This is a genomic window from Paraburkholderia sp. BCC1886 (assembly GCF_900996245.1).
Lineage (GTDB): Bacteria > Pseudomonadota > Gammaproteobacteria > Burkholderiales > Burkholderiaceae > Paraburkholderia.
In genome coordinates, this window is the sequence record NZ_CAAJGK010000044.1 from 1 (window position 1) to 113,517 (window position 113,517).

At 63.8% G+C, this 113,517-nt stretch carries 112 protein-coding genes, 1 tRNA gene and 1 riboswitch (1 of these 114 only partly in view); of the genes, 46 read left to right on the forward strand and 67 right to left on the reverse strand.

Features of this window, described 5'->3' with window-relative positions:
* Positions 1-153 precede the first annotated feature (153 nt).
* Positions 154-930, reverse strand: a complete 777-nt coding sequence (locus tag FQ746_RS13910; protein WP_144109972.1) for an enoyl-CoA hydratase — start codon at positions 928-930, stop codon at positions 154-156.
* A gap of 134 nt (positions 931-1,064) precedes the next feature.
* Here FQ746_RS13910 and paaN point away from each other — a divergent pair, with 134 nt between their 5' ends.
* The 5 genes from paaN to paaK all read left to right on the forward strand — a co-directional run bounded on the left by paaN (position 1,065) and on the right by paaK (position 6,854).
* Complete coding sequence (gene paaN, locus FQ746_RS13915) at positions 1,065-2,765, forward strand: phenylacetic acid degradation protein PaaN (protein ID WP_144109973.1); 1,701 nt, start codon at positions 1,065-1,067, stop codon at positions 2,763-2,765.
* Positions 2,766-2,900: 135 nt separating this feature from the next.
* Positions 2,901-4,103, forward strand: a complete 1,203-nt coding sequence (gene pcaF / locus FQ746_RS13920) for a 3-oxoadipyl-CoA thiolase (RefSeq protein ID WP_144109974.1) — start codon at positions 2,901-2,903, stop codon at positions 4,101-4,103.
* 50 nt (positions 4,104-4,153) lie between these two features.
* Positions 4,154-4,945, forward strand: coding sequence for a 2-(1,2-epoxy-1,2-dihydrophenyl)acetyl-CoA isomerase PaaG (gene paaG, locus FQ746_RS13925; RefSeq protein ID WP_144109975.1), 792 nt, complete (start codon positions 4,154-4,156; stop codon positions 4,943-4,945).
* Between the two features lies 1 nt (position 4,946).
* Positions 4,947-5,408: a hydroxyphenylacetyl-CoA thioesterase PaaI gene (gene paaI / locus FQ746_RS13930; RefSeq protein WP_144109976.1), complete on the forward strand. Its 462-nt coding sequence runs from the start codon at positions 4,947-4,949 to the stop codon at positions 5,406-5,408.
* 138 nt (positions 5,409-5,546) lie between these two features.
* Positions 5,547-6,854 carry a phenylacetate--CoA ligase PaaK gene (paaK, locus tag FQ746_RS13935; RefSeq protein ID WP_144109977.1) on the forward strand — a complete coding sequence of 436 codons (1,308 nt, stop codon included), beginning with the start codon at positions 5,547-5,549 and terminating at the stop codon, positions 6,852-6,854.
* Positions 6,855-6,952: 98 nt separating this feature from the next.
* Here the strand turns inward: paaK and FQ746_RS13940 are convergent, their stop codons facing one another.
* Complete coding sequence (locus tag FQ746_RS13940) at positions 6,953-8,074, reverse strand: murein transglycosylase A (protein WP_144109978.1); 1,122 nt, start codon at positions 8,072-8,074, stop codon at positions 6,953-6,955.
* A 28-nt stretch (positions 8,075-8,102) separates the two neighbouring features.
* Here FQ746_RS13940 and FQ746_RS13945 point away from each other — a divergent pair, with 28 nt between their 5' ends.
* Positions 8,103-8,306: a hypothetical protein gene (locus tag FQ746_RS13945; RefSeq protein WP_144110099.1), complete on the forward strand. Its 204-nt coding sequence runs from the start codon at positions 8,103-8,105 to the stop codon at positions 8,304-8,306.
* Between the two features lie 113 nt (positions 8,307-8,419).
* Here the strand turns inward: FQ746_RS13945 and apaG are convergent, their stop codons facing one another.
* Complete coding sequence (gene apaG, locus FQ746_RS13950) at positions 8,420-8,794, reverse strand: Co2+/Mg2+ efflux protein ApaG (protein ID WP_144109979.1); 375 nt, start codon at positions 8,792-8,794, stop codon at positions 8,420-8,422.
* Between the two features lie 283 nt (positions 8,795-9,077).
* Here apaG and rpe point away from each other — a divergent pair, with 283 nt between their 5' ends.
* The 8 genes from rpe to FQ746_RS13990 all read left to right on the forward strand — a co-directional run bounded on the left by rpe (position 9,078) and on the right by FQ746_RS13990 (position 16,339).
* On the forward strand, positions 9,078-9,761 hold the full coding sequence (gene rpe / locus FQ746_RS13955; protein ID WP_144110098.1) for a ribulose-phosphate 3-epimerase: 684 nt from the start codon (positions 9,078-9,080) through the stop codon (positions 9,759-9,761).
* Positions 9,762-9,771: 10 nt separating this feature from the next.
* Positions 9,772-10,518 (forward strand): phosphoglycolate phosphatase, encoded by a 747-nt coding sequence (locus FQ746_RS13960; protein WP_144109980.1) that lies wholly within the window; start codon positions 9,772-9,774, stop codon positions 10,516-10,518.
* A gap of 364 nt (positions 10,519-10,882) precedes the next feature.
* A complete protein-coding gene (gene trpE, locus FQ746_RS13965) occupies positions 10,883-12,376 on the forward strand; it encodes an anthranilate synthase component I (RefSeq protein ID WP_144109981.1) in 1,494 nt (497 codons plus the stop codon).
* A 13-nt stretch (positions 12,377-12,389) separates the two neighbouring features.
* Positions 12,390-12,992 carry an aminodeoxychorismate/anthranilate synthase component II gene (locus tag FQ746_RS13970; protein WP_144109982.1) on the forward strand — a complete coding sequence of 201 codons (603 nt, stop codon included), beginning with the start codon at positions 12,390-12,392 and terminating at the stop codon, positions 12,990-12,992.
* Between the two features lie 17 nt (positions 12,993-13,009).
* Positions 13,010-14,041, forward strand: a complete 1,032-nt coding sequence (gene trpD, locus FQ746_RS13975) for an anthranilate phosphoribosyltransferase (protein WP_144110100.1) — start codon at positions 13,010-13,012, stop codon at positions 14,039-14,041.
* A gap of 18 nt (positions 14,042-14,059) precedes the next feature.
* Positions 14,060-14,845 (forward strand): indole-3-glycerol phosphate synthase TrpC, encoded by a 786-nt coding sequence (trpC, locus tag FQ746_RS13980; RefSeq protein WP_144109983.1) that lies wholly within the window; start codon positions 14,060-14,062, stop codon positions 14,843-14,845.
* A 30-nt stretch (positions 14,846-14,875) separates the two neighbouring features.
* Positions 14,876-15,502 carry a CYTH domain-containing protein gene (locus tag FQ746_RS13985; protein ID WP_144109984.1) on the forward strand — a complete coding sequence of 209 codons (627 nt, stop codon included), beginning with the start codon at positions 14,876-14,878 and terminating at the stop codon, positions 15,500-15,502.
* A 27-nt stretch (positions 15,503-15,529) separates the two neighbouring features.
* Positions 15,530-16,339 carry a uracil-DNA glycosylase gene (locus tag FQ746_RS13990; protein ID WP_144109985.1) on the forward strand — a complete coding sequence of 270 codons (810 nt, stop codon included), beginning with the start codon at positions 15,530-15,532 and terminating at the stop codon, positions 16,337-16,339.
* A gap of 128 nt (positions 16,340-16,467) precedes the next feature.
* Here the strand turns inward: FQ746_RS13990 and FQ746_RS13995 are convergent, their stop codons facing one another.
* The 4 genes from FQ746_RS13995 to FQ746_RS14010 all read right to left on the reverse strand — a co-directional run bounded on the left by FQ746_RS13995 (position 16,468) and on the right by FQ746_RS14010 (position 21,159).
* Positions 16,468-17,064, reverse strand: a complete 597-nt coding sequence (locus FQ746_RS13995; protein WP_144109986.1) for an FMN-dependent NADH-azoreductase — start codon at positions 17,062-17,064, stop codon at positions 16,468-16,470.
* 141 nt (positions 17,065-17,205) lie between these two features.
* Entirely contained in the window at positions 17,206-18,996 is a 1,791-nt protein-coding gene (locus FQ746_RS14000) for a M61 family metallopeptidase (RefSeq protein ID WP_144109987.1), read from the reverse strand.
* Positions 18,997-19,098: 102 nt separating this feature from the next.
* Positions 19,099-19,824 (reverse strand): DsbC family protein, encoded by a 726-nt coding sequence (locus FQ746_RS14005; RefSeq protein WP_144109988.1) that lies wholly within the window; start codon positions 19,822-19,824, stop codon positions 19,099-19,101.
* Between the two features lie 162 nt (positions 19,825-19,986).
* Positions 19,987-21,159, reverse strand: a complete 1,173-nt coding sequence (locus FQ746_RS14010) for a UbiH/UbiF family hydroxylase (RefSeq protein WP_144109989.1) — start codon at positions 21,157-21,159, stop codon at positions 19,987-19,989.
* Positions 21,160-21,501: 342 nt separating this feature from the next.
* On the opposite strand from FQ746_RS14010, the gene ychF reads away from it, so the two are divergent.
* Positions 21,502-22,596: a redox-regulated ATPase YchF gene (gene ychF / locus FQ746_RS14015; RefSeq protein ID WP_144109990.1), complete on the forward strand. Its 1,095-nt coding sequence runs from the start codon at positions 21,502-21,504 to the stop codon at positions 22,594-22,596.
* An 81-nt stretch (positions 22,597-22,677) separates the two neighbouring features.
* Here the strand turns inward: ychF and FQ746_RS14020 are convergent, their stop codons facing one another.
* Positions 22,678-23,661 carry a glycerophosphodiester phosphodiesterase family protein gene (locus tag FQ746_RS14020; RefSeq protein WP_409932399.1) on the reverse strand — a complete coding sequence of 328 codons (984 nt, stop codon included), beginning with the start codon at positions 23,659-23,661 and terminating at the stop codon, positions 22,678-22,680.
* 337 nt (positions 23,662-23,998) lie between these two features.
* On the opposite strand from FQ746_RS14020, the gene ugpB reads away from it, so the two are divergent.
* From ugpB to FQ746_RS14050, 6 genes are all read left to right on the forward strand, one after another.
* Entirely contained in the window at positions 23,999-25,324 is a 1,326-nt protein-coding gene (gene ugpB, locus FQ746_RS14025) for a sn-glycerol-3-phosphate ABC transporter substrate-binding protein UgpB (RefSeq protein WP_144109991.1), read from the forward strand.
* Between the two features lie 44 nt (positions 25,325-25,368).
* On the forward strand, positions 25,369-26,253 hold the full coding sequence (ugpA, locus tag FQ746_RS14030; protein ID WP_144109992.1) for a sn-glycerol-3-phosphate ABC transporter permease UgpA: 885 nt from the start codon (positions 25,369-25,371) through the stop codon (positions 26,251-26,253).
* Entirely contained in the window at positions 26,250-27,095 is an 846-nt protein-coding gene (gene ugpE, locus FQ746_RS14035; RefSeq protein ID WP_144109993.1) for a sn-glycerol-3-phosphate ABC transporter permease UgpE, read from the forward strand. The genes ugpA and ugpE overlap by 4 nt, the downstream gene beginning before the upstream one ends.
* A 46-nt stretch (positions 27,096-27,141) precedes the next feature.
* A complete protein-coding gene (locus FQ746_RS14040; RefSeq protein WP_144109994.1) occupies positions 27,142-28,242 on the forward strand; it encodes a sn-glycerol-3-phosphate import ATP-binding protein UgpC in 1,101 nt (366 codons plus the stop codon).
* 248 nt (positions 28,243-28,490) lie between these two features.
* The gene (ettA, locus tag FQ746_RS14045) at positions 28,491-30,158 is read left to right on the forward strand and encodes an energy-dependent translational throttle protein EttA (RefSeq protein WP_144109995.1); all 1,668 of its coding nucleotides are present in this window, start codon (positions 28,491-28,493) and stop codon (positions 30,156-30,158) included.
* A 118-nt stretch (positions 30,159-30,276) separates the two neighbouring features.
* A complete protein-coding gene (locus FQ746_RS14050) occupies positions 30,277-31,401 on the forward strand; it encodes a DUF748 domain-containing protein (protein WP_144109996.1) in 1,125 nt (374 codons plus the stop codon).
* 32 nt (positions 31,402-31,433) lie between these two features.
* Here the strand turns inward: FQ746_RS14050 and FQ746_RS14055 are convergent, their stop codons facing one another.
* Genes FQ746_RS14055 through FQ746_RS14065 form a run of 3 tightly spaced genes read right to left on the reverse strand, consistent with a single transcriptional unit; the run spans position 31,434 to position 34,217 of the window.
* Complete coding sequence (locus tag FQ746_RS14055; protein WP_144109997.1) at positions 31,434-32,057, reverse strand: HAD family hydrolase; 624 nt, start codon at positions 32,055-32,057, stop codon at positions 31,434-31,436.
* 45 nt (positions 32,058-32,102) lie between these two features.
* Positions 32,103-33,917, reverse strand: a complete 1,815-nt coding sequence (locus FQ746_RS14060) for an aminopeptidase P family protein (RefSeq protein ID WP_144109998.1) — start codon at positions 33,915-33,917, stop codon at positions 32,103-32,105.
* Between the two features lie 18 nt (positions 33,918-33,935).
* Positions 33,936-34,217, reverse strand: a complete 282-nt coding sequence (locus FQ746_RS14065; RefSeq protein ID WP_144109999.1) for a hypothetical protein — start codon at positions 34,215-34,217, stop codon at positions 33,936-33,938.
* Between the two features lie 203 nt (positions 34,218-34,420).
* Here FQ746_RS14065 and FQ746_RS14070 point away from each other — a divergent pair, with 203 nt between their 5' ends.
* The 7 genes from FQ746_RS14070 (at position 34,421) to FQ746_RS14100 (ending at position 40,580) form a co-directional block, all read left to right on the forward strand.
* Positions 34,421-35,131 (forward strand): response regulator transcription factor, encoded by a 711-nt coding sequence (locus FQ746_RS14070; protein WP_144110000.1) that lies wholly within the window; start codon positions 34,421-34,423, stop codon positions 35,129-35,131.
* Positions 35,132-35,206: 75 nt separating this feature from the next.
* Positions 35,207-36,493: a glutamyl-tRNA reductase gene (gene hemA / locus FQ746_RS14075; protein ID WP_144110001.1), complete on the forward strand. Its 1,287-nt coding sequence runs from the start codon at positions 35,207-35,209 to the stop codon at positions 36,491-36,493.
* Positions 36,494-36,650: 157 nt separating this feature from the next.
* The gene (gene prfA / locus FQ746_RS14080; RefSeq protein WP_144110002.1) at positions 36,651-37,733 is read left to right on the forward strand and encodes a peptide chain release factor 1; all 1,083 of its coding nucleotides are present in this window, start codon (positions 36,651-36,653) and stop codon (positions 37,731-37,733) included.
* A gap of 6 nt (positions 37,734-37,739) precedes the next feature.
* Entirely contained in the window at positions 37,740-38,594 is an 855-nt protein-coding gene (gene prmC, locus FQ746_RS14085) for a peptide chain release factor N(5)-glutamine methyltransferase (RefSeq protein ID WP_144110003.1), read from the forward strand.
* Positions 38,595-38,744: 150 nt separating this feature from the next.
* Positions 38,745-39,056 carry a Grx4 family monothiol glutaredoxin gene (gene grxD, locus FQ746_RS14090; protein WP_144110004.1) on the forward strand — a complete coding sequence of 104 codons (312 nt, stop codon included), beginning with the start codon at positions 38,745-38,747 and terminating at the stop codon, positions 39,054-39,056.
* Positions 39,057-39,085: 29 nt separating this feature from the next.
* Positions 39,086-39,682 (forward strand): UbiX family flavin prenyltransferase, encoded by a 597-nt coding sequence (locus FQ746_RS14095; RefSeq protein ID WP_144110005.1) that lies wholly within the window; start codon positions 39,086-39,088, stop codon positions 39,680-39,682.
* Between the two features lie 112 nt (positions 39,683-39,794).
* Positions 39,795-40,580: a DODA-type extradiol aromatic ring-opening family dioxygenase gene (locus FQ746_RS14100; protein ID WP_144110006.1), complete on the forward strand. Its 786-nt coding sequence runs from the start codon at positions 39,795-39,797 to the stop codon at positions 40,578-40,580.
* Positions 40,581-40,652: 72 nt separating this feature from the next.
* Here FQ746_RS14100 and FQ746_RS14105 read toward each other — a convergent pair whose 3' ends face one another.
* Positions 40,653-42,248, reverse strand: a complete 1,596-nt coding sequence (locus tag FQ746_RS14105) for an APC family permease (protein ID WP_144110007.1) — start codon at positions 42,246-42,248, stop codon at positions 40,653-40,655.
* Positions 42,249-42,680: 432 nt separating this feature from the next.
* Here FQ746_RS14105 and FQ746_RS14110 point away from each other — a divergent pair, with 432 nt between their 5' ends.
* Complete coding sequence (locus FQ746_RS14110; protein ID WP_035554962.1) at positions 42,681-42,884, forward strand: cold-shock protein; 204 nt, start codon at positions 42,681-42,683, stop codon at positions 42,882-42,884.
* A gap of 121 nt (positions 42,885-43,005) precedes the next feature.
* Here FQ746_RS14110 and FQ746_RS14115 read toward each other — a convergent pair whose 3' ends face one another.
* On the reverse strand, positions 43,006-44,256 hold the full coding sequence (locus FQ746_RS14115; RefSeq protein ID WP_144110008.1) for an Hsp70 family protein: 1,251 nt from the start codon (positions 44,254-44,256) through the stop codon (positions 43,006-43,008).
* Positions 44,257-44,446: 190 nt separating this feature from the next.
* Between FQ746_RS14115 and FQ746_RS14120 the strand changes: the two genes are divergently transcribed.
* A complete protein-coding gene (locus FQ746_RS14120; RefSeq protein WP_144110009.1) occupies positions 44,447-45,937 on the forward strand; it encodes an MFS transporter in 1,491 nt (496 codons plus the stop codon).
* 69 nt (positions 45,938-46,006) lie between these two features.
* Here the strand turns inward: FQ746_RS14120 and FQ746_RS14125 are convergent, their stop codons facing one another.
* Both FQ746_RS14125 and FQ746_RS14130 read right to left on the reverse strand, forming a co-directional pair.
* Positions 46,007-46,600 (reverse strand): nitroreductase family protein, encoded by a 594-nt coding sequence (locus FQ746_RS14125; RefSeq protein WP_186310737.1) that lies wholly within the window; start codon positions 46,598-46,600, stop codon positions 46,007-46,009.
* 141 nt (positions 46,601-46,741) lie between these two features.
* On the reverse strand, positions 46,742-48,025 hold the full coding sequence (locus tag FQ746_RS14130; protein ID WP_144110011.1) for an MFS transporter: 1,284 nt from the start codon (positions 48,023-48,025) through the stop codon (positions 46,742-46,744).
* A gap of 152 nt (positions 48,026-48,177) precedes the next feature.
* Here FQ746_RS14130 and FQ746_RS14135 point away from each other — a divergent pair, with 152 nt between their 5' ends.
* Positions 48,178-48,816 (forward strand): TetR/AcrR family transcriptional regulator, encoded by a 639-nt coding sequence (locus FQ746_RS14135; protein ID WP_144110012.1) that lies wholly within the window; start codon positions 48,178-48,180, stop codon positions 48,814-48,816.
* A 30-nt stretch (positions 48,817-48,846) separates the two neighbouring features.
* Positions 48,847-49,401, forward strand: coding sequence for a DUF1415 domain-containing protein (locus FQ746_RS14140; RefSeq protein WP_144110013.1), 555 nt, complete (start codon positions 48,847-48,849; stop codon positions 49,399-49,401).
* Positions 49,402-49,414: 13 nt separating this feature from the next.
* Here the strand turns inward: FQ746_RS14140 and FQ746_RS14145 are convergent, their stop codons facing one another.
* A complete protein-coding gene (locus tag FQ746_RS14145) occupies positions 49,415-50,257 on the reverse strand; it encodes a class I SAM-dependent methyltransferase (RefSeq protein ID WP_144110014.1) in 843 nt (280 codons plus the stop codon).
* Positions 50,258-50,645: 388 nt separating this feature from the next.
* Here FQ746_RS14145 and FQ746_RS14150 point away from each other — a divergent pair, with 388 nt between their 5' ends.
* On the forward strand, positions 50,646-50,966 hold the full coding sequence (locus tag FQ746_RS14150; RefSeq protein ID WP_144110015.1) for a DNA-binding protein: 321 nt from the start codon (positions 50,646-50,648) through the stop codon (positions 50,964-50,966).
* Between the two features lie 381 nt (positions 50,967-51,347).
* On the forward strand, positions 51,348-52,664 hold the full coding sequence (locus tag FQ746_RS14155; protein WP_144110016.1) for a TIGR03862 family flavoprotein: 1,317 nt from the start codon (positions 51,348-51,350) through the stop codon (positions 52,662-52,664).
* On the opposite strand, the gene FQ746_RS14160 is transcribed toward FQ746_RS14155, so the two are convergent.
* From FQ746_RS14160 to FQ746_RS14195, 8 genes are all read right to left on the reverse strand, one after another.
* Entirely contained in the window at positions 52,661-53,782 is a 1,122-nt protein-coding gene (locus tag FQ746_RS14160) for a methyltransferase (protein ID WP_144110017.1), read from the reverse strand. The genes FQ746_RS14155 and FQ746_RS14160 overlap by 4 nt on opposite strands.
* Positions 53,783-54,147: 365 nt before the next feature.
* Positions 54,148-54,223: transfer RNA gene (locus FQ746_RS14165), tRNA-Thr, on the reverse strand.
* Between the two features lie 19 nt (positions 54,224-54,242).
* Complete coding sequence (locus FQ746_RS14170; protein ID WP_144110018.1) at positions 54,243-54,770, reverse strand: ClpXP protease specificity-enhancing factor; 528 nt, start codon at positions 54,768-54,770, stop codon at positions 54,243-54,245.
* A gap of 70 nt (positions 54,771-54,840) precedes the next feature.
* Positions 54,841-55,452, reverse strand: coding sequence for a glutathione S-transferase N-terminal domain-containing protein (locus FQ746_RS14175; protein WP_006052302.1), 612 nt, complete (start codon positions 55,450-55,452; stop codon positions 54,841-54,843).
* A 95-nt stretch (positions 55,453-55,547) separates the two neighbouring features.
* Positions 55,548-56,303, reverse strand: coding sequence for a cytochrome c1 (locus tag FQ746_RS14180; RefSeq protein WP_144110019.1), 756 nt, complete (start codon positions 56,301-56,303; stop codon positions 55,548-55,550).
* A 22-nt stretch (positions 56,304-56,325) separates the two neighbouring features.
* Complete coding sequence (locus tag FQ746_RS14185) at positions 56,326-57,705, reverse strand: cytochrome b (RefSeq protein ID WP_144110020.1); 1,380 nt, start codon at positions 57,703-57,705, stop codon at positions 56,326-56,328.
* Positions 57,705-58,325, reverse strand: a complete 621-nt coding sequence (gene petA, locus FQ746_RS14190; protein WP_144110102.1) for a ubiquinol-cytochrome c reductase iron-sulfur subunit — start codon at positions 58,323-58,325, stop codon at positions 57,705-57,707. The genes FQ746_RS14185 and petA overlap by 1 nt, the downstream gene beginning before the upstream one ends.
* A 220-nt stretch (positions 58,326-58,545) precedes the next feature.
* Positions 58,546-59,292: a Nif3-like dinuclear metal center hexameric protein gene (locus tag FQ746_RS14195; protein ID WP_144110021.1), complete on the reverse strand. Its 747-nt coding sequence runs from the start codon at positions 59,290-59,292 to the stop codon at positions 58,546-58,548.
* Between the two features lie 19 nt (positions 59,293-59,311).
* On the opposite strand from FQ746_RS14195, the gene FQ746_RS14200 reads away from it, so the two are divergent.
* On the forward strand, positions 59,312-60,535 hold the full coding sequence (locus tag FQ746_RS14200; RefSeq protein ID WP_144110022.1) for a Do family serine endopeptidase: 1,224 nt from the start codon (positions 59,312-59,314) through the stop codon (positions 60,533-60,535).
* A 100-nt stretch (positions 60,536-60,635) separates the two neighbouring features.
* On the opposite strand, the gene tatC is transcribed toward FQ746_RS14200, so the two are convergent.
* The 28 genes from tatC to FQ746_RS14340 all read right to left on the reverse strand — a co-directional run bounded on the left by tatC (position 60,636) and on the right by FQ746_RS14340 (position 82,293).
* Positions 60,636-61,421, reverse strand: coding sequence for a twin-arginine translocase subunit TatC (tatC, locus tag FQ746_RS14205; protein ID WP_144110023.1), 786 nt, complete (start codon positions 61,419-61,421; stop codon positions 60,636-60,638).
* 34 nt (positions 61,422-61,455) lie between these two features.
* Positions 61,456-61,974, reverse strand: a complete 519-nt coding sequence (tatB, locus tag FQ746_RS14210) for a Sec-independent protein translocase protein TatB (RefSeq protein ID WP_144110024.1) — start codon at positions 61,972-61,974, stop codon at positions 61,456-61,458.
* Between the two features lie 67 nt (positions 61,975-62,041).
* Positions 62,042-62,281 (reverse strand): Sec-independent protein translocase subunit TatA, encoded by a 240-nt coding sequence (gene tatA / locus FQ746_RS14215; protein WP_144110025.1) that lies wholly within the window; start codon positions 62,279-62,281, stop codon positions 62,042-62,044.
* 278 nt (positions 62,282-62,559) lie between these two features.
* Positions 62,560-62,925, reverse strand: a complete 366-nt coding sequence (locus tag FQ746_RS14220) for a histidine triad nucleotide-binding protein (RefSeq protein ID WP_144110026.1) — start codon at positions 62,923-62,925, stop codon at positions 62,560-62,562.
* A 52-nt stretch (positions 62,926-62,977) separates the two neighbouring features.
* Positions 62,978-63,373, reverse strand: a complete 396-nt coding sequence (locus FQ746_RS14225) for a DUF4870 family protein (protein ID WP_144110027.1) — start codon at positions 63,371-63,373, stop codon at positions 62,978-62,980.
* A gap of 117 nt (positions 63,374-63,490) precedes the next feature.
* Entirely contained in the window at positions 63,491-63,898 is a 408-nt protein-coding gene (locus tag FQ746_RS14230; protein ID WP_144110028.1) for a phosphoribosyl-ATP diphosphatase, read from the reverse strand.
* Complete coding sequence (gene hisI, locus FQ746_RS14235) at positions 63,895-64,305, reverse strand: phosphoribosyl-AMP cyclohydrolase (protein WP_186310738.1); 411 nt, start codon at positions 64,303-64,305, stop codon at positions 63,895-63,897. Before hisI ends, FQ746_RS14230 begins: the two co-directional genes overlap by 4 nt.
* A 1-nt stretch (position 64,306) precedes the next feature.
* The gene (hisF, locus tag FQ746_RS14240) at positions 64,307-65,080 is read right to left on the reverse strand and encodes an imidazole glycerol phosphate synthase subunit HisF (RefSeq protein WP_144110029.1); all 774 of its coding nucleotides are present in this window, start codon (positions 65,078-65,080) and stop codon (positions 64,307-64,309) included.
* A gap of 198 nt (positions 65,081-65,278) precedes the next feature.
* Complete coding sequence (gene hisA / locus FQ746_RS14245) at positions 65,279-66,031, reverse strand: 1-(5-phosphoribosyl)-5-[(5-phosphoribosylamino)methylideneamino]imidazole-4-carboxamide isomerase (RefSeq protein WP_144110030.1); 753 nt, start codon at positions 66,029-66,031, stop codon at positions 65,279-65,281.
* 138 nt (positions 66,032-66,169) lie between these two features.
* Positions 66,170-66,811, reverse strand: a complete 642-nt coding sequence (gene hisH, locus FQ746_RS14250) for an imidazole glycerol phosphate synthase subunit HisH (protein ID WP_144110031.1) — start codon at positions 66,809-66,811, stop codon at positions 66,170-66,172.
* A gap of 121 nt (positions 66,812-66,932) precedes the next feature.
* Positions 66,933-67,520: an imidazoleglycerol-phosphate dehydratase HisB gene (gene hisB / locus FQ746_RS14255; RefSeq protein WP_144110032.1), complete on the reverse strand. Its 588-nt coding sequence runs from the start codon at positions 67,518-67,520 to the stop codon at positions 66,933-66,935.
* Between the two features lie 57 nt (positions 67,521-67,577).
* Positions 67,578-68,648, reverse strand: a complete 1,071-nt coding sequence (gene hisC, locus FQ746_RS14260; protein WP_144110033.1) for a histidinol-phosphate transaminase — start codon at positions 68,646-68,648, stop codon at positions 67,578-67,580.
* Positions 68,649-68,783: 135 nt separating this feature from the next.
* Entirely contained in the window at positions 68,784-70,106 is a 1,323-nt protein-coding gene (gene hisD / locus FQ746_RS14265) for a histidinol dehydrogenase (RefSeq protein WP_144110034.1), read from the reverse strand.
* 52 nt (positions 70,107-70,158) lie between these two features.
* Positions 70,159-70,857, reverse strand: a complete 699-nt coding sequence (gene hisG, locus FQ746_RS14270; protein ID WP_144110035.1) for an ATP phosphoribosyltransferase — start codon at positions 70,855-70,857, stop codon at positions 70,159-70,161.
* Positions 70,854-72,122, reverse strand: coding sequence for a UDP-N-acetylglucosamine 1-carboxyvinyltransferase (gene murA / locus FQ746_RS14275; RefSeq protein ID WP_144110036.1), 1,269 nt, complete (start codon positions 72,120-72,122; stop codon positions 70,854-70,856). Before murA ends, hisG begins: the two co-directional genes overlap by 4 nt.
* Before the next feature lie 111 nt (positions 72,123-72,233).
* Positions 72,234-72,479, reverse strand: coding sequence for a BolA family protein (locus FQ746_RS14280; RefSeq protein WP_144110037.1), 246 nt, complete (start codon positions 72,477-72,479; stop codon positions 72,234-72,236).
* Between the two features lie 15 nt (positions 72,480-72,494).
* Positions 72,495-73,259 (reverse strand): ABC transporter permease, encoded by a 765-nt coding sequence (locus FQ746_RS14285; protein ID WP_144110038.1) that lies wholly within the window; start codon positions 73,257-73,259, stop codon positions 72,495-72,497.
* Positions 73,256-74,188: an ABC transporter ATP-binding protein gene (locus tag FQ746_RS14290; protein ID WP_144110039.1), complete on the reverse strand. Its 933-nt coding sequence runs from the start codon at positions 74,186-74,188 to the stop codon at positions 73,256-73,258. The genes FQ746_RS14285 and FQ746_RS14290 overlap by 4 nt, the downstream gene beginning before the upstream one ends.
* A gap of 180 nt (positions 74,189-74,368) precedes the next feature.
* Positions 74,369-74,713: a lipid asymmetry maintenance protein MlaB gene (locus FQ746_RS14295; RefSeq protein ID WP_144110040.1), complete on the reverse strand. Its 345-nt coding sequence runs from the start codon at positions 74,711-74,713 to the stop codon at positions 74,369-74,371.
* Complete coding sequence (locus FQ746_RS14300; RefSeq protein WP_144110041.1) at positions 74,710-75,342, reverse strand: phospholipid-binding protein MlaC; 633 nt, start codon at positions 75,340-75,342, stop codon at positions 74,710-74,712. Before FQ746_RS14300 ends, FQ746_RS14295 begins: the two co-directional genes overlap by 4 nt.
* A 115-nt stretch (positions 75,343-75,457) precedes the next feature.
* The gene (locus FQ746_RS14305; protein ID WP_144110042.1) at positions 75,458-76,516 is read right to left on the reverse strand and encodes a VacJ family lipoprotein; all 1,059 of its coding nucleotides are present in this window, start codon (positions 76,514-76,516) and stop codon (positions 75,458-75,460) included.
* Positions 76,517-76,527: 11 nt separating this feature from the next.
* Positions 76,528-77,136: an outer membrane lipid asymmetry maintenance protein MlaD gene (gene mlaD / locus FQ746_RS14310; RefSeq protein ID WP_260854047.1), complete on the reverse strand. Its 609-nt coding sequence runs from the start codon at positions 77,134-77,136 to the stop codon at positions 76,528-76,530.
* Positions 77,137-77,222: 86 nt separating this feature from the next.
* Positions 77,223-77,990, reverse strand: coding sequence for a lipid asymmetry maintenance ABC transporter permease subunit MlaE (gene mlaE / locus FQ746_RS14315; RefSeq protein ID WP_144110044.1), 768 nt, complete (start codon positions 77,988-77,990; stop codon positions 77,223-77,225).
* Complete coding sequence (locus FQ746_RS14320; protein ID WP_144110045.1) at positions 77,987-78,808, reverse strand: ABC transporter ATP-binding protein; 822 nt, start codon at positions 78,806-78,808, stop codon at positions 77,987-77,989. Before FQ746_RS14320 ends, mlaE begins: the two co-directional genes overlap by 4 nt.
* 102 nt (positions 78,809-78,910) lie before the next feature.
* Positions 78,911-80,026, reverse strand: a complete 1,116-nt coding sequence (gene thiE / locus FQ746_RS14325; protein WP_144110046.1) for a thiamine phosphate synthase — start codon at positions 80,024-80,026, stop codon at positions 78,911-78,913.
* Positions 80,023-80,838: a thiazole synthase gene (locus FQ746_RS14330; protein ID WP_144110047.1), complete on the reverse strand. Its 816-nt coding sequence runs from the start codon at positions 80,836-80,838 to the stop codon at positions 80,023-80,025. Before FQ746_RS14330 ends, thiE begins: the two co-directional genes overlap by 4 nt.
* A 36-nt stretch (positions 80,839-80,874) precedes the next feature.
* Positions 80,875-81,072 (reverse strand): sulfur carrier protein ThiS, encoded by a 198-nt coding sequence (gene thiS / locus FQ746_RS14335; RefSeq protein WP_144110048.1) that lies wholly within the window; start codon positions 81,070-81,072, stop codon positions 80,875-80,877.
* 72 nt (positions 81,073-81,144) lie between these two features.
* On the reverse strand, positions 81,145-82,293 hold the full coding sequence (locus FQ746_RS14340; protein ID WP_144110049.1) for an FAD-dependent oxidoreductase: 1,149 nt from the start codon (positions 82,291-82,293) through the stop codon (positions 81,145-81,147).
* 238 nt (positions 82,294-82,531) lie between these two features.
* Positions 82,532-82,655, reverse strand: a riboswitch (TPP riboswitch).
* A 299-nt stretch (positions 82,656-82,954) separates the two neighbouring features.
* Here FQ746_RS14340 and FQ746_RS14345 point away from each other — a divergent pair.
* From FQ746_RS14345 to FQ746_RS14360, 4 genes are all read left to right on the forward strand, one after another.
* A complete protein-coding gene (locus FQ746_RS14345; protein WP_144110050.1) occupies positions 82,955-84,706 on the forward strand; it encodes an ABC transporter ATP-binding protein/permease in 1,752 nt (583 codons plus the stop codon).
* A complete protein-coding gene (locus FQ746_RS14350; RefSeq protein WP_144110051.1) occupies positions 84,703-85,548 on the forward strand; it encodes an SDR family NAD(P)-dependent oxidoreductase in 846 nt (281 codons plus the stop codon). The genes FQ746_RS14345 and FQ746_RS14350 overlap by 4 nt, the downstream gene beginning before the upstream one ends.
* Before the next feature lie 336 nt (positions 85,549-85,884).
* Positions 85,885-86,481, forward strand: a complete 597-nt coding sequence (locus FQ746_RS14355; protein WP_260854049.1) for a hypothetical protein — start codon at positions 85,885-85,887, stop codon at positions 86,479-86,481.
* A gap of 92 nt (positions 86,482-86,573) precedes the next feature.
* Positions 86,574-87,317 (forward strand): response regulator, encoded by a 744-nt coding sequence (locus FQ746_RS14360; protein ID WP_144110105.1) that lies wholly within the window; start codon positions 86,574-86,576, stop codon positions 87,315-87,317.
* An 81-nt stretch (positions 87,318-87,398) separates the two neighbouring features.
* Here the strand turns inward: FQ746_RS14360 and FQ746_RS14365 are convergent, their stop codons facing one another.
* From FQ746_RS14365 to FQ746_RS14380, 4 genes are all read right to left on the reverse strand, one after another.
* Positions 87,399-88,073, reverse strand: coding sequence for a flagellar basal body L-ring protein FlgH (locus tag FQ746_RS14365; protein ID WP_144110106.1), 675 nt, complete (start codon positions 88,071-88,073; stop codon positions 87,399-87,401).
* A gap of 77 nt (positions 88,074-88,150) precedes the next feature.
* On the reverse strand, positions 88,151-88,882 hold the full coding sequence (locus FQ746_RS14370; protein ID WP_144110052.1) for a hypothetical protein: 732 nt from the start codon (positions 88,880-88,882) through the stop codon (positions 88,151-88,153).
* 2 nt (positions 88,883-88,884) lie between these two features.
* Positions 88,885-89,067, reverse strand: coding sequence for a DUF6726 family protein (locus FQ746_RS14375; protein ID WP_144110107.1), 183 nt, complete (start codon positions 89,065-89,067; stop codon positions 88,885-88,887).
* 30 nt (positions 89,068-89,097) lie between these two features.
* Positions 89,098-89,283, reverse strand: coding sequence for a hypothetical protein (locus FQ746_RS14380; protein WP_144110053.1), 186 nt, complete (start codon positions 89,281-89,283; stop codon positions 89,098-89,100).
* 412 nt (positions 89,284-89,695) lie between these two features.
* On the opposite strand from FQ746_RS14380, the gene FQ746_RS14385 reads away from it, so the two are divergent.
* Positions 89,696-90,436, forward strand: coding sequence for a response regulator (locus tag FQ746_RS14385; RefSeq protein WP_144110054.1), 741 nt, complete (start codon positions 89,696-89,698; stop codon positions 90,434-90,436).
* Positions 90,433-91,707, forward strand: a complete 1,275-nt coding sequence (locus FQ746_RS14390) for an ATP-binding protein (protein ID WP_144110055.1) — start codon at positions 90,433-90,435, stop codon at positions 91,705-91,707. Before FQ746_RS14385 ends, FQ746_RS14390 begins: the two co-directional genes overlap by 4 nt.
* A 40-nt stretch (positions 91,708-91,747) precedes the next feature.
* Here the strand turns inward: FQ746_RS14390 and FQ746_RS14395 are convergent, their stop codons facing one another.
* Positions 91,748-92,716: a tyrosine-protein phosphatase gene (locus tag FQ746_RS14395; protein ID WP_144110056.1), complete on the reverse strand. Its 969-nt coding sequence runs from the start codon at positions 92,714-92,716 to the stop codon at positions 91,748-91,750.
* Positions 92,717-92,976: 260 nt separating this feature from the next.
* Here FQ746_RS14395 and FQ746_RS14400 point away from each other — a divergent pair, with 260 nt between their 5' ends.
* Positions 92,977-94,236 (forward strand): MFS transporter, encoded by a 1,260-nt coding sequence (locus FQ746_RS14400; protein ID WP_144110057.1) that lies wholly within the window; start codon positions 92,977-92,979, stop codon positions 94,234-94,236.
* 19 nt (positions 94,237-94,255) lie between these two features.
* Entirely contained in the window at positions 94,256-95,557 is a 1,302-nt protein-coding gene (locus tag FQ746_RS14405) for a D-amino acid dehydrogenase (protein WP_144110058.1), read from the forward strand.
* A 114-nt stretch (positions 95,558-95,671) separates the two neighbouring features.
* On the opposite strand, the gene FQ746_RS14410 is transcribed toward FQ746_RS14405, so the two are convergent.
* From FQ746_RS14410 to FQ746_RS14420, 3 genes are all read right to left on the reverse strand, one after another.
* Positions 95,672-97,141, reverse strand: coding sequence for a glutamate synthase subunit beta (locus FQ746_RS14410; protein ID WP_144110059.1), 1,470 nt, complete (start codon positions 97,139-97,141; stop codon positions 95,672-95,674).
* A gap of 130 nt (positions 97,142-97,271) precedes the next feature.
* Positions 97,272-101,975 (reverse strand): glutamate synthase-related protein, encoded by a 4,704-nt coding sequence (locus FQ746_RS14415; RefSeq protein ID WP_144110060.1) that lies wholly within the window; start codon positions 101,973-101,975, stop codon positions 97,272-97,274.
* 306 nt (positions 101,976-102,281) lie between these two features.
* On the reverse strand, positions 102,282-102,989 hold the full coding sequence (locus tag FQ746_RS14420; RefSeq protein ID WP_144110061.1) for a transposase: 708 nt from the start codon (positions 102,987-102,989) through the stop codon (positions 102,282-102,284).
* 194 nt (positions 102,990-103,183) lie between these two features.
* Here FQ746_RS14420 and FQ746_RS14425 point away from each other — a divergent pair, with 194 nt between their 5' ends.
* Positions 103,184-103,909 (forward strand): OmpW/AlkL family protein, encoded by a 726-nt coding sequence (locus FQ746_RS14425; RefSeq protein ID WP_144110062.1) that lies wholly within the window; start codon positions 103,184-103,186, stop codon positions 103,907-103,909.
* A gap of 344 nt (positions 103,910-104,253) precedes the next feature.
* Entirely contained in the window at positions 104,254-104,634 is a 381-nt protein-coding gene (locus FQ746_RS14430) for a YqjD family protein (RefSeq protein ID WP_144110063.1), read from the forward strand.
* A gap of 84 nt (positions 104,635-104,718) precedes the next feature.
* Here FQ746_RS14430 and FQ746_RS14435 read toward each other — a convergent pair whose 3' ends face one another.
* From FQ746_RS14435 to pilM, 7 genes are all read right to left on the reverse strand, one after another.
* Entirely contained in the window at positions 104,719-105,939 is a 1,221-nt protein-coding gene (locus FQ746_RS14435) for a deoxyguanosinetriphosphate triphosphohydrolase (RefSeq protein ID WP_144110064.1), read from the reverse strand.
* A 70-nt stretch (positions 105,940-106,009) separates the two neighbouring features.
* Entirely contained in the window at positions 106,010-107,095 is a 1,086-nt protein-coding gene (aroB, locus tag FQ746_RS14440; protein ID WP_186310739.1) for a 3-dehydroquinate synthase, read from the reverse strand.
* On the reverse strand, positions 107,095-107,646 hold the full coding sequence (locus tag FQ746_RS14445) for a shikimate kinase (protein ID WP_144110066.1): 552 nt from the start codon (positions 107,644-107,646) through the stop codon (positions 107,095-107,097). Before FQ746_RS14445 ends, aroB begins: the two co-directional genes overlap by 1 nt.
* Before the next feature lie 107 nt (positions 107,647-107,753).
* Entirely contained in the window at positions 107,754-109,430 is a 1,677-nt protein-coding gene (locus tag FQ746_RS14450) for a type IV pilus secretin PilQ (RefSeq protein ID WP_144110067.1), read from the reverse strand.
* On the reverse strand, positions 109,427-110,344 hold the full coding sequence (locus FQ746_RS14455; RefSeq protein WP_144110068.1) for a hypothetical protein: 918 nt from the start codon (positions 110,342-110,344) through the stop codon (positions 109,427-109,429). Before FQ746_RS14455 ends, FQ746_RS14450 begins: the two co-directional genes overlap by 4 nt.
* Entirely contained in the window at positions 110,341-111,048 is a 708-nt protein-coding gene (locus FQ746_RS14460; protein WP_260854053.1) for a fimbrial assembly protein, read from the reverse strand. Before FQ746_RS14460 ends, FQ746_RS14455 begins: the two co-directional genes overlap by 4 nt.
* Positions 111,045-112,037, reverse strand: coding sequence for a pilus assembly protein PilM (gene pilM, locus FQ746_RS14465; RefSeq protein WP_144110069.1), 993 nt, complete (start codon positions 112,035-112,037; stop codon positions 111,045-111,047). Before pilM ends, FQ746_RS14460 begins: the two co-directional genes overlap by 4 nt.
* 254 nt (positions 112,038-112,291) lie before the next feature.
* Between pilM and FQ746_RS14470 the strand changes: the two genes are divergently transcribed.
* Positions 112,292-113,517, forward strand: partial view of a penicillin-binding protein 1A gene (locus FQ746_RS14470; protein ID WP_144110070.1) — the 5' portion only. It continues 1,174 nt past the right edge of the window; the window shows 1,226 of its 2,400 coding nt (coding positions 1-1,226); its start codon is at positions 112,292-112,294; its stop codon lies beyond the right edge, outside the window.

Genomic DNA, 113,517 nt, shown 5'->3' on the forward strand with positions numbered 1-113,517 from the left:
CAGGTTTTTCTAACTTTTCCAACCCGTCCAGCGTGCCGCAAACCCCCGCCATTACTGGCTCCCCGCCTCCCCGTGCCCCGCTGTCCGAAGCACGAAAGAGCGAGATTCTAGCGAGGCCACGCAGGCCTTGCAAGGGTTATTTTGACAAGCGTATTACCGATGCTTGAAAACCGGCTTGCGCTTCTCAACGAACGCGGCCATCCCCTCTTTCTGATCTTCCGTAGCGAACAGCGAGTGGAAGAGGCGTCGCTCGAAATGCACACCTTCGGCGAGTGTCGTTTCGTACGCACGATTGACCGATTCTTTGACCATCATGACGGCTGGCGAAGGGAATTCGGCGATAGTCGCTGCGGCCGCGATCGACTCATCGAGCAAACTGGCCGCCGGAATGACACGCGATACCAACCCAGACCGCTCTGCCTCCGCCGCATCCATGAAACGGGCGGTCAGGCAGAGGTCCATGGCTTTCGCCTTGGAGACGGCTCGCGGCAAACGCTGCGTTCCGCCAGCACCGGGCATGACACCGAGCTTGATTTCTGGTTGCCCAAACTTCGCCGTATCAGCAGCGAAAATGATGTCGCACATCATCGCCAACTCGCAGCCGCCGCCAAGCGCGAAGCCCGCGACTGCCGCAATGATCGGCTTGCGAATAGAGCGAACGGTCTCCCAGTTGCGAGTGATGTAGTCGCCCTTGTAGACATCCATATAGGTATAGGTGGCCATCATGCCAATGTCGGCACCGGCCGCAAATGCCTTCTCGCTACCGGTGATGACAATGGCGCCAATCGCGTCGTCCGCATCGAACTCGCGCAGCGCGGCACCTAACTCATCCATCAATGCATCGTTCAAAGCATTCAACGCCTTCGGACGATTCAACGTTACCAACCCGACTCGTCCGCGCGTTTCAACCAGAATGTTCTCGTACGCCATATCACCTCCTAATGATGAATTCGCACGCGAAAAACGCTTCGCGTGGCCGTCTTAATAATGCTACCATTCACCAACCAACCGGTCGGTCAATTATTCGACAGGCTTTCCCCAACGCACAGCCGAGCCCCTCCGCCATGACACACCCGCTATTCACCAAGCACGAAGACACGCTGCAAAAGGCACTCACCGCAGTCGAAACGCGCGGTTACTGGACGCCGTTCGTCGAGATGCCCAGTCCGAAAGTGTACGGGGAAACGGCCAATGCAGACGGCGAAGCCGCATTCAAAGCCAGCCTGAACAAGACCTTCGAGCTCGACCAGCCTTCGACCGGCGAAACGGTCGGCTCCGAAGTCTCGCCCTTCGGTTTCCCGCTTGGAATTCGCTACCCGAAGGCCGATCCGGACGCGCTCATTGCGGCAGCCGCAGTCGCGCAACGCGAGTGGCGCGCCGCCGGCCCGCAAGCCTGGGTCGGCGTCAGCCTCGAAATTCTCACGCGAATCAATCGCGCGAGTTTCGAAATTGGCTACAGCGTGATGCACACGACCGGCCAGGCCTTCATGATGGCTTTCCAGGCCGGCGGCCCGCACGCCCAGGACCGGGCGCTCGAAGCCGTCGTCTATGCGTGGGACCAGTTGCGCCGAATCCCTGCCGATGCCCATTGGGAAAAGCCGCAGGGCAAGAACCCGCCGCTCGCCATGCACAAACGCTACACAGTTGTGCCGCGCGGCACCGCCCTCGTGCTCGGCTGCTGCACCTTCCCGACCTGGAACGGCTATCCTGGCCTCTTCGCCGATCTGGCCACCGGCAACACGGTCATCGTCAAACCTCATCCGGGCGCTATCCTGCCGCTCGCGCTGACGGTGCGCATTGCCCGCGACGTCTTGCGTGAAGCAGGCTTCGACCCGAACGTGGTCACGTTGCTGGCAACCGAGCCAAACGACGGCGCACTGGTACAAGACCTGGCGCTCCGCCCCGAGATCAAGCTAATCGACTTCACGGGCAGCACGCAGAACGGTACGTGGCTCGAACGCAATGCCCATCAAGCCCAGGTCTACACAGAGAAAGCCGGTGTCAATCAGATCGTGATCGACTCCGTCGACGACATCAAAGCCGTCGCGCGCAACATCGCGTTCTCGCTCGCGCTGTACTCGGGCCAGATGTGCACGGCGCCGCAGAACATTTACGTACCGCGTACCGGCATCCGCACCGCCGACGGCACGCTGAGTTTCGACGAAGTGGCGCAAGCCATTGCCGGTGCTGTGCAAAAACTCGTTTCCGACCCGGCGCGCGCCGTCGAACTGCTCGGCGCGATCCAGAACGAAGGCGTCGTTCAGCGTCTGGACGAAGCCAAGAAACTCGGACACGTTCTGGCCGAAAGCCAGACGCTCGAACATCCCGCCTTCGCCGGTGCTCGCGTTCGCACGCCGCTCGTGCTGCAACTGGACGCCAACACCGACCACGCACAACTCACCAAAGAGTGGTTCGGACCGATTTCGTTCGTGATTGCCACGGACTCGACGGCAGCCTCTCTCGAACTGGCCGGCGCGACCGCTGCCGAGCACGGCGCGTTGACGTTGTCGGTGTACAGCACCGACGAAGCCGTTCTGGAGGAAGCGCACGAAGCATCAATCCGCGGCGGCGTCGCGCTCTCCATCAATCTGACCGGCGGGGTCTTCGTCAATCAGTCCGCAGCTTTCTCCGACTTCCACGGCACCGGGGCAAACCCGGCGGCAAATGCCGCGCTGGCCGATGCCGCGTTCGTTTCGAACCGCTTCCGCGTAGTACAAAGCCGCGTTCATGTTGAACCGAAAGCAGCGCCCGCGGTAGCTGGCTAAAAGTCATAAGAAACACATAAGACAAAGCGCGGCTCCGTCCTATGACGTTTGGTCGAATGGACCGAACCGCGCGCCCCAACTAACATGAGACACCGGATTGGCACTGTTCGCCGATCCGTTCCAGCAGGAGCCGACATGAACGACGCTTTCATCTGCGATGCGATTCGCACCCCCATCGGCCGCTACGGCGGCGCCTTGAAAGACGTGCGTGCCGACGACCTCGGCGCAGTACCCATCAAAGCCCTGATCGAACGGAACCCGGCCGTCGACTGGCGCGCGCTGGACGACGTCATTTACGGCTGCGCCAATCAGGCGGGTGAAGACAATCGCAACGTCGCCCGCATGTCGGCCTTGCTCGCCGGCCTGCCTACGGAAGCACCCGGCGCCACGATCAACCGCCTGTGTGGCTCGGGCATGGACGCAATAGGCACGGCCGCACGTGCAATCAAGTCTGGCGAAGCGCGCCTGATGATTGCCGGCGGCACCGAAAGCATGACCCGCGCGCCCTTCGTCATGGGCAAAGCCGGCAGCGCGTTTTCCCGGCAAGCGGACATTTACGACACGACCATCGGCTGGCGCTTCATCAACCCGCTGATGAAACGCCAGTACGGCGTCGACTCGATGCCCGAGACCGCTGAAAACGTCGCGGTCGAGTTCGGCGTGAGCCGCGCCGATCAGGATGCTTTCGCGCTGGCCAGTCAGCAAAAGGCCGCGCGTGCGCAACGCGACGGCACGCTGGCGCACGAAATCGTTGGTGTCGAAATCGCGCAGAAGAAAGGCGATCCGGTGCGCGTGACGCTCGACGAGCATCCGCGTGAGACGTCGCTGGAAAGTTTGGCCAAGCTCAAAGGCGTAGTACGTCCCGACGGCAGTGTGACTGCCGGCAATGCATCCGGCGTGAACGACGGCGCCTGCGCCTTGCTGCTCGCGAATCAGGAAGCCGCCGACCAGTACGGCCTGCGCCGCCGTGCGCGCGTGGTGGGTATGGCCACGGCAGGCGTCGAACCGCGCATCATGGGCATCGGCCCCGCGCCGGCCAGCCAGAAACTGCTCAAGCAGCTAGGCATGACACTCGACCAGTTCGATGTGATCGAACTGAATGAGGCATTCGCGTCGCAAGGTCTGGCCGTTCTGCGCTCGCTCGGTTTGCGCGACGACGACGCGCGCGTCAATCCGAACGGCGGAGCCATCGCACTCGGCCATCCGCTCGGCGCTTCCGGCGCGCGCCTCGTCACCACGGCGCTCTATCAGCTGGAGCGAATCAATGGCCGCTTCGCGCTTTGCACGATGTGCATCGGCGTAGGCCAGGGCATTGCACTGGTCATCGAGCGGCTCTGATCGCCACCCTGTCGAAAGAATCGGCCAAAGAGATCTGGAGGAGACACGCAATGCCATATGAAGCGATTCGCGTCGATATCGACGCGTCGAGCCGGGTAGCAACCATCACCCTGAACCGGCCGGACAAACTCAACAGCTTCACCCGTGCGATGCACGAGGAACTCGCCGCAGCCATCGGCGAGGTCGAGGCGTCCGGCGCTCGGGCGCTCGTGCTGACCGGCGCCGGCCGCGGCTTTTGCGCCGGTCAGGACCTCGCCGATCTGGATTTCACTCCCGGTGCGATGACCGATCTCGGCGAGCTGATCGACAAGCATTTCAACCCGCTCATCCGCCGTCTGCAGGCACTGCCCTTGCCGGTCATCGCCGCGGTCAACGGCACGGCCGCCGGCGCCGGCGCCAATCTCGCGTTCGCCTGCGACATCGTGCTCGCCGCCCGCTCGGCCAGCTTTATTCAGGCCTTCGTGAAGATCGGGCTCGTGCCCGATTCCGGTGGTACCTGGTTCCTGCCGCAACGAGTCGGTATGGCGCGCGCCATGGGTCTCGCCATGACCGGCGACAAGCTCGGCGCCGAGAAAGCCGAAAGCTGGGGCCTCATCTGGCAAGCCGTCGACGACGCGGAACTCGCCAACGCCGCAGCGAAACTCGCGGCTCAACTGGCGCAACAGCCCACGCGCGCCATCGCCGCAATCAAGCAGGCCTTGCGCGCCGGCACATCGCAAACGCTGGATCAGCAACTCGATCTCGAGCGCGACCTGCAACGTGAACTCGGCGCTTCGTACGATTACGCCGAAGGCGTGCAGGCGTTCGTCGAGAAACGCGCGCCGCGCTTCGAGGGCCGTTGATATGCCGACCCCAAACAAGCGCCCCGACGAAATGAACCCGAACGAACTCGCGCGCGCGACGGCTGCGGCCATGTACGAGAACGACGCGTGCAGCCGCGCGCTCGGACTCGAGATCGTCGAAGTACGCGCCGGCTATGCACGCCTGCGCATGGCAGTGCGCGACGACTTCCTGAACGGTCACGAGATCTGCCATGGCGGACTGATCTTCACGCTAGCCGATTCGACCTTCGCGTTTGCGTGCAACACCTACAACATCAACACCGTCGCGGCGGGCTGTTCGATCGAATTCCTGCGTCCGGTTCATCGTGGCGACGAACTGACAGCGGAAGCGACCGAGCAGACGTTGAGCGGCCGCACCGGCATTTACGATATTCGCGTGACGAACCGTGCCCAGGAAACGGTCGCCATGTTTCGCGGCAAATCGGCGCAAATCAAAGGCAACCTGATTCCTACCGGCGATTGACTGTCTCCGGCTGCCACTCACAACCAGCGGTAGCCAGAAGCGGATAGCACGCCAGAAGCAGACAGCACGACCCCGTTTTTTCAAACCCCAGCGCACCCATATCAGATTCATGCATCAAGGCAGCAAGGAGACCATTCGATGACCACCACCGCCCTTCCGCTCGATCCCATCGAGACCGCCAGCCGCGACGAACTCGCGGCGCTCCAGCTCGAACGGCTCAAATGGTCGCTGAATCACGCTTATGAGAATTCGCCCGTCTACCGGCGTAAGTTCGACGAAGCCGGCGTTCATCCGGACGACGTGAAGACCCTCGCCGACCTGGCGCGCTTTCCCTTCACGACCAAGAAGGATCTGCGCGACAGTTATCCGTTCGGGATGTTCGCGGTGCCGCAGGAGCAGATCTCGCGCATTCATGCGTCATCGGGCACCACCGGCAAACCGACCGTGGTCGGCTACACCGCGCGCGACATCGACACCTGGGCCAATCTCGTCGCGCGTTCGGTCCGCGCAGCGGGTGCACGGCGCGGCGACAAGGTGCACATCAGCTATGGCTACGGCCTCTTCACCGGTGGCCTCGGCGCGCATTACGGCGCCGAACGCGCGGGTCTCACCGTGATTCCGTTCGGCGGCGGTCAGACCGAGAAGCAGGTGCAACTGATTCAGGATTTCCGGCCCGACATCATCATGGTGACGCCGAGCTACATGCTTTCGATCGCCGACGAACTGGAACGCCAGGGCATCGACCCGATCAACTGTTCGCTGCGCCTCGGCATCTTCGGCGCGGAGCCTTGGACCAACGACATGCGCCAGGCGATCGAAAAGCGGATGGGCATCGACGCGGTCGACATCTACGGCCTGTCCGAAGTGATGGGCCCCGGCGTCGCATCCGAATGCGTCGAAACGAAGGACGGCCCGACCATCTGGGAAGACCATTTCTACCCCGAGATCATCGACCCTGAAACGGGCGAAGTGCTGCCCGACGGCGAACTGGGCGAACTCGTGTTCACCTCGCTGACGAAGGAAGCGCTGCCGATCATCCGCTACCGCACCCGCGACCTGACGCGCCTTCTGCCCGGCAGCGCCCGCACCATGCGCCGCATGGAGAAAATCACCGGTCGCTCGGACGACATGATGATCGTGCGCGGCGTCAACGTGTTTCCCACGCAAATCGAAGAACTGCTGCTCAAGCAACACGCACTCGCGCCGCACTATCAGATCGTGCTGACCAAGGAAGGGCCGCTCGACGTCCTCACGCTGAACGTCGAACCTTGCCCGGAAACGGCGCCGGACGGCACCGCCTTGAGCACGGCCAAACAGGCGTTGGCCTACGACATCAAGGCGCTGATCGGCGTGAGCGCCGTGGTGAACGTGTTGGGTGTGAACGGCATCGAGCGCTCGGTCGGGAAAGCGCGGCGAGTCGTCGACAAACGTACCGCGGCGATTTAACTCGCGCGTTGGCGCAGTAATAGAAAAGGGCGATCCAGCTTTATCGGAGGATCGCCCTTTTTATCGAATAACGAACCGCAGCAAACCCGGCCGACGCCTTACGAATTCGGCAGCAGCAACCACATCCGGCCGCCCTGCTTCATCTTGCCCGCCAGGTCGCCGGCATCGTCGCCGAGTCCCCAGAAATAATCGGCGCGGACTCCGCCCTTGATGGCCGAGCCCGTGTCCTGCGCGAAGACGAGACGGTTCATCGGTGAGTTGGTCAACGGCCGCGTCGTCTGCAAAAACACTGGCGTGCCGAGCGGAATCGAACTCGGATCCACCGCAATGGAACGCTCCGGCGTCAGGGGTACGCCCAACGCGCCGATCGGGCCGTCCGCACCGCCGCTCGGCGCGCTCTCGACGCCCGGCGTCTCGCGGAAAAATACGAAGCGCGGATTGGTATCCAGCAACCCGTCCACTCGCGTGGGATTCGCGCGCGCCCAAGCTTTGATACCTTGCATGGTCGCCTGCGACGGCGTGAGTTCGCCGCGATCCAGCAACCAGCGTCCGATCGATTTATACGGCTGGTTGTTCGTACCGCCAAAGCCGAGTCGCATCACGCTGCCGTCTTCCATCACGATGCGCCCCGAGCCCTGCACCTGCAGAAAGAACGCTTCGATCGGATCGTCGACCCAGACCAGTTCGTTGCCGTTGAGCACGCCGGCGCGTTCCAGTTGAGCGCGCGCCGGCAGCGGCGCGCCTGCCCGATAACCGGCCGGCCAGCGATACAGGGCGGTTTGATAAATGCCGTGACGGGTGCGCGATCCGCGCAGCAAAGGCTCGTAGTACCCGGTGACCAGGCCGTCGAGTGTGCCGTCGCTATTGGCCAGTTGGAAAGGCGTGAAATAAGCTTCGAAAAACGCCCGCGCGCCAGTCACGTCCAGGTCGTCGATCTGCGCCGCGGCCGCGCACGCGCGCGCCCAATTGTTTTGCCGTGCGAGCCTCGTGCAGTTTTGCCGCAAAGCCGCCGTGGCCCCGATCAGCGAGTCGTCCTGCCAGCCCGGCACCTGTTGCCAGGCGACCGCCGTCAGCCGTGTCGCTGCAATCTGGCCGGGGATGATCGCTGCGCCCGTGGGCGGCGAAACCGGCTGCCGGATTGCGCCGCCGCCTCCGCAGGACGCCAGGATGACCGCAACCGAAAGCGCGCCGAGCCAGCCGGCCGCGCGGACAAAACGCATACAATGTTCGTTCTTGATGGAAACCGCCATGTCTGATCTATTCGACGAATACCCGATGCTCATCTTCGCGCTGGAGTCGCTCCTCGCGCTCTTTCTGCTCGTGTTTATCGTGGTGTGGACATCGTCCGGGAAGAAGAAAGCAGCGCGCGCTTTTCAGCAAACTTCTCAGCGCACCGAAGCGCCAAAGCCGCAACCGCAGCAATCACAGCAACCGCCGCGGCAGCGGCAATAACGCCGCCGCACGCACACCGACTCACCCACTCGCGCACCCAAAACCTGCGCAACCAAAACTCACCCACCCCGCCGCAACGAAGCCTTCTAAAGACCGCCCGCGTCGCTCCCGGTTCAATGCAATGTGCGGGGCATGCGCAAAATGAACTCGGGCACCACCGCGTCGAACCGCTCACCGTCTTCGGCCACGCAGAAATATTCGCCGCGCATCGTGCCGACCGGCGTTGCAATCACCGCCCAGCTCGTATATTCGAAGTGCTCGCCCGGTTTGAGCAGCGGCTGATGGCCGACCACGCCCAGGCCCTTCACTTCCTGCACGCTGTTTTCACTGTCGGTAATCACCCAGTGGCGCGCGATCAGTTGCGCGGGCACCTGCCCGGCGTTACGGATAGTCAGCGTGTATGCGAAAGCATACTGGCGGCGCTCCGGGTCCGACTCTTCGGGCAGATATTGCACCTGCGCCGAGACGCTGAATTCGTACTGGCTCATCCTGATTCCGGTGTGGTGAAACTGGGGATAAAAAAACGCGGGAGAACCGCGGGGAAAGCCCGAACGCCAGCGGTTTGCGGGCGTCCTGGCGAAGCCGCGGCAGTGCTTTGGCATTCTGCGTCATGCGCGGCATGCCCGCAACCGGACAAATCCCTCTGGCCGAGGACGACCAGGCCCGACTGGACACTCGAAGGGCTTCGCCAGGCGACAAGCGTCGAGCACCCGGATCAATCCCGCACAAACCGGTAAAATGGCGCTTTCCCGCCTGCCACCCGCCCCCGCCATGACGCAATTCCGCATTTCGCCCAGCATTCTCTCCGCCGACTTTTCCCGCCTCGGCGAAGAAGTCCGCAGTGTGGTCGCCGCCGGCGCCGACTGGATTCACTTCGACGTGATGGACAACCACTACGTGCCGAACCTGACCATCGGTCCGCTCGTCTGCGAGGCACTGCGTCCGCACGTGGAAGTGCCTATCGACGTGCATCTGATGGTGCGTCCGGTCGACCGCATCGTGCCGGATTTCGCGAAAGCCGGCGCAAACCTCATCAGCTTCCATCCGGAAGGCTCGGACCATATCGACCGCACGCTCTCGCTGATTCGCGACCACGGCTGCAAGGCCGGCCTCGTGTTCAATCCCGCGACCTCCTTGAACTATCTCGACCACGTCATGGACAAGGTCGACCTGGTGCTGATCATGTCGGTCAACCCGGGTTTCGGCGGTCAGTCGTTCATTCCCGAGGCGCTCAACAAGCTGCGCGAAGCGCGCAAACGCATCGACGCATATAAGGAGAAGACCGGCCGCGAGATTCATCTCGAAGTGGACGGCGGCGTGAAAGTGGACAACATCGCCGAAATCGCGGCTGCCGGTGCCGACACGTTCGTGGCCGGCTCGGCCATTTTCGGCGCGCCGGACCACAAAGCCGTCATCGACCAGATGCGCGCGGCACTCGCCAACATCGAGCACTGAGCGCCGCCCCATGAGCGCTCCGTACCCTGCCCCCACCTTCACCGGCCCGCGCCTGCAAGCGGCCATCATCGACCTCGACGGCACCATGGTCGATACCGCCGACGACTTCACCGCCGGTCTGAACGGCATGCTCGCGCAGATCGACTCGAAACAGACGTCGCGCGAAGAGGTGATGGGCTACATCGGCAAGGGTTCGGAGAATCTGATCCGCAGCGTGCTGGCGCCGCGCTTCGGCCCGGAGCAGGCGCACGCACGCTTCGACGAAGCGCTGGCCATCTACCAGCGCGAGTACGCAAAAATCAACGGTGTGCACACGCAGTTGTATCCCGAGGTGGAAGCCGGGCTGGCTGCCATGCGCGAGGCCGGCCTCAAGCTCGCCTGCGTGACCAACAAGCCGCATCGGTTCGCGGTGGAACTGCTGCAGCAATACGGGCTCAGCCAGTATTTCAGCATCGTGCTGGGCGGCGACAGCCTGCCGCAGAAAAAACCGCACCCGCTGCCCATGCTCACCGCCGCCGAACGCCTGGGCGTCGAACCACGCGCGACGGTCGCCATCGGCGATTCGGAAAACGACGCGCTGGCGGGCCGCGCGGCGGGCATGGCAACGCTCACGGTGCCCTACGGCTACAACCATGGCCAAGCTATACAAACAATAAAATCCGATGGTATAGTTCCCACGCTGCTGGACGCCGCCAAGGCGATCGCAGCGCACCATTCCACGACTTATCAAGTCCCTCATCCTCATGTTTCTGAATAAAAAACGGAGTCTGATTAGCATCGACCGGGGAGCCTGGCCCTGGCGTCGCTGGTCGCGCTAACCTCGCCTGAGGTACGCTGAAGCCTGTCTTCGGCACCGTTTTTTACTTCGCTGCGCTCACGCGTTTTTTCCATCTGCTTGTTTCGCTGCATCGGTCGATCCGGCTTTCGTGTGCCCGCAAAGTACGCTCGAGCGCCGAGTCCCTGCATGCGTCGATGGACAACTCGCGCCGGTCCAGATCGTCGCCTCCAATCCGTCTCGACCTAGGTTCGAAGACCTCCGAAGCGAATGAACGAACCACCGGCCGCGCAACGCCCCGCTTTATCCGACGCACGCCGCCGGACCCATGAAACAGGATCGGACCATGACCGAACTCGAATTTCAGTCCCTCGCCAACGAGGGTTTCAACCGCATCCCGCTGATCGCCGAAGCCCTCGCCGATCTCGAAACACCACTCTCGCTGTACCTGAAGCTGGCTCAGCCCGAGCGCAACGGCGCGAACTCGTTCCTGCTGGAATCGGTGGTGGGCGGCGAGCGCTTCGGTCGCTATTCGTTCATCGGGCTGCCGGCACGCACGCTGCTGCGCACCCGCAACGGCGTGTCGGAAGTGGTGCGCGACGGCAAGGTCGTCGAGACGCACGAAGGCGATCCGCTCGAATTCATCCAACAGTTCCAGGGGCGCTTCAAGGTCGCGCAACGTCCCGGTCTGCCACGTTTCGCCGGCGGTCTGGCCGGTTACTTCGGCTACGACGCCGTGCGCTACATCGAGAAAAAGCTCGCGCACACGGCCCCGAAAGACGATCTGAATCTGCCCGACATCCAGTTGCTGCTCACCGAAGAAGTCGCAGTCATCGACAATCTGGCCGGCAAGCTCTACCTCGTGATCTACGCCGATCCGACGCAGCCCGAGGCCTACACCAAAGCGAAACAGCGTCTGCGTGAATTGCGTCAGCGTCTGCGCACGACCGTGCAGCCGCCAGTCACGTCGGCGAGCGTACGCACCGAGACCTATCGCGAATTCGCCAAAGACGACTATCTGGCGGCCGTGCGCAAGGCGAAGGAATACATCGCCGCCGGCGAACTGATGCAGGTGCAGGTCGGCCAGCGCCTGAGCAAACCCTATCGCGACAATCCGCTGTCGCTGTATCGCGCGCTGCGCTCGCTGAATCCGTCGCCGTACATGTACTACTACAACTTCGGCGACTTCCACGTAGTCGGCGCATCACCGGAAATCCTGGTGCGCCAGGAAAAGCGCGGCGAAGACCGCATCGTGACAATCCGTCCGCTCGCCGGTACGCGTCCGCGCGGCAATACGCCGGAACGCGACGCCGAACTTGCCACCGAACTGCTGAACGACCCAAAAGAAGTCGCCGAACACGTGATGCTGATCGACCTCGCGCGCAACGACGTGGGCCGCATCGCACAGATCGGCTCGGTGGTCGTCACCGACAAGATGGTCATCGAAAAGTACTCGCACGTGCAGCACATCGTGAGTTCGGTCGAAGGCAAGCTGAAGCCCGGCACCACCAATTTCGACGTGCTGCGCGCAACCTTCCCGGCCGGCACGCTGTCCGGCGCGCCGAAAGTCCGCGCGATGGAACTGATCGACGAGCTCGAGCCCGTCAAACGCGGCCTGTATGGCGGAGCGGTCGGTTACCTGTCGTTCACCGGCGAAATGGATCTGGCCATCACGATCCGCACCGGCGTGATCGCGAACGGCAATCTGTATGTGCAGGCGGCAGCGGGCGTGGTCGCGGATTCGGTGCCCGAGTCGGAATGGCAGGAGACCGAGAATAAGGCACGCGCCGTGTTGCGCGCCGCCGAACAGGTGCAAGACGGCCTCGATAGCGACTTCTGACCGGAGACTCACCATGCTGCTCATGATCGACAACTACGACTCGTTCACCTACAACCTGGTGCAGTACTTCGGCGAACTCGGCGAAGACGTGCGCACCTACCGGAACGACGAAATCACGCTGGACGACATCGCGAAGCTCAACCCCGCGCGCATCTGCCTGTCGCCGGGACCGAGCAATCCGCAACACGCCGGCATCACGCTCGACGTGCTGCGCGAGTTCGCCGGCAAGACGCCGATTCTCGGCGTATGCCTTGGACATCAGGCGATCGGCGAAGCATTCGGCGGTCGCGTCGTGCGCGCGCAAACCATCATGCACGGCAAGGTCAGCACGATCGAGACCGATTGCAAAGGCGTGTTCGCCGATCTGCCCAAGCACTTCGTCGTGACGCGCTATCACTCGCTCGCGATCGAACGCGAATCACTGCCCGACTGCCTCGAAGTGACCGCCTGGACCGACGACGGCGAGATCATGGGCGTGCGCCATAAAGAACTCGCGGTCGAAGGCGTGCAGTTCCACCCGGAATCGATCCTGTCCGAACACGGCCATGCGCTGCTGGAGAACTTCGTGAAGCAGTCGAAGTCCGCATCGGCCCATCTGCCGACACGCCAAGCCTGATGAAGAGAGACGCCATCATGTCGATTACGCCGCAGGAAGCGTTGCAACGGACCATCGAGCATCGCGAGATTTTTCACGACGAAATGCTGCATCTGATGCGCCTCATCATGCGCGGCGAACTGTCGCCGGTGATGGCGGCGGCCATCATCACCGGTCTGCGCGTGAAGAAGGAAACGATCGGCGAAATCACCGCCGCCGCGACGGTCATGCGCGAGTTTGCCAAACACGTGCATGTGCCCGACAACTCGAATTTCGTCGACATCGTCGGCACGGGCGGCGACGGCGCGCACACCTTCAACATCTCCACGGCCACCATGTTCGTGTCGGCGGCGGCGGGTGCGAAAGTCGCCAAACATGGCGGGCGCAGCGTGTCGAGCAAGTCGGGCAGCGCGGACGTGCTCGAGGCGCTCGGCGTGAATATCGACCTGCAGCCGGAACAGGTCGCGGCCTCGATTGCCGAGACCGGCATGGGCTTCATGTTCGCGCCGAACCATCACCCCGCGATGAAAAACATCGCGCCGGTGCGCCGCGAACTCGGCGTGCGCACGCTGTTCAACATTCTCGGGCCGCTGACCAATCCGGCCGGCGCGCCCAATCAGTTGATGGGCGTGTTCCACGGCGACCTCGTCGGCATTCAGGTGCGCGTCATGCAGCGGCTCGGCGCCAAACACGTGCTGGTGGTGTACGGCATGGACGGCATGGACGAGGTGTCGCTCGGGGCGGCGACCCAGGTCGGCGAGTTGCGCGACGGCGAGATCCACGAGTACGAGATTCATCCGGAAGACTTCGGCATGCAGATGGTGTCGAACCGTTCGCTGAAAGTAGCCGACGCGAACGAGTCGAAAGCGATGCTGCTCGACGCGCTCGACAATGCGCCGGGCGTCGCGCGGGAAATCGTCACGTTGAATGCGGGCACGGCCCTGTATTCGGCGAACGTGGCGACGTCGATCGCGAACGGCATCGAACTGGCGCGCGAAGCGATCGCCAGCGGCCGCGCGCGCGCGAAGGTCGACGAACTCGTGCGCTTTACCCAGCAATTCAAGCAGTAACCACGTAGCGAGCCTTTTATGAGCGATATCCTCGACCGCATCATCGCGGTCAAACGCGAAGAAGTCCGCGCCGCCGAACAGAGCGCACCGCTCGAAGCGCTGCGCCTCGAAGCCGCCACCCGCGACAGCCGCGATTTCGTCGGCGCATTGCGCGCGAAAAAAGCCGCCGGCCTCGCGGGCGTGATTGCCGAAGTGAAGAAGGCGAGTCCGTCCAAGGGCGTGCTGCGCGAACACTTCGTCCCCGCCGACATCGCGCGTTCGTACGAAAAGCACGGCGCGGCCTGCCTCTCGGTGCTCACCGACGTGCAGTTCTTCAAGGGCAGCGTCGCGTATCTGCAGCAGGCGCGCGCTGCGTGCCAACTGCCGGTACTGCGCAAGGACTTCATCGTCGACCCGTATCAGATCGTCGAAGCACGCGCGATGGGCGCCGACGCGATCCTGCTGATCGCCGCCGCGCTCGACACCGCGCAGATGCAGGACCTCGAAGCGCTCGCGCATTCGCTCGGCCTCGCCGTGCTGGTCGAAGTTCACGACAGCCAGGAATTGACCGAAGCGCTGACGTTGAAGACACCGCTGATCGGCATCAACAACCGCAATCTGCGCACATTCGAAACGTCGATCGAGACGACCGTCGGGATGCTCGAAGCGATTCCGGACGACCGTATCGTCGTCACGGAATCGGGCATTCTGGCGCGCGCCGATGTCGAGCGGCTGCGGGCGAAGGACGTGAACACGTTCCTCGTCGGCGAGGCGTTCATGCGCGCGCAGGAACCGGGCGAGGAACTCGCGCGGATGTTTTTCTGAGCACACACAGACTCGACACCGGAGCCGGTCATGGGCATGGAACGTGAAATCAAGCTGGCCTTGCCGGCGACGCAGGTGAGCGCCGCGACGGCGTGGTTCGTTGCGCGCACCGGCGAAAACGGCCGCCCGATCGAACTGGCGAACATCTATTTCGACACACCGGAACTGGCGCTCGCGAAATCAAAAAGCGCGCTGCGTTTGCGGCATACGCCCGACGGCTGGCTGCAGACGTTCAAAACGGTGGGCGTTGCGAAGGCCGGCTTGCATAGCCGGCACGAGTGGGAAATGCCGGTGGCGGGCGAACGGCTCGAGATCGACGCATTGCTGCGTGAATGCGACGAGCCGAGCGCCACCAGTTCGCTTGAACAGGCCGCGCCGCAATTAGTCGAACTGTTCCGCACGAATTTCACGCGCACGCTGTGGCATATCGTAGTGGACGGCTCGGTCGTGGAAGCCGCCATCGATCGGGGCGACGTGATCGCCGAAGTCGACGGCGAGCGCCACAGCACGCCGATCTCCGAAGTCGAACTGGAATTGAAGTCCGGCGACGAGGCGGCACTCGGCACGCTCGCCGCGCAATTGAGCGCTGAGGTCGCCGGTCTCGTGCCGGACGACATCAGCAAGGCGCAGCGCGGCTACCAGTTGCGGGCGCGATAAGCGCTCTCTTTACTCCCGGCACCTGCCATGACCTCTGCTTCCCGCACCCGCTCCAATCCGTCGCAAACATCGTTGTTCGCCGACACGCCGGTCGCGCCGGCTTCAACGTCAGAACCCGCGGCCACGCTCGAAGCCCAGTTCGACGCGCTGCCAGCCGAGTGGCGCGCGCACCTGAAACCGTTTATCGACAGCGACGACTACGCGCCGCTGTGCCGTTTCGTCGACGGCGAGCGCTCCGCCGGCAAAACCGTTTATCCCGCCGACGTGTTCCGCGCGTTGCGTCTTACGCGTCCCGACGACGTCAAAGTCGTGATCCTGGGGCAGGACCCGTATCACGGCGAAGACCGCGGCACGCCGCAAGCGCATGGCCTCGCATTTTCGGTGGCACCGGGCGTGCGGATTCCGCCTTCGCTGCGCAACATCTTCAAGGAGATCGCCGCGAGTCTCGGCCACACGCCGCCGCTGCACGGCTGCCTCGATAGTTGGGCGAAGCAAGGCGTGCTGCTGCTGAACACGGTGTTGACCGTCGAAGCCGATTCGGCTGCGAGCCATGCCAAACGCGGTTGGGAAAAATGCACGGACACGTTGATCCACGAGCTGGCCGTGCGCCACGAAGGGCTCGTGTTCATGCTATGGGGCGCGCACGCGCAGGCAAAGCGCGCGCTGCTCGGCGGCAAGTCGCACTACGTGCTGGAAGCGCCGCACCCGTCGCCGCTGTCGGCGCATCGCGGCTTTCTCGGCTGCGGGCACTTCGCATCGGCGAATACGTATCTGACCGAACACGGCCGCCAGCCTATCGACTGGCGCTTGCCCGACGTGGCGCAGATGCTGGCTTGAGCCTCGTTGGGCCATCGGCCCGAGGATGCAATGCGCCCTACGCGCCCCGCCAAAAACACGAACGCCACGGAACTCATGTTTCGTGGCGCTTTCGTTTCTACTGCATGAATCCGCAGCGTCGAATCGACTTACGCAGCGGCGATCGCCTCACGCGCGGCAGCCAGAGCGGCACCCGCAGCGTCCGGGCCCATGTTCAGGCCTTCGGCGTAAATAAAGGTCAGGTCGGTCATGCCGAGGAAACCCAGGAAGCTCTTCAGGTAAGGCGTCTGGCTATCATGCGGGGTGCCCAGGTACTTGCCGCCGCGCGCCGAAACCACGTACACCTTCTTACCCGTGATCAGACCTTCCGCGCCGTTAGCGCCGTATTTAAACGTCACGCCAGCGCGCGCGATGAAGTCGAAATACGTCTTGAGTTGCGACGAGATGCCGAAGTTGTACATCGGTGCGCCAATCACGACGATATCGGCGGCTTGCAGTTCGGCGATCAGCGCATCACTACGCGCAGCGATCGCAGCCTGTTCCGGCGAGCGTTGATCGGCCGGCGTGAAGAACGCGCCGAGGACGGCGTCGTCCAGATGCGGCAGCGGTTCGGCTTGCAGGTTACGGACGACGACTTGCGCGCCCGGGTTCGATTGTTCCAGCTTGGCGGTCAGTTCGTTGACGAGCAAGGTCGAATTTGCGCCTTGCGAGCGGGCTGCCGAATTGATTTGCAGGATCGTGGTCATGGTGGACTCCAGTGGGGAGCGCAGGGTCTGCGCGAGTGGAGCCATTGTGTTTTTTTACCGATCCGGGAAAAAGCCACCGGAGGGCGACGGATCGTTGCACTGGTAGAACAATCCGCCGCGCTCGCCACGCTTACATTCCGGTTAACTGGCCAGCCAGCGCTCGCGCGCCTTGCGCGCCGCCGCCCGCTTGTCGCCGACGGACAGCTTGTAGCGCGCCACTTCCGGACCGTCCAGCTTAACCTGCACGCTGCGTAATTCATCGCGGCGGAACGCGTGAATTTCGACCGTCGTCCCCGGTTGATAACGCAACAGCAGCGCATCGAGGTTGCCGCCGTTCACGCGCAGACCGTCGAGCGCGATCAGCACATCGCCCGCCGACAGGCCCGCCTTCTGCGCGGCGCTGCCTTCGTGCACCGCGGCCAGCGTGCAATCCGCGCCGCCGCGCACGCGTGCGCCGAGTGTCGGCTTGCCGCTGCGGTCCAGTTCGGGGGCGAGCGTGACGCCGAACGGCGTCAGCAGCGTGTCGAGCGGCAGATCGCGCGTGCCGTTGACGGCCTCGGCGAACAGCTCGCCCAAGTGCACGCCGGTCGCTTCGGTGAAAAGTGCCTCGATCTCGCCGGCCTCCACGCCCACTGGCTTGCCCTGGTAGAAATCGCGTCCGAATCGTTGCCACAGCAGACGCATTACGTCGTCGAGCGATTTGCGATGGCCGGTTTGCGCGCGAATCGTCAGATCGAAAGCCAGCGCGACGAGCGAGCCCTTCGTGTAATAGCTGACGATCGCGTTCGCCGCGTTTTCGTCCTGCCGATAATATTTGACCCACGAGTCGAACGAACTCTCGGCCACCGTCTGCTTCAGGCGGCCGCTGCCGCGCTGCACGCCGCCGACCACCTTGCCCAGCAAACCGAAATAGTCGTCCGCTGAAATCAACCCGGTACGCACGAGAATCAGGTCGTCGTAATAGGACGTGAAGCCTTCGAACAGCCACAGCAGCGACGTGTAGTTTTCCACGTTCAGGTCGTACGGCGCGAACGCGGCCGGTTTGATGCGCTTCACGTTCCACGTGTGGAAGTACTCGTGGCTGCACAGGCCGAGGTAGGTCCGGTAGCCATCGGTCATCGCGCTGCGGCCCTGCACCGGCAGATCGCCGCGATTGCAGATCAAAGCGGTGGACGCCCGATGTTCGAGACCGCCGTAACCATCGGTGACGGCCTGCGTCATGAACACATAACGGTCCATCGGCGCCTTCTTCGACTTCGGCTCGAACAGCGCGATCTGCGCTTCGCAAATGCGCTTCAGGTCCGCGCTCAGGCGCGCCATGTCCAGTCCGATCACGCGGCCGGCGATCACGATGTCGTGCGGCACGCCGTGCGCCTTGAACGTCGCCAGCGCGAATTCACCGAGCGTGACGGGATGATCGACCAGTTCGTCGTAGTTCTGCGCGCGGTATTCGCCGAAACCGTAGCGCTTCGTGCCGCGCGCTTCCGGCAACGCGGTCGCGACCCGCCAGGTGCGATACGCCGCGCCTGCCGGCTTCTGGATATCCACCACGCACGGCGCTTCCTCATGCCCGAGCGGCGACAGGAACACGCTCGTGCCGTTAAAGAAACCGGTGGTGTCGTCCAGATGCGCGGCCCGCACCGACAGATCCCACGCGTACACCTCGTAGCGCAGCGTCAAAGCGCCTTTTACCGGCGCGGCCTGCCAGGTGTGCTTGTCGATCTTGTCGACGCGCACCTTGCGGCCCGCGTCGTTGAGCGCGCGCAGCGTGACGATGTTGCGTGCGAACTCGCGCACCATGTAGCTGCCGGGAATCCACACCGGCAGCATGAAGCGCTGGCCGGCAGGATCGGGATCGGCGACGGTCACGGTGACTTCGAACAGATGGGCGGCGGGTTGCTTCGGAACGATGGTGTAGCGGATCGGCTTCATCGGCGGAGGATAGGGATAACGGGTGAGTGGCGGCGGAAGGGGCGACGCTGAATGTGAAAGGAGGCGCACGACGCGCCTCCGTTTTCGACCTGTCCAGCGTGCTCAGTGCACGGAGGACATTTCCTTGTCCAGCTGATCGGCCGGCACGGCGCCGGGCAGACGGCGGCCGTCGGCGAGGAACACCGTGGGCGTGCCGTCGACGTTCATCGAGCGGCCCAGCGCCAGGTTCTTGTCGATTGCGGCGGTGTCGCAGGTGCCGGCGGCGGTCGGCGCCTGATGATTCTGCATCCACGATTCCCATGCCTTGCCGCGGTCGGCGGAGCACCAGATGGACTTCGACTTGAGCGTGGAGTCCGGCGACAACACCGGATACAGGAAGGTGTAGACGGTGACGTTGTCGATCGACTTCAGCGAAGTTTCGAGTTGCTTGCAGTACGGGCAGTTCGGGTCGGAGAACACGGCGATCTTGCGCGAGCCGTTGCCCTTGACCACCTTCACTGCATTCGCAAACGGCAGGCTGGCGAAATCGATACGATTGGTTTCCGACAGGCGCGCCTGCGTCAGATTCTTGCGGGTCTTCGACTCGACCATGTCGCCGAGCAGCAGATAGTCGCCGTTGGCGTCGCTATAGACGATCTGCGTGCCGAGGTTCACTTCGTACACCCCGGCAATCGGCGTCTTCGCCACGCTCTTGATGGCGACGTCGCCCAGGCGGGTTTGCAGCGTGGCCTTGAGTTTGTCGGTCGTCTGGTCGGCCTGGGCGGAGCAGCCCATCGCGAATGCGGCAACGGCGAGCGCACCGGCTGCCATGCGGAAGATCTTTTTCATGCTGAATTCCTGGTTCATCGCGCGGGGCGCGCGTTCCTGACGTTTTTGACGCTTGTGACGTTGTGACGTTTTCTGACGTTCTTGGCCGATGCATCCGGCCGGGAAAGTCTCCATCCGTTCATGATACCTGTCTCGCCGATCCCGACTGGCCAGGCCGGCGTCTCAACCCAGCGCGGCCGACACCAGCCAGCGCTTGACGAACGGCTGCGCGCCGACCAACGCCATGCCCGTATTGCGGATGACTTTGGCCAGCGGGCCGGGCGTCGCGAACAGCTTTTGCAGACCATCGGTCGCGATCATCAGCGCGCGGATGTCTTCGCGGCGCGCACGCTCGTAGCGACGCAGCAGCACCGTATCGCCGAGATCGCGGAACGACTCCTTGGCGGCGAGCGTATCGGCCAGCGCCGCCACATCGCGCAGACCGAGGTTCATGCCCTGCCCGGCGAGCGGATGGATCAGATGCGCGGCGTCGCCGACCAGCGCGACGTTCGGCGCCACCAGCCTGTCGACCGTTTGCAGCGCCAGCGGGAAACCCTGCGCGGGCGTCACGCATTCCAGCGCGCCGAACCGGCCGCCGGTCACGCGTTCCACTTCGGCGGCCAGTTGTGCCGGATCGAGCGCGAGCAACGCCTCGGCGTGCTCGGTGCGTGCCGACCAGACCAGCGACACGTGACCGTCCGGCATGGGCAGCAGCGCGACGATCTCGCCGTCCTTGAACCATTGGAACGCGGTTTCGCCATGCGGCTTTTCCGCTTTGAAATTGGCGACCACGCCGGTTTGCCGGTAGTCGCGCCGGTTCGTCTTCGAACCGATCTGCGCGCGCACCCACGAATGCGCGCCGTCCGCGCCGACCACCAGATCGGCGGCCAGCACGTTGCCGTTCGCCAGACCGACGCTCGCGCCTTCCACGCCAAAGTCGAGCGCCTGGGCGCGGGTATCGATCCAGCTGAGATTCGGCTGGAACCGCAACGCGGCATCCAGCGCACGCTCGATGACCGCCGACTCGACGATCCACGCCAGTTGCGGCACTGAAGCCTGAAATGCGGAAAAGTGGAGTTCGGCATGCGCATCGCCGAACACGCGCATGTCGTAGACGGGGCCGAGGCGGGACAGATCGAGTGCCTGCCAGACCCGCAAGCGCTCCAGCAGGGCCTGCGAACTCGATGACAGCGCATACACGCGGGAATCGAAAAGCGCGTTGGCGGCAGGAGCCGCGCAAGGTTGCGCTAGCAGCGCCACGCGCAAGCCGCCCTGGGTCAGCGCCAGCGCCGCGGTCTTGCCGACGAGGCCGCCGCCGATGACCGCGGCGTCGAAGGTCTGGTGGTGTGCATTCATGCGCGCATTATAGCCGCCGGGTTTGCCGGGGGACGGACCACGGCGCACGGGTGATCGCGCTCAGGCGGTGAGATCGGGCCAGCGCGGAAGCCGCCGCCCGGGCCGCCCGTTTCGGGCCGGGTCCCGCCAGGAAATTCAGCCGGGCGCGGCGGGACGCCGATCCGGACGGGTTACAATTGCGCCTTCCGTGACACAACTCGCCCGGAATCGTCGAGGCTCCGCCCGATCCGGTGTCCTGTCCCGCTCCGCTGGTTTCCCCCGCAGGTCAAACGCGCGGGCTTCCCGATCCCGCACACAGCGTCGAGCGCATCACGCAACTTACTGATTCACTGAAGGATTCCCATGAGTCTCAAATGCGGCATCGTCGGCCTGCCTAACGTCGGCAAGTCCACTCTGTTCAATGCGCTGACCAAGGCGGGCATTGCCGCCGAAAATTATCCGTTCTGCACCATCGAGCCGAACGTCGGCATCGTCGAAGTGCCGGACGCGCGTCTGAAGGCACTCGCCGACATCGTCAAGCCGGAGCGCATCCTGCCGGCAGTCGTGGAATTCGTGGACATCGCCGGCCTCGTGGCCGGCGCCAGCAAGGGTGAAGGGCTGGGCAACCAGTTCCTCGCGAACATCCGCGAAACCGATGCCATCACGCACGTAGTGCGCTGCTTCGAAGACGACAACGTGATTCACGTCGCGAACAAGGTCGACCCGCTGTCGGATATCGAAGTGATCAACACCGAACTCGCGCTCGCCGACCTCGCCACGGTCGAAAAAGCGCTCGCGCGTTATTCGAAGGCCGCCAAGTCGGGCAACGACAAGGAAGCGATCAAAAACGCCGCCGTGCTGGAAAAGGTCCGCGCGCAGCTCGATCAGGCCAAGCCGGTCCGCGCGCTCGACCTCTCGGATGAAGAGAAGGCGACGCTCAAGCCGTTCTGCCTGATTACCGCAAAGCCGACCATGTACGTGGCCAACGTGAAGGACGACGGTTTCGAGAACAACCCGCATCTGGACGCCGTGACGAAGTTCGCGGCTGCGGAGAACGCGCCGGTGGTCGCCGTGTGCGCCGCGATCGAAGCGGAAATCGCCGATCTCGAAGAAGCCGACATGGAAGTGTTCCTCGCCGACATGGGGATGGAAGAGCCGGGCCTGAACCGGGTGATCCGCGCGGCGTTCAAGCTGCTGGGTCTGCAAACGTATTTCACGGCGGGTGTGAAGGAAGTGCGCGCGTGGACCATTCATATCGGCGACACGGCGCCGCAGGCGGCCGGTGCGATTCACACCGACTTCGAGCGCGGCTTCATTCGCGCGCAGACCATCGCGTTCAACGACTTCGTTACTTATAAGGGCGAACAGGGTGCGAAGGAAGCCGGGAAAATGCGGGCGGAAGGGAAGGAATACGTTGTGCATGACGGCGATGTGATGAACTTTTTGTTCAACGTTTAAGCTCGAGCGCAGACAGCGCAGCGCATTTCTCCGCGCCGCCCGCCATCAATAAAGCCCGCGCGATTGCGGGCTTTTTTGCTTTTATCGCGCGACGGTTTTCTCCAGGTCCTCGCATCGCAACCCAACCGCCATCCCATCGCGCACCGCTACCATATTCAACGGCGAATCCGCCAGCACCGCGTCGATCCCCATGCACGCCGCCTTGCGGTAATCGTCCGCATCGTTCACACCGATCGCGACGATCCGCACATCCGGCTCGTGCCGGAAGCACGCTACCGTCGCCGGTGTCCACAACGTCGCCCGCACCTCCGAGCGCCCTTCTCCGAGCGTGAATTTCTCGACGACAGCCAGCGCGCGATGCATCTCGAACGCGACCGATGTATGCGACGCCGGCGCATCCACGCAACCTTCGTTCAGCAGCACGCGCGCCAGACGCAGGCGCGTGGCATCGCGCGACTCGTACAGATGCGCCTGCGGATAAATACCGAAGCTCTGCTGATACTGCGCATCGGTCGAATAGATCGTCACGCGCGACCAGGCGTTTTCCTCGCTCAGAACTTGCGCCACCGCCTGGGTCTGCGGCTCCGCCGGCATCGCCTTCATGTCGAGGACGATCGGCATGTGAGCCGGAATCTCACGCAACGCATCGCGCAGCGTCGGAATGCCCACCGGCTGCGCGCGATACGGATAACCTGCGTCGCGCTCGAAGGTCCAGCCCGCATTCATGCGTGCGAGTTGCGCCGCGGTGTACGCGGACACCGGCCCTTCCGCATCGGTGAGCGCCGCCAGGTCGGCCGGACGATACAACACCGGCACGCCGTCCTCGCTCAATTGAACCGACAGCCACATCGCATCCGCGCGATGCGCGACCGACTCGCGGATCGCGACGAGTGTGTTCTCGGGCGCGTCGCCGGTACCGCCGCGATGCGCGATGATCTTCGGCAACGTCGCAACGGTCCGCGCGCCGGGACCCGGCATGACACTCGCGGAAGGCGTCACCGAGCAACCCGTCAGCACGACACCGAACAACACCCCCACCAGACCAACCCGTACCGAACCAAGCATGATGAATCCCGTTTGCTGAACTTTATCCATAGCGCACTCGTGCCGCGCCCTTGCCGCACGAAGCACGACGCACGAAGCACCCGCAGCGCCCCGCCTCTGCGCCCGCATCATGACCTAGCGCTCGCCGCGCGTGCCCGCTAGGCGCGCGCCGCTTGACCTGGCGCAAACCCTGCCCTCGTCCCCCAATGTTTCCGTTCGATGACAGCCGATGTTAAATTGCGGCATTCGTCGCGCCCAGCACGGGCGCGCTGTCCGGCGCACGACACCGGACTGTCATCGAACCCAAATAGAGTCGCGCGATTACGATCCGCGTCCATTCCGATCAGGAGACACCTCGATGCGTTGCAAGCCGTTATTCCGTTCGCTCACTCTCGCCGCCGTACTCAGCCTGGGCATCGGCCAGGCCGCTCACGCCGCCACGGAAATCCAGTTCTGGCACGGCATGGAAGCCGCGCTCGGCGAACGCCTGAACGACATCGCCAACGCGTACAACGCATCGCAAAGCGACTACAAAATCGTGCCGGTATTCAAAGGCACCTACGACCAGACACTGGCCGCCGGCATCGCCGCTTATCGCAGCGGCAATGCACCGGCCATTCTGCAGGTCTATGAAGTCGGCACCGCGACCATGATGCAGGCGAAGAAAGCGGTGCTCCCCGTGTCGGACGTCTTCAGGCAGGCGGGCGTGCCGCTCGACGAGAAGGCGTTCGTGCCGACCATCGCCAGCTATTACAGCGACGCCAGAACTGGCGAACTGATTTCGATGCCGTTCAACAGTTCCACACCAGTGCTGTACTACAACAAGGACGCGTTCAAAAAAGCCGGGCTCGATCCGAACCAGCCGCCCAGAACCTGGGCCGAACTGCAGATCGACGCGCAAAAGCTGAAAGCGTCCGGCATGGCATGCGGCTATTCGTCGGGCTGGCAAAGCTGGATTCAGCTGGAGAACTACAGCGCGTGGCACGGCGCGCCGTTTGCCACGAAGAACAATGGCTTCGACGGCGCGGACGCCCAGCTCGAATTCAACAAGCCGTTGCAGGTCGCGCACATCCAGTTCCTGCAGAACATGCAGAAGGAAGGCACGTTCACCTATGTCGGGCGCAAGGACGAGCCGGTGTCGAAGTTCTATAGCGGCGACTGCGGCATCATCACGAACTCGTCGGGGTCGCTCGCCACCATCCGGAAGTATGCGAAGTTCAGCTTCGGCACGGGGATGATGCCGTACGACGCCAGCGTGAAAGGTGCGCCCCAGAACGCGATTATCGGCGGCGCCAGTCTGTGGGTGCTGGCGGGCAAGGACCCTGCCGTCTACAAAGGCGTCGCGAAGTTTCTCGCGTATCTGTCCTCCGCGCCGGTCGCGGCGAAGTGGCATCAGGACACGGGCTATCTGCCGGTCACCACGGCCGCTTACCAGTTGACGCAGCAACAGGGCTTCTACGAGAAGAACCCGGGTAGCGATACAGCAATCAAGCAGATGCTCAACAAACCGCCGCTGCCGTACACGAAGGGCTTGCGTCTGGGCAATATGCCGCAGATCCGCACGGTGATCGACGAGGAACTGGAACAGGTCTGGGCACAGAAGAAAACGCCGCAACAGGCGCTCGACGCGTCCGTCGCGCGCGGCAACGACCTGCTGCGCCGCTTCGAAAAAGCCGGCAATTAAGCGCGGGGACTCAGACCAGCACCAGCGAACTCGAGGAATCCCCGATGGAAAAGCGCGTCAGCTTCGGTACCAGCCTGCTGCCCTACCTGCTAGTGGCGCCACAGCTGGCGATCACGCTGCTGTTCTTCATCTGGCCGGCAGGCGTTGCCTTGTGGCAATCCACGCAAAGTCAGGACGCGTTCGGCACATCGAGCGAATTCGTCGGGCTGGCCAATTTCAAGCAGCTTTTTGCCGATCCGCTGTACCTCTCGTCATTCAACACGACGCTGATTTTCTGCGCGCTCGTCGCCGTGTCGGGACTGGTCATCTCGCTGCTGCTGGCGGTCTGCGCCGATCGTGTGACGCGCGGTGCGCGGACCTATCAAACCCTGCTGATCTGGCCATACGCGGTCGCGCCGGCTATCGCCGCGGTGCTGTGGTCGTTTCTGTTCAACCCGAGCATTGGGCTCGTCACTTACGCGCTGGCGAAATACGGAATCGTGTGGAATCACGCGCTCAATGCGGGACAAGCGATGTTCCTGGTGGTGCTGGCTTCGGTGTGGAAACAGGTCAGCTATAACTTCCTGTTTTTCTATGCCGGTTTGCAGGCGATTCCGCGCTCGCTGATCGAAGCGGCCGCCATCGACGGCGCCGGTCCGGTGCGACGCTTCTTCGGTATCGCCCTGCCGCTGCTGTCGCCCACCAGCTTCTTCCTGCTGGTGATCAACATCACCTACGCGTTCTTCGACACCTTCCCGGTCATCGACGCCGCGACCGGCGGCGGTCCGGCGCAATCCACCCGCACGCTCATCTACAAAATTTTCGCGGAAGGCTTTCAGGGGCTCGACATCGGCAGTTCGGGCGCACAGTCGGTCGTGCTGATGGTCATCGTGATTGCGCTGACCGTCGTGCAATTCCGCTTCATCGAACGCCGGGTTCAATACTCATGATCGAGAACCGTCGCGGCTTCGACCTGTTCTGCCATGCCGTGCTGATACTGGGCGTCGTGCTGGTGGTGTTTCCCGTGTATGTCGCGTTCTGCGCGGCGACCATGAGCGAGCACGAGGTGTTCAGCGTGCCGCTGTCGCTGGTGCCGGGCACCCACCTGTTCGAGAACGTCGCGACCGTCTGGTCGCACGGCAGCGGCAATGCAGCGGCGCCGTTCGGCCGCATGCTGTTCAACAGCCTCGTCATGGCGCTGGTCATTTCGATCGGCAAGATCGCAGTGTCGATGATCTCCGCGTACGCAATCGTGTTCTTCCGCTTTCCGTTTCGCAATCTGTCGTTCTGGCTGATCTTCATCACGCTGATGCTGCCCGTCGAAGTGCGCATCTTTCCGACCGTGCAAGTGGTGTCGTCGATGCATCTGAGCAATACGTACAGCGGCCTCACCTTGCCGCTGATCGCGTCGGCCACCGCCACGTTCCTGTTTCGCCAGTTCTTCATGACGCTGCCGGACGAACTGCTGGAAGCGGCGCGCATCGACGGCGCCGGGGCGATGCGTTTCTTCTGGGACGTGGTGTTGCCGCTGTCGAAAACGAACATGGCGGCGCTGTTCGTGATCACCTTCATCTACGGCTGGAACCAGTATCTCTGGCCGATTCTGATTACCAGCCAGCAGTCGCTGACCACGGCGGTGGTCGGCATCAAAAGCATGATCGCGTCCGGCGATACGGCGACCGAGTGGCATCTGGTGATGACCGGAACGCTGCTCGCCATGCTGCCGCCGCTGATCGTCGTGCTGGCGATGCAGCGCTGGTTCGTGCGCGGTCTGGTGGACGCGGAAAAATAAGCGGGCGCCGCGCCCGACGCGGCAGGCAACGTAAGGCAAAAACGGCATGGCTGCACTGACTCTGCAAGGCGTGAAGAAAACCTACGACGGCAAACAGTTCGTGCTGCACGGTATCGACGTCGACGTCGCCGACGGCGAATTCGTCGTGATGGTCGGCCCATCGGGTTGCGGCAAGTCGACCTTGCTGCGGATGGTCGCCGGACTCGAGCGCATTTCCGAGGGCACGATTTCGATTGCCGGCAAGGTAGTGAACAAGCTCGAACCGAAAGATCGCAACATCGCGATGGTGTTCCAGAACTACGCGTTGTATCCGCACATGAGCGTCGCCGAGAACATGGGTTACGCGCTGAAAATCGCGGGCGTGGAACGCGCGCAGATTACGAAGCGAGTCGCCGCCGCGGCGCAGATTCTCGAACTCGACGCGCTGCTGCAGCGCAAGCCGCGCGAACTCTCGGGCGGCCAGCGGCAGCGGGTCGCAATGGGCCGCGCGATCGTGCGTGAGCCTGCCGTGTTTCTGTTCGACGAACCGCTGTCCAATCTCGATGCGCGTCTACGCGTGCAGATGCGGCTGGAAATCCAGCGCCTGCATGCACGGCTCGCCACCACCAGCCTCTACGTGACGCACGATCAGATCGAGGCGATGACGCTCGCGCAACGCGTGATCGTGATGAACAAAGGACACGCGGAGCAGATCGGCGCGCCGACCGATGTGTACGAGAAGCCGGCGACGGTGTTCGTCGCGAGCTTCATCGGCTCGCCGGGGATGAATCTGCTGGAAGGCCGCGTGTCGGACGACGGTGCGGCGTTCGAAGTGGCCGGCAACGGACCGCGCCTGCCGCTCGTCGGGGTGCCGGCGATCGGTCGCGAAGTCGCACGCGGACGGGAGTGGACGCTCGGCATCCGGCCGGAGCATATGACGCCGGGTCAGGGGGCTCAGTCGGTTCAGTCGACGATGGCCACGCTGCCGGTGGACTCCTGCGAGTTGCTCGGCGCGGACAATCTCGCGCACGGTCGCTGGGGCCGGCACGACGTGACCGTCCGGCTGCCGCATACGCAGCGCCCCGCCGCAGGCGAAGCGTTACCGGTGGCGCTGCCCGCACAACATCTGCATTTCTTCGATCCGTCGAGCGGACGGCGGGTGAACTGAGCCGAACCGTGCGCACCGGCGCGTGCACATAGGCGGATGGCGTTGCCCCCTGCCGTCGCCCCCACCCGCCGAAGTACAATGCCACCTGAACCGGCCGTGCGCGCAGGGTCATCGCGGAGACCATCGCCGCGCCTGCTGCCGCGCCGGCCGGCGCCGGACGCGTCGCCCGGTCCCAGCACCGCTTACTCCATCCACCCACGAGCGCCCGCCCCATGCGGCCGGCGTCGTCAACGTCTATCGCAAAGCAAATGGCCCAATACGTCTTCACCATGAACCGGGTCGGCAAGATCGTGCCGCCCAAGCGTCAAATTCTCAAGGACATCTCGCTGTCGTTCTTTCCCGGCGCGAAGATCGGCCTGCTCGGCCTGAACGGCTCGGGCAAGTCGACCCTGATCCGCATCATGGCCGGGGTGGACAAGGACATCGAAGGCGAAGCCACGCCGATGCCGAATCTGAACATCGGCTATCTGCCGCAGGAACCGCAACTCGATCCGGAAAAGACCGTGCGCGAAGCCGTGGAAGAAGGTCTCGGCGACGTGTTCAACGCGCAGAAAAAGCTCGACGAAATCTACGCGGCCTACGCGGAACCGGACGCGGACTTCGACGCGCTCGCCGCCGAACAGGCGAAGTACGAAGCGATTCTCGCCACCAGCGACGGCGGCAGCGCCGAGCAGCAGATCGAAATCGCCGCCGACGCACTGCGTCTGCCGGCCTGGGACGCGAAGATCGAGCATCTGTCGGGCGGCGAAAAGCGCCGCGTCGCACTGTGCAAGCTGCTGCTCGAAAAGCCTGACATGCTGCTGCTCGACGAGCCGACCAACCACCTGGACGCGGAATCGGTCGACTGGCTCGAGCAGTTCCTCACGCGCTTTCCGGGCACCGTCGTCGCCGTCACCCACGACCGCTACTTCCTCGACAACGCCGCCGAGTGGATTCTCGAACTCGACCGCGGCCACGGCATTCCGTGGAAGGGCAATTACAGCAGCTGGCTCGATCAGAAAGAAGAACGCCTGAAGCAGGAAGAGTCGTCGGAATCGGCGCGTCAGAAGGCGATCAAGAAAGAACTGGAATGGGTGCGCCAGAATCCCAAGGGCCGGCAGGCAAAGTCGAAGGCGCGTATCGCCCGCTTCGAGGAACTGAGCAGCCAGGACTACCAGAAGCGCAACGAAACCTCGGAAATCTTCATCCCTGTCGGCGACCGTCTGGGCAACGAAGTGATCGAGTTCAAGAACGTCAGCAAGTCGTACGGCGATCGTCTGCTGCTCGACGACGTCAGCTTCAGGATTCCGGCTGGCGCGATCGTCGGCATCATCGGGCCGAACGGCGCGGGTAAGTCCACGCTGTTCCGCATGCTCACCGGCCGCGAACAGCCGGATTCGGGCGAGATCGTGCAAGGCCCGACCGTCAAGCTCGCCTACGTGGATCAAAGCCGCGACGCGCTGGACGGCTCGAAGACCGTGTTCGAAGAAATCTCCGGCGGCGCCGACGTGCTGACGGTGGGCAAGTACGAAACGCCGTCGCGCGCGTACATCGGCCGCTTCAACTTCAAGGGTGGCGACCAGCAGAAGGTGGTCGGCAATCTGTCGGGCGGCGAACGCGGCCGGCTGCATCTGGCGAAGACGCTGATCGCCGGCGGCAACGTGCTGCTGCTCGACGAACCGTCGAACGACCTCGACGTGGAAACGCTGCGCGCACTGGAAGACGCGTTGCTGGAATTCGCCGGTTCGGTGCTGGTCATTTCGCACGATCGCTGGTTTCTCGACCGGATTGCGACGCACATCCTCGCGTTCGAAGGCGACTCGCAAGTGACGTTCTTCGACGGCAACTACCAGGAATACGAAGCGGACAAGCGTGCGCGTCTCGGTGAAGAAGGCGCCCGTCCCACGCGTCTGCGTTACAAGCCGATCACGCGTTGAGCGGACGCACGGCGCGCGTTGCGGGGAAGAGGTATCGGGCACGCGCCGTGCAATCAGCGACATCAGAACCGATTAAAAGCCACACCGCCCGCCAGGCGGTGACGAGGAGGCAATAAACATGGCGATGTCGAAGGGCAAACGCTGGATCGTTGCGGCAGGCAGCGTGCTGCTGGTGTTGATCGTGATTGCGCTCGGCGCGGTGCTGTTCGTGCAGCACGAGGTCAAGGCGCGAGTGGTCGCGGCGCTCGGGCCGCTTGGCAGCGCGCAAAGCATCCACGTCGGCCTCACCTCGGTTCGTCTCACCAACGTTCTGCTGAAGGCGCCGCCCGGCTGGCCGGCAGGCGATCCGTTACGCGCCGACGAGGTCGTCATCACGCCGGATATTGGCGACATGATCGCGCGGCGTCTGCATATTCGCAGCGCGGTCGTGCGCGGCTTCGACATGGCGGTGCTGCGCTCGAAGGACGGGGCGGTTCGCCTGCTGCCGAATCTGCGGCAATCGGTGAACAACACCGACCAGCAGGCAAGCGGCGTCGTGGTGACGAAAACGCGCGACAAGCAGATCGACCACATCGCGTTCGAACAGGGCAACTTCCACTTCTACGATATGACCGTCGGGCCGCCGGCCTTCCAGGTAACGGTCAGCGAGGCCAACGCCAGCGTCGACGATCTGCAATTGCCGGAGCTCGCGGAACCCACGAAGCTCAATCTCACCGGCTCGATCAAAGGTCCGCAGCATACCGGCACGATTGCATTCGGCGGCTGGATCAGGATTTCCAACAAGGACTCGCAGACCCGCAGCACGCTGCGCGGCGTCGATATCGTCACGCTCGATCCGTATCTGTTGAAAAAGGCCGGGGCGAAAGCCCAGGTGACCGGCGGTACGCTCGATCTGACGGTCGACTCGACGGTCAGCAACTATCGGTTGCACGCGCCCGGTACGGTGACGGTCCACAACCTGCAGCTCGCCGATAGCGACAATCCGCTCGACACGTTCATGTCGATTCCGACCAAGGCGGCGGTCGCCGCGCTCAAGACGCACAACGGCGATATCACGCTGAACTTCGTGCTGGACGGCAACCTGCACGACCCGAAGTTCTCGGTACAGGAAGGTTTGTTGATGCGCCTCGGCGCAGGGCTCGCGAAGACGCTGGGCGGCGTGAGCGTCGAAGGTGTGGCGAAGGGCGCGGGCGATACGGTCAAAGGCTTGGGGAACGCGCTGAAGAATCTGCTCGGGCAGTAGCAGCCCGGCAAGTCGAGTTAGCTGTTAGAGCATCAGACCGGCAAGCCCAGCGCACGCAGGGCCGCTTCGGTCTGCGCGGCGTTCACATGATGCACGCCGTGCCAGCCGAGCGCGTTCGCGGCTTCGATATTCTTCAGGTTGTCGTCGATGAACGCGAGTTCGTCGGCGGCGACGCCCGGCAGTTGCGCTTCGATGCGCTCGCGCATGGCCGCGAAGATCGCCGGATCGGGCTTCGCCAGCTTCACTCGCCCCGACACGACGATGTCGCGAAACCGCCGCAACACCGGAAAATGCTCCCACGCATAGGGGAAGGTCTCCGCCGACCAGTTCGTCAGGCCGAACAGCGGCACCTCGGCGGCTTCGAGCTTTTCCATCAGCGCCACGCCGTCTTCCAGCACACCCGCCACCATCTCGTGCCAGCGTTCGTAGAACGCGCGGATCAGCACGGCGTGATTGGGAAACCGGGCGATCAGTTCCGCTGTAGCTTCGGCGATCGGCTGACCGCCGTCCTGCTGGATGACCCAGTCCATCGAGCAGACGTGGGTAAGAAACCAGCGCCGCTCGGTGTCGTCAGGAATCAGCTGGCGATACAGATACTCGCGATCCCAGTCGATCAGCACGCCGCCGAAATCGAACACGACTGCCTTGATGGCCATGCGCTCTCCTTTATTCGTGATCCGTTATCCCTGATTCGGCGACGATCAGACCGGCTGCGTGCGCAGTTCGAGCCACGCTTTCGCCTCGCCCGCCACATGCGGCGACAAACGCTCGCGCACCGTCTCGTGGTACGCGTTCAGCCACGCCCGTTCGTCGTCGCGCAGCAGCGCGAGATCGAGGCAGCGGGTGTCGATCGGGCACAGCGTGAGCGTCTCGAACTGGAGGAAATCGCCGAACTCGGTTTTCTCCGCCGCAACGTTCAGCACCAGATTCTCGATGCGGATTCCCCACTTGCCTGGCCGGTAAATGCCCGGCTCGACCGAGGTGATCATGCCTTCTTCCATGGCCGTCCATGTCTCGGCGGGCGCGTAGTGCGAGATGACCTGCGGACCTTCGTGCACGTTCAGGAAGTAGCCCACGCCGTGACCGGTGCCGTGACCGTAGTCCGCGCCGGCTTCCCAGATGGGCGCGCGGGCGATCGCGTCGAGCATCGGTGAACGGATGCCGCGCGGGAACTGCGCGCGCGACAGCGCCATCGTGCCTTTCAGCACGATCGTGAAATCGCGCCGCTGCGCCGCGCTCGGCGTGCCGACCGGCACCACGCGGGTGATGTCCGTGGTGCCGCTCAGATACTGGCCGCCGGAGTCGATCAGCAGCAAACCGTCGCCTTCGATGACCGAATGCGCTTCGTCGGTCGCGCGGTAATGCGGCATCGCGCCGTTCGCGTTGAACCCGGCGATGGTCGCAAAGCTCAGCGACACGAAGCCGGGACGGCGCGCGCGGGCCGCCGTCAGGCGCTCGTCGATCGTGAGTTCGGTGATGGTTTCCCGGCCGAGCGCGCTTTCGAACCACGCGAAGAACTCGGCCAGCGCGGCGCCGTCCTGTTCCATGGTGGCGCGCACGTGCGCGGCCTCCGCCTCGGTCTTGCGGGATTTGAAGAAGGTCGACGGATTGACCGCCTCGACCACCTTCACCGTGGACGGTACCGATTGCAGCAAACCGTAGGTGATCCGGCGCGGGTCGATCAGCAGCGTGCTGTCGGCAGGCAGCGCGGCGAGTGCGGCAGCGGCCTCTCCGTACGGCTTCACATCGATGCCGTCTTGCGCGAGCGCGGCGGCGACAGCGGCAGGCACCTTGCCGTCGGCGATGAACAGCGCGACGCGCTCGGTGCCGATCAGCGCATGCGCGACGAACACCGGGTTGTAGCTCACATCCGCGCCGCGCAGATTGAGAATCCACGCGAGGTCGTCGAGCGTGGAGACGAAGTGCCACTGCGCGCCCTTCTCCGCCATCGCGTGACGGACCTGCGCGAGTTTGTCCGCGCGCGCGACGCTCGCTTGCGGCGCACTGTGCTCGAATACGGTGTCGTCGGGCAACGAGGGCCGTTGTGGCCAGATTGCGTCGAACAGGTCGACATCGGTGCGCAGTTGCACGCCGCTCGCCGTCAGCGCGTGGGTCAACGCACGCGCCGCCGCGACGCCCAGCACCGCACCGTCCACGCCGACCACGCCACCGCGCGCCACGTTCTGCGCGAGCCAGTCGAAATGCGGCACGGTGAGCTGGCCGCCGGTCATCTTCATCAGCTGGACGCCGGTGCCGGCGAGTTGCGCATTGGCCTGCTCCCAATAGCGGCTGTCGGTCCAGACGCCGGCGAAGTCGGCGGTCACGACCAGCGTGCCGGCCGAGCCGGTAAAGCCGGACAGCCATTGGCGGCCCTGCCAGCGGCCGGGCAGATATTCGGACAGATGCGGATCGGCGGACGGCACCAGGTAGGCGGCCACGCCTTGCTGCGCCATCGCGGCACGCAGGCTGGCCAGACGTTCGGGAATGGAAGCGGTGTCGGGGAGTCGGGCGTTCATGGGGTCACCTGCAAGGAATCATCGACGGGAGAGCGAGCCGACCGTCAGAGTGACGGCGATCAACGCGATGGCCGTGCACACCGGCCATTCGAGCGTGTCGCCATCGTGGAAAAGGCCGACGAGATTGCCGGCCATCGCGGCGAGCACGGCGCCGGCCATGCCGGCCGCCGGGCCGATCCACCAGCGGGCGCGGCCGGCGCGGTCAGTGCGGCCAGAACGATTCGCGCGCCGCAGCGGATGCAACCACCAGCCGGCGAGGCCGATGACCGCGCCGAGCACAACGATGCCAGTCCAACCCATTAGCGGAACACCCCATGCACTTTCGGATTCGTCTCATGGGCGCAACGGGATTGGACAGCTAGCATTTTGGCCTCATTAACCAAGAAGTTCAGTACGGCGCTTTTCCGCATAGCGGTTGAGTTTAGGGGTCGGGGTGATCTTAGGCAAGCCGACGGCTTGCCGCTAAAGCCCAGCCGCGTGGGTGCCGAGGCTGACATCGCTCCATGCGCATCGCCCTTATCGAGCCGGATCTGCGACACGCCAAACTGGTCGGCCGGCTGATTTTCGCCGGCGGTCATGCGTGTCAACACTTCACTATCAGTAGCGAGTTCCTCACCCGGGCGGCGGACGAATTTTTCGACCTGCTCATCACCGAGGGCTGGACCGGCGACCGTTCCGCCGAAGACGTCATTCCGCTGGCGCGCTCCATTCTGCCGGGCCTGCCGGTCATCGTGCTGATGAACGAGCCGCGCGAAAGCCAGATCGTCGCGGCATTGCATGCGGGCGCCGACGACTGTCTGGCCAAACCGGTGCGCGGTCCCGAAATGCTGGCGCGGGTCGACGCGCTGCTGCGTCGCGCGGCGCTGCGCAGGCCCACCACCCGGCGCCGCGACGTGATTAGCGGCTATTCCTTCGACGCGACGCAATTCGCGGTCAGTTTCCGCGACCAGACCGTTTCCCTGACGCCGAAAGAGTTCCGCTTCGCGCTGCTGCTCTTCGCCAACCTGTCGCGGCCCGTGTCGCGCGCGCACATTCTGGAGAACGTCTGGTCGCGCGGCCGCGACGTTCCGTCACGCACCGTCGACACCCACGCGTCGCGGGTGCGCAGCAAACTGCAATTGCGACCGGAATACGGCTACTGCCTGATGCCGCTTTACGGCTACGGGTATCAGCTGGACGCGATGTCAACCCAGCCCGTCGTGGAGTCCGGCTGACGGGGGTTGACGGGGCCGCCAATGTAAGAATCGTTAAAACGCTATAATATCGGGCTAAACCATAGCCCCCCTTCAATGCAGCTCCTAACGATCGGAATCAATCACCACACTGCGCCTGTCGCCTTGCGCGAACGCGTGGCGTTTCCGCTCGAACAGATCAAGCCGGCATTGGACACGTTCAAGGGTGTCTGGGCGAGCCGCACGGCCCGCATGGCGCCGGAAGCGGCCATTCTGTCCACCTGCAACCGCACCGAGCTGTATTGCGCGACAGACGACCAGGCGGCTCGCGAAGCCGCCATCCAGTGGTTTTCCCGTTATCACAACCTCCCCGTCGACGAACTCGCGCCCCATGTCTATGCGCTGCCGCAGTCGGAAGCCGTGCGCCACGCGTTCCGCGTCGCCTCTGGGCTCGATTCGATGGTGCTGGGCGAAACGCAAATCGTCGGACAAATGAAGGATGCAGTGCGCACGGCGTCGGAAGCCGGCGCGCTGGGCACTTATCTCAACCAGCTGTTCCAGCGCACTTTCGCGGTGGCGAAAGAAGTGCGCAGCACGACCGAAATCGGCGCACAGTCGGTTTCCATGGCGGCCGCGGCTGTGCGGCTCGCGCAGCGCATCTTCGACAAGATTGCGAATCAGCGCGTGCTGTTTATCGGCGCGGGCGAAATGATCGAGTTGTGCGCCACGCACTTCGCCGCGCAGCAGCCGCGCGAGCTGGTGGTGGCCAACCGTACCGCCGAGCGCGGCACGCGGCTCGCCGAACGCTTCAACGGGCGCGCCATTCCGTTGTCGGACCTGCCTTCGCGCATGCACGAGTTCGACATCATCGTGTCTTGCACGGCATCCACGTTGCCGATCATCGGCTTGGGCGCCGTCGAGCGCGCCGTGAAAGCGCGCCGTCACCGTCCGATCTTCATGGTCGATCTGGCCGTGCCGCGCGATATCGAACCCGAAGTCGGCAAGCTCGAAGACGTGTTCCTGTACACCGTCGACGACCTCGGCGCGATCGTCCGCGAAGGCAATGCATCGCGGCAAGCCGCGGTGGCGCAGGCCGAAACCATCATCGAAACGCGGGTGCAGAATTTCATGCAGTGGCTCGACGCGCGCAGCATCGTGCCGGTCATCCGCCACATGCACACGCAGGCCGACGTGCTGCGCCGCGCCGAAGTGGAACGCGCGCAGAAAATGCTCGCTCGCGGCGACGACCCGGCCGCCGTGCTCGAAGCGCTCTCGCAGGCGCTGACCAATAAGTTGATTCACGGTCCCACGCACGCGCTGAACCGCGCGAGCAGCGAGAACCGCGACAAGCTCATCGAACTGATGAGCGGCTTCTACAAACACTCCGGTCCTTCCGAGCGTTAGCGGCGCGGCACGCAACGTGGCCGCCGCCGCGGTCGGAGCCCAAACGGCTGCGACACCGCGCGCAGCACTTCCGGGCCGATGCCCGATTCCAACTTTGTTTCTGCGGAGTTCGCTCCGCTACCCTGCTCCGCTACCGCTTCGCTACTGATACCGTCCGATGAAAACGAGCATGCAACGCAAGCTCGACCAGCTCACCACCCGGCTGGCCGAACTGAACGACCTGTTGAGCCGCGAGGACATTACCGCGAATCTCGATCAATACCGCAAGCTCACGCGTGAACACGCCGAGCTTGGACCGGTGGTCGAGCATTACGCGCTGTGGCGGCAGGCGTCGAACGACGCGGCCACCGCGCAGGAACTGCTCGCGGACGTCTCCATGCGCGACTTCGCCGAAGAAGAAATCCGCGCGGCACGCGAGCGCATGGAACAACTCGGCGCCGAATTGCAGAAGATGCTGCTGCCGAAAGACCCGAACGACGAGCGCAACATCTTCCTCGAAATCCGCGCGGGCACCGGCGGCGACGAATCCGCGCTGTTCGCGGGCGACCTGTTGCGCATGTATCTGCGCTATGCCGAGCGCAACCGCTGGCAGGTCGAGATGATGTCGGCAAGCGAATCGGATTTGGGCGGCTACAAGGAAGTAATCGTGCGGATTGCCGGCGACGCGGCGTATTCGAAGCTCAAGTTCGAATCCGGCGGCCATCGCGTGCAGCGCGTGCCGGCCACAGAAACCCAAGGCCGTATCCATACGTCCGCCTGCACGGTCGCGGTGATGCCGGAGGCGGACGAGATTGCGGCGGTCGAGATCAATCCGGCCGATTTGCGCATCGACACGTTCCGGGCGTCCGGCGCGGGCGGGCAGCACATCAACAAGACCGATTCGGCGGTACGCGTGACCCATTTGCCCACGGGCATCGTGGTCGAATGTCAGGACGACCGCTCGCAGCACAAGAACAAGGATCGCGCGCTCAAGGTGCTGGCCGCGCGAATCATGGACAAGCAGTCCCAGGAACAGCACGCGAAGGAAGCGGCGACCCGCAAGAGCCTGATCGGCTCGGGCGACCGTTCGGAGCGGATTCGCACCTATAACTTCCCGCAGGGGCGGCTGACCGATCACCGGATCAACCTGACGCTGTACCGTCTCGAAGCATTGATGGACGGCGATCTGGACGAGCTGATCTCGGCGCTGGTCAGCGAGCATCAGGCCGAACTGCTGGCCTCGCTCGGCGACGCGGACTAAACGCTCATGAGCTCCGACACGCCGGCCGCGCTGTTGCGCGCGTCAACGCTACCGCCGCTCGAAGCGCGCATTCTGCTGACGCACGTGCTCGGCTGGCGCCCCACGCAGTTGATCACGCGCAGCGACGATTCGCTCGACGAGGTGTCGGTGGCGCGCTATCTCGCGCTGGAAGCACGGCGCACGAGCGGCGAGCCGATCGCGCAACTGGTCGGCAGCCGGGAGTTTTTCGGGCTCGACTTCACGGTGACGCCCGACGTGCTGATTCCGCGGCCCGACACCGAATTGCTGGTTGAAACCGGACTCGCGGCCATCGACAACATCGCGCATGCCCGCGTGCTCGATCTCGGCACCGGGACCGGCGCGATCGCAGTGGCTATCGCAGCAAACCGGCCCGATGCGCGGGTGTGGGCGCTCGACCGCTCGGCTGCGGCGTTGGCCGTCGCGACGGTCAACGGCACGCGTCTGCTCGATGCGAACCGCCCCGGCGGCGCGCTCGTCTGGCAACAAAGCGACTGGTTCGATTCGCTCGATCCGGCGTTGCGCTTCGACGCCATCGTCAGCAATCCGCCGTATATCGCGAGCGGCGATCCGCATCTGACGCAAGGCGATTTGCGCTACGAGCCGCGCGGCGCGCTTACCGACGAAGCCGATGGACTCAGCGCAATCCGCATCATCGTGGCCGGTGCGCCGGCGCGGCTTGCGGCTAACGGCGTGCTATGGCTGGAACACGGCTACGACCAGGCTGAAGCCGTGCGCGCGCTGCTGGTTGCGCAGGGTTTTGCCGAGGTGCGGTCTGCGCGCGATCTCGCCGGTATCGAACGGATCAGCGGCGGAAGGTGGAAGGCTCGAGGCATGCTTTAGAAACGCTCGAGCCCGGCCCGGCGGCCAGGTCGGCGCGCCGACCCGATAGCCTTTCCAGTCGAAGGGACATAGCGGCCCCCGGTCGGCTGTACCGAAATCCGCTATCATTTCAGCCAGTTCCCCTCACATCACAGAACCGCAAGGTCAGTCATGGACACGCAACAACGCATCAAACAACTCGTCGACGACAACAACGTCGTTCTTTTCATGAAGGGCACGGCCCAGTTCCCGATGTGCGGCTTTTCGGGTCGCGCCATCCAGATTCTGAAAGCGTGCGGCGTCGGCGAAATCAAGACGGTCAACGTGCTCGAGGACGACGAAGTCCGCCAGGGCATCAAGCAGTTCTCGAACTGGCCGACCATTCCGCAGCTGTACGTGAATGGCGAATTCGTCGGCGGCTCGGACATCATGATGGAAATGTACGAATCGGGCGAACTCCAGCAGTTGTTCGCCGCAGCCTGAACGGCGCCAGTACAGAAGCGCCGCGAATCATGGAAACGCGCGTGGCGGCGCCACGCCGGCTGGTCGTGGCGATCACCGGCGCGAGTGGCGCTATCTACGGCATCCGGCTGCTCGAGACGCTGCGCAGGCTCGGCGGCGTCGAGAGCCATCTGCTGATTTCGGCCGCCGGCTGGCTGAATATCCAGCACGAACTCCAGTTGACGAAAGACGACGTGCATCCGCTGGCGGATGTCGTCCACCCGGTGCGCGACGTCGGCGCGAGTATCGCGTCCGGCTCGTTTGCCACCGACGGCATGATCGTCGCCCCTTGCTCGATGAAGACGCTAGCCAGCGTCGCACACGGTTTCTCCGACAACCTGATCACGCGGGCGGCCGACGTCACGCTCAAGGAGCGGCGCCGGCTGGTGCTGCTGGTGCGGGAGACACCGTTCAATCTCGCGCATCTGCGCAATATGACGGCCGTCACCGAAATGGGCGGCGTGATCTTCCCGCCGCTGCCGGCTTTCTACAATCAGCCCACCTCGATCGATCAGATGGTCGATCACACGGTAGCGCGCGTACTCGACCTGTTTGCACTCGGCCCGGCTTTGTCACCAGCATGGCAAGGCTTGCGCGGCGCCGATTAACAACACCAGCGACACGATCAATTCCGTTTTCACCCGTTTATCAAACGCGAGTGCGAACTTATAGTGCAAGCAACCCAATTTTTCGAGCCGCTCCCCCGGCCGCGTTGCTGCCATGAATCGCTTACCGTCGCTTTTCCTGTCCCACGGCGCGCCTACGCTGCCGATCGACCCTTCCCTGCCCTCCGCCGGGTTCGGCGTATTGAGCGCGCAACTGCCCCGTCCCGAATCCGTGCTGATGCTGTCGGCGCATTGGGGCACCGCGCGGCCGGTCGCGAGCACGTCTGCCGCGCCGGAAACCATCCACGATTTTTACGGCTTTCCGCGTCAGCTTTACGAGATCCAGTACCCCGCGCCAGGCGCGCCCGATGTCGCGCGGCGCGCGGCGGTGCTGCTCGGCGAACAGGGCGTCCTCGCCGATGCGCAGCCACACGGCCTCGATCACGGCGCCTGGGTGCCGATGCTGTTGATGTTCCCGCAAGCGGACGTGCCGGTCGCACAGTTGTCGATTCAGCCGCACATGGACGCCGCGCACCATTTCCGCGTCGGCCGCGCGCTGCGCGCTTTGAAAGACGATGGCGTGATGGTGATCGGCTCAGGCCAGATCACGCACAACCTGCGCGCCGCCGATTTCTCCGCGCGCCCGGAAGATGCGGACCCGCGCGTCAGCGAATTCACCGACTGGTTCGAGGAAAAGCTGGCCGGGCACGATATCGACGCGTTGCTGGACTATCGCCGCCAGGCGCCCCACGCGGTCCTGATGCATCCCACCGACGAGCATCTGCTGCCCGTGTTCGCCGCTCTCGGCGCCGCCGATGACGATTTTTCGCTCGCCATCCAGTCGCTCGGCACCTACCAGCGCTCGCTGGCCATGACGAATTACGTGTTCGGCACAGCGTGACGCTAGCGGCGTCGTCCATAAAAAAGCCCGCCTGAGTGACAACTCAGGCGGGCTTTTTACTCGTGCGTCGACTCAATGCGAGCCGATACCCTCGAGCACTTCGTCGTGCTCGCCACGCTCGTCGAGATACTCCGAGCGATAGCCGCTGTGCACGCCCCAGTAATAAAACACCAGCGCAAACGCGATCACTACCAGCATGTCCCAGCCATACGGCAGAACGCCGCTGCCGCCGAACTGCTTGCTGCCAATCAACGACAGCACCGCCATCACCGGCAGATAGACGACGAGCCACCACGCGGCCTTCAGATCACGTCCCCAGCCCGCGAAGCCTGACTTCGCCTGGAAGTAGAAGTACACCGGGAGCGCCACGACCATCAGCAGGATAATTTCGCCGGTCAGCGGCCACTTCGCCCAGTACAGGATCAGCGACGCGCAGACGAACGCGAACGGCGCGATCACCGACATGCCCGGAATGTGCAGCGGCCGTTCCAGATCGGTTGCGGCGCGGCGCAGCGACATCAGGCTGATCGGGCCAGTCAGGTAGGAGATGACGGTCGCGACCGAAATCACCGCCGCCAGCGAACTCCAGCCGCGGAAGAAGAACAGGAAGATGAACGACACCAGCAGGTTGAACCACATGGCCGGGCGCGGCACGCCGTAGAACGGGTGCACGTTGCCGAACATCTTCGGCATCGTGTTGTTGCGCTCCATTGCGTAGATCATGCGGCTCGTGGTCGCCATGTAGGTCGTACCCGTGCCGCTCGGGCTCACGAAGGCGTCAACGTACAGCAGGATGGCCAGCCAGTTCAGGTTCAACGCAATCGCGAGTTCGGCGAACGGCGAGGCGAAGTTGAAGTGGCTCCAGCCCTTCATTACGTCGCCCGGACTGACTGCGCCGATGTAGGCGATCTGCAGGAGCACGTAGATAACCAGCGCCAGCAGAATCGAGCCGATCACCGCGAACGGTACGCTCTTGGCCGGGTTACGCGCTTCGCCGGCGAGATTGATCGGGCTCTGGAACCCGTTGAAGGCGAACACGATACCGCTCGTCGCCACCGCGGTCAGAACCGCCGACCAGCCATAAGGCGCAAACGTGCTGACTTCACCGAAGTTTTCCTTATGAAAACCCGTCAGCATCAAACCGAGAATGGTGGCGCCCGGAATCACGAACTTGAAGACCGTAATAGCTGAATTGGCGCGCGCGAACAGTTTGACGCCCCAATAATTGAGCAGAAAATAAATAATCACCAATAACGCGGATAACAATAACCCGTTGGTCGTTAATGATCCATTCACGAATAACGCATGCGCCCATGGATAAGGCCATGTACTCATATATTGAATCGACGCTTCCGCCTCGATGGGAATAACCGAGACAATCGCAATCCAGTTTGCCCAGGCACTAATGAAGCCAACCAGCGCACCATGCGAATAGCGCGCGTAACGCACCATGCCGCCGGACTCGGGGAACATGGCGCCGAGTTCCGCGTAAGTCAGTGCAATGGCCAGAATCACCACTGCACCAATCACCCATGCACAAATCGCAGCGGGACCCGCAATTTTTGCAGCCTTCCACGCGCCGAACAGCCAGCCCGATCCGATGATCGAGCCCAGGCCGGTCAGCATGAGCGCGATCGGGCCGATGTTCCGTTGTATAGAACTTTTCACGTCTTCTCCTGTATCAGAACCATGACGGCACCGCGTGACATCGCTCGTGGCGCTGGAAGCGGGGTGACGCGCATGCGTTGCGCGACGGCCCATGTTCGATCAGGTGCAACCGACGCGCGGCGCGTAGTTTAACGGTTGCACCCGGCTGTTGCACCGGAACCAAGGGTTGTCCCTGGAAAAAATCTGCGCATTCGGAAAGCTTTGTTAGCAAACTCTGCGCCCAAAAGACGCGCCTTTGTAAAGAAACGGGGAGAGAGTTGACCTTCGCGCAAAATGCCCGTATAACGTCCTGGCAGGATTTCAGGCGGCGAGTGAATTGGTCTTTCGTGGTTCGCCCATCAACGGTACTCCGGTTGGTCTATTACCCCCTTCCTTGATTTTCATGCGCTCTGTGGGCTTCGGCCTTATTCACCATCTTTAGGAAAAAGTAATATGGAAACCGGTACCGTCAAGTGGTTCAACGACGCAAAGGGCTTTGGCTTCATCACGCCGGACGGCGGCGGCGAAGATCTGTTCGCGCATTTCTCGGAAATCCGCACGGAAGGCTTCAAGACGCTGCAGGAAAACCAGAAAGTGACGTTTGAAGTGAAGACGGGCCCGAAGGGCAAGCAAGCTGCAGATATCAAGCCGGCTTAAGCTGTAGTTAGCCCGCAAGCAGTATTAGCTTCCTTCTGGACGCAAAAAACCCCGCCTTGGCGGGGTTTTTTTATATATCGACCGCGATTATCTTCGCAATCCGCGACTCGTCGATAAACGATTATCCGAATATCCGGCGCGCGTGAATGCCCAACCCTGTTGCGACACTGGCGAGCCGGTCGCCGAATACCGCTTTCGCCTCCGGAAACGCTGCCGCCAGTGCGCTGGATAAGAACGACAAGCCGGTCGAGCCGCCGGTGAAGTAAATCGCGCCGACGTCGCGGGTGGCCACCCCGGCGGCCTGCACCGTATCGCGCGCTGCTTGCACGATGCGGCGCGTCTCCTCCTCGCCGGCCTTGATGAGCTGCGCCTCGTCGAAAGCCAGTCGCAGATCGTCCTCCACTTCTTCGAGGTCGATCAGCGTCTCGCCGCCGGCCGCCACGCCGATCTTCGCTTCTTCCGCATGCGCGGCCAGCGCGTGACCCAGACGCCGGTCCACGACGCGGATCAGCCGGTCGTAATGCTTGACCTCGGTGAACAGGTGGCGCATCAGCGTCAGTTCGCTCACGCGTTTCGGCGCGTAGACCGTGTTGATCAGATGCCAGGTGGCGAGATCGAAATAGACGCGGCTCGGAATTTCGCGGCCTTCCGTGTCGAGCGTCTGATAGCCGAGTTCACGCAGAATCGTCCCGAGTTCGACGCGCCGGTCGAAATCCGTTCCGGCGACGTGCACGCCGTGGTGCGCCAGCACATCGTCCTTGCGTTCAATCCGCTGCATTCGCTGCGGTCCCACTCGCACCAGCGAGAAGTCCGACGTACCGCCGCCGATGTCGGCCACCAGCACGAGCCCTTCTTCCGTGAGATGCGATTCGTAATCGAAGGCCGCCGCGATCGGTTCGTACTGGAAGTGAATCTCCCGCAACCCGACCGAACGCGCCGCCGCTTCGAGTTGCTGCTGCGCCATCTGATCGGCGCGCGGATCGTCGTCGACGAAAAACACCGGGCGTCCCATGACCGCGCGGCTGATTGCGTCGCCCGCGCTTTTTTCGGCAGACCGCTTCAGGTGATCGACGAAGATCGCGATGACTTCGGTGTACTTGATGGCGGAACCGTCGCCGAGGTCGGTCGAATTCTCCGCGAGCGGCGAGCCGAGAATGCTCTTCATGGAGCGCATCAGCCGGCCGTCGAAACCGTCGATATAGGCCGCCAGCGCCGCACGGCCAAACTCGCGGGTGTTCTCGTCGGTGTTGAAAAATACCGAGGTGGGCAGCGTGGTGTACGCGCCTTCGACCGGCGCGAGCTTGAGCGTCGTGCCGTCGGGGACGGCCACGGCGGAATTGGAAGTACCGAAATCAATCGCGCAATAGTTCATGGCTGGAATCGCCGCTCACGGCTGGCGCGGACAGAAGAGGGGAGCGGCTTTGTAACACGAAAGCGCGACTAGCATCAACCGACGCTGCCGCAACCCGCGGGATTCCGCCCACCACCCGCTCGACGGAACAGGAATTGCTCAATCCGTCAGGATACGCCGCCAATTTTCTGGAAACAGGAGACAACCCGCAATGAATGTGCCGCCGACCGCCGCAATTCATGAGACGCAGGAACAATCCGGCGATGCCGCGATTATCGAAACCGACCTGCCGTCGCGACTCGACCGCTTGCCGTGGGGACGCTTCCACACGCTGATCGTGGTGGCACTCGGCATCACCTGGCTGCTGGACGGTCTCGAAGTGACCTTGGCCGGCGCGGTGGCGAGCGCGCTGAAGTCGAGCCCCGTCCTGCATTTGAGCAACGCCGAGGTCGGGCTCGCCGGCAGCGCGTACATCGCGGGCGCGGTGCTCGGCGCGTTGGGCTTCGGCTGGCTGACCGACCGGCTCGGGCGCCGCAAGCTCTTCTTCATCACCCTCTTCCTGTATCTGGCGGCCACCGCCGCGACCGCGCTGTCGTGGAATCTGGCGAGTTTTCTGCTGTTCCGCTTCCTGACCGGTGCAGGCATCGGCGGCGAATACACCGCCATCAATTCGACGATCCAGGAGTTCACCCCGGCGCGGGTGCGCGGCTGGACCGATCTGGGTATCAACGGCACGTTTTGGATCGGTGCGGCGCTTGGCTCGGCGGGTTCGCTGATCCTGCTCGATCCGCACCTGCTGCCCGCCGACTGGGGCTGGCGCGCGTGCTTTTTCATCGGCGCGGTGCTGGCGCTGGCCATCCTGCCGATGCGCATCTGGGTACCCGAAAGCCCGCGCTGGCTACTCACGCACGGCGACGAACGCGATGCACGGACCATCGTCGAAAACATCGAAACCCGCTTTCGCAACGAAGGGCACGAACTTCAGGATCGCGACCTGACCCGCTTGCGCCTGCGCGCACGCGGCAACACGCCGCTGCGCGAGGTGTTCGACACGCTGTTCAACGTGCACCGGCGCCGCGCGCTGGTCGGTCTGTCGCTGATGACCGCCCAGGCGTTTTTCTACAACGCGATTTTCTTCACCTACGCGCTGGTGCTGACCGATTTCTATCAGGTGCCCGGGGACCATATCGGCTGGTATCTGCTGCCCTTTGCGCTGGGAAATTTCCTTGGGCCGCTGCTGCTCGGACGGCTTTTCGACGTGATCGGCCGCCGCAAGATGATCGCCGCGACTTACGGCATGTCCGCCATTCTGCTGACCGTGAGCGGCTATCTGTTCGAACAGCAGATGCTCACCGTGGTCACGCAGACTATCGCTTGGATGGTCATCTTTTTTTTCGCGTCGGCGGCCGCGAGCTCGGCGTATCTGACGGTCAGCGAATCGTTTCCGCTGGAAATTCGCGCGCTGGCGATTGCGGTGTTCTATGCGTTCGGCACGGCGCTCGGCGGCATCGCCGGTCCGGCGTTTTTCGGCCGGCTGATCGATTCGCATCAGCGCGGCCAGGTGTTTTCCGGCTATCTGGTCGGCTCCGCGCTGATGCTCGCGGCCGCGGTGATTGCGGCGATCTGGGGCGTGGATGCGGAGGGCAAGTCGCTCGAGAACGTCGCGGCGCCGTTGTCGAGTGTCGCGGACGGCGCGGAATAGAAAACGCGCGACCGGGGCCGCGCGCTGATTGCTGCTCTTCGAACGCCGTCGAAGCCTGTTGCGCTCTGCTTAGAGCGGCTTCTTCCAGCCTCCGCCGTAAGCGATATCGGCCAGCGGCAACCGCTGACGCACCGACTTCTCACGCTCGCGCAGAACCGGGTCGAGCTTGTCGACGTCGCCGTAATGGCCGAGCGAAATGATGGCGATCACTTCGACGTCGTTCGGGAGTTTGAACGCGGTGCGGAACGCGTTCGGATCGAAACCGCTCATCTGATGCGCGGCCAGACCGAGCGCATGGGCCTGCAGCACCAGCGACATTGCCGCCGCGCCCGCGTCGTAGGGCGCACAGCGGTTCACTTCACCCTTGCTGGTCAGCGTATGCGTGGTCACCGCGATCAGCACCGGCGCCGGCGCATTCCAGCCCTGATTGAACGGCACCAGCGTCGCAAACGCTTCTTTGAACGACACTTCGTCGGTGCCGCGGTCGAACACCACGAATCGCCACGGCTGGACGTTATACGAAGACGGTGCCCAGCGCGCCGCTTCCAGCACCGACAGCAAATGCTCCCGGCTCACCGGCTCGCTCGAATAGGCGCGCGGGCTCCAGCGGCCGGCAATCAACTCGTGAATGGCAACTTCGGTAGGTGCGGGTTTGTTGGTCATGCGCTTCTCTTGGTCGAAATTCATGAACGGCGGGCGGCTGCCCGGGGCCACATAGCATACCCGGCCTGCGCCGCGCGTGGTCCCCGAGTTGTGCGTCCATGGGTCCGTTCCTGCCATCCGGGCAAGCGTGGGCGCCCCGCTTCACACCGGCTGCGCAAGCGTCGCCCTGGCCGGCCGGTTGATGCGCAGAACGATGAAAGCCGCCACCAGACACAAGCCGCCCGAGATCATCGAGGCGACCGTGTAGGTGCCGAGACTCGCGCGCAGCATGCCCGCGCCGAGCGCCGCAAAGGCGGCGCCCAACTGATGCCCCGCGACCACCCAGCCGAACACCACCGGCGCGGCTTCCTTGCCGTAGACGTCGGTCGCGAGCCGCACGGTCGGCGGCACCGTGGCGATCCAGTCGAGGCCGTAGAACACGGCGAACAGCGGCAGACCGAAGAAATCGATACCGAACGCATGCGGCAGATACATGAGCGACAGCCCACGCAAACCGTAGTACCAGAACAGCAGCACGCGGCTGTTGAAACGGTCCGACAGCCAGCCGGAGAGGGTCGTGCCGATCAGATCGAAGATGCCCATCGCGGCCAGCAGCGAGGCGCCCTGCACTTCGGTCATGCCGTAATCGCCGCACATGGCGATCAGGTGGGTGCCGACGTAGCCGTTGGTACTCGCGCCGCAAATAAAGAAGCTGAAAAACAGCAGCCAGAAGTCGCGCGTCTTGCTGGCCATGGCGAGCGTGCCGAAGGCGATGGCGAGCGGATTCTGTCGGGTGCCGCCGGTGGCGAGCGGCGCGTCGTCCGGTTCGCCATAGGCGCGCAGTTGCATGGAGGCGGGACGCTCGGGCAGCAGGAAGGCGACTAGCGGCAGGACGACTGCCGCCGCAAGTGCGACCACCCAGACCACCTGACGCCAGCCGTAATGCTCGGCGATAGCGGCGAGCATCGGCAGGAAGACCAGTTGGCCGGTGGCCGAGCTGGCCGTCAGAATGCCCATGACCAGACCGCGCCGGGTCGTGAACCAGCGCGTAACCACCGTCGCCGACAGCGACAAGGCCGCCACGCCGGTCGAGCCGCCGACCATCACGCCCCAGATGAGCACCATCTGCCACGGCTGCGTCATCATCGACGAGAGCGCTACGCCGCCGCCCATCGTAGCCAACGCGACCAGCAGCGTGGGGCGGATGCCGAAGCGCTGCATCGCGGCGGCCGCGAACGGCCCCATCAGCCCGTACAGCGCGATATTCACGGAGATGGCCAGCGAGATGGTCGCGCGGCTCCAGCCGAACTGATGCTCGAGCGGCAGCATCATCACACTCGGCGTGGCCCGCGTGCCGGCCGCGGCCAGCAGCACCAGGAACACCACCGCGACGGTCAGCCACGCGTAGTGGAAACGTCCGCCAATCAGTCTCGCTGCCCAGTTCATCGATTCTCCAATCGGCGCCGGCTACATGGCCGGCCTCTCGTCGTTCAATACGTCGGTATCAGGATTTGTGACAGAGCGGTCACAATAGTGTTGCGATGTTAGTTACCGCTCGGTAACATGTCAAGGCGCTAATCGAATCGAGGTGGCGAACCATGTCCCACAGCCGACATACCGATGCCGAGCCGAAAGCCGCGCGCCCGCGCAGCACGCACACGGCCGGCCCGCAGGCCCAACAAAATCTGCTGCGCGCCGCGGAGGAACTGTTTTATCGCGAGGGCGTGCGCTCGGTCGGCGTCGATGCGGTAGTGGAGCGCGCCGGCGTCAACAAGATGAGCTTATACCGCCAGTTTTCGTCGAAGGACGAACTCGTCATGGCCTATCTCGAACGCAAGGACCAGCAGTTCTTCGGCTACGTCGAAAAGAGCTTCGCGAAGCATCCCGGCGAGCCGGCCCGGCAGCTTCAGCAGTATTTCGACGATCTCGCTGCGCGCGCGTCGATCGACGATTACCGCGGCTGTCCGTTCGTGAACGTGTCGGTCGAGTTTCCGGACGCGACGCATCCAGCCCGCCAGTTCGTCTTCCGTAACAAGCAGCGCTTGATGGCGCGCCTGCTGGAACTGGCAAGCGCCGCCGGCGCAGACGAACCGGCCGAACTGGCGAATGCGCTGGGTTTGATCATCGAGGGCGTCTATGCCGCGAGCCAGACCTATGGCCCGGGATGTGGGCCGATTCTGGCCGCGCCGAAGGTCTCAGCCATGCTGATCGCGGCTGCTGTCCCGCAGTTAAAATAGCGCGCTCTTCGCCTTGAGATCGCCCGCTCCATGTCCGTCACGCCCGCCCCCCACGAAACCGTTATCGACGCAACCCGGCATTGGCTGACGCAGGCGGTGATCGGCCTGAATCTGTGTCCGTTCGCGAAGGCCGTGCACGTTAAAGGACAGATCCGCTACGTGGTGAGCGGGGCGGAGAATCTCGAAGCCGTTCTCCTCGACCTTGAAACCGAACTGCAAACACTGGTCGACGCCGATCCTGAAACCGTCGACACCACTCTGCTGATTTTGCCGCGCGCGTTCGGCGAATTTCTCGACTTCAACGATTGCCTGTTTTTTGCCGAGCGGATGCTCCGGCAGCTTCGGCTCGAGGGCACGATCCAGATCGCCAGTTTTCACCCGCTTTATCAGTTCGAAGGAAGCGAAGCGGGCGATATCGAGAACTACACCAACCGCGCGCCCTACCCGATCCTGCATCTGCTGCGCGAAGACAGTATCGAGCGCGCGGTGCAGGCTTTTCCGGATGCCGAAGCGATTTACGAACGTAATCAGGAAACGCTGCGGCGCATCGGTCTGGCCGGCTGGAATGATCTGATGAAACGCTAGGCGAGCCTGAGCATCAAGCCGCGACGAAAAACCGTTCCTTCAGTTCTTCGATGCCGAGCGTCTGCATCACCTCGTTGAGCCGCTCCGCCGGACGCCCTCTCGGCAAATCTTTGTACTGCGCGATGATGAGTTCGTTTTTCATCGAATGTTCCCAGCCGACCAGCTCGGTCACGCTCACCTGATAGCCGTGCGCTTCGAGCTGCAGGCAACGCAGCACGTTGGTGATCTGGCTGCCGAATTCCCGTGTATGCAGCGGATGCCGCCAGATTTCGGTCAGCGCATTAGCGAGCGACTTACTCTTGTTCTGCCGAAGCACGCCCGCGACCTCGGCCTGACAGCACGGCACCACCACGATGTATTTCGCCTGCTTTTGCAGGGCGAAGCGGATCGCGTCGTCGGTGGCGGTGTTGCAAGCGTGCAGCGCGGTCACGATGTCGATGCGCGCCGGCAAACGCGTCGACGTAATCGATTCGGCCACCGACAGATTCAGAAACGACATCCCTTTGAAACCGAGCCGCGCGGCCAGTTCTTCGGAGCGGTTGACGAGTTCTTCGCGGGTTTCGATGCCGTAAATGTGCGACGCCCCACCTTCCGCGTCCTGAAACTCCTTGAAGAACAGGTCGTACAGGATAAAACCTAGGTAGGACTTTCCGGCGCCATGGTCGACTAGCGTGACGGCGCCCTGCTCGTCCTTGCGGTCTTTCAGCAGCGGCTCGATGAACTGGAACAGGTGATAGACCTGTTTCAGCTTGCGGCGGCTGTCCTGGTTCATCTTGCCGTCGCGCGTGAGGATGTGAAGTTCCTTGAGCAACTCGACGGATTGGTTCGGGCGAATTTCGTGGGTTTTGCTGGACATCTTGGGAAACCGCCAGTGAATGCGACGCGAACGTGCGACAGATGACGGAAAAAAGGGAAAGTTGCTGCCAGTTTACCCAAAGCGCGGCCGTTGCAGCGAAGCGGCCGCACCGACTCTGCAATTCGCGCCCTCAACCTGGCCCACTTCCTGCTCGAAAAGGCCTGTGTGGGAAGTGTCCAGCGACGCGTACGAGCCCTGTGCGCGACGGCCAGGCCCGAGCGCACTTGCACGGTCGGGCATAACAAGAAGCTGCCGGCCGTGGCGTCGATCACGCGAACCGGATGCATGTGGGGAAGGCGGTCCCGGAACATGGACCGAACGTTACGTAACCAGTAGCGCGCCGAGACACCAAGCGGACGCGCGCCGGACATTAGAAGATGAGGCAGTCATGGATACGATACCCAGCGGCAATGTAGAACAGAAGTTTCAGGAAATGCTCACCAAGCTGATCGCCACACCGGCCTGGTCGGAAAAGCAGCAACTCGAACTCGAGATGGCGCGCGATATCTCCACGGAAATGCTGCGGCTTGCGGAGGTCATGCGCGATGGCAGCGTCGATATGGAGACCTGCCTGATCATGCTGAAGTACGCGAAGGTGCTGGACTTCGTGATGACCACGCTGGCCTCGCGACGCGATATCAAGCCGCAGACGCTGCGGGTTATTTTCAAGCTCGCAGGGCTGAAGGTCGACGAGGCTTATCCGGGTTGACGCAGGTCGTGACTCGTAGGATTGCGTAGGTCGCGTCCGCCTGCCGGGCGGTCGCGTAAATGGATTGGTCTCTCCGGCTCGCCGCTCTGGTGAGTCTTTCGAATGCCCCGGGCGGCTAATCGAGGCCGCGCGGGGCGTTTGCCCTCTACCGCCCAGCGTGGGAAGATAGCGCGCTTTGTTGCGGTCACCCCGGTTTGGCTTCTCGCAGCGCTTGGGCTTCGCGGCTGGCGGCTTCGCGGTTCGTTCCGGCGTTTGCTCATGCTTTGATCGCTTCGCCTTTTCGCTTCGGCTGTCGCTTCAGCTGTCGTTTCGCGTTTCGTTTCGCCCGCCGTGCTAGGCCCGTCCGCCCCCTCTTTTGCTTTCCTCCACTCGCAGGTCCGCATGTCATCTCCGCTCGAATCCGCTCGCGTTGCCGTCGTCGCTATCATCGGCGGCGGACCGGCCGGCTTGATGGCCGCCGAAACGCTCTCGCGGCAAGGCGTGCAGGTCGAGGTCTACGATGCCATGCCGTCCGTCGGCCGCAAGTTCCTGATGGCTGGGAAAGGCGGGATGAACATCACGCATTCGGAACCGCTCGAACCGTTTCTCGACCGCTTCGGACCGCGTCGTGCCCAGATCGCGCCGCTCGTCACCGGGTTCGATCCGGACGCGCTCCGCGTGTGGCTGCAAGGGCTCGGCGTAGAAACCTTCGTCGGCAGTTCGGGACGCGTGTTTCCGACCGACATGAAAGCCGCGCCGATGCTGCGGGCCTGGCTGCATCGGCTGCGCGAAGCGGGCGTGCGCTTTCACATGCGGCATAAGTGGACGGGTTGGGAGCAAGTCGCCGAGCCCGCGGCCCTGTCGGCCCAGCATGCTTTGCACTTTTCGACGCCCGACGGCGATGTGACCGTCACCTGCGATGCGGTGATCTTTGCGCTTGGCGGCGCCAGCTGGCCGCGGCTCGGATCGGATGGCGCGTGGGTGCCGCTCATGCAGGCGCGAGCGGTGCCGGTCGCGCCCTTGCAACCGGCGAACTGCGGCTTCGAAGCGCACTGGAGTCCCTATCTACGCGAGCGCTTCGCGGGCCAGCCGATCAAGCCGGTCGCCATTTCACTCACCGATGTAGACAATAAAGTCCACAATCGACAAGGTGAAATACTTCTGACCGAAGACGGTCTCGAAGGCAGCCTGATTTACGCTTTGTCGGCGGCAATTCGCGACCGGATTACGGCTGATTCCGAGGTGACGATTTCTCTGGACCTGGCGCCAGGCTTGACGTTGGAGAGAGTGATCGCGGAGGTCACGCGGCCTCGCGGCTCGCGCTCGATGTCGAGTCACCTGCAGGGCAGGATCGGGATTAACGGGGTAAAACTGGCCCTGCTTCACGAGATTCTGTCGAAGGAAGCGTTCGCCGATACGACCGTCCTCGCGCAGGCCATCAAGGCGCTGCCCGTGCGGCTTCTGCGGGCCCGGCCGATCGCAGAAGCGATCAGCACGGCCGGCGGCATTGCCTTCGAAGCGCTCGACGAGCATCTGATGATCGAGCGTCTGCCTGGCGTGTTTTGCGCGGGTGAAATGCTCGATTGGGAAGCGCCGACCGGCGGCTATCTGCTGACAGCGTGCTTCGCCAGCGGGCGGGTAGCCGGCGAAGGCGCTCGGGCGTGGCTCACGCGGAAAGGCCACGTCGCACCAACGCCCGACTCGGGCTCAACCCACTAGCGAGCCTTGAGCCGCCACAACGACGTGATTTCGGCCGCGCGCGCGGTGTGCAGCGCGTCGGTCTCGTCGGTCGACTTCGGATGCCGCGGGCGGATATCCTCGCGCCCGGCCACGATCAATCCGGCTTTCTCGAATTCGGCCAGCAACCACTCGCGCGTGCGCAGACCGAGATGCTCCGCGAAATCAGACATGATCAGCCAGCCCTCGCCGCCGGGCGACAAGTGCTCGCTCAGGCCGGCTAGAAAACCGAGCAGCATGCGGCTGTCGAAATCGTAAATCGCGTATTCGATCGGCGACGCCGGTCGCGCCGGCAGCCACGGCGGATTACACACCACGAGCGGCGCACGCCCTTCCGGAAACAGATCGGCCTGAATCACCTCGACCTGCTGTTGGTAGCCAAGCCGAGCGAGATTCTCGCGTGCACACGCGAGCGCACGCGGGTCCTGATCGGTGGCGACGATTTTCTTCACACCGCGTTTGGCCAGCAGCGCGGCGAGCACGCCGGTGCCGGTGCCGACGTCGAACGCCTTGTTCAGCGACGGCAGCGGCTGGCCCGCGACCAGATCGATGTACTCCCCCCGTACCGGCGAGAACACGCCGTAATGCGGATGAATCCGCTCGTCCAGCGCCGGAATCTCAACACCCTTCTTGCGCCACTCGTGTGCGCCGACCAGACCGAGCAGTTCGCGCAAGGACACGACCGACGCTTCACCGGTCGCCGGGCCGTACGTCTCGATACACGCCTGCTGCACGTCCGGCGCGCGACGCAGTGGAATGCCGTAAGCGGCATCGAGCGGAATCAGGATCATGCCGAGCGTGCGCGCGCGCTGCGACTGCGCCTGACGATGCAGATTGAAGGCATCGAGCGGCGTCTCGCCCTGTCTGCGCGGCTTGCGTTCGAGTCGCCGGGTCACCGCCTGCAATAGCTGGCGGGCGTTCTGGAAGTCGCCGTTCCACAGCAGCGCGGTCCCTTCGCAAGCGAGGCGGTAGGCCGAGTCGGCGGTCGTGCGATCGTCCGCGACGACGACGCGTTTGGGTGCGGGCACGGCGGCTTCGGAGCGCCAATGCGCACTGCGGGGGCCGTCAGCTTCGGGCCAGGTGATGGTTGCGGTGGTCATGGATCGGGTGGGATGGGTGTGACAGGAGGACGTGGCAAGGCGCAGCGTCGCAGGAAGGCGGCCCGGCGGCGAAGTGGCGCCGCCGGCTGACGCCCGAATGGTACCTCTGTGGCACCGGTTCACGGTGCGCTATTCGTCGACGCGCTTCATAAAACCTGCCGCCCGTGAAACCTCGACGGCGTAGGCTTTTCAGGCGCGTCGCCGAGCAAAGTAGACTGGAAAATCCACGATAGACAAGGTGAAAGAGATATGGCGTTTTTGGGTGATTTTGCAGCTGGAACCCTTATCCCACGGGCACTCGTGTAGACAAAAAGCCATAAAAAAACGGGTTTCCGAATCGCTTCGGAAACCCGTTTTAGTACTTCTGGTGCCGGCTGCAGGACTCGAACCCGCCACCTCATGATTACAAGTCAAGCGCTCTACCTGATGAGCTAAGCCGGCATGAGGCCGTGATTCTACTTCATTTCACGATCTTAAGGCGAGCCCTACCGCCGCCTTTCGAACCGTCGTCGTCGGGCGACGAACCGTCGGTCGCGCTGTCGGATCTGGCGGCCGCATCGGCCGCCGGAGCCGAGGTTTCGACCGCGCGCGGCGCCTTACTGGCGGAGGGCGCCGGCGCCACGGTGTCGTCGACCAGCTCGGCATCGGCACCCGAATCGAGCGCTTCACCGCCGGCCGATTCGACCGGGAACGCCATGCCCTGGCCATTTTCCCGCGCGTAGATGGCGAGGATATTGGCGATCGGCACTTCGATCTTGTGCGACTTGCCGGAGAATCGCGCGCTGAACTCGATCCACTCGTTGCCCATCTGCAGCTGGCTGGTTGCCTCGAAGCTGATGTTCAACACGATCTCGTTATCGCGCACGAACTGGCGCGGCACGCGCGTCTGGTTGTCAACCCGAACGGCAATGTGCGGCGTATAGCCGTTGTCCGTGCACCACTCGTAGAGCGCACGCAGCAGATAGGGCTTGGTGGAAATTTCTTGCATCAACAGTCCTCTTACCGGACAGGGACGCGCGCGGATTCGATCGCGCGACGCCCATGCCCCAAAGCCAAACTCAACGACGCATCACCTTTTCCGAAGGCGTCAGCGCTTCGATATAAGCCGGGCGGCTGAAAATGCGCTCGGCATACTTCATCAGCGGAGCCGCGTTTTTCGACAGTTCGATGCCGTAGTGATCCAGACGCCACAGCAGCGGCGCGATGGCCACGTCGAGCATCGAGAACTCTTCGCCGAGCATGTACTTGTTCTTCAGGAAGATGGGCGCGAGTTGCGTCAGGCGATCGCGAATAGCGAGGCGAGCTTTCTCGTGGTTCTTCTCGGCGGCTTTGCCCTTTTCGTTTTCGAGGGTGCCGACGTGCACGAACAGCTCTTTTTCGAAGTTCAGCAGGAACAGGCGGGCGCGGGCGCGCTGTACCGGATCGGCCGGCATCAGTTGCGGGTGCGGGAAGCGCTCGTCGATATACTCGTTGATGATGTTCGATTCGTACAGAATCAGGTCCCGTTCGACGAGGATAGGCACTTGACCGTACGGATTCATCACGGCGATGTCTTCCGGCTTGTTAAACAGGTCGACGTCGCGGATCTCGAAGTCCATGCCCTTTTCGAACAACACCAGCCGGCAACGCTGGGAGAACGGGCAAGTTGTGCCGGAATACAGAACCATCATGTTTACGTTTCCTCAAAAAGCTGAAGGGCCAGCGCACGGAAAAACCGTTCAGCAGGTTTTTCCTGGCGCCGGCCCCACGCCGGGTGACGGCGTGATTATTTGATATGTTTCCAGTACGCGGCGTTCAGTCGCCAGGCGAAAAAGCTCAGGAGGCCGAGGAACATCAGCACCCACACGCCGAGCTGTTTTCGGGTGTGCTGCGTCGGCTCGGACATCCACGACAGATACGACACCAGGTCGGCCACAGCAGAATCATAATCTACCGGCGACATTGTCCCCGGCGTGACCTGCTGGAAGCCGACAAATTTGTGGATCTTTTCCCCCGTTTTCTCGTCGGTTTCGTCGCCGAACTTCGCGGTACGTTGCCCCTGCAACTGCCACAGCACGTGAGGCATGCTCACGTTTTCATACACCAGATTGTTCCAGCCGGTCGGCCGCGTGTTGTCGCTGTAAAAGCTCCGCAGATACGTGTACAGCCAGTCCTTGCCGCGCGCCCGCGCTTCCACCGACAGATCCGGCGGAGTCGCGCCGAACCACGCTTTTGCGTCCTCCGGATGCATCGCCACCGTCATCGTATTGCCGACCTTGTCGGTCGTGAAAAGCAGGTTCGACTGAATCTCGGCCGGTGTGAGCCCGAGATCGGTGAGCCGGCTGTAGCGCATCAGATTCGCGCTGTGACAATTCAGGCAGTAGTTTACAAACAATTGCGCGCCATGCTGCAAGGAAGCGAAATTGTCCGCGTTATCGGGCGCGCGGTCGAGCGGGAAATTCTCGTCGGCGTGCAGCGGCGCGGCGACGAGCGCGAGCAGCGTGGCGCCGATTAGCGCGCACCGCGAAAGCAGTTTTTTCATCTTCGTGTCTCCTGGGTCGCGATTAGTGAGGCTTGAACCGCACCCGATCGGGCGGCTGCCTGAACGTGCCAAGCCGCGTCCAGAACGGCATACCGAGGAAAAACGCGAAGTAGATCAGCGCGCAGATCTGCGCGATCAAGGTCGACACCGGCGACGGCGGTTTGGTGCCGAGAAAGCCCAGCGTCAGGAAGGCCGCCACGAAAATGCCGTAGAACACCTTGTGGAAGAACGGCCGGTAGCGGATCGACCTGACCGGCGAGCGGTCGAGCCACGGCAGGAAGAAGAGCGAAATCACCGCGCCGCCCATCACCACCACGCCCCAGAATTTCGACTCGGTGAAGGCCATCGCAAGAATCACCAGCACGGCGAGTACCGGCAGACCGAGCTTCCACTTGCCGCGCGCCCGCACTAACGCCAGCAGCCCGAGCAACGCGATCACGACCATCAGCACGATCTTGAAGGGGTCCGTCGTGGCGCGCAGCATCGCGTAGAACGCGGTGAAGTACCAGACGGGCGCAATTTCCTGTGGCGTTTGCAGCGGATTGGCGGGAATGAAGTTGTTCGCTTCCAGGAAGTAGCCGCCCATTTCCGGCGCGAAGAAGATGATCGCCGCGAAAATCAGCAGAAACACCGATACGCCCATGAAGTCGTGCACCGAGTAATACGGATGGAACGGAATGCCGTCGAGCGGAATGCCGTTCTCGTCCTTCTTCGCCTTGATCTCGATGCCGTCCGGGTTGTTCGAGCCTACTTCGTGCAGCGCCACCAGGTGAGCCACCACCAGCCCGACCAGCACCAGCGGAATTGCGATCACGTGGAAAGCGAAGAAGCGGTTCAGCGTGACGTCCGAGACGACGTAATCGCCGCGAATCCACAGCGAGAGGTCGGGGCCGATGAACGGAATCGCCGAGAACAGGTTCACGATCACCTGCGCGCCCCAGAACGACATTTGCCCCCACGGCAGCAGGTAGCCGAAAAACGCTTCGGCCATCAGGCACAGGAAGATCGCGCAGCCGAAAATCCACACCAGCTCGCGCGGCTTGCGATACGAGCCGTACAGCAGTCCGCGAAACATGTGCAGATACACGACCACGAAGAACATCGACGCGCCGGTCGAATGCATGTAGCGGATCAGCCAGCCCCACGGCACCTCGCGCATGATGTACTCGACCGACGAGAACGCGAGCGTCGCGTCGGGCTTGTAGTTCATCGTGAGGAAGATGCCGGTGACGATCTGGTTGACCAGCACCAGCATCGCCAGCGAGCCGAAGAAGTACCAGAAGTTGAAGTTCTTCGGCGCGTAGTACTCGGAAACGTGTTTTTTCCACGTGGAGGTGAGCGGAAAGCGGCGGTCGATCCAGCCGACCAGCCCGGTCGTCTCTACTTCGTGTTCGATCGCCATTACGCTTCTCCTTTCTCGTCCTTGCCGATCACGAGGCCGGTGGCCGACGTGAACATGAAAGGCGGGATGTCGAGGTTTTGCGGCGCAGGTTTGTTCTTGAAGACGCGGCCGGCCATGTCGTAGGTCGAACCGTGGCACGGGCACAGGAAGCCGCCTGGCCAGTCGTCGGGAAGATTGGGCTGCGCGCCCTCCTGGAAGCGTGGTGTCGGCGTGCAGCCCAGGTGGGTGCACACGGCGACGGCGACGAACAGATTCTTGTGGTCGGTGCGCGAACGGAATTCGTTGTTGCAGTACTCCGGCAACGGCATCGAAAAAGGATTCTTGGTGTGGGGATCCGCTACTTCGTTATCGGCCTTCTGGACATCGGCGAGCATTTTGTCCGTGCGGTTGATGATCCACACCGGCTTGCCACGCCAGGCCACGGTCATCATGTCGCCCGGTTTGAGACTGCCGATATCGACTTCGACCGGGGCGCCCGCTGCCTTGGCCTTCTCGGATGGTGCAAACGAACTAACAAAGGGTACGACAGTGGCCACGCCTCCCATGCCACCTGCTACGGTCGTCGCTATCAGCCAGGTACGGCGGCTGCCGTCGACGCGTTCTTCTTCCTTGTCTCGCATCACACGCCCCACTTCTGAGTTGGATTTTTCCTTCACGTCGCTTCTACCGACGCTAGTTTGCGCGAATGGAGTCGCCATTTACAAGGGTCGATTACCAAAAACCGTTCGAAGCCCTTGATAAATCAGGGTTTGTCCGTACGGTTTGCAAACCGTTTCGCATCTCCTTTTAAGTGCCCTCTGCGTTAATCGCGCGATTTTCTCGTGAATGCCGATTTTTAAATCAAACGGGATTAGGGATATCGATAAAGAGGTGTTCGATATCGAACTGCTCGGATAAATGCTTGCCCACCGCCTGCACGCCGAAGCGCTCCGTCGCGTGATGACCGGCCGCGAGAAACGCCACGCCGCTTTCTGCGGACGTGTGCATCACCGACTCCGACACTTCGCCCGTGAGATACACGTCCGCGCCCGCGTTGATGGCCGCGTCGAACATGTTTTGCGCGGCGCCGGTGCACCATGCCACGCGGCGCAGTTCGCGGTCGGGGTCGCCGAATACGAGCGGCGTGCGACCGAGCGTCTGCTCGATTTCCGCGGTGAAGTGCGCGAGCGTGATCGGCATCGGGAAAGTGGCGAGCCACCCCAGGTCGTTCTCGCCGAAACGCGCGTCGCTGATCCAGCCCATCTTCTGGCCGATCTGCGCGTTGTTGCCGAACTCGGGGTGATCGTCGAGCGGCAGGTGGTACGCGAACAGGTTCAGGTCGTTGCCGATCAGCAGCTTCAGACGGGCGTGTTTGCGACCGGTGATCTGCGGCGCTTCGTTGCGCCAGAAGTAGCCGTGATGAACCAGTACCGCGTCCGCGCCCCAGTCGAGCGCGGCTTCCAGGAAGGCCACCGAAGCGGTCACGCCGGTCGCGATCTTATTGATGCGCCGACGCCCTTCGACCTGCAATCCATTGGGGCAATAGTCCTTGAAGCGCGCGGTTTCAAGAAGATTGTTCAAGTACAATTCAAGTTCGATCCGATCCATATAAACCTCTAGTCTTCAGATGCTTAGACGCTTTTGGCTGTTCTTTGCCCAAGCGGTGACCGTGCTGTTGGCGCTCATGTTCATCATTGCGACCCTCAAGCCGCAATGGCTGCAGCGCCAGGGAGAATTCGGCAAGCAACTCGCCGAACCCATCGTCGCCCTTCGGGAAGTGGCGCCAGGCATCGGCAGCGGCCCTGCCCAGGCGTCGTACGCAGACGCCGCGCAAAAGGCCATGCCTGCGGTCGTCAACGTGTTTTCCAGCAAGGATGGCTCACTGCCGCCCGACCCCCGCGCCAAAGACCCGCTGTTCCGCTACTTCTTCGGCGACAAGAACAAAGGCAAGCAGCAGGAACAGCCCGCGGCGAATCTCGGTTCCGGGGTGATCGTGAGTTCGGAAGGGTACATTCTAACGAACCAGCACGTCGTCGACGGCGCCGATCAGATCGAAATCGCGCTGGCCGACGGCCGCACCACCAACGCCAAGGTCATCGGCGTCGATCCGGAAACGGATCTCGCGGTGCTCAAGGTCAACATGACCAACCTGCCCACCATCACGCTCGGCCGCATGGACCAGACGCGGGTGGGCGACGTGGTGCTCGCCATCGGCAATCCGTTCGGCGTCGGGCAAACGGTGACCATGGGCATCGTCAGCGCGCTTGGGCGCAATCACCTCGGCATCAATACCTTCGAAAACTTCATTCAGACCGACGCGGCCATCAACCCGGGTAATTCGGGTGGTGCGCTGGTGGACGTGAACGGCAATCTGCTGGGCATCAATACGGCTATCTACTCGCGCTCGGGCGGCTCGCTCGGCATCGGCTTCGCGATCCCCGTGTCGACGGCGCGTAGCGTGCTGGAGAGCATCATCACGACGGGTTCGGTCACGCGTGGCTGGATCGGCGTCGAGCCGCAGGACGTGACGCCGGAGATAGCCGAATCGTTCGGTCTCGAGCAGAAGTCCGGGGCCATCGTCGCCGGCGTGCTGAAGAACGGTCCGGCCGATCGCGCAGGCATCAAGCCGGGCGATATTCTGGTCAGCGTGAACGACCAGGAGATTACGGATACGACGCGTCTGTTGAACGTGATCGCGCAGATCAAGCCGGGGACGGCCGCCAAAGTTCACCTGGTGCGCAAGAATCACGAGATGGATCTGCAGGTGACCATCGGCAAGCGCCCGCCGCCGCCGAAGCAACCCGCCGACGATAGCGGCGGCAGCGATCAGCAGGACGACGACGGCGGTTGATACTGCGCTGGCGTGAAAACAAAAAGGGCAGTCCACGATGGACTGCCCTTTTTGTTTGCCCGGCGTTCGACCGACAAACCGCTGATGAAGCGGCTTCGCCCTACTCGGCGGAATCGGAATCCGCGTCCTTGATTACCGCCGGCTGCTTGCCGACGATCAACCGCGCGGCAATGATGCCCGCTTCGTACAGCACGATCAGCGGAACGGCCAGAATCAGTTGAGAGAACACGTCCGGCGGCGTCACCACCGCCGAGATCACGAACGCGCCGACGATCACGTACGGCCGGATTTCCTTGAGCTTCTTGAGCGTCACCACGTTCATGCGCACCAGCAGCACGACGACGATCGGCACTTCGAACGTCACCCCGAACGCGAGGAACATGGTGAGCACGAAGCTCAGGTAATTGTCGATGTCGGTGGTCATCTCCGCGCCGAGCGGCGCGTTGTAGTGCGCCATCACGCGGAAGATGGTCGGAAACACCACGAAGTATGCAAATGCCATCCCGCACAGGAACAGGGTGTAGCTGCTGCCCACCAGCGGCGCGACCAGCTTCTTCTCATGCTGATAAAGACCCGGGGCGACGAACGCCCAGATCTGATACAGCACGATAGGCAGCGCGATGACGAAGGCCACCAGCATGGTCACCTTCATCGGCACGAAGAACGAGCCAGTGACGTCGGTGACGATCATCTTGCCGTCCTTCGGCAGATTCTGCATCAGCGGACGGGCGAGCAACCGGAAGATGTCGGGTGCCCAATACACCAGCCCGACGAACACCACGATGACGGCAAGTCCTGCCCGGATGATGCGGTCGCGGAGTTCGACGAGATGGGAAATGAAGGTCTCTTCAGTGCCTTCGGTCTGGGTCTGCTGGGGGTCGCTCACACCGGCCCTCGGTTAGGGATTGTCGCTCGGATCATCAGAAAAACCGCGTCGGACGGCGCAGATTGGCCGGCGTATGGCGCGCCACGCGCGCCGCGCCCGACTGCACGCGTGTGCGGCGCGTGGTGGCGCGTTTGTACCAGGTGGGCATGGCCGTCTGCTTGACGCGCCAGTTCTTGCGAACCGCCGTGGCAGCCGGCGTGCTGCTTTGCCATGGCGTATTGCCGGCGTCTTCCAGCGCACCGCCGGCAATGCTCGGTGACACCGACGTCCCGGCGTTCCAGGCTTCGTTCAGCTCGTTTTCGTGTTGGCGCAGATTGTCCTGAACGGAGTTGTGAACATTGGTGGCGGCCGACTCGAACTCGGTCTTCATGCGGCGAAGCTCGTCGAGTTCGATTTCACGCGTGACTTCCGACTTCACGTCGTTGATGTACCGCTGTGCGCGGCCGAACAGCGCGCCGGCCGTGCGGGCGACGCGTGGCAGGCGCTCAGGCCCGAGTACGACCAGCGCGACGACGCCGATCAGCGCCATCTTGGTTAGACCGAGGTCCAGCATGAAGTGGAATGTCCGTCAGTAAGGCGGTTAAGCCCAGCCGGACCAGGCCGGCGGGTCGAGCCGCAGCTTAGCGGTAATCGCCGGAACGCGGCGTCTTTTCCTTTGCTTCCACATCCACTGCGCCGTTACGCGGCAGTTCGCGCTGCTGCGCTTCGCCTGCCGGCGTGTCGGCTTCCTTCATGCCTTCCTTGAAGCCTTTCACCGCCCCACCCAGATCGCCGCCGATATTGCGTAGCTTCTTCGTGCCGAACACGAGCGCGACGATCAACAACACGATCAACCAATGCCAAATGCTTAACGAACCCATGACAACTCTCCTTAACCCCAGCACCGCACCGTGATGCGGCAAAATTCGTGTGCCTGGCGATGTGACTGCCGGCTCTTCCAGTTCGATTTGCGACACGGGATGTCATTGTGGCCAGACGATCGCGTCGACGAAATTACAAGCAGCGGATCACGGCAAAAAAAACCCGCCGGAACCACGACCGCCATTCTCTCCGACCAAAACTCTCCGTGAAAGCCGCTTGAAACTTGCTTGCAACGTGCCTGCAACTTAATCACAACGTGCCCGACCTGCGCGGCGCTTCAACCCATCCGCGCCCAGGGGCGAGGTCCCGCCAGAATGTGCGCATGCAGGTGATAGACCTCCTGCCCGCCGCCCGGCCCTGTGTTGATGACCGTACGAAACCCCGTTTCGCCACCGGTATAAGCCACGCCGAGCTGTTCGGCCAGTCGCGCCACCAAGACGAGCATTCTACCAAGCAGCGGCGCATCGCTTTCGGTGCAATTCGACAGCGTGGCGATGTGCCGGCGCGGAATGACCAGCACGTGTGTCTCGGCAGCAGGGTTGATATCGCGAAACGCGAAGAATTCGTCGTCCTCGTGGACCTTGGTCGAGGGAATCTCGCCGGCGGCGATCTTGCAGAACAGACAGTTAGGGTCGTGACTCATCGTATTCCTGATGCGGCAAGGCTAAAGCACGAAGATGACATCCGCGGATCGGTCAAACCCAGCCGCGCGGATTCGCAAGCGGCTTGTTATCGTACAGATACAGCCAGCCTTTGATAATACGGTAAAGCATCCAGATGCTGACGGCCCACAAGACCGGAATGCCGATCACCACGAACAGCAGCAATCCGCCAATCACATAACCCGCGAGCGCCATCCAGAACGAGCGGATCTGCCACTGGAAATGCGCTTCGTAGGGCGTGCCGACCACATCGGCCCGCTTCACGTAATTGATGATGATCGCGATCAGGATGGTCAGTCCGCCCGTCAACCAGTGCACGGCGTACAGAGCGTAGAGCACGTGAGTGAGCGTGCGCAGCCCGCGTTCCCGCTCGGGCTCGATAGCGTTGCGGTAGACCGGCGGCGGATAACTGTCGTGCGACTGTTCCATGCTTGCGTCCTCCTAAGGGTGCGAACGAATGCGGCCGGGTGCTAACGAGTCGTGCACAAATTCGAACGGCTACGTTCAGCCCAATGTGGGCGCGGACCCTCGCCAGTTCAAGAGCGCTCAGTCGCCGTTCTGCTCGCGCTCGCGGCTTTTGCGCAGCGCTTTTTCCTCGATGCCGGACAACCCTTCGCGGCGTTCGAGTTCCGCGAGCACGTCCGCCGGGCTCAGGTCGAAGTGCGACAGCATCACGAGACAATGGAACCAGAGGTCGGCGACTTCGCCGACCAGCGCTTTCGGCGCGCCGCCATGGCGGGTGTCCTTGGCGGCCAGCACGACTTCCGTGGCTTCCTCGCCGATCTTCTTGAGCACCGCGTCGTCGCCCTTGTGAAACAGGCGCGATACATAGGACACGTCGGGATCGCCGCCCTTGCGCGAGTCGATCACCGAGGCCAGACGCAGCAGCGTGTCATTCGTCGATATAGCGGATGGCGCGTCGACCGCCTGGTTGGCTTGATTGGATTGCGTCATTTGTAGATATGTTCGGGGTCTTTCAGCACCGGTTCGACTGCGACCCAGTCGCCGTCGTCCACCGAGCCTTCGAATTTCTGGAAAAAGCAGGAGTGGCGGCCGGTGTGGCACGCAATGCCGGACACCTGTTCCACTTTCAGCAGAACGACGTCCTCGTCGCAATCGAGTCGCACGTCGTGCACGTGCTGCACGTGGCCGGACTCTTCGCCCTTGAACCACAGCCGTTGACGCGAGCGCGAGAAATACACCGCGCGGCCGGTTTCGACCGTTTTGGCGAGCGCCTCGCGGTTCATCCACGCGAACATCAGCACGTCGTTGGTCGACGCTTCCTGCGCGATGACCGGTACGAGGCCATTCGCGTCCCACCTGACCTTGTCGAGCCAGTTCACCGCTGTCGGGTTCACCACGTCACAACCTCACCGAAATGCCCTGATCGGCCATGAAGCGCTTGGCCTCGCCTACGGTGTGCTCGCCGTAGTGAAAGATGCTCGCGGCCAGCACCGCGTCCGCGTGACCGTTCTTGATGCCGTCGGCCAGATGCTGCAGCGAGCCCACGCCGCCCGAGGCGATCACCGGAATCGGCACCGCGTCGGACACCGCGCGCGTGAGCGCAAGGTCAAAGCCGCTCTTGGTGCCGTCGCGATCCATGCTGGTCAGCAGGATTTCGCCGGCGCCGAGTTCGGCCATCTTCATCGCCCATTCGACCGCTTCGATGCCGGTCGCCTTGCGTCCGCCATGCGTGAAGACTTCCCAGCGCGGCGGTTCGCCGTCGGCCGAGACGCGTTTTGCGTCGATCGCGACCACGATGCATTGCGAACCGTACTTGTCGGTCGCGTCGCGCACGAGTTGGGGGTTCGCGACCGCCGACGAGTTCATGCTGATCTTGTCCGCGCCGGCGTTCAGCAGGCGGCGCACGTCTTCGACGGCGCGCACGCCGCCGCCGACCGTCAGCGGGATGAACACCTGCGAGGCGACTGCCTCGATGATCGGCAGGATCAGATCGCGCTGATCCGAGGTCGCGGTGATGTCGAGAAAGGTGAGTTCGTCGGCGCCCTGATCGTCGTAGCGGCGGGCGATTTCAACCGGGTCGCCCGCGTCGCGCAGTTCGACGAAGTTGACGCCTTTGACCACGCGTCCGGCGGTGACGTCGAGACAGGGGATGATGCGTTTAGCTAGAGCCATGATCTTGCAATTCTGCCAATACCGCTGATGAGGCCGCTCGCTCGAATCGACGACGAGCGGCACTGTGTCGGATGCGCGGGCAACGGGGAAAGCAGGCTCGGCAGGCTTGAAAGCAGGCCGGCCTGCTTGCGCGAACCGCAGGCCGCTCGAGGATCGCCTTAGTGGCGCCTCAGGCGCGTCGCCTCGGGCGCGTCGCCTTCAGGCGTCGTCCGCTTCGCGCAGCTTGTCGGCGAGCGCTTGCGCCGCGCTGAAATCGAGATCGCCCGAATAAATGGCGCGTCCGCAGATCACGCCTTCGATGCCCTCGGCTTCGACTTCGCACAACGCTTCGATGTCGGTGAGATTCGACAGGCCGCCGCTCGCGATGACCGGAATCTTCACCGCGCGCGCGAGGCGCACCGTCGCTTCGATGTTGATGCCCTGCAGCATGCCGTCGCGGCCGATGTCGGTGTAGATGATCGACTCGCAACCATAGTCTTCGAACTTGCGCGCGAGATCGGCCACTTCGTGACCCGTCAGCTTGCTCCAGCCGTCGGTGGCCACCTTGCCGTCTTTCGCATCCAGCCCGACGATGATGTGACCGCCGAACGCCGTGCACGCGTCCTGCAGAAAGCCCGGATTCTTGACCGCCGCCGTGCCGATGATCACATACGACAAACCGTCGTCGAGATAGCGTTCGATGGTATTCAGGTCGCGAATGCCGCCGCCGAGCTGCACGGGAATTTCGCCGCCCACTTCCTCGATGATCGCGCGGATCGCGTCTTCGTTGCGGGGCTTGCCGGCGAACGCGCCATTCAGGTCGACGAGGTGCAGACGACGCGCACCGCGATCGACCCAATGTCGGGCCATCGCCGCCGGTTCCTCGGAGAATATCGTCGCCTGGTCCATATCGCCCTGCTTGAGGCGTACACAGTGACCGTCTTTCAGGTCGATGGCGGGAATCAGCAGCATAGCAATCGGGTGTTGTCTGGGAAGGGGTTGAAGGTCGGCGGCAGCGGCTGGTAAACCAGCCCGCCCGCGCACCGTTTCGCTAGTTTAGTACAAGTCTTTCGACGCTCAGATGCGCTCGGGATGCCGCAAAAAACCCGCTCAGGGATTCCAGTGCACGAAGTTGCGATACACACGCAGCCCCGCGTCAGCACTCTTTTCCGGGTGGAATTGGGTCGCGAAGATGTTATCCCGCGCCACCGCCGAGGTAAAGGGCACACCGTACACCGTTTCGCCCGAAGTATGGGCCGTGTTTTCGGGCGCGACGTAATAACTGTGCACGAAATAGAAGAACGCGTTGTCCACCACGCCATTCCACAGAGGATGCGGCTGCGCCTGACGCACGCGGTTCCAGCCCATCTGCGGCACCTTGAAGCGCGACCCGTCGTCCTGCACCTGTCCCGCGAGATCGAAGCGCAGCACCTTGCCCGGCAGCAGGCCGAGGCCGGGCGTGTCGCCTTCGGCGCTCCAGTCGAACAGCATCTGTTCGCCGACGCATACGCCCATCAGCGGCTTGTTGCGCGAGGCTTCGACGACCGCTTCCTGCAAACCGGACTCGGCGAGACTGCGCATGCAATCGGGCATCGCGCCCTGCCCCGGCAACACCACGCGATCCGCCGCGCGAATCGCTTCGGGCCGGTCGACGATCGCCACCTCCGCTTCCGGCGCCGCTTTGCGCAATGCCTGGGCCACCGAACGCAGGTTGCCCATTCCGTAATCCACAATCGCTATCGAAGTTTTCATTTGAGGTTAGGCAGCAATGCCTTCAATCCGTCGGCGATGCAGGTTAAACGCCGATGCCGACTGCACAGACAGGTGAACGGGTGGGTGAATCCGCGAGGCGCATAGACGCGCTGTCAGGCGCTTAAAGGCTACCCTTGGTCGACGGAATCTGTCCCGCCGCGCGTTCGTCCAGTTCGACGGCCATGCGCAACGCACGCCCGAACGCCTTGAACACCGTTTCCAGCTGATGATGCGCGTTGAGGCCGCGCAGATTGTCGATATGCAGCGTCACGCCGGCATGATTGACGAAGCCGCGGAAAAACTCGATGGACAGATCGACGTCGAAAGTGCCGATGCGCGCACGCGTGAACGGCACGTGAAACTCGAGGCCCGGACGGCCGGAGAAGTCGATCACGACGCGTGACAGCGCTTCGTCGAGCGGCACGTACGAGTGACCGTAGCGGCGAATGCCCTTGCGGTCGCCGATGGCTTTGGCCACCGCCTGACCGAGCGTGATGCCGGTGTCTTCGACCGTGTGATGGTCGTCGATATGCAGGTCGCCATGCGCTTCGACATCCAGATCGAACAGGCCATGCCGGGCAATCTGATCCAGCATGTGATCCAGGAACGGCACGCCGGTCGCGAGCTTCTGCTGACCGGTTCCGTCCAGATCGATCTTCACACGGATCTGCGTTTCGCTGGTATTGCGAACGACTTCCGCAAGGCGCATGGTAATTCCTCGAATCGAGCTAGAAAGCGATAGTAAGGTGGGGTGGGCAAACGGCGCTCAGTGCAGCACGAGCTTCAAAGCCGCGAGCAATTGCACGTTTTCTTCCGGCGAACCAACGGTCAAACGCACGCAATTGGCCAGCAACGGGTGCATTTTACTCACGTTTTTGATCAGAACCCGCGCCGTGAGCAGGGTTTCGAACAGAACCGACGCGTCGGGCACCCGCACCAGCAGGAAGTTGCCGGCACTCGGGAACACTTGCGCGCCCGGCAATGCAGCCACGGCCTCTTCGAGTTTCGTGCGTTCCTCGCGCAGTTGCGCGGCCTGGTTGTCGAGCACGTCGACATGGTCGAGCAGGAAGTCGGCCGCGGCCTGGGTCAGCACGTTGGTGTTGTACGGCGGGCGTACCTTGTCGAATTCGGTGAGCCACGCGGGCTTGCCCACCAGATAACCGAGCCGGATACCGGCGAGCCCGAGCTTCGACACCGTGCGCATCACCACGACGTTGTCGTACGCGTCGGCGCGCGAGAGCCAGCTCTTCTGCGCGAACGGCTGATACGCCTCGTCGATCACCACGAGGCTTTTGCTCGCAGCCGCGACGATGCGCTCCATGTCCGCGTCGTCGTACAGCGTGCCGGTCGGATTGTTCGGATACGCGAGGTAGACGATCGCCGGTTCGTGCTCGGCGATGGCGGCCAGCATGGCTTCGGTGTCGAGCGTGAAATCGGCCTTCAACGGCACGCCGACGAATTCCAGATTCGCCAGCTTCGCCGACAACTGGTACATCACGAAACCCGGCGCCGGCGCGAGCACCTTGGCACCCGGCTTCGCGCAGGCAATCGACACCACGCTGATGATTTCATCCGAACCGTTGCCGAGCAGCACGTCGCAACCCGCCGGCACGCCCATTACGCGCTTGATCTTTTCGATCAGCGCATGCGGGCGCGGTGCGGGGTAACGGTTCAGCGCGACGCCGGCCAGATGTTCGCCGAGATGTGCGGCCAGTACGGGCGGTAGCGGAAACGGGTTCTCCATCGCGTCGAGCTTGATGAAGCCAGTGGCGTCCGGAACCGGATAGCTCGTCATCGCGAGCACGTCGCGGCGGATGATGTCTTGAGGTGTCGTCATAGTGTGTGGGCCGGCCGCACGGTAAAGCGGCCCGGCGTCGGCGGCATGCGCGCCGCCCCAAAAGTTGGTCTGTGTTCGTCGTTATTCGGTGTGGCGAATACCGCTACGTTCCGGTTCGTTGCGCCTCGTTCCCGTTCAGCCGTTCTGCCGCATCCGGTATTCCGCGCTGCGGGCGTGCGCCTGCAGACCTTCGCCATACGCGAGTTCGGCCGCGATTTCGCCGAGCGTCTGCGCCCCTTCGGCGCTGACTTCGATCACGCTCGAGCGCTTGAAGAAGTCATAGACGCCCAGCGGCGACGAGAACCGCGCGGTACGCGAAGTCGGCAACACGTGGTTGGGACCGGCGCAATAGTCGCCCAGACTCTCGCTGGTATAGCGGCCCAGAAAGATCGCGCCGGCGTGGCGAATCAGTTGACCCCACTGATGCGGCTCCAGCGCGGAGATTTCCAGATGCTCGGGGGCGATGTCGTTGGCGATCGCGCAGGCTTCGGCCATGTCGCGCACCTTGATGAGCGCACCGCGCCCTTCCAGCGACGCCTGAATCACGTCGCGGCGCGGCAGCGTCGGCAGCAGTTCGTTGATCGCGTCGTGCACGCGGCCGATGAACGCGTCGTCCGGGCACAGCAGGATGGACTGCGCCAGTTCGTCGTGCTCGGCCTGCGAGAACAGGTCCATGGCGACCCAACGCGGATCGGTCGTGCCGTCGCACAGCACCAGAATTTCCGACGGCCCGGCAATCATGTCGATGCCGACCGTGCCGAACACGCGACGCTTGGCCGAGGCCACGTACGCGTTGCCCGGCCCGCAGATCTTGTCGACCGCCGGCACGGTTTGCGTTCCGTAGGCGAGCGCGGCCACGGCCTGCGCGCCGCCGATGGTGAACACCCGATCCACGCCGCCCAGCAGCGCCGCGGCCAGCACCAGCGGATTCTTCACGCCGTCCGGCGTCGGCACGACCATGACGATCTCGCGCACGCCGGCCACCCGCGCCGGAATCGCGTTCATCAGCACTGACGACGGATACGCCGCCTTCCCACCCGGCACGTAGATACCCGCGCGATCGAGCGGTGTAACTTTCTGGCCGAGCACGGTGCCGTCGGCTTCCGTGTACTGCCAGCTATGGCTGCCGCATTCGATCTTCTGTTTCTCGTGATAACCGCGCACCCGCGCCGCCGCCGCTTCGAGCGCCGCGCGGCGCTTCGGTTCCAGTCCGTCGAGCGCGGCTTCGAGTTCCAACATGGGCAGTTCGAGCGCGGCCACGCTGCTGGCGTCCAGGCGGTCGAAGCGCTGCGTGTAGTCGAGCACCGCGGCATCGCCGCGCGCCTTCACGTCGTTCAGAATCTGCGCGACCGAGCGTTCGATCGCTTCGTCTTCGCTCGCCTCGAACGCGAGCACCGCATGCAGCGACTGGTGAAAGTCGGGAGCGCTGGAATCGAGTTTGCGAATCTTGATAGACATACGGGGTTCCGTTTCGGTAAGGCGCGCTTTTATAGCGTGGTCACACTATCGGTCAGGCAGTCGCGGCGCCGGCTTTCGACGCGCGTTCGAACGCGTCGAGGATCGGTCGCAGCGCGGCACGCTTGAGTTTCAACGCCGCCTGGTTCACCACGAGGCGCGACGAGATCTGCATGATCTCTTCGACCTCGACGAGATTGTTGGCGCGCAAGGTATTGCCCGAACTCACCAGATCGACGATCGCATCGGCGAGGCCGACCAGCGGCGCGAGTTCCATCGAACCGTACAGCTTGATGAGGTCGACGTGCACGCCTTTGGCGGCGAAATGCTGACGTGCGGTCTCGACGTACTTGGTCGCGACGCGCAGGCGCGCGCCCTGACGCACCGCGTTCGCATAATCGAAACCCGCGGCCACCGCGACCGACATGCGGCAGCGCGCGATATCCAGGTCGACCGGTTGATACAGGCCGCTGCCGCCATGTTCGAGCAGCACGTCCTTGCCCGCCACGCCGAAGTCGGCGGCGCCGTATTCGACATAGGTGGGCACGTCGGTCGCGCGCACGATGATCACGCGGACGTTCGCATCGGTGGTCGGCAGGATCAGCTTGCGCGAGGTCTCCGGGTCTTCGGCGACTTCGATGCCGGCTGCGGCCAGCAGCGGCAACGTTTCTTCGAAAATGCGCCCTTTCGACAAAGCCAGCGTGAGCGGCGCGCTCACTGCCGGCGACGACGACGTTTGCGGCATCGAACTCATGCCTGGCTCCCGGCCACGCGGCGCACTTTCGCACCCAGCGCGGTGAGTTTGGCTTCCATCCGGTCGTAACCGCGGTCGAGGTGATAAATACGGTCGATCAGCGTTTCGCCTTCGGCGCGCAGCGCGGCGATCACGAGGCTCGCGGAAGCGCGCAGATCGGTCGCCATCACCTTCGCGCCGGACAGCTTCCCGACACCGGTCACGAGCGCGGTATTGCCGTCGATCGTGATGTTGGCGCCGAGGCGGTTCAGTTCCTGCACGTGCATGAAACGGTTTTCGAAAATCGTTTCGACGACTTGCGCGGTGCCGTCCGCAATGGTGTTCAGCGCCATGAACTGCGCCTGCATGTCGGTCGGGAAGGCCGGGTATTCGGAGGTGCGGAACGTGACCGCGCTCGGGCGCCTGTTCATGCTCACGCGCATCCAGTCGTCGCCCTCTTCCACGTTCACGCCCGCTTCGCGCAGCTTTTCCGTGACGGCTTCGAGAATCAGCGGACGCACTTTGCGCAGCGTGACGTCGCCGCCGGCGGCGGCCACCGCGCACAGGAACGTGCCGGCTTCGATACGGTCCGGAATCACCGTGTGATGCGCGCCGTGCAGCTTGTCGACGCCCTGCACCACCAGCCGGTCGGTGCCGATGCCTTCGATCCGCGCGCCCATCGCGACCAGCAGATTCGCGAGGTCGCCCACTTCCGGCTCGCGCGCGGCGTTTTCGATGACCGTTTCGCCCACGGCCAGCACGGCGGCCATCAGCAGGTTTTCGGTACCCGTCACGGTGATCATGTCGGTGACGATGCGCGCCCCCTTCAGACGCTCCGCGCGCGCTTCGATGAAACCATGTTCGATGTTGATCTCGGCGCCCATCGCCTGCAGACCCTTGATGTGCTGATCCACCGGCCGCGCGCCGATCGCGCACCCGCCGGGCAGCGACACGCGCGCATGGCCGAAGCGCGCCACCAGCGGCCCGAGCACGAGAATCGACGCACGCATGGTCTTGACCATTTCGTACGGCGCGACCAGGTTGTCGACCTTCGACGCATCCAAAGTCACGCGACCCGATTCGCGGTCGCTTTCGATGCGCACGCCCATCTGGCCGAGCAGCTTGAGCATCGTGCGCACGTCCTGCAGATCGGGCACGTTCTCCAGATGAACCGGCTCCGCGCTCAACAGTGCGGCGCAAAGAATCGGCAACGCCGCGTTCTTCGCACCCGAAACGACGACTTCACCCGACAGCGGGTAGCCACCTTCAATGACGAGTTTATCCATGCCTGTCAGTTCCTGATCTGCCCGGACGGCTGCCGGGTCTGCTTTGACTGTGTTCGACGCGCCGCTACCGGCGTCGCGCCCTTCTTGAGTAATTCGCACTAAATTTCCAGCTTAAGCGGTCTGCCATTCGGCGGGCGTCAGCGTCTTCATGCTGAGCGCGTGGATTTCTTCGCGCATGCGGTCGCCGAGCGCCGCATACACGAGTTGATGGCGCTGGATCGGACGCTTGCCTTCGAAACTCGGCGAAACGATGGTCGCATAGAAATGCTGGCCGTCGCCTTCGACTTCGAGATGCTGGCAAGCGAGTCCAGCCGCGATGTATTGCTTGACCTGTTCGGGCGTCGGGTTCTGCGACATGAGAGATGCTCCTGTTCAGTGGCGCAGTTTGTAGCCGGATGCGAGCATGCGCATCGCCACCACGGCCAGCACCACGAAGAAACCGGCGACGATCGCAAGGCTCGTGAGCGGATTGATATCCGACATCCCGAAGAAACCGTAGCGAAAGCCGTCGATCATGTAGAAAAAGGGGTTGAGCCGCGACACTTCACGCCATACCGGCGGCAGCGTGTGGGTGGAGTAGAACACGCCCGAGAGGAACGTGAGCGGCATGATCAGGAAATTCTGGAACGCGGCCAGTTGATCGAATTTGTCCGCCCAGATACCCGCGATCAAACCGAGCGTGCCGAGAATCGCCGCGCCGAACACCGCGAACGCGATGATGTAAAGCGGTGCGCTGAAGCTGACCGGCACGAACCAGATGGTCACGATGAACACGCCGAAGCCCACCGCCAGTCCGCGCGCGAGCGCCGCCAGCACGTAGGCGGCGAACATCTCGTAGTGCGACAGCGGCGGCAGCAGCACGAACACGAGGTTGCCGGTGATTTTCGATTGAATCAGTGACGAAGAACTATTGGCGAACGAGTTCTGCAGCACGCTCATCATCACGAGGCCGGGGATCAGGAAGCTGGTGTACTCGACGCCCGGATAGACCTGCACGTGACCGCGCAATGCGTGACCGAAAATGGTCAGATACAGAAGTGCGGTGATGACCGGCGCGAGCACCGTCTGAAACGCCACCTTCCAGAAACGCAGGATTTCCTTGTAGAACAGCGTGGTGAAACCGCTATAGGCGCTCATGCGAGTCCCTCGATGACTTCCGGACCGTTCATGATCTGAACGAACACGTCTTCGAGATCGGCTTTGCGCACCTCGATTTCTTCCAGTACGCAGCCTGCCGAACGGCATTGCGCGAGAATCCGCTCCACTTCGTCGTAGCTCGCGAGACGCAGCAGATGCTGGCGGCCGTTGCCGTTGCCCGCGCCACTATCCACTTCGAGCGGCCGTAATTCCGCCGGCAACACGCCTTGCGAGAAACGCAGGAACAGTTGCATGCCGGCGAAACGTTGCAGCAGCGAGCTGGTGCGTTCCAGCGCGACCACTTCGCCGCGTCGCAGCATCGCGATGCGGTCGCACAGCGATTCGGCTTCTTCGAGGTAGTGCGTGGTCAGCACGATGGTGTGACCTTCGCGATTCAGGCGCGAGATGAATTTCCACAGCGTTTGACGCAGTTCGACGTCGACACCCGCGGTCGGCTCGTCGAGCACGATGACAGGCGGCCGGTGCACCAGCGCCTGCGCGACCAGCACGCGGCGCTTCATGCCGCCGGACAGCGCGCGCATGTTGGCGTCGGCTTTGTCGGTGAGGTCGAGATTGGCCATGATCTCGTCGATCCACGCGTCGTTGTTGCGCAGCCCGTAATAGCCGGACTGGATGCGCAGCGTTTCGCGGACGGTAAAAAACGGATCGAAGACCAGTTCCTGCGGCACGACGCCGAGCGAGCGGCGCGCATCGCGAAAGTCGGTGACGACGTCGTGACCGCGCACTGCGATATTGCCTTCGTCGGCGCGGGCGAGGCCGGCCAGAATGCTGATGAGCGTTGTCTTGCCCGCGCCGTTCGGACCGAGCAGTCCGAAGAACTCGCCTTCTTCTACTGTGAGGCTGACGCCCTTGAGCGCCTGCAAATCCTTGTAGCGCTTCTTGACGTTACGAATTTCGATGGCTGACATGACAATGGGCCGCGTACGGAGCGGCGCCTAAAGAAGCCCTGTGGGGGCGCAAAAATGCTGGGAGGAACGCTATTGGGGCCGGGGTTAGTCCGCCTGTTCGCCCCAAAAAACGGTTGATTATAGGGCAAAAATCGGCGGCCCCGACTGGCGTGGGGGCGTGGGAACGACGCTAGGGGAGCGTCAATGTCGCGCGGGTTCGGCGCTGCGGGAGTGAGCCGGCGCAAGCAGGGTGTCGATACCGTAGGCTTGCGCGAGACTGGCGAGACCAGCCGGCAGATTGACGATCTGAAACGGCGTACCGCGTGACGCGGCGGCACGCTCCCACGCGAGCAGAACGGCTAGCGCGGAGGAGTCGAACTGGGCGAGCGCCGTGCAATCCACGCCGTTCGCCCCGGCCGCGATACGCTGCAGCCCGGCCGAGAGCGCAGCCGTCGCGCTCTCGTGGGTCAGGGTCGCGCCGCAGTCGAAGCGGTTCGCGCCCTGCTGTTGTGCCGGGCTTTGCACCGGGTTCAGCAAGTCAGTCACGACTGCTTGCCTGCGGCGAGTTGCTGGTTACGCTGGGTCAGGAACTGGATCAGACCGTCCACGCCCTTCTGCTGGATCTGCTCGTTGAACTGCTGCTGATACGCCTGAATCAACCAGGCACCGAGCACGTTGATGTCGTACACGCGCCAGCCTTGCGGCGTCTTGTACAGGCGGTAATCCAGTTCGATCGGCGAGCCGTTGTTCATCACCACCGAGCGCACCACCGTGTCGGTGTCGTCCGGGTTCATGCGGAACGGCTTGTACTGGATCTGCTGGTCACGCACTTGCGCGAGCGCGCCCGAATACGTCCGGATCAGCAGCATCTTGAACTGTTCGACTACCTGCGACTGCTGCTCGGGGCTGGCGGCGCGCCAGTTACGACCCATTGCGAGTTGCGTGGTACGGCGGAAATCCGTGTACGGGAGGATTTTTTCGTTGACGAGTCGCGTGATATGCGAGATGTCGCCTTGCTGGATGGACTTGTCGGAGCGGACTGCGTCGATCACCTGCTGCGTGACGGTTTTGACGAGCGCGTCCGGCGCATTGCTGTCCACTGCTTGCGCCGATGCGCCTGCGCTGACAAATGAGAACAACGCCGCAAACAACGGTATCAGGAAGAATTTTTTCATTTCGAGCCTTGCCTTAAAAATAGTGCAACCGGTTTGAGCCGACATTAGCACGCGAGTTCAGCAGCAATCCATGCGCAAACTGCGAGATTCGTATCGATCTGTTACGGCCGCACCCTCAACGCAATTTGAACGACGGGAAGTTGAAGCGTGTCGGCGGCACCAGTTGGCCGGCCGGAATCTGCGTCGTTTCCGGACCGCCGTTCAGGTCGAGCGGCGGCGAGTCGGCACCGGATGCAGGCGTCGGCGCAACTGCATAGCCGGCGTCGCTGGCACCGCTGCCAGCGGCTGCCGCGCTGGCGCCCGAGGCCGGCTGCGCGGGCTTCGCCGTCGCCGTGCCAGCGGTTCCGGTCACCGCGCCAGCCGGTGCCGCAGCGGCTCCGGCTGCACCTGCTGCACCCGCTGCGCCGTCGTCGACGTCGTCGTACTTCGGCAACGGCGCTTCGTCGCCATAATTCGGCAATGCCTGCGACTGCTTGCCATCCGAGAGCAAATACTGACGGCGCTGCAGATACGCATTACGCACGAACGAGTACTTGTCCAGCGCCGCGCCCGACAAAACATCACCCACGTTCAGAAGATTCGCGCGCGTATTGATGACGTTCAGCCCGTAAAGCGCCCAGCTCAAACCGGCCGGATCGATGTAGCTGAGCGGATTCACATAATAGTTGCCGATCGATCCGATGGCGTCGCGCACCGTGCTCGGCCCGAACAGCGGCAGCACCAGATACGGACCGGCCGGTACACCGTAGTGGCCGAGCGTCAGACCGAAGTCGTTGTCGTGCTTGGGCAGCTTCGCCAGCGTCGCGACGTCGAACAGACCGCCGACCCCGAACACCGTGTTGATCACGATGCGCATGATGTCTTCGACGCCGTCGGTGATCTTCAATTGCAGCAGGTTGTTCGCCGCAATGTAGACGTCGCCGATGTTCGAGAAGAAGTTGGTCACGCTGTCGCGCACCGGCTGCGGCGTGATGAACACGTAGCCCTGCGCGACCGGCTTCAACGCGTACTGGTCGATCTTGTCGTTGACGGTGAAGATGGTGCGGTTCAGGCCTTCGAGCGGATCGCCTTTAGTCGGCGTCTGCACCGTCGTACAGCCGGCGAGCAGCAAAGCTGCTGCTGCCAGCTTCGCCAACTGGAAGGCGCGCGCGCCCCCGTTGTGTGAGGTCTGCATCGTTATTCTCCTTATTGACCGGCCGCGCCGGAGGCGGGCGAGGTCTGTACTGCGGGCGTGGGCGTCGGTGCAGCAGGCGTAACGGCGGGCGCGGCGGCGGGCGCGGCAATGGGCGCAGTCGCGGGCGCGGCGGCGCCGGAAGCGGCCCCCGGCTTCGCCGCGCCGGAATCCGCCGCCTTGCTATACAGGAACTGGCTGATCAGGTTTTCCAGCACGATCGCCGATTGCGTCATGGAAATGGTGTCGCCACCTTTGAGCATCTCGCTGTCGCCGCCGGGTTCGAGCCCGATGTACTGCTCGCCGAGCAGGCCGGAGGTCAGGATCTTCGCCGAGCTGTCTTTCGGAAACTGGTATTGCTTGTCGAGGTCGATCGTCACCACGGCCTGGTAGGCGTTGCTGTCGAAACCGATCGAGCCGACCCGGCCCACCGTCACACCGGCGCTCTTCACGGGCGCGCGTGCTTTCAGTCCGCCGATATTGTCGAACTTGAGCTTGACCGGGTATGTGGCCTGAAACGACAACGAGCTCATGTTGCCGGCCTTCAGCGCGAGAAACAGCAATGCCACGAATCCCAACACCACGAACAGGCCGACCCAGAAGTCGAGAGCAGTCTTTTTCATCGTCATCCTAAAGTGAATCCGCCGCGCCGCCGGCACGCCCCGCTGCGCGCGTCCATGACGCGGCGCCGGGCGATGGCAGCGCAGTTTTAGCTGAACATCAATGCCGTCAGCAGAAAATCGAGTCCGAGTACCGCGAGCGACGCGTACACCACTGTTTTGGTCGTGGCGCGCGACACGCCTTCCGGCGTCGGCTTGGCTTCGTAGCCCTGATACAGCGCGACGAAGGTCACCGCGAGGCCGAACACCACACTCTTGATCACACCGGCGCCGACATCGCGCCACACGTCGACGCCGCCTTGCATCTGCGACCAGAACGCGCCGGAGTCGACGCCGATCAGCAGCACGCCGACCACGTAACCGCCGAACACGCCGACCGCGCTGAAAATCGCGGCGAGAATCGGCATCGAGATGATGCCGGCCCACAAGCGCGGCGCGACCACCACCTTGACGGGGTCGACCGCCATCATTTCCATGGCTGTTAGCTGCTCGCCCGCTTTCATCAAACCGATCTCGGCCGTGAGCGACGTGCCCGCGCGGCCGGCGAACAGCAGCGCCGTGACGACCGGCCCGAGTTCACGCACGAGCGACAGCGCGACCAGCAGTCCGAGCGCCTGCTCCGAACCATAGCGGTTGAGTGTGTAATAGCCCTGCAGACCGAGCACGAAGCCGACGAACAGCCCCGACACGCCGATGATCACCAGCGAATAGTTGCCGACGAAGTGAATCTGTTTCGTGACGAGGCGCGGCCGGCGCAGCAGCGGGAAAAACTCGAACACCAGCCGGATGAAAAAGCGCGTGGCGTAGCCGGCCGTGCCGAGCCCGCCGATCACCGAGCGGCCGATCGCACTGATCATGATCGACCTCCGCCGATACCGAAATCCGCCGCGAGCGGCGTCTTGCTGGGGTAATGAAACTTGAACGGGCCGTCCGGCGCGCCGTCGATGAACTGACGCACGGTCGGGTCGGTCGAGGCACGCAGTTCGGCCGGCGTGCCTTCGGCGAGCACCCCGCCGTTGGCGAGGAAGTACACATAATCGGCAATCGCGAACGACTCCGGCACGTCGTGCGTGACCAGGATGGACGTCGCGCCGAGCGCCTGATTCAGCGCGCGAATCAGATTCGCGGTAATACCGAGCGAAATGGGATCGAGCCCGGCAAAGGGCTCGTCGTACATCATGAGTTCGGGGTCGAGCGCGATGGCGCGCGCAAGCGCAACACGCCGCGCCATGCCGCCTGAAATCTCCGAAGGCAGCAACTCGCGCGCACCGCGCAAACCGACCGCGTTGAGCTTCATCAGCACCAGATCGCGGATCAGTTCTTCGGGAAGATCGGTATGTTCGCGAAGCGCAAAGGCGACGTTCTCGAACACCGACATATCGGTGAACAACGCGCCGAACTGGAACAGCATGCCCATCTTGCGGCGCAGCGCGTACAACCCGTCGCGCGTCTGCCGGCCGATGTCCTGCCCCTGAAACAGAATCTCGCCGCGTTGCGCGCGGACCAGTCCACCGATCAGACGCAGCACCGTGGTCTTGCCGCACCCCGAACCGCCCATGACTGCCACCACCTGGCCGCGCTTGAAACGCAGGTTCAGGTTCGACAGAACGAGCCGGTCGCCATAGCCAAAAGCGACGTCGCGCAGCTCGAGTAGAGTCTCGGAAGGGGAAGACACGAAGCTGACAGTCCTTTTACACGGAAGCACGGAAGGCCGAATTATAGGGCCATCATGCAAAATTTGCCGTGAGGTGCCCTGTCCCTTGACGAAGCTTGAAGATTATTGCGTAAACGCGTGTTGCAGCGCAGAAACGGCCGCCGCCGGATCCCCTGCCTCCGTGACTGCGCGGACTACCGCGGCGCAACCAACACCGGTGGCCAGCACGTCCGGCAGCACCTGCAGATCGATGCCGCCGATCGCCACCAGGGGCACGACGCCGTCGAGCAACAGCACGTAGCGTGCCAGACGCTTCAAACCTTGCGGCGCCGTAGGCATGATCTTGGTGGTGGTCGGAAACACCGCGCCCAACGCAATGTAGCTGGGCCGGAAATGCAGCGCCTTCAGAATCTCGTAAAAACCGTGCGTCGACAGACCCAGCCGTATACCGGCCGTCGCCAGCGCGGCGAGGTCGGCCGTATGGACGTCTTCCTGCCCGAGGTGGACGCCGTAAGCGCCCGCTTCCAGCGCCGCCTGCCAGTGATCGTTGATGAACACCTGCGCCTCGTGCTCGCGTCCGGCCGCGACACTGCGCTCGATTTCGCGCTTCAGTTCGTCGGCGGGCTGGGCCGACTTGCGGCGCAACTGCACCGTTTTCACGCCGAAGCCGGCCACGCGCTCGACCCACTCCGCGCTCGGCAAGACCGGGTAAAGGCCGAGGCGCGCCGGGCATGGCGGAAACGCGAGCGAAGGCGCAGCCGGCAAGCCGGCGAGGCGCGGAAAGCGCGTCAGGTCCGACGGAAACGCGTCGCCGAGCGGGCCGTCCGCGCGGGTTTCGTCGCCGTCGCGCCAGGCGAGCGCCAATACCAATGCGTCGTGCGGATCGAAACCGCAGTCGAGAAAGGCGGCCAGCGCCGGCATCCAGTCCTCGGGCAGATGCCCTTCCAGCCGGTACGTCTCGCCGCCCAGGTGCAGCGTGGCCTTGTGTTCGGCTGCTTCGATCACGCCCGCACCCTGCACCAGCCAGCGCGCCACGTGCTCGCCGTCCGCCTCCTGATTGGCGATCACGATCAGGTCGCCGCCGTTCGGCTCGTCCGGTGCGGTCAGGCAGATTCGCCACGGTGCGTGGGTCGGCGGCCAGTCGCCCAGCCGGGCGCGGATGCGCTCGACCGTTTCGGTGAGTTCGTCGGCGGGCGGCCAGAACAGGTCACGGTCGTTCAATGCCAGAGTCTGCGTCATGTGGCGCTCCCGTCTTGATGCCAGAACGGCATGCCGACTACCGGCGTGCTCGCGTGTGCGCTTTCGCGCTCGGCCATCGGCCCCGCCAGAAAAGCCTGGCGGCCCGCTTCGACACCCAGCGCGAAGGCCCGCGCCATCGCTTCCGGATGGGTCGCCTGCGACACGGCCGTATTCAGCAGCACGCCGTCGAAGCCCCATTCCATCACCTGGGCGGCGTGCGACGGCACGCCGAGCCCGGCGTCGACGATCAGCGGCACGTCGGGCAAGCGCTCGCGCAAGACCCGCAAACCGTAGGGATTGATCACGCCCTTGCCGGTGCCGATCGGCGCACCCCATGGCATCAGCGCTTCGCAGCCCGCATCCAGCAGACGGCGGCCGATCACCAGATCTTCGGTGCAATACGGCAGCACCTTGAAGCCGTCCTTGACGAGCAGCGCCGCCGCTTCGATCAGACCGACCGGGTCGGGCTGCAGCGTGTAGTCGTCGCCGATCAGCTCCAGCTTGATCCATTCCGTCTCGAAAATTTCACGCGCCATCTGCGCGGTGTTCACCGCCTCGCTGACGGTCAGGCAACCGGCCGTGTTCGGCAGCAACGGCACGCCGTGGCGTTTGAGCAGATCGAAGAAACCGGTGTCGGCGCCGCCTTCGTTCATCTGCCGGCGCAACGCGACGGTCACCATGCCGGGCCGGGACGCGTCGATCGAATCGGACAGCGATTGCAGCGAGGGATAGCGCGAAGTGCCGAGCAGCACGCGGCTCGCGAAAGTCTGGCCGTACAGCGTGAGCGCGTCGGCGGGTTGGGAGGAAGTCATGAGCAGGATCCTGGTCTGGGGCAAACGCGGGGCGGTCTAGCCGCCGGCCACGGGTTGCACGACATCGAGCTTGTCGCCCGGCTGCAGTGCGCGCGCCGCATGCTGGCTGCGCGCGACGAAATCGCCGTTCAACGCGACCGCGAACGGCGGACGCGCGCCGAACGCGGCGAGCGCATCGGCGACAGTCGCGCCTTCGGGCAGCGACAACGGCTTCTGATTGATGTGAATGTTCATGGTGTTCGGAGACGGTTCAATCGGGGGCGGCACGGAGTTGTACGCAAGGTCGCGCGCCGGGGCGCGCAACGCTCACGCCGGCTCCCGCGTGGAATTCAGGTGATTCAGGTGAAACAGCTCGCTCCAGCGCGCGCCGCGCTGCCAGTCGGCAAACGCGTCCGCACTGCCGATGTGGCCGTCGAGCAGCGCCGCGGCGAAGCGCACGGCTTCGTCGGCGACTTCGGGCACGATCATATAGCCGTGCCGGTACAGGCCATTGACGCGCAACGTCTGCGCGCCGTCCCACAACAGGGCCGGACGGTGGTCCGGCAAGGTCGGGCGGCACTGCGAATTCAGCTCGAGAATGCGCGCCTCGCCGAATCCGGGATGCACCGAAAACGCCGCGCTTAGCAATTCGAGGGCCGAGCGCACGCTCATGGGCGACATGTCTTCGCCTTCGACTTCGGTCGCGCCGATCACATACAGGTCGTTCTGCTTCGGCGCGATATACAGCGGATAGCGCGGATGCAGCAGCCGCACCGGCCGCGTCAGACCGATACCCGGCGCGTGCACGCGCGCGACTTCGCCGCGAATTCCGCGCAAGGTCGGCAGCGCCGGCTTGGCGCCGAGCCCCCGGCAGTCGATCGTGATACGCGCGGGCGGCAGCGCGTGGTCGTCGATGGTCGTGTTCCAGTGCGTGTCGACGCCGCGCTGCGCGAGGCCCGCGGCCAGCGCGGTCAACACCTGACGGTTATCCAGTTGGCCTTCGCGCGGCAGCAGCCAGCCCTTGTTGAAGCGGCCGGCCAGCGCAAGCTCGGTGGCGCCGACCTGCTCGCCCGCGAGCGGCACGATACCGCCGTCGACCAGTTCGGCCGGCGCGTTCGAACGCACCCGGCGCTCGAACAGCGGCGCCTCGGTGCGGTCGGCGTGATGCCAGACCACCAGCGTGCCGTTGCGCTGGAAGAACACGGGTTCGGGCAATTCGGCGAGGATGCGCGGCCAGCTGTCGAGCGAACTCGCGCCCAGCCGCGTGATCAGCAGTTCCGCGCTGGCGGCTTCGGCGAGCGGCGCCAGCATGGCGGCCGCCACCCACGCGGTGGCTTGCGACCCGGTGGCGTCGCCGCGCTCGTAGAGCGCCACGCGATGCCCTTCGCCGGCCAGCCGCCACGCGACCAGCCGCCCGCAAAGACCGCCGCCGATCACGGCAAAGTCCGGTCGATCGGTGTGCACGGAAGCAGTCATCGGCCGCGCCTTTCAGGGCGGCAGACTGCGAACCCAGAGCGGGAATGACAGCGGCCGTTAAAACCGGCACGAACGCCGACGGGGCGCGGAGCAAAACACATCACGAAATAATCGGGGGTCATCGAGTCCTTTCCGTACGGCACAAAGCGCACGTACCCAAGGACGAAACCGGCGGGTGAGCCGGCCGGGCGATGCAGGCGTCGACATGACGCGCGCGGCCCGACGGGGAAGGGAAGACTGACTGCTTCCGGAAACTTCCCGCGCCGGTATTACCCGGATCGGGTGCAAAGGGTCTCTCTCAGCCTTGCCGCCGCCGCGCGAAAAACCTGCGGCCCGTGGGCAAAGCACCCCTGTTTCGTCGAGGGCCATTAGACCATAAAAGCCGCGACGGCCGCAAACCGGCGCGGCAGGGGGCCGGGCGGCTCTGGCACAATGCCGTGACCGGATTTCGCCGCCCCGGCGAGGCTGCTGAACACGCAACATCGCACGCAATGACACAGGCAACCACAGACGCAACGACAGACGCACCAGCGCGTACCCCAGCGAACTTAATTTTCGCTTAAGGGCATGGCGCCAGAATCTGACCCTCGGCCGCCCGGCACAGCACAGGGGCCAGCCAGACCGGGCTACCCCGAGGCCAGCACATCTCACCAGGATGCTCATGACACCCAATACCGCCAGCAGCCCCGCGCTACCGCCAGACGAAAGAGTCTCCGCCTGGAGCCTGATCAAACCGTACTGGGTTTCCGAAGAACGCAAGACCGCCTGGGGCCTGCTCATCGCCATCATCGTGATGAATCTGCTCGTGGTGTGGATCAACGTGCGGCTGAACCGCTGGAGCGCCGACTTCTACAACGCGCTGCAAAGCAAGAACGTGCACGATTTCCCGCACCTGCTGCTGGTGTTTTCGGGACTTGCGTTCGCCTTCATCATTCTCGCGGTGTACGGGCGGTATCTACGCCAGATGCTCGGGTTCCGCTGGCGCCAGTGGCTCACCACCCGCTATCTGAACGAGTGGCTGCACGACAGCGCGTTCTACCGCATCGAGCGCGACCGGCTCGCCGACAACCCCGACCAGCGGATCAGCGACGACCTGCAGTCGTTCGCCACCAGCACGCTGTCGCTCACGCTCGACCTGCTCTCCACGGTCGTCACGCTGGTGTCGTTCATCACGATCCTATGGTCGCTGGCCGGCGCGCTGAGCTTCTCGCTCGGCGGCACGCCGATCTCGATTCCGGGCTACATGGTCTGGGCGGCGGCGCTGTACGCGGTGGTCGGTTCGCTGATCATCCAGAAGGTCGGTCATCCGCTCGTGCCGATCAACTACCAGGCGCAGAAAGTCGAGGCTGATTTCCGTTTCGGCCTGATCCGCCTTCGCGAGAACGCCGAGCAGATTGCGTTCTACCACGGTATGGAAACCGAGAAGTCGAGCGCGACCACGCTGTTCGGCCGCATCCGCGACAACTGGTGGCAGGTGATGAAGTACACCAAGCGGCTGACCTTCGTGCTCAGTTTCTATGGCCAGATCGCGATCATCTTTCCGATCGTGGTCGCGGCGCCGCGCTACTTCGCCGGCGCCTTCACGTTCGGCGTGCTGATGCAGATCAACTCGGCGTTCGGCACGGTCAGCGACTCGTTTTCCTGGTTCATCAACAGTTACGGCTCGCTGGTCGAGTGGCGCGCTACCGTGAACCGGTTGCGCGAATTCAGGCGCGTGGTGGGCGCCCCGCGTCTCAAGGAATCGGTCTCGCCGGCTACCGCGCACGGTGGCATCAACCTGCATCTGATCGACGCCGCGCAGCTTTCCACGTCGGGTCTGGAACTCGCGCTGCCGAACGGCCATCCGCTGTCGCGCATTCGCGATATCGCGATCCAGCCCGGTTCGCGCTGGCTGGTGCGCGGTCCGTCCGGTTCGGGCAAGAGCACGCTGATGCGCGCGCTCGCCGGTCTCTGGCCGTTCGGCAACGGCGCTATCGACGCGCCCGTCAACGCCCGCATGATGTTCATCCCGCAAGTCAGCTATATGCCGATCGGCCCGTTGAAGGCCGCCCTCGCCTACCCGTCCACCGCCGACGCGTATTCGGACGAGGCCTGCCGTGAAGCGCTGGTCGCCTGCCACCTGTCGGAGTATGCCGACCGTCTCGCGGAATCGGGCCACTGGACGCGCATTCTGTCGCCGGGCGAACAGCAGCGTCTGGCCGCCGCCCGCGTGCTGCTGCACAAGCCGGACTATCTGTTCCTCGACGAAGCCACCAGCGCGCTCGACGCGGAAAACGAAAGCCGTCTGTACCGGCTCTTCACCGAGCGCCTGCCGAAGGCGGCGATTGTCAGCGTCGCGCATCGCGAGTCGCTCGCGGCGTTCCATAGCGAAACGCTCGACGTCGAGCGCTCGGATGAGGTTGCGGCGGCATGAGCGACGCGGGTGACGTGGGTGACGTGGGTGACGTGGGTGACTCGAGCGACGCGGCCAGTTCTCAAAGCCCGGGCCAAGCCGAAGCGGATCGCGTCGTCCTGATCACCGGCGCGGGCTCCGGCATCGGCGCGGCGCTCGCTCGCCGCATCGCCGCGCGGCACACCATGCTGATGCTGCACGCGCGCGGCGCCGACGAAGCCTCGCGCAAACGCCTCACGCAAGTCGCCATGGAATGCGACGCCCAAGGCGCACGCTGCGCAACGGTCTTCGGCGACCTGGCCGAGCCCGACACAGCCGCGCGAATCGTCGACCAGACCCTCGCCCGGTTCGGCGCGCTCGATCAACTGGTAGCCAATGCTGGGCATGCGCAGCGCCAAACGCTCGCGGCGCTCGATCCGCACACGTTGAGCGAGAGCTTTTCGGCGATGCCCGGGGCGTTCGTCGCGCTCGTCAACCGCGCGGCGCCTGCCCTGAAAACCTCCCGACGCGGCCGCGTGGTCGCGCTCAGTTCGTTCGTCGCGCATCGTTACCACGCGGATGCGCCGTTCGCCGCGACGGCCGCCGCCAAAGCGGCGCTCGAATCGCTGGCGAAAACGGCGGCGGCCGAGCTTGCCGCAGAGGGCGTGACCGTCAATTGCGTGGCGCCGGGCTACACCCGCAAGGACCGCGGCCCGAGCGCCGCCAACGCCGAAGTCTGGACCCGCGCCGCCGCCGCGACGCCGCTCGGCCACGTCGCGGAACCCGCCGACATCGCGGCGCTGATCGCCTTTCTGCTGTCCGACGAGGCGCGTCACATCACCGGTCAGGTGATCCACATCGACGGCGGCCTCACGCTCGGTTGAACCGACGAAACGAGTCGACCGCAGCGCGGCCGAAAAACCCCTCACGGCAACACCTGGAAATATCCGAGAAGAGTTCGAAAGGATTTCCAGACCGGCCGAGTTGTTCCCCGCTTTGAAAAAGCCCCGCAGCGGCGACGATAGCCGTGCGGACCGATCTTCGGACGGCTCCGCCACGCCACCTCTCGTTCCCGGAACCGCCGCCCATGTCATTCGATCGCCGCCGTCTGCCGTTCTTCGCGGCATGCTCCGAGCGCCGCCCGGCCCGGCTTGCGGCCCTTCCCGATGCCCATCATGCCGCCGTCGTTCGCTGACACTGCCGCCCGCGCGACGCGAGCCATGCAAGCCACGCCCGGCACACGCGCATTCACACGCCGCCGTGCCGCATGGCTCGCGCTCGGCGCCACGCTCGCGCTCGGCCTGAACGGTTGCGCGTGGACGCTCATCTCCGCAGCCGACGCCACCGGTTCGTTGATCCAGGCCGGTTACGCGATCGCGTCGGGCTATTCGTCGCCGACCTTCATCAACGGCAAGCCGGCCGACCTGCGTCACGTGTGTGTCGAAGTGAACCAGATGGTGTCGGTGGGCGACTTCGTGCCGGCGCTGCAACTCGCGCTCGACAGGCGCGGGGTTCGTTCGGACGTCTACAATCCCGGCACCTCGCCCGCCAGTTGCGAAGCGCGCCTCGTGTATAACGCCGCCATCGACTACGGCCGCCGCGAATTCAGCGACGACGCGGTCCAGTATCTGTCGATCATCGATCTCACGCTGATCCAGAACGGCCGCATTCTCGTCACCGCCCGTTATCAGACCGGCGGCCTGAACACCGACCGCTTTTCGTCCGCGTCGACCAAGCTCAACGGCCTGATCGCGAAGATGCTGGTCGATCAGACCGACTTCGCGCGTCAGTCGATGCAGACCTCGCAGGCCAACTAGATCCGCGCGCGAATTTCCATTTCTTACGCGGGAAAGGATTCGAAAGCGTCGCCCGCTTTTCGTCGCGCGAACGGATCACTAAGATGGCCTGGATGAACCAATCCATTCTTGTCGTCGACGACGACCCCGTCGTCCGTGAGCTCGTCAGCAGCTATCTGCAGGGGCGCGGCTTTCAGGTCGACACCCTCGAGCACGGCATGGCGCTGCAACGCAAATTGCAGGAAGAACGCCCTGCGCTGATCGTGCTCGACATCATGATGCCGGAGCTCGACGGCATCAGCGCGCTGCGCGCGTTGCGCGTCGCCGGCGACGATATCCCCGTGATTCTGCTGACCGCGCGGGCCGATCCGATCGACCGCGTGATCGGCCTCGAACTCGGCGCCGACGATTATCTCGGCAAGCCGTTCGAGCCGAGCGAACTGGTCGCGCGCATCCGCACGGTGCTGCGCCGGCGCGGCTCGATTGCGCCGAGCGCGCCGGAGCAACGCGCGCCGTATCGCTTCGGCCGTTTCGAGGTGAATTTTCCGGCGCGTGAATTGCGCCGCGACGGCGAGCGCATCACGCTGCGTTCGAGTGAATTCGCGATGCTGAAGGTGTTCGTCACGCATGCGATGACCGTGCTCACGCGCGCGCAGTTGCTGGAGAAGCTGCACGGCAATAGCGAGGTGCATCGCAACCGCAGTCTGGATGTGTCCATCTGGCGGCTGCGCCGGCTGATCGAAGTCGATCCGTCGGAGCCGCGTTATGTGCAGACCGTGTGGGGACGCGGTTATGTGTTCGTCCCGGACGGTGAGATCGGCGCGGCCGAACGCAGTGCGTCGCCGCTGGCCTCGTAGGTGAACCAAGACTAGCCGGGCAAGGGACGCCTTCCTTGCCCTGCCCCTGCCCCTGCCGCCTGCGCTCAGAACGTCAGCACGTCAGAACGTCAGCACGCTCATGAACATGCGCTGCAACCAGCCGAGCGTGGTGGAGTCGGTGACCACGCCGACGCCGGTCTGCTCGATACGCGCATTGGCGACCTTGCTCGACTCGACGTAATTACCCGATTCGATGTCTTTCGGGTTGACGATCCCCGACAGGCGCAGCCGGTCCGTGTTGCCGCTCATCGCAATCACCTTTTCACCCGACACCACCAGATTGCCGGTCGACATCGTGTCGATCACGGTCACGGCCAGTGTGCCGGTCATACCGGTCGCATCGGTGAGCGCGCCTTTGCCGGAATACGTCGTGGCGGCCGAGCCGATGTTGAACAACCTGGCGAGCCGCGCCGCAGCACTGGTCGTGTTGTCGGCGGCGGTCGCGGTAATCGCGCTCGACCGGCTTGCCGCGGTGGTCGCCGTATTGTTCGCGTTGTACGACTCGGAGAGGACGATCGTCAGCACGTCGCCGATATGCTGCGCGTGCGGCGTTTCGTACAGCAACAGCGGCGCGCCCGCCTGATAGATCGCGCCTTGCGTGTTCACGTTCAGCGCGGCCGAGGCGAGCGGCGGCGCCATCGGCGTCTCGACGATCGATTTCGGCTGCGCGCAGGCCGCGAGGCCGGCCAGCGCGGCGGCGGCGCCCAGCGCGAGCGTGTGACGTAGCGCGGTCATGCGTGCTCCTGGGCCCAGATTGGCCGGATCGAGAGTAGGCGTCGTCGCGACGCCCGGTAATTGCCTGGCCATGGCTTTCATCCCGCCTCCACACCGCTTGCCTGCCATTGCCGCACCACCGACTTCACCCACGCATCCGAGCCTTTCAGCAGATACGTGAGCGTGCCGTTGCGGGTGCCCGGCAGAAAACACAGCGTGATGGAACTCACCGAGTTCTCCCACACATACATCGGCATGCCGGTCTGGCTCGACACGTTCTGCCTGACGAGGCGCGGCACACCGTAGCGGTCGGCGAGCGCATCGCGCAGGTCTTCGGCGGTGACTTCGTCGACCACGAAAGAGATTTCATAGAGCCGCAACGGGCTCTGCCCATCGACGCGCGCGAAGCGCAGCACGTGCTCCTGGGCCGGCGAGCCGTCGACCACCGCTTGCGAGACGGCCCAGCCGTCATCGCCGCGATGCGCCCAGCGGCACGCCACCGTCAGACTGTCGTGCGATTTGAGCCGCATGCCGAGCGCGCCCGCCTGCACATCCGTTTCGCAGACCGGCACGCTGCCGACCGGCGTCGCCCGCACCGTGCCGCCCGCGCGGAATTCGTCGAGCGTGAGCCCGAGCGCGATGCCGCGAAACGCAAACGGCGTATCGGTCGCGCGGCGCCGCGCGTCGGCGGACGCCGCTTTGTTCGTGGTACTGGCGACATGCGCGACACGAGCGACGTTCGCGCCATGCACGTCCGTCTGCGCATCAGCCATCCAGGGCGTAAGCCCGCCGAACCACGCGAGCACGCAAGCAAGCCGTTTGAGATTCATGATCAGTCGATCGCGGATGAACACATATCGAACGGTGAGGCTGCCGCATGGCCGACCACCGGAATGATTTTCAGGGTCGCGGAGGTCAGCCGGCACGGCAGCGCCGCGACGCCGCAGCCGCCAAGCGGCAACAGCGTCGCGCCGAGCGTCAACCACGCAGCGACACGTAACGTGCGGTGAATCATGCTTGGGGTCGACACACGGGCCTCGGTGCTTCAAGCAGTCGTATTGATGTTGTGACCGACGAGGCCGGCCGGCGACGTCGGCAGCTCGCTGGCGGCCGCCGGTTGTGCGGCGGCCGCGGTTGCGGCGGTCGCCGTGGTCGAGTGAGCGGGACGCTGCGTCGCCGCAGTCGAAGCGATCGGAGAAAATTGAGTAGAACCGAGATTGGAAACAGTCATGATGGGCCTCGCATGGCGCTGGATTACGAATTCACGCCGCCTGCCGGAGACCCAGGACGTCAGGCCTGTACCCGCATGCGGCGCAACGGTACTGCACGACGAATGATCTCGCCGGGCAGGCGCTGGCGATGCACGAAGTAAAGCGCGCTTTTCAGCAGGCCTTACCAGCTGTTGCGATCCATTTCCCCGAGTTGCGAAATGCGCGCTATTTATTTTCCGGCGAGGGTCTGAAAGCGCGCAAACCAGAGGCGGCGAGGTGTCGGCAGGTTGCCGAATATCCCAGGCGGAGCAGGCCCGGAGCCTTGCAGGACGGCGTTGAGGCAGCCGGGCGGCCGCACGCCGCACCCGTTAGTAAGCATGTGTAATAAAACAGACGGGCGCGCCGGGTGCCACCCAGACTAAAATTTCGCCCATGAATCCACAGGTACTTATTGTCGACGACGACCCGGTCGTGCGCGATCTGCTTTGCAAGTTCTTGCAGTCGAACGGCTTCGACGCGTCGGTGCTGCACGACGGCACGCACCTCCAGCGCAGGCTGGAACGGGAACGCCCCTCGGTCGTCGTGCTCGACATCATGATGCCGAACACGGACGGCCTGCGCACGCTCACCGCGCTGCGCGCCGCCGGCGACGACATCCCCGTCATCTTCGTGACCGCGCGCGGCACGGTCGCCGACCGCATCGTCGGGCTCTCGCTCGGCGCGGACGATTATCTGACCAAGCCGTTCGATCCGCGTGAACTGCTGGCGCGCATCCATACGGTGCTGCGCCGGCGCGGGCCGTCCACCACCAGCGCGCCGGAATCCCGCAAGCCCTATCGCTTCGGCCCGTTCGAGCTCGATTTCGCGACCCGCTCGCTCTCGCGCGACGACACCAAGCTGCCGCTGCGTGACAGCGAATTCGCGCTCCTGAAGATATTCGTCAACAATCCGTACAAGGTGCTTTCGCGCGTGCTGATTCACGATCTCGTGCACCGCGACAACCTGGCGTTCCGCGATCGCAGTCTCGACGTGCCCATCTGGCGCCTGCGCCGCGTGATCGAAGACGACCCGTCGAACCCGTGCTACGTGCAAACCGTGCGTGGCAAAGGCTACGTGTTCGTCCCCGACGCCGACGGCACGCCATTCGCCGACGAGGCCGCCTCACTCGCATGAAAAACCCGCTGAACACGCTGTTCGGCAGAATGGCGTTGCTGTCGACAGCGGTGCTGTTCGCCATTCAGGCCTGCTGGTTCGTGATCGTCGTCATGCAGCCGCCGCGCCATGAAATCGACGGCTTTGCGCGCGGTATTCTGCTGGTGCTGCAGGCCATCAACGGCGAACCGATGAAAGGCGCGGCCCTCGCGCCCGAAATGCGCGTGCATCTGGTGCCCACCTGGAACATGCCGGCGAGCGTCCACCTGCGGCCGCCCGACGACCGTCCGTTGAAGGAACTCAGCGGGCATCTGCGTCAGAACCTGCCGGCCGGCACGCGGATCGCCGTCGACGACCTGCACCCGCCGCACTTGTGGGTGCTGTTTCCGAACAAATCGAACTGGGTGGTGGTGCCGGTCGACGTGCCGCCGCGTCCGCGCTTTCTCGTCGAAGCGGTGTCCATGCTCCTCGCCGCGCTGATCCTGTCGCTGCTGGCCGCCTGGCAGATGCAGCGGCCGCTGTCGCGCGTTGCCGACGCCGCGCGGGCGTTCGGCTCGGGCGGACGGCCGGAGCCGGTCGCGCTGCAAGGTCCGCGCGAGTTGCGCGATCTGGTCGGCTCGTTCAACGACATGATGCGGCGGCTCAACGAAGCCGGCGACGACCAGGCGGTCATGCTGGCCGGCGTCGCGCACGATCTGAAGGCGCCGCTCACGCGGCTCAAGCTGCGCGCCAGCGTGCTGGTCGCGGAGAGCGAGCGCGCCGGCCTGATTCGCGATGTCGATTCGTTGACCAACATCGTCCAGCAGTTTCTCGAGTTCGCCGGCCAGTCCGCCGAAACGGGGCCGCCGGTCGAGGTCGACGACTTCTTGCGCGAGCAGTTCTCCGCCACCGACAGCAACGAAACCCCGCTCTTCACGCTCGATCTGCGCGCGGGCCCGGCGTTCAGGCTGCCGCGTACGCTGCTCGACCGGCTGGTGACCAACCTTGTCGACAACGCGCTCGAACACGGCGCGCCGCCGGTGGATATCTCCACTGCGCGACAGGACCGGCACTGGGTCATCGGCGTACGCGACCACGGGCCCGGCATTCCGGACGACCGCATTGCCGCCGCCATGAAACCGTTCGTGCGGCTCGATGCCGCGCGCGGCGGCGAAGGGCATTGCGGATTGGGGCTGGCAATCGTCGCGCGGCTCGCGCACGACGGCGGCGGCCGTTGCCGCGTGCGCAATCATGCGCAGGGCGGCCTCGACATCGCGATCGAACTGCCGGTGACACCGGCGTTGGCCGGTTGAGCGGGACAGCAGCGGAAGGCGCGCTCACGGTGCGCCGGGTTCACATGACGAGGCGGGCGCGCAAGGTGTCGATGGTGGTTTGCGGCACGCCGAGGCCATGCATCAGGTAGCTCTGCATCGTGCCGTAACTCGCCTGCACCTGATCGAAGCCGGCCTGCAGATAACTTTCCTGAACGCCGAGCAGCGGCGCTTTGGCCCGCGCGATCATATCGCCGTCCTGCGCGCGCATCGTCTCGGTCTGCGCCTCGATGGTCGGCGACAGATAGACATTGCTGAGCAGATAGTCCTGCATGATCACGTCGAGCGGGACGTTCGCAATGCTCAGCAACAGCGCCGCGACCCAGCCGGCGCGATCCTTACCCGCCGTGGAATGCACCAGCTGCGCGCCGGCGCCTTGCGCGAGACTGCGCAGCAGTTCGCCGTAGCTGGCGCGCTGCGCGGCGCCGAGCACGTAGTTGCGCGCCTGACTTTCCATGAAGCCGTTCGCGGCGCCCGGCGCATCGAACGGCGGCGTCACGAAGTCGCGCATGCCGAGTACGTTGATGGTCTCGACGATCGCGCCGGCCGGCAGCGAATCGGCCACCCGGGAGACTTCCGACGGCGTGCGCAGATCGTAGACCGTCGCGATGCTCAGCTTGTCGACGATGCATTGGTCGGCGACATCGAAGGTCAGCGTGTTCGCGCGATAGAAAGCGCCGCGGCGCATCTGCTTGCCGTCGACGGTCGGATAGCCGACTGCCGCGCCCGCGATATCGCGGAAGTTGTTCACGGACGCCATGCGCGGCGTTTGCGGCTGATCGGTGTCGAGGTTGTCGCCGCCGCAGGCGCTGAGCAGGGAACTGCCGAAGCCCGCCGTCAACAACGCGCCTGCCGACTGTTTGAGGAACAGCCGGCGCGACGTGGGCGCGCCACGCCCCTGACGTGCGTCGGGCGGCACGGGTTCGCTCGCCCGCACATTCATGCTCGCGGAGCGGCGGTACGGCGAGCAGTGTTTGACGGTGACGGGCATTAAACGAAGCGAACGCGAGGCGTAAAGAGATTGGGATTGGGGGTGGTCCGCGGCTGAACCGCGGCACTGCGGCCGCAGTGTACCGGCGCGCAATATTTTTTGGGTTACATGGTAGTAGTTGGTAAGAATTGAAGAAGAGCTATTACAGCGGCGCGCAATTTTGAGCGCCGCTGGCGGGGCGCCTTGCCGTCCCCTTAGAATAGGGACGCCCCGTTCCTGGCGCCGACTACAGGCCACTCCTCCGGAGACCACAAAAAAACATGCCGTCTCTCCAATGGTTCACCGAGCTCACCCAGCGCGAACGCCGCACCCTGTATGCCGGCTTCGGCGGCTACGCAGTCGACGCCTTCGACTTCATGATTTACTCGTTCCTCATTCCGACGCTGATCGCGACATGGGGCATGTCCAAAAGCGAAGCCGGCATGATTGCCACCAGTTCGCTGATCTCGTCTGCGATAGGCGGGTGGCTCGCCGGTATCCTCGCCGACCGTTACGGCCGCGTGCGCGTGCTGCAGTGGACCATCGCGACGTTCGCGGTGTTCACCTGCCTGTCGGGCTTCACGCACTCGTTCTGGCAACTGCTCACCACCCGCACGCTGCAAGGCATCGGCTTCGGCGGCGAGTGGTCGGTCGTGACCATCATGATGGCCGAGACCATCCGCTCGCCGCAGCATCGGGCGAAGGCGGTCGGCACCGTGCAAAGCAGCTGGTCGTTCGGCTGGGCCGCAGCCGCCATCGTCTATTGGGCGTTCTTCGCGCTGCTGCCGGAGCAGATCGCATGGCGCGCCTGCTTCTGGATCGGCCTGCTGCCCGCAGCGTGGATCATCTACATTCGCCGTAACGTGAGCGATCCGGACATCTTTCTCGAAACCCGCCGGGCGCGCGAAAGCGGCTTCGACACGTCGCATTTCCTGCAGATATTTTCGTTCCCGCACCTCAAAACGACGCTGCTCGGCAGCGTGTTGTGCACCGGTATGCTCGGTGGGTATTACGCCATTACCACGTGGTTGCCGACCTATCTCAAGACCGTGCGGCATCTGTCCGTGTTCAATACGAGCGGCTATCTGATCGTGCTGATCGTCGGATCGTTCACCGGCTATATCGTCGGTGCAATTCTGTGCGACCTGATCGGCCGGCGTGCGTCGTTCGTGCTGTTCGCCATCGGCTCGTTCGTGCTCGGCATGGTCTACACGATGCTGCCGATCACCGACGGCATGATGCTGGCACTGGGCTTTCCGCTCGGCATCGTCGTGCAGGGTATTTTTGCGGGCGTCGGCGCGTATCTGTCCGAGCTGTATCCGAATGCGATTCGCGGCTCGGGGCAAGGCTTCTGCTACAACCTGGGACGCGGGCTCGGCTCGTTCTTCCCGATCCTCGTCGGCACGCTGTCGCAAACCATGACGCTGGTCAAGGCGATGGGTATCGTCGCCGGGGCCGGCTATCTGCTGGTGATCGTCGCCGCGGTCTGTCTGCCGGAAACCAAGGGCAAAGTGCTGGGCGCGGCCCATCCCACTGTCTGAGCCCGCTGCCTCCTTACACATGAAAACGATTGTTCTGGGCGGCGGTGTGATCGGCGTGGCCACCGCGTTCTATCTGCGGCAACACGGTTGCGAAGTGACCGTGATCGAACGCGAGCCGGACGTCGCGCTGTCCACCAGCTTCGGCAATGCCGGCGTCATCGCGCCCGGTTACGTCACGCCGTGGGCCGCGCCGGGCATGCCGGCCAAAATTCTCAAATACCTGTTCAAGCCGAATTCGCCGCTCATCTTCCGGCCGACCCTCGAGCCCGCGCAATGGCGCTGGATTGCGCGCTGGCTGCGCGAGTGCGACCTCGAACGGTTTCGCATCAACAAGCGCCGCATGCAGCGCATCGCGTACTACAGCCGTGACTGTCTGCATGAGTTCCGGGCGCGCTATCCGTTCGATTACGGCCGCAGCCAGGGCTACCTGCAACTGTTTCGCAGCGAGTACGACCTCGAACTCGCGCAGCCGGCGCTCGCCGTTTTGCGCGATGCCGGGATCGTCCATCGCGAGATCGACGCGGCGCAATGCGTGGAGATCGAACCGGGGCTGCGTTGGGCACGCAAGGCGCCGCTCGCGGGCCTGTATCTGCCGGACGACGAAGCCGGCGACTGCGCCCGCTTCACCCGCGAGTTGCGGGCGGTGTGCGAGCGGATCGGCGTGCGCTTTCGCTTCGACACGCGGGTGACGGCGCTCGACGTGCAGGGCGGCGTGGCGCGCGGCGTGCGCATCGAAAGCGAGGGTGAAGGCGAGAGCGAGGGCAAGCGCGAAGGCAGGCGCGGCCCCGGCTTGCTGATGGCCGACGCGATCGTGATCGCGCTGGGCGTGGAGAGCGCGGCGCTGCTCGCGCCGCTCGGCGTCAAGGTGCCGCTCTATCCGGTCAAGGGCTATTCGGCGACGCTGCCCGTCACCGACGATGAGAAAGCGCCCCGCGCGGCGCTGATGGACGAGTCGCTGAAAACCGCCATCACCCGATTCGGCAATCATCTGCGCGTAGCCGGCACGGCGGAGCTCGGCAATGGACGAAACACGCTGCGCGAGCAGGCCTTGCAAACGCTGATGAGTGTGCTCGACGACTGGTTTCCACACGCGGCCAATCCGACTTCCGCGCACTTCTGGGTCGGCCGCCGGCCGATGATGCCGGACGGCGCGCCGCTGCTCGGCGCTTCCGGCGTGGACAATCTGTGGCTCAATCTGGGCCACGGTTCGACCGGCTGGGCGATGTCGATGGGCTCGGGGCAAGTGGTTGCCGATCTGATCGCACGACGTGAGCCGGGGATCGATCTGGATGGATTGACGCTGGCGCGTTACCGGAAGTGAGTTCGGCGGGAGACGTCGTAAAAAAAGCCGGGCTGCCCTCATGGGAAGCCCGGCTTTTTTGTTGCCGACGGGCCGGTCGCCACCGCGTGCAAGCGGCGGCGACCATCGAACCGTTTAACGCGGCAGTTCCGAATGTCCCATCAGGAACGCGTCGACCGAGCGCGCGCACTGACGGCCTTCGCGAATCGCCCACACCACCAGCGACTGGCCGCGACGCATATCGCCTGCCGTGAACACCTTGTCCACCGACGTGTAGTACGCCTTGTCGCCTTCGGTCGACGCACGCACGTTGCCGCGCGCGTCCTTGTCGACGCCGAATGCTTCGAGCACCGGCGACACCGGTTGCGTGAAGCCCATCGCGAGCAGCACCAGGTCGGCCTTCATTTCGAATTCCGAGTCGGGCACTTCCTGCATCTTGCCGTCCTTCCATTCGACGCGCGCGGCGATCAGCTTCTCGATCTTGCCGTTCTTGCCTTCCAGACGCTTGGTCGCGACGGCCCAATCGCGCTCGCAGCCTTCGTCGTGCGACGACGAGGTGCGCAGCTTGATCGGCCAGTACGGCCACACCAGCGGCTTGTTCTCGGCTTCCGGCGGTTGCGGCAGCAATTCGAACTGGGTGACGCTCTTCGCGCCGTGCCGGTTCGAGGTCCCCACGCAGTCCGAACCCGTATCGCCGCCGCCGATCACCACCACGTGCTTGCCCTTGGCGAGCAACTGGTTGGCGAGCTTGTCGCCGGCGTTCACCTTGTTCTGCTGCGGCAGAAATTCCATCGCGTAGTACGTGCCTTCCAGCTCGCGGCCCGGCACCGGCAGATCGCGCGGCGTTTCCGAACCGCCGGCAATCACCACCGCATCGAACTGTTCTTTCAGCTCGGCCGGCGTGATGGTTTCCTTCGCCGTGTTGCCGATATAGGCCGGCAGCGAATCAGCCTTACCGATGAACACGCCGGCGCGGAACGTCACGCCTTCGGCTTCCATCTGGCGCATGCGGCGGTCGATCAGCCACTTTTCCAGCTTGAAGTCGGGAATGCCGTAACGCAGCAGGCCGCCGATGCGGTCGTTCTTTTCGAACACGGTCACATCGTGCCCCGCGCGCGCGAGTTGTTGCGCGACCGCCAATCCGGCGGGGCCGGAACCGACCACGGCCACCTTCTTGCCGGTCTTGTGCTTCGGCGGCTGCGGTGCGACCCAGCCTTCGGCCCACGCTTTGTCGATGATCGCGTGTTCGATCGACTTGATACCCACCGGGTCGTTGTTGATGCCGAGCGTACACGCCGCTTCGCAGGGCGCCGGGCAGATGCGGCCCGTGAACTCGGGGAAGTTGTTGGTCGAATGCAGCACTTCGATCGCGTTCTTCCAGTCCTGATGGAACACCAGGTCGTTGAAGTCCGGGATGATGTTGTTCACCGGGCAGCCGTTGTTGCAGAACGGAATACCGCAGTCCATGCAACGTGCGCCTTGAATCTTCGCTTCGTCGTCGCTCAATGCCGCGACGAATTCCTTGTAGTGCTTCACACGCGTGAGCGGAGCTTCGTACGCCTCGTGGCGGCGCTCGAACTCGAGAAAACCGGTTGCCTTGCCCATGTGGTTCTCTTCTCTATCTGTATCTAGGGGGTGATCTGGACCCGCCGCGTGGACCGTTCTTCCGAACGGTGAAATACGCGGCGGGTACGGCTAAATGTGACGTCGGTCCAGCGGGCCGGACTCAGAACGCTCAGGCGGCGATGACTTCCTTGTTCGCCTTCTTCGCGGCCAGTTCGCCCAGGGCGCGCTTGTATTCGGTCGGGAACACCTTCACGAATTGACGGCGCGACGCGTCCCAGTTTTCGAGCAGCGCTTTGGCGCGCGGCGAACCGGTGAACTGGAAGTGACGCTCGATCAAGCCCTTGAGCAGCACTTCGTCGGTGGCGCCTGCGTGCCACAGACCACGGTCGACCGTGCGTTCCTGTTCGGCCTGCTGCAGAACCGGATCGAGCGCGACCATCGCCTTGTTGCATTTGCCCGCGAACGAGTTGTCCGGATCGAACACGTAAGCGACGCCGCCCGACATACCGGCTGCGAAGTTACGGCCGGTTTCGCCGAGCACGACGACCGTGCCGCCCGTCATGTATTCGCAACCGTGGTCGCCGGTGCCTTCCACGACCGCCGTGGCGCCCGAGTTACGCACGCAGAAACGCTCGCCTGCCACGCCGCGGAAGAATGCTTCGCCTTCGATCGCGCCGTACATCACCGTGTTGCCGCAGATGATGTTCTCTTCCGACTTGCCGCGGAAATCGTTGGTCGGGCGAATGATGATGCGACCGCCCGACAGACCCTTGCCGACGTAGTCGTTACCGTCGCCGACCAGGTCCAGCGTGACGCCTTTCGCGAGGAACGCGCCGAAGCTCTGACCGGCGGTGCCCTTCAACTGAATGTGAATCGTGTCGTCGGGCAGGCCGTCGTGGCCGTATTTCTTCGCGATCGTGCCGGACAGCATCGCGCCGACCGTACGGTTCAGGTTACGCACCGGCTGGATGAACGAAACGTGTTCGCCCTTCTCGATCGCGGCTTTGGCCTTCTCGATCAGCGTGTGGTCCAACGCCTTGTCGAGGCCGTGGTCCTGCACGTCGACGTGCTTGCGCGCCACGTCGGACGACACTTGCGGCTGATAGAACACGCGCGAGAAGTCCAGACCCTTAGCCTTCCAGTGCTCGATGCCCTTCTTCGTGTCGAGCAGTTCGGCGTGACCGATCAGGTCGTCGAACTTGCGGATACCCAGTTGCGCCATGATTTCGCGCGCTTCTTCGGCCACGAAGAAGAAGAAGTTGACGACGTGTTCCGGCTGACCGCTGAACTTCGCGCGCAGCACCGGATCTTGCGTCGCGACGCCGACCGGGCAGGTATTCAGATGGCACTTGCGCATCATGATGCAGCCTTCCACGACGAGCGGCGCCGTCGCGAAACCGAACTCGTCCGCGCCCAGCAGCGCGCCGATCACGACGTCGCGGCCGGTCTTCATCTGACCGTCGGCCTGCACGCGGATGCGACCGCGCAACTGGTTCAGCACCAGAGTCTGCTGCGTTTCCGCGAGACCCAGTTCCCACGGCGTGCCGGCATGCTTCACCGACGACAGCGGCGACGCGCCCGTGCCGCCGTCGTGACCGGCAATCACCACGTGATCGGCCTTGGCCTTGGCGACACCCGCCGCAACGGTGCCGACGCCCGACTCCGACACCAGCTTCACCGAGATGCTGGCCGCCGAGTTGGCGTTCTTCAGATCGTGAATCAGTTGCGCCAGATCTTCGATCGAGTAGATGTCGTGATGCGGCGGCGGCGAGATCAGGCCGACGCCCGGCACCGAGTAACGCAGCTTGCCGATGTATTCCGACACCTTGTGACCCGGCAGCTGACCGCCTTCGCCCGGCTTCGCGCCCTGCGCCATCTTGATCTGGATCTGATCGGCCGACGACAGGTATTCCGCCGTCACGCCGAAGCGGCCCGACGCCACCTGCTTGATGCGCGAGCGCAGCGAATCGCCGTCTTTCAATGGGATGTCCGCGATCACTTCCTCGCCGATCACCGACTTCATGGTGTCGCCATTCTTAATCGGAATGCCGCGCAGTTCGTTGCGGTAACGGTTTGCGTCTTCGCCGCCTTCACCGGTGTTCGACTTGCCGCCGATGCGGTTCATCGCGACGGCCAGCGTGGCGTGCGCTTCGGTGCTGATCGAACCCATCGACATCGCGCCGGTCGCGAAACGCTTGACGATGTCCTTCGCCGGTTCCACTTCGTCGAGCGGAATCGCCTTGGTCGGATCGAACTTGAATTCGAACAGGCCGCGGAACGTCATGTGACGCTTCGTCTGGTCGTTGATCAGGTGCGCGTATTCCTTGTACGTCTGATACGAGTTGCTGCGCGCCGAGTGTTGCAGCTTGGCGATCGCATCCGGCGTCCACATGTGTTCTTCGCCGCGCACGCGATACGCGTATTCGCCGCCCGCGTCGAGCATGGTCGCGAGCACGGGGTTGTCGCCGAACGCGTCGCGGTGCAGGCGGATCGCTTCTTCCGCGACGTCGAACAGGCCGATACCGCCGACCTTCGACGAGGTTCCCTCGAAGTACTTCTTCACGAGGTTCTCGGACAGACCGACTGCTTCGAAAATCTGCGCGCCGGTGTAGGACATGTAAGTCGAAATGCCCATCTTCGACATGACCTTCATGAGGCCCTTGCCCACGGCCTTGGTGAAGTTGTAGACCGCCTTTTCCGCCGACAGGTCGCCCTTCAGGCCGCTCGCCATCTGGCCGAGCGTTTCCATCGCGAGGTACGGGTGCACGGCTTCCGCGCCGTAGCCCGCGAGCAGCGCGAAATGATGCGTTTCACGCGCCGAGCCGGTTTCCACGACCAGACCCGCGCTCGTGCGCAGACCGTGCTGCACCAGATGCGTGTGAATCGCGGCCGTTGCCAGCAGCGCCGGAATCGCCACGTTGTCGCGGTCGGTCTTGCGGTCCGACACGATCAGCATGTTGTAGCCGGACTTGACCGCGTCGGCCGCTTCCGCGCACAGCGACGCGAGGCGCGCTTCGATGCCTTCCTTGCCCCACGCGACCGGATAGCAGATGTTCAGTTCGTACGAGCTGAACTTGCCGCCCGTGTACTGATCGATCTCGCGAATCTTCGCAATGTCCTTGAAGTCGAGCACCGGCTGCGACACTTCGAGACGCATCGGCGGGTTGATGTTGTTCGTGTCGAGCAGGTTCGGCTTCGGACCGACGAACGACACCAGCGACATCACCATGTTTTCACGGATGGGGTCGATCGGCGGGTTCGTGACTTGCGCGAACAACTGCTTGAAGTAGTGATAGAGCGTCTTGTTCTTGTTGGACATGACGGCCAGCGGCGAGTCGTTGCCCATCGAGCCGACCGCTTCTTCGCCGGCTTGCGCCATCGGCGCCATCAGGAACTTCAGGTCTTCCTGCGTGTAGCCGAACGCCTGCTGGCGATCCAGCAGCGCAGCGGGTTCGCGGCGCTCGTTCGCGACGTCTTCGGCCTTCGGCTCGATTTCGTCGAGCTTGATGCGCACGGCGTCGATCCAGCTCTTGTACGGCTTGGCGTTCGCGAGGTTGTCCTTCAGTTCCTTGTCGTCGATGATGCGGCCGTGTTCCATGTCGATCAGGAACATCTTGCCCGGTTGCAGACGCCACTTCTTGACGATCTTCGATTCGGGAATCAGCAGCGTGCCGGCTTCCGACGCCATGATGACGAGGTCGTCGTCCGTGACGATGTAGCGCGCCGGGCGCAGGCCGTTGCGGTCGAGCGTGGCGCCGATCTGGCGGCCGTCCGTGAAGGCGATCGCAGCCGGGCCGTCCCACGGCTCCATCATCGCGGCGTGGTATTCGTAGAACGCGCGGCGGTTGTCGTCCATCAGCGTGTGCTGTTCCCAGGCTTCCGGGATCATCATCATCATCGCGTGGACGAGCGGGTAGCCGGCCATCACCAGCAGTTCGAGACAGTTGTCGAACGACGCGGTGTCCGACTGGCCCGGATAGATGAGCGGCCAAAGCTTCGGCAGATCGTCGCCGAGCACGTGCGACGCGATCGCGCCGGTGCGGGCGTTCAGCCAGTTGACGTTGCCCTTCACGGTGTTGATTTCGCCGTTGTGGGCGATCATGCGGTACGGGTGAGCCAGTTCCCATGCCGGGAACGTGTTGGTCGAAAAGCGTTGATGCACCAGCGCCAGCGCCGAAACCGTCCGGTCGTCCTGCAAATCGCGGTAATACACGCCGACCTGACCGGCCAGCAGCAGACCCTTGTAGACCACCGTGCGCGCCGACATGGACGGCACGAAGTATTCCTTGCCGTGCTGCAGCTTGAGCGCCTGGATGCGGTGGCTCGCGGTCTTGCGGATGACGTAGAGCTTCCGTTCGAGCGCGTCGGTCACCATGATGTCCTTGCCGCGACCGATGAAGATCTGGCGGATCAGCGGCTCGCTCGCCTTCACCGTCGGCGAAATCGGCATGGTGTGGTCGACCGGCACGTCGCGCCAGCCGAGCACCACCTGGCCTTCGGCCTTCACCGTGCGCTCCAGCTCCTGTTCACAGGCGAGACGCGACGCGTGTTCTTTCGGCAGAAAGATCATACCGACGCCGTACTCGCCGTTCGGCGGCAGCACCACGCCCTGCTTGGCCATCTCTTCGCGGTAGAAGCCGTCCGGAATCTGGATCAGGATGCCCGCGCCGTCGCCCATCAGCGGATCGGCGCCGACGGCGCCGCGGTGGTCGAGGTTCTCGAGGATCTTCAGGCCCTGCTGGACGATCTCGTGACTTTTCTTGCCCTTGATGTGAGCGACGAAGCCGACGCCGCAGGCGTCGTGCTCGTTTTGCGGGTCGTACAGACCTTGCGCGGCGGGAACCGGGTGAGTCGGTTGCTGGTGGTCGTTCATGGGGACACCGTCTGTGAGGGGCCGGACAGGCCGTTAAACCGTTTTTCTAGTGCGCGGATGAAGTGCCCGGAGGACCTCGACACCGCGGCGGCGCTCTGTACGCTGAATCCTACGCGTATCAAAAAAGCCGGAATTCGGAATATACGCGACGAATCAAAGGAATAGCAAATAAAACGTGATGGTCGATCCCCAATTATCAGGTTGGTGCATCGGGCATCATTTTTAATAGTGCCATATTATAAACGTGCAAAAGAAAACGGCATGCGAAGATGCCGTTCTTAGATAGTGCGTTGATGCGAAACCGTTTTATTGCGTCTGCGGCGTTTCGCGCACCTTGCGCGGCCGCCCGCGCGGCAGCGGCGACACACGGCGGTTGGCGGCTCGCGCCGCCCATTCGCGGTAGGTTTCGCTGCCCAGCACCCAGCCTTTTAGCGTGGCCTGCTGGAGCTGGCTGGCTTCGCGTTCGTCGAGCGGCTGCTCGCACAGTTCGCGATACGCGCGCTGCCGTTCGAACGGCGTATTGCCGAGCGACCAGTAAAGAGGATGGTCGGTAATCAGACTGTCGAGCGTCAGGCCGATATGGTGGCGGTAACTCGACCAGCGGTAATCTTCGGGTGAATTCACGAGTCCGGCGCGCACCGGGCACATTTCCACGACCCGACTCGCCAGCAGAAAATAACGCTCGCCTTCAATGACCGTGGCGCGGTAGCGACCTTCCCACAGCGTGCCGCGCCGCGCGTAGCGGCGGTTGAAGTGCGCCACGTAGCGCCGGCCCACGGCCTGCATCGCTTTGGGCAGGCTCGACTCTTCGGTGGGCGTCACCAGCAGTTGCACCGCGCCGGGCATCAGCGCGTAGGCGTGAATGGAAAGATGGTGGTCGCGCGAAGCCGCTTTCAGACAGTCGATGAACAGCTCGTAGTCCTGGTCGTCGACGAAAGCGGGCTGCTGATCCAGGCCACGAAGGATGACGTGCTGCGGCTGGTCAGGAACATAGAGACGTGCAAGCCGTGCCATGCTGGAATATCCGATTGTCGCGTTGGTACACGTTGGTACATACCCGAAGGTCCGAAGAACCGCTTCGCCCGGAACGGCGCGGCGCGGCCCGGCGAAAAACCACGCGGGGCTTAGGGCGAAAGCTCTAATTGGCGCATATGGTTTGTTTCAAACGTTCTGGTCATAATGAGCGGGCCTTTTCTGGAGGAGCACACATGAATTTAAAACAGGCCGTATCGGGGATCGCAGCGTTAGCCTGCATGTCGACAGCAGCACACGCACAATCGGCCGGAACTTTCTACGTCACCACGGGCTGGTTCCATCTCGCACCGCAATCGAGCAGCCAGCCGCTGCAGGTGACGAGTATCGGCGGTAGCCCGACCAGTATCACCGAACCCAACACCGGCGCCTCGCTGGGTTCTGCCGACACCATCGGCCTCACCGCCGGTTATTTCATTACCGACCACATTGCGACGGAATTCGTGATTGGCTACCCGCCGTCGTTCGATCTGAACGGCACCGGTAACCTGGAGCAGTTCGGCAAGCTCGGCCAGGCCAAACAATGGAGCCCGACGCTGCTGTTCAAGTACTACTTCAACAAGCCGACCGCCTCGTTCCGCCCTTACCTGGGTGTCGGTGTGAGCCGGATCTGGTTCACCGACGAAAAAATCACCAATGGCGTTTTCGAGGCCAACGTGCTGCATGGTCCGACCAGCGTCACTACGGATAGTTCGTGGGAGCCGGTCTTTAATGCGGGCTTCACTTACGCGTTCAATCAGCACTGGTTCGCGGGCGTGTCGGTGTCCTACCTGCCGCTTAGCACCACCGCCAAACTGAACAGTGCGGCTGCGACGCCGGTCGGAACGCTGAACGTGCAATCGCAAACCAAGATCAAGCTGAACCCGATCGTCACCTACGTCAACATCGGTTACCGTTTCTAACGCTTCCGGCCGATAACGCTGAAATTTAGGGTCGTCCACGTGGGTTGATTTAGGGTAGTCGAATTTTCGCCGCTTGAACAACGCCGTCATGGATCGATGACGGCGTTTTGCATTCCGGCGCAGGCGGCGTTGGCCAATCCTGACTGTTGTAAATCTGACCCGCCAATTGCAGGTCCGTGCACGATATGCCGGCGATCAGAGCGGCGTTTCAAGCCCGAAGCGCCTATGTAGCAAGGTTTTCCGCCTTTGGCACCGAAGTTGCGTCCGCTTGGTGTTTCCCACGTCTCTTCGCATAGCTGAGCGCGGCGGCGCGGGTCCATTTCACCCTCATCGACGGAGCGACCATGACAACACTTCCGAATACGCGAGACGCCCTCGGCGAATCCTGGACTAGCACCAGCCGCCGTGCGCGGCGTATTGCTCGCCACAGCCGCCATGCGGCCGAAGACATTGCAGGTGAACTGCGTACGCTGATGTCGGAACTGGAATCCACCTTGACGGACGGCACGCAAGCCGACGCGGTGGCACTGCGTAGCAAGCTGCGCAAACAGATCGAGACCGCCCGCGCCCGTCTGAACGACACGCGCGAAGCCGTGCGCGAACGCGCCGAAGTCGCCATTTCCGACGCGGACGATTACGTGCGCGAAAATCCGTGGCAGACGATTGCGATCGTCGGCGGCGTGGCGCTGATTGCCGGCGCGCTGTTCGCGTCGCGCCTGCGCTAAGCGCAGCGTGTAGAGGGTGGGGCGGCAGCTGGACCGGCTGCCCGTTCCTGCCTCGCGAAGGGGCGGCCCATTCCGCCCCAATCCCTAGTTGTCGTCCATTACGAACAGGCGCCGGTATTCCTTCAGCGCGTACCTGTCCGTCATTCCCGCGATGTAATGAGCGATCAGCCTCGGCTGATTGGCGACATCCTCTGCCTGATATCCCGGCGGCAGTAGCCGCGGGTCTTCCGTGAACGCGTCGAAAAGCCCCAATACGACGCGCCGTGCCTTGTTGGCCATCCGCATCACGCGATAGTGGCGATACAGATTCGTGAACAGAAACCGCTTCAGCAGACTCGCCTGCCGGGCAATCGCTTCGCTGTGCGCGACCAGCATCGGTGAGGCCCGCACGTCGTCCAGCGACGCCGGTGCATGGCGCTGCAGATTGAGCCTCGTCGTGTCGATCAGATCGACGATCAACGTATTGATGACCCGCCGCACGGTCTCGTGAATCAGCCGGCGTCCTTCGATCCGCGGGAAATCGCGTTGCGCGGCCTCGTAGTGGGTCTGCCACAGCTCGACTTCGGCAAGCTGCCCGATCGTGAGCAGCCCCGAGCGCAAACCGTCGTCGACATCGTGGTTGTTGTACGCGATCTCATCCGCGAGATTGGCGATTTGCGCTTCGATGGATGGCTGACGCCCTTCCAGAAAGCGCTCGCCGAGTGCGCCCAGGCGCCGCGCATTCTCGCGCGAACAATGCTTGAGAATCCCTTCGCGCGTCTCGAAGCAAAGATTCAGACCGTCGAACGCGCCGTAGTGCTCTTCCAGATCGTCCACCACCGCGAGGCTTTGCAGGTTGTGCTCGAATCCGCCGTGCTCGCGCATGCATTCGTTGAGCGCGTCCTGTCCGGCATGGCCGAACGGCGTATGACCGAGGTCGTGTGCCAGCGAAATTGCTTCGACCAGATCTTCGTTGACGCGCAGGTTACGCGCCACCGAGCGCGCGATCTGCGCGACTTCGAGGCTATGCGTGAGCCGCGTGCGGAACAGATCGCCCTCGTGATTCACGAAGACCTGGGTTTTGTACTCGAGCCGCCGGAACGCCGTCGAATGGACGATGCGGTCGCGATCGCGCTGGAATTCGGTGCGCGCGCTCGGCGCGCCTTCGGGATAGCGCCGCCCGCGCGACTGCGCGGAATGCGCCGCGTAGGGGGCGAGGTGCGCCTCCAGCGCTTCCTGCGACAGCTCGCCGCTCACCGCGGTCGCGGTGGCTAAGGCCGGGGCTGCCGGGTCATGCTGTCCATCTTCGCTGCGCCTGTCAGTCACCGGAATCTCCGAAACATGGGCGGCGCCTCAGTTGCGCGTGCGTGCTGCCTTGCGTTGGCTGCGCCGACGATCAGACGGCGGCGGCCAGCGTGGCGCGCACGTCAGCGTCGGGCGCCTGGGTGATCAGCGTCTCACCGAAACGCTTCAACAGAATGAATTTGATCGCGCCGGCTTCCGCCTTCTTGTCGACCTGCATGAGTTCGACATAACGCGAATCGCCGAGCGCGGGTGCGCGGGTCGGCAGGTGCGCGGCGACGATCACGTCGACCAGACGCCGGCGCGCGGCTTCGTCGAGATAGCCCAGACGCACGGACAGGTCCGCCGCCATCACCATCCCGCAACCGACCGCTTCGCCATGCAGCCACTCGCCATAGCCGAGACCGGCTTCGATCGCATGACCGAACGTGTGGCCAAAATTGAGAATGGCGCGCAAGCCGCCTTCACGCTCGTCCTGCGCCACCACCGACGCCTTGATCTCGCACGAACGCTTGACCGCCTCCGCCAGCGCCGCCGGCTCGCAGCGATTGAGCGCGTCCACATTCGTTTCGATCCAGCGAAAAAAACCGGCGTCGGCAATCGCGCCGGTCTTGATGACTTCCGCGACGCCCGCCGCGAGTTCGCGCGCCGGCAGCGAACGCAGTGCGCCGATATCGGCGATCACGGCTTGCGGCTGGTAGAACGCCCCGATCATGTTCTTGCCGAGCGGATGGTTGATACCGGTCTTGCCGCCCACCGACGAATCCACCTGCGACAGCAAGGTGGTGGGCACCTGGATGAACGGCACGCCGCGCATGTAGCAGGCTGCCGCAAACCCCGTCATGTCGCCGATCACGCCGCCGCCCAGTGCGATCAACGTCGTCTTGCGATCGGCGCGCGAGCCGAGCAGCGCGTCGAAAATCAGATTGAGCGTGTCGAGATTCTTATACGCTTCGCCGTCCGGCAGCACGACGGTCGACACCTGCTTGCCGAGCGGCGCGAGCGCAGTTCGCAGCATGTCGCCATACAGGGGATCGACGGTGGTGTTGGTGACGATGGTGACCGAGCTGCCGCCAATATGCGGGGCGAACAACGCGGTCTGGCCGATCAGGTCGGCACCGATATGGATGGGGTAGGCGCGCTCGCCCAGTTCGACATTGACGGTAATCATACGGAGCATTATGACGCAGGGTGTTTGGCGACGCCGGCCATCTCGAGCTGCATCAGCACCATATTGACCAGCCCGCTGACCGAAGGCCGGCCGGTTTCGATGACGAAATGCGCGCATTCGCGGTACAGCGGATCGCGCACTTCGTAGAGCGCTTCGAGCCGCGCTTTGGGGTCTTCGGTTTGCAGCAGCGGGCGATTCTTGTCGCGCCGCGTACGCAGCCACAGGTCGTGCGGATTCGCGCGCAGGTAGATGACCACGCCGCGATTTTGCAGCGCTTCGCGGTTTTCCGGCCGCAATACCGCGCCGCCGCCGGTGGCCAGCACGATCTTGTCGCGCCCGGTAAGGTCGGAAATGACGTGCGCTTCGCGATCGCGAAACCCCCTCTCGCCTTCCAGTTCGAAAATCACCGGGATCCGCGCGCCCGTGCGGGCCTCGATTTCATGATCGGAATCGAAGAACGGGCGGTCGAGACGGCGCGCAATGGCCCGGCCCACGGTGGTTTTGCCTGCCCCCATGAGCCCTACGAAAAATACATTGGCGTGTGCGTCCCGCGCTTGCAACGGTGTTCCTCTGGCTAATCCGGTATGGTTCGTGCCGCAGCTTACTGGCAAAGCGGCCGGCTTGTCGAGCCTGCGGGCCGCCGCCGGCAGGCGCCGCACGCGTGCCCCTAATTCGTCTGAACGACGCGCGGCGTGATGAAAACCGCCAGTTCGCTGCGCTGGTCCCGATGCGCCCGATGGCGAAACAGCGCCCCGAGGAGCGGTATTTTGCCCAGGAGCGGCACGCGAGTCACATCGTCCCGGTCGTCGGTGGCATAAATGCCGCCGATCGACACCGTACCACCATCCTCCACTTCGACGCGCGTTTGCACGTGTTTGGTGTTGATCGCCGGGCCGGCGTCGGTCTGCTCGCCGACGCTGTCCTTGGCGACGTCCAGGTCGAGCACCACCCGGCCGTCCGGCATGATCTGCGGCTCGACTTCGAGCTTGAGCGTGGCGCGGCGGAACTGCACGCCCGACACACCCTGCCCGACCTTGGCCTGATAAGGCAGCTCGGTGCCCTGCTCGACCACCGCCTTCATCCGGTCGGCCGTGACCACGCGCGGACTCGACACGATCTCGCCGCGCCCCTCGGCTTCGAGCGCACTCAACTCGAGATTCAGAAGCCGCGTCGCGCCGGCCGCGAACAGCGTCAGCCCGGCGGTAGCCGCATCGAAACCGGCAATCGGCCGTGCCGACAGATCGTACAGAAGCCCCTCGGCGCCGCCCGTCAAGCCGCGCGCGCTGCCGTCGGCGCTGGTCGCCGCCATCGACAGACGGATGCCGAGATTGCGCGAAAAGCCATGCTCGCCCTCGACGATGCGCGCTTCGATCAGCACCTGGCGGGTCGGCCGGTCGACGGAATCCAGCAACGCGGCGATCTGCGCGAGGCGTCCTTGCAGATCGGTGACGAATAACAGGTTGGTACGCGGATCGGCGGTTGCGGCGCCGCGTTTGGACAGCACGCGCTGGTTGCCCGCGCCGGTCAAGAGACGCCGCACGTCTTCCGCGCGCGCGTAGTGCAGCTGGAACGTGCGGCTCGCGAGCGGCTCCAGATCGGCGGCTCGCGCGTGGGCCTCGAAGCGTTGCCGTTCGCGCGCGGACAACTCGGTGACCGGCGCAATCCAGATCACGTTGCCGCGACGCTCCATCGCCAGGCCGTTGACGTCGAGCAGCGTATCGAACGCGTTGCGCCACGGCACCTTGTCGAGCCGCAAGGACACGGTGCCGCGCGCCTTGTCGCTGGCAACGATGTTCAGGCCGGTGAATTGCGCAAACGCGTTCAGTACGGCGCCGAGTTCCGCGCGCTGGAAATTCAGCGAGATCGGCTTGTCGTCGGGCGCGAGACCGGCGTCGGCGGCGGTTCGCGGCGCATCGCTCAGGCGCCTCGCCGGCGGCAACGGGACGGGCGGACCTTCCAGCGTCGACGAGGCGGCGCTCTCGCGAGCCGACGCAGAAGCCGGGCGGCTGCGCAGCGGCACCGAACCGTCGGCGTCGAGGAAGGGATTGTCCGCGGAGTCGCCGTCGATGGCGGCGGTTGCTGTTGTGTTGCCAGCGACGGATGGATCGTCGGTCTGAACGGTTCGAAACGGATTGGCGGCCAGCTCGGCAGCGGCCTCTGCGCCAGCCTCGCCGCCGCCCGGCAACGGCAACGCGTGATAAGGCGCCGTAGTTTCGTCGAGCGGCATGGAGGGCGGAAGTGGCGGCGTCGAGGCCTGCGCGAACGCAGTCCAGGTGGCGAATCCGATCGTCCCAGCCAGGCATGTCGTCACCCGGGCGCGCCAGCGCGGCGCGGATCTCGTCATAAGGCCTCCGCAAACGCCAGCGTGCGCGTCGCCGCACCATCGACGAGCGTAATGCCGAACCCGTCGAGCCGCGTCACCCGTTCGGCGCCGATCTGCTGCCCCTGCGCGACCGTCGTCGGGCCGTCTGGCGTATCGATCAACGCCAGCCCACGAGCGCGATCGTGCAACAGGCCCGCGAGCCGCAATTGCGACAGTTCGGCGAGATTGCCCGAGGCCGATGTCTGCGGCAACAGGAACGGGTCGAAGAACACCACGTCGTCCTCATCGTCGGCGTCGAGGCTGTCGTCGGACACACCGCCTGCGGTGGCACTGGCAGCCACCGGCCGCAGCGCATGGAATACGTGCAGCGTGGCGCTCATTGCCAGCGCATGAGCCTCGCGTTTCAACGTCACGTCGACGGGAACGACCAGCACCGGCAACTCGCCCAGCGCATGCAGAAACGCCATCAGATGCACGAAGTCGGTGTGCGCGGTAAGTTGCAGCGCACGCATGCTTTGCGGACCGGTGCCAGAGAGCGCGCCGGGTTCGACCGCGAGCAGCGCGACGTTACTTTGCGCGGCCAGTTCGGAGACCATGCGCACGTCGTCTGCCGAGGTCGACGCCGCCTTCAACCGTGCAGGAAATGCCGCGGCTCGCTCGCGCAAAGCAGGCAGTTGCGCGAGCGAACGCCGGGCTTCTTCGAACTGGCGCGTGGTAGCCGCCAGTGTCGTCCGACTAGCCTCGATCCCACCGAAGTCGGTCGCCAGCGAGGCCTGCAAACCGATGACGAACACGCACGTGGCGATCAGCCCGGCCACCGCCAGGCGGCGACGCACACTCCATGCGCCGAGCGGCACGCGCAGCACGGCGAGCCAATGTGATACCGAAAGCTGCGCGCTCGCCGCGCTCCCCAACCCAACGGACGTCGTACTCATTTCGCACCTCCAGATGTGTCGGATTTCACAGGACGTCGTGTTGGAGCGTTCGGCGGCCCATCGCTCCAACGCAGATGCGCGCCGAACTCCACAGACCCGCCCGCGCCACCGGCTGCCGCATTACCCCGCGAAGGCGAGCGATGCAGGTCGCCGACGTCCGCGCCCTTCACGCCGCGAACCGCGCTCAGCCGCTTGAGCCATTCGGCCGAAGCGATATGCGCACGCGAGGTCGCCAGCAACGCCGTCTCGTGCTCGCGATGACGCAGTTGCTGCAGCACGACGCCATCGCCGGGCTCGACGCTCAGCGCATCGAGCAGATCGCGTAAATGCGCGAGCGGCTCGGACAGCGTTTTCGCTCGCGCTTCGCCTTGATGCCGCTCGTCCTGCGCTTGCAGTAATCGCGCGTGTTCCGCGAGCGGCGCACTCAAATCAGAGAGGGCGTGTTCGAGCGACACGCGTTGGGCATCGACCCGCGCCTTGGCTGCCGCCTGCCAGCCGATCACGGCCAGCAACGCCGCGCCGCCGCCGAGCGCCGCCGCGAGCCATTCCTTGAACCTGCGTCGTCGGGCGAGTTGCGCATTGCGCTGCCGGTACGGCAGCAAATTGAAACCGCCGAGCCAAGGTCGAACCGCACGCTCGCCACGCTCGCCACGCTCGCCACCCGGCACGGCCAGCGCAGAATGAAAAACCTTTGCGCCGATCATTCGAGCACCCCGCGCAGTGCAAGACCGAACGCGACCACACCGGCCGGCTCGTGCAGCAGAGGATCGTCGAGCCGCCGCGCCAATCCGCCGAGCGCGGCACACTCGAACGGCAACACCGTGCAGCCCAGCACGTCGCCGATATCCGCGAGCGTGAAACCCACGCCGTCGAGCAGATCCACCTCGCCGCTCAGCAACGCGCAGTCGAGCACCGGCCCGTGGACCAGATCGCGCAATGCGTCGGCAAGGTCAGCATGCTCCGGCGCCGGATAGTGGATCGAGCCCACGATGCCGTCGTCGACCATGCGCCACCCGTACACCCCGTCCGTGCCGATCCACAGCGCGACATACGGCTCGTTCGGATCGAGCTCGTGGCTCGCCGCATAGCGCATGGCGCGCAGCGCCGCATGCGGCTCGCCGTCGATGGCCGTGAGCGAGATGCCCGCGGTCGCCGCGCACTCGATGCGCGCTTCGAGATGCTGACGCGCGGTCGCGGCGATCGTCACGGTGCGGATAGGCGCGGGGCTTTCGTCGACGGACCAGTCGACCGCGAGCGCATGACGCTCGAGGCCCGCAATGCGCTCGACCTCGTTCATGACGGCCGGTTCGAGTTCGGCGAGTTCGTGGCCGCCGTCTTCTGCGCCGCCGGCAAGCGCGGCAAGACGCGTGAGCGGCACCGTGGTCGTCAATGTGGCCGACGCCGGCAGCGCCATCGCACAGCGCAACGCCTGGCTCGAACACGCGCGCGGCAGATTGGCGAAGGCTTCGCGCAACGCACGGGCCACCGCGTGCCGGTCGCTGATTTCCGTGCCGGCCATCGCTCCCGGCGCGAGCGGCACCGTGGACACATACTCGATATGCAGCACGGCACTCTCGCGCGAACGCTGACTCACCACCACGAGACGCACCGCTTGCGTCGCGACATCGATACCCGCGGCGAAACGCTGGGTGCCCAGTTGCAGGTTCTGCAACCATGAATTTTTAAACGTCATCACGCCCTCCCTCTCACTCAAGCGACGAACCATTCGAACGCGAGTCATGGAGAGGAATTGTGCTCAGAGCGGCCGTCGGGCGACACTCGGCCGAATGGCTAACGTTGCGAGATGCACGCGTCGGCGGCCGTCGAAACAGCTACAGTAAAGTCACCCCCGCACCATGTGAGCGGCGTATCCGCAACCGCCAGTAAGCATGTCGAAAGCCAGCAGGCGAGACGGCTATAATCGCGGGACTGTTTTTTGGTGCCCCTATGCAATCCACGTCTCCTACGTCCCCGCCGCCCGCGCCGCAGAAGCGCAAACGTCCGCTATGGCTGAAGCTGCTAGTCGGTCTGTTCGGGCTCATCGTCGCGGGCGTAATGTGCGTGCTGCTGGTGCTCGGCTATGCACTCGTCGTGGCGACGCCCAACCTGCCGTCGCTCGACGCGCTAACCGACTACCGGCCGAAGGTGCCGCTGCGCATCTATACGGCCGACCACGTGCTGATCGGCGAATTCGGTGAGGAGCGGCGCGACATCGTTCACATTCAGGACGTGCCGGACAGTCTGAAGAAAGCCGTGCTCGCCATCGAAGACGCGCGCTTCTACGATCACGGCGGCGTCGACCTGACCGGCATCGCGCGGGCGGGCCTCGTCGCGTTGACCAACGGCCACGCCACTCAAGGCGCCAGCACGATCACGATGCAGGTGGCGCGAAACTTCTTCCTCTCCAGCGAAAAGACCTACACACGTAAGGTCTACGAGATGTTGCTCGCGTACAAGATCGAGTCGAAGCTGTCGAAAGATCAGATTCTCGAGGTGTACATGAATCAGATCTACCTCGGCCAGCGCGCTTACGGTTTCGCCAGCGCGGCCCGCGTGTATTTCGGCAAGGACCTGAAAGACCTGACGCTCGCAGAGTCGGCCATGCTCGCGGGTCTGCCGAAAGCGCCTTCGGCGTATAACCCGGTGGTCAACCCGAAGCGCGCGAAAATTCGCCAGGAGTACATCCTGCAGCGCATGTACGAACTGCACTACATCACGCAGCAACAGTACGACGAAGCCGCGCGCCAGCCGCTCGTGGTCAAGGGCGCCGGCAAGGAGTTCAGCGTGCACGCGGAGTACGTCGCCGAAATGGTGCGGCAGATGATGTACGCGCAATACCGCGAAGAAGCGTACACGCGCGGTCTGAACGTGGTGACGACGATCGACTCGGCCGATCAGGACGTCGCATACCGGTCGCTGCGCCGCGGGCTGATGGACTATGAAAGGCGGCACGGCTATCGCGGGCCGGAAGCGTTCATCGACTTGCCGGCGGAAGCCGACGACCGCGAGCAGGCGATCGACGACGCGTTGCTCGAACATCCCGACAACGGTGAAATCATCGCCGCGGTGGTCACGTCGGCGAGTCCTAAGCAGGTGCAGGCCACGTTCATCGACGGCAATACCGCGACGCTGCAGGGCGATGGACTGCGCTTCGCGCAAGCTGCGCTCGGCGC

Coding starts and splice junctions, on each gene's coding strand:
- FQ746_RS13910 (WP_144109972.1), bottom strand. CDS start 930: ATGGCGTACGAGAACATTCTGGTTGAAACGCGCGGACGAGTCGGGTTG.
- paaN (WP_144109973.1), top strand. CDS start 1,065: ATGACACACCCGCTATTCACCAAGCACGAAGACACGCTGCAAAAGGCA.
- pcaF (WP_144109974.1), top strand. CDS start 2,901: ATGAACGACGCTTTCATCTGCGATGCGATTCGCACCCCCATCGGCCGC.
- paaG (WP_144109975.1), top strand. CDS start 4,154: ATGCCATATGAAGCGATTCGCGTCGATATCGACGCGTCGAGCCGGGTA.
- paaI (WP_144109976.1), top strand. CDS start 4,947: ATGCCGACCCCAAACAAGCGCCCCGACGAAATGAACCCGAACGAACTC.
- paaK (WP_144109977.1), top strand. CDS start 5,547: ATGACCACCACCGCCCTTCCGCTCGATCCCATCGAGACCGCCAGCCGC.
- FQ746_RS13940 (WP_144109978.1), bottom strand. CDS start 8,074: ATGCGTTTTGTCCGCGCGGCCGGCTGGCTCGGCGCGCTTTCGGTTGCG.
- FQ746_RS13945 (WP_144110099.1), top strand. CDS start 8,103: ATGTCTGATCTATTCGACGAATACCCGATGCTCATCTTCGCGCTGGAG.
- apaG (WP_144109979.1), bottom strand. CDS start 8,794: ATGAGCCAGTACGAATTCAGCGTCTCGGCGCAGGTGCAATATCTGCCC.
- rpe (WP_144110098.1), top strand. CDS start 9,078: ATGACGCAATTCCGCATTTCGCCCAGCATTCTCTCCGCCGACTTTTCC.
- FQ746_RS13960 (WP_144109980.1), top strand. CDS start 9,772: ATGAGCGCTCCGTACCCTGCCCCCACCTTCACCGGCCCGCGCCTGCAA.
- trpE (WP_144109981.1), top strand. CDS start 10,883: ATGACCGAACTCGAATTTCAGTCCCTCGCCAACGAGGGTTTCAACCGC.
- FQ746_RS13970 (WP_144109982.1), top strand. CDS start 12,390: ATGCTGCTCATGATCGACAACTACGACTCGTTCACCTACAACCTGGTG.
- trpD (WP_144110100.1), top strand. CDS start 13,010: ATGTCGATTACGCCGCAGGAAGCGTTGCAACGGACCATCGAGCATCGC.
- trpC (WP_144109983.1), top strand. CDS start 14,060: ATGAGCGATATCCTCGACCGCATCATCGCGGTCAAACGCGAAGAAGTC.
- FQ746_RS13985 (WP_144109984.1), top strand. CDS start 14,876: ATGGGCATGGAACGTGAAATCAAGCTGGCCTTGCCGGCGACGCAGGTG.
- FQ746_RS13990 (WP_144109985.1), top strand. CDS start 15,530: ATGACCTCTGCTTCCCGCACCCGCTCCAATCCGTCGCAAACATCGTTG.
- FQ746_RS13995 (WP_144109986.1), bottom strand. CDS start 17,064: ATGACCACGATCCTGCAAATCAATTCGGCAGCCCGCTCGCAAGGCGCA.
- FQ746_RS14000 (WP_144109987.1), bottom strand. CDS start 18,996: ATGAAGCCGATCCGCTACACCATCGTTCCGAAGCAACCCGCCGCCCAT.
- FQ746_RS14005 (WP_144109988.1), bottom strand. CDS start 19,824: ATGAAAAAGATCTTCCGCATGGCAGCCGGTGCGCTCGCCGTTGCCGCA.
- FQ746_RS14010 (WP_144109989.1), bottom strand. CDS start 21,159: ATGAATGCACACCACCAGACCTTCGACGCCGCGGTCATCGGCGGCGGC.
- ychF (WP_144109990.1), top strand. CDS start 21,502: ATGAGTCTCAAATGCGGCATCGTCGGCCTGCCTAACGTCGGCAAGTCC.
- FQ746_RS14020 (WP_409932399.1), bottom strand. CDS start 23,661: ATGCTTGGTTCGGTACGGGTTGGTCTGGTGGGGGTGTTGTTCGGTGTC.
- ugpB (WP_144109991.1), top strand. CDS start 23,999: ATGCGTTGCAAGCCGTTATTCCGTTCGCTCACTCTCGCCGCCGTACTC.
- ugpA (WP_144109992.1), top strand. CDS start 25,369: ATGGAAAAGCGCGTCAGCTTCGGTACCAGCCTGCTGCCCTACCTGCTA.
- ugpE (WP_144109993.1), top strand. CDS start 26,250: ATGATCGAGAACCGTCGCGGCTTCGACCTGTTCTGCCATGCCGTGCTG.
- FQ746_RS14040 (WP_144109994.1), top strand. CDS start 27,142: ATGGCTGCACTGACTCTGCAAGGCGTGAAGAAAACCTACGACGGCAAA.
- ettA (WP_144109995.1), top strand. CDS start 28,491: ATGGCCCAATACGTCTTCACCATGAACCGGGTCGGCAAGATCGTGCCG.
- FQ746_RS14050 (WP_144109996.1), top strand. CDS start 30,277: ATGGCGATGTCGAAGGGCAAACGCTGGATCGTTGCGGCAGGCAGCGTG.
- FQ746_RS14055 (WP_144109997.1), bottom strand. CDS start 32,057: ATGGCCATCAAGGCAGTCGTGTTCGATTTCGGCGGCGTGCTGATCGAC.
- FQ746_RS14060 (WP_144109998.1), bottom strand. CDS start 33,917: ATGAACGCCCGACTCCCCGACACCGCTTCCATTCCCGAACGTCTGGCC.
- FQ746_RS14065 (WP_144109999.1), bottom strand. CDS start 34,217: ATGGGTTGGACTGGCATCGTTGTGCTCGGCGCGGTCATCGGCCTCGCC.
- FQ746_RS14070 (WP_144110000.1), top strand. CDS start 34,421: ATGCGCATCGCCCTTATCGAGCCGGATCTGCGACACGCCAAACTGGTC.
- hemA (WP_144110001.1), top strand. CDS start 35,207: ATGCAGCTCCTAACGATCGGAATCAATCACCACACTGCGCCTGTCGCC.
- prfA (WP_144110002.1), top strand. CDS start 36,651: ATGAAAACGAGCATGCAACGCAAGCTCGACCAGCTCACCACCCGGCTG.
- prmC (WP_144110003.1), top strand. CDS start 37,740: ATGAGCTCCGACACGCCGGCCGCGCTGTTGCGCGCGTCAACGCTACCG.
- grxD (WP_144110004.1), top strand. CDS start 38,745: ATGGACACGCAACAACGCATCAAACAACTCGTCGACGACAACAACGTC.
- FQ746_RS14095 (WP_144110005.1), top strand. CDS start 39,086: ATGGAAACGCGCGTGGCGGCGCCACGCCGGCTGGTCGTGGCGATCACC.
- FQ746_RS14100 (WP_144110006.1), top strand. CDS start 39,795: ATGAATCGCTTACCGTCGCTTTTCCTGTCCCACGGCGCGCCTACGCTG.
- FQ746_RS14110 (WP_035554962.1), top strand. CDS start 42,681: ATGGAAACCGGTACCGTCAAGTGGTTCAACGACGCAAAGGGCTTTGGC.
- FQ746_RS14115 (WP_144110008.1), bottom strand. CDS start 44,256: ATGAACTATTGCGCGATTGATTTCGGTACTTCCAATTCCGCCGTGGCC.
- FQ746_RS14120 (WP_144110009.1), top strand. CDS start 44,447: ATGAATGTGCCGCCGACCGCCGCAATTCATGAGACGCAGGAACAATCC.
- FQ746_RS14125 (WP_186310737.1), bottom strand. CDS start 46,600: ATGACCAACAAACCCGCACCTACCGAAGTTGCCATTCACGAGTTGATT.
- FQ746_RS14130 (WP_144110011.1), bottom strand. CDS start 48,025: ATGAACTGGGCAGCGAGACTGATTGGCGGACGTTTCCACTACGCGTGG.
- FQ746_RS14135 (WP_144110012.1), top strand. CDS start 48,178: ATGTCCCACAGCCGACATACCGATGCCGAGCCGAAAGCCGCGCGCCCG.
- FQ746_RS14140 (WP_144110013.1), top strand. CDS start 48,847: ATGTCCGTCACGCCCGCCCCCCACGAAACCGTTATCGACGCAACCCGG.
- FQ746_RS14145 (WP_144110014.1), bottom strand. CDS start 50,257: ATGTCCAGCAAAACCCACGAAATTCGCCCGAACCAATCCGTCGAGTTG.
- FQ746_RS14150 (WP_144110015.1), top strand. CDS start 50,646: ATGGATACGATACCCAGCGGCAATGTAGAACAGAAGTTTCAGGAAATG.
- FQ746_RS14155 (WP_144110016.1), top strand. CDS start 51,348: ATGTCATCTCCGCTCGAATCCGCTCGCGTTGCCGTCGTCGCTATCATC.
- FQ746_RS14160 (WP_144110017.1), bottom strand. CDS start 53,782: ATGACCACCGCAACCATCACCTGGCCCGAAGCTGACGGCCCCCGCAGT.
- FQ746_RS14170 (WP_144110018.1), bottom strand. CDS start 54,770: ATGCAAGAAATTTCCACCAAGCCCTATCTGCTGCGTGCGCTCTACGAG.
- FQ746_RS14175 (WP_006052302.1), bottom strand. CDS start 55,452: ATGATGGTTCTGTATTCCGGCACAACTTGCCCGTTCTCCCAGCGTTGC.
- FQ746_RS14180 (WP_144110019.1), bottom strand. CDS start 56,303: ATGAAAAAACTGCTTTCGCGGTGCGCGCTAATCGGCGCCACGCTGCTC.
- FQ746_RS14185 (WP_144110020.1), bottom strand. CDS start 57,705: ATGGCGATCGAACACGAAGTAGAGACGACCGGGCTGGTCGGCTGGATC.
- petA (WP_144110102.1), bottom strand. CDS start 58,325: ATGCGAGACAAGGAAGAAGAACGCGTCGACGGCAGCCGCCGTACCTGG.
- FQ746_RS14195 (WP_144110021.1), bottom strand. CDS start 59,292: ATGGATCGGATCGAACTTGAATTGTACTTGAACAATCTTCTTGAAACC.
- FQ746_RS14200 (WP_144110022.1), top strand. CDS start 59,312: ATGCTTAGACGCTTTTGGCTGTTCTTTGCCCAAGCGGTGACCGTGCTG.
- tatB (WP_144110024.1), bottom strand. CDS start 61,974: ATGCTGGACCTCGGTCTAACCAAGATGGCGCTGATCGGCGTCGTCGCG.
- tatA (WP_144110025.1), bottom strand. CDS start 62,281: ATGGGTTCGTTAAGCATTTGGCATTGGTTGATCGTGTTGTTGATCGTC.
- FQ746_RS14220 (WP_144110026.1), bottom strand. CDS start 62,925: ATGAGTCACGACCCTAACTGTCTGTTCTGCAAGATCGCCGCCGGCGAG.
- FQ746_RS14225 (WP_144110027.1), bottom strand. CDS start 63,373: ATGGAACAGTCGCACGACAGTTATCCGCCGCCGGTCTACCGCAACGCT.
- FQ746_RS14230 (WP_144110028.1), bottom strand. CDS start 63,898: ATGACGCAATCCAATCAAGCCAACCAGGCGGTCGACGCGCCATCCGCT.
- hisF (WP_144110029.1), bottom strand. CDS start 65,080: ATGGCTCTAGCTAAACGCATCATCCCCTGTCTCGACGTCACCGCCGGA.
- hisA (WP_144110030.1), bottom strand. CDS start 66,031: ATGCTGCTGATTCCCGCCATCGACCTGAAAGACGGTCACTGTGTACGC.
- hisH (WP_144110031.1), bottom strand. CDS start 66,811: ATGAAAACTTCGATAGCGATTGTGGATTACGGAATGGGCAACCTGCGT.
- hisB (WP_144110032.1), bottom strand. CDS start 67,520: ATGCGCCTTGCGGAAGTCGTTCGCAATACCAGCGAAACGCAGATCCGT.
- hisC (WP_144110033.1), bottom strand. CDS start 68,648: ATGACGACACCTCAAGACATCATCCGCCGCGACGTGCTCGCGATGACG.
- hisD (WP_144110034.1), bottom strand. CDS start 70,106: ATGTCTATCAAGATTCGCAAACTCGATTCCAGCGCTCCCGACTTTCAC.
- hisG (WP_144110035.1), bottom strand. CDS start 70,857: ATGAGTTCGATGCCGCAAACGTCGTCGTCGCCGGCAGTGAGCGCGCCG.
- murA (WP_144110036.1), bottom strand. CDS start 72,122: ATGGATAAACTCGTCATTGAAGGTGGCTACCCGCTGTCGGGTGAAGTC.
- FQ746_RS14280 (WP_144110037.1), bottom strand. CDS start 72,479: ATGTCGCAGAACCCGACGCCCGAACAGGTCAAGCAATACATCGCGGCT.
- FQ746_RS14285 (WP_144110038.1), bottom strand. CDS start 73,259: ATGAGCGCCTATAGCGGTTTCACCACGCTGTTCTACAAGGAAATCCTG.
- FQ746_RS14290 (WP_144110039.1), bottom strand. CDS start 74,188: ATGTCAGCCATCGAAATTCGTAACGTCAAGAAGCGCTACAAGGATTTG.
- FQ746_RS14300 (WP_144110041.1), bottom strand. CDS start 75,342: ATGAAAAAATTCTTCCTGATACCGTTGTTTGCGGCGTTGTTCTCATTT.
- FQ746_RS14305 (WP_144110042.1), bottom strand. CDS start 76,516: ATGCAGACCTCACACAACGGGGGCGCGCGCGCCTTCCAGTTGGCGAAG.
- mlaD (WP_260854047.1), bottom strand. CDS start 77,136: ATGAAAAAGACTGCTCTCGACTTCTGGGTCGGCCTGTTCGTGGTGTTG.
- mlaE (WP_144110044.1), bottom strand. CDS start 77,990: ATGATCAGTGCGATCGGCCGCTCGGTGATCGGCGGGCTCGGCACGGCC.
- thiE (WP_144110046.1), bottom strand. CDS start 80,026: ATGACGCAGACTCTGGCATTGAACGACCGTGACCTGTTCTGGCCGCCC.
- FQ746_RS14330 (WP_144110047.1), bottom strand. CDS start 80,838: ATGACTTCCTCCCAACCCGCCGACGCGCTCACGCTGTACGGCCAGACT.
- thiS (WP_144110048.1), bottom strand. CDS start 81,072: ATGAACATTCACATCAATCAGAAGCCGTTGTCGCTGCCCGAAGGCGCG.
- FQ746_RS14340 (WP_144110049.1), bottom strand. CDS start 82,293: ATGACTGCTTCCGTGCACACCGATCGACCGGACTTTGCCGTGATCGGC.
- FQ746_RS14345 (WP_144110050.1), top strand. CDS start 82,955: ATGACACCCAATACCGCCAGCAGCCCCGCGCTACCGCCAGACGAAAGA.
- FQ746_RS14350 (WP_144110051.1), top strand. CDS start 84,703: ATGAGCGACGCGGGTGACGTGGGTGACGTGGGTGACGTGGGTGACTCG.
- FQ746_RS14355 (WP_260854049.1), top strand. CDS start 85,885: ATGCAAGCCACGCCCGGCACACGCGCATTCACACGCCGCCGTGCCGCA.
- FQ746_RS14360 (WP_144110105.1), top strand. CDS start 86,574: ATGAACCAATCCATTCTTGTCGTCGACGACGACCCCGTCGTCCGTGAG.
- FQ746_RS14365 (WP_144110106.1), bottom strand. CDS start 88,073: ATGACCGCGCTACGTCACACGCTCGCGCTGGGCGCCGCCGCCGCGCTG.
- FQ746_RS14370 (WP_144110052.1), bottom strand. CDS start 88,882: ATGAATCTCAAACGGCTTGCTTGCGTGCTCGCGTGGTTCGGCGGGCTT.
- FQ746_RS14375 (WP_144110107.1), bottom strand. CDS start 89,067: ATGATTCACCGCACGTTACGTGTCGCTGCGTGGTTGACGCTCGGCGCG.
- FQ746_RS14380 (WP_144110053.1), bottom strand. CDS start 89,283: ATGACTGTTTCCAATCTCGGTTCTACTCAATTTTCTCCGATCGCTTCG.
- FQ746_RS14385 (WP_144110054.1), top strand. CDS start 89,696: ATGAATCCACAGGTACTTATTGTCGACGACGACCCGGTCGTGCGCGAT.
- FQ746_RS14390 (WP_144110055.1), top strand. CDS start 90,433: ATGAAAAACCCGCTGAACACGCTGTTCGGCAGAATGGCGTTGCTGTCG.
- FQ746_RS14395 (WP_144110056.1), bottom strand. CDS start 92,716: ATGCCCGTCACCGTCAAACACTGCTCGCCGTACCGCCGCTCCGCGAGC.
- FQ746_RS14400 (WP_144110057.1), top strand. CDS start 92,977: ATGCCGTCTCTCCAATGGTTCACCGAGCTCACCCAGCGCGAACGCCGC.
- FQ746_RS14405 (WP_144110058.1), top strand. CDS start 94,256: ATGAAAACGATTGTTCTGGGCGGCGGTGTGATCGGCGTGGCCACCGCG.
- FQ746_RS14410 (WP_144110059.1), bottom strand. CDS start 97,141: ATGGGCAAGGCAACCGGTTTTCTCGAGTTCGAGCGCCGCCACGAGGCG.
- FQ746_RS14415 (WP_144110060.1), bottom strand. CDS start 101,975: ATGAACGACCACCAGCAACCGACTCACCCGGTTCCCGCCGCGCAAGGT.
- FQ746_RS14420 (WP_144110061.1), bottom strand. CDS start 102,989: ATGGCACGGCTTGCACGTCTCTATGTTCCTGACCAGCCGCAGCACGTC.
- FQ746_RS14425 (WP_144110062.1), top strand. CDS start 103,184: ATGAATTTAAAACAGGCCGTATCGGGGATCGCAGCGTTAGCCTGCATG.
- FQ746_RS14430 (WP_144110063.1), top strand. CDS start 104,254: ATGACAACACTTCCGAATACGCGAGACGCCCTCGGCGAATCCTGGACT.
- aroB (WP_186310739.1), bottom strand. CDS start 107,095: ATGCTCCGTATGATTACCGTCAATGTCGAACTGGGCGAGCGCGCCTAC.
- FQ746_RS14450 (WP_144110067.1), bottom strand. CDS start 109,430: ATGACGAGATCCGCGCCGCGCTGGCGCGCCCGGGTGACGACATGCCTG.
- FQ746_RS14455 (WP_144110068.1), bottom strand. CDS start 110,344: ATGAGTACGACGTCCGTTGGGTTGGGGAGCGCGGCGAGCGCGCAGCTT.
- FQ746_RS14460 (WP_260854053.1), bottom strand. CDS start 111,048: ATGATCGGCGCAAAGGTTTTTCATTCTGCGCTGGCCGTGCCGGGTGGC.
- pilM (WP_144110069.1), bottom strand. CDS start 112,037: ATGACGTTTAAAAATTCATGGTTGCAGAACCTGCAACTGGGCACCCAG.